This window comes from Dactylosporangium thailandense, assembly GCF_059739745.1.
In genome coordinates this window covers 11530803-11641928 of sequence record NZ_AP029195.1, presented here as the reverse complement: position 1 = coordinate 11641928, position 111126 = coordinate 11530803, and the positions used below count along the sequence as shown (strand labels likewise).

Here is a 111126-nt window from a genome sequence, read left to right as displayed (position 1 = left end):
GCTGGGGCTTGGCGGCCTTGTCGGCGCGGCGCAGGAAGGCGAGGAGCCGGCCGTCGGGCGAGAAGCGCGGGGCGCTGTCGTGCCAGCCGCGGGTGAGCTGCTCCGCGGGGCGCGAGCCGTCGACCGGCACGAGCCAGAGCTGCGAGGTGTACGAGTCGGTGGCGAGATCGGCGCGCGCGACGGCGACGACAGCGACGCGGCCGTCGGGGCTGAGGGTCGGCGTCCCGGGTGTGCGGATTTGCGGCAGATCGGCGGGTTTCACGAGCAGCACAGTAACCGCGAGGGGGCCGCATTACTTGCGGGTAACCTCCTACCCCTACCCTACGAGCATGGAACCGACGCTGGAGACCGTGGTTCGCGGGTCCGACTCGATCGCCCTGCACGTGTATCCGGCGCCCGATGACGCGCCCACGCTCGCGGTGCTCTGGCCGGCCATGGGCGTGCCCGCCCGGTACTACCGCAAGTTCGCGGGCGAGCTGGCCGCGGCCGGCGTCGCCGTGGTGGTCGCGGATCTGCGCGGGACGGGGGCGAGCTCGCCGCGGCCCGGGCGGGGGTCGCGGTACGGGCTGGGTGATCTCACGGCCGATGTCGACGCGGTGCTGACGCACCTCAAGCCCCGGCGGGCGGGGCGGCGGACGATCCTGGTGGGGCATTCGCTGGGCGGGCAGGCGTGCGCGCTGCACCTGGCCTTCGAGGCGGCGGGGGCGTACGGGGCCGCGAGCGATGTGGCCGGGCTGGCGCTGCTCGCGGTCGGGCTGCCGTACTGGCGCAGCTACCCCGGCGGGCAGCGGCTGCCGATCCTGCTGCAGACCCAGGCGCTCGGGGTGGCCTCGGCGGCGCTGCGGGTCTGGCCCGGCTGGGGCTTCGGGGGGCGGCAGGCTCGCGGGGTGATCCGGGACTGGGCGTACACGGCCCGCACGGGGCGGTATCCGCGCCTCGGCGGGGTCGATGTCGAGGCCGCGTTCGCGAACGTCAGGACGCCCGTCCTCGCGGTCGACGTGGCCGGGGACCGGTACACGCCGCCCGGGACCGTGTCCCGGCTGCTCGACAAGCTCTCGGCGGCGCCGGTCACGCGTGAGCGCTATGCGCCCGAGGCGGCCGTCGACCACTTCCGCTGGGCCAAGCACGGCGAGGAGTTGGCCGGTCGGGTCGCCGCGTGGGCACAGGGCCTGTAGATCGGGGTGCCGGGGGTGCCGTTCCTCTTTGTAGCACCATAACATGCCGAGACAATTTCACGTTTTTTCCGTCACCGCGCGATCACCCACCGCGATGACAGAGACGAATCGGCCCCCGGATTCCTATGAATCCGGGGGCCGTCTCGTGTTGGATCAGGGGCTCAGTGACCCGAGCCGATCTCCTCGCGGTTGGCGTCCTCCACCGTGCGCTGCGACGGCTTCGCCGGAGGGGCGGCCTTCTCGATCGGGTAGAAGAAGCCCTTCACCGTCGGCGCGAGCGCGCCGAGGCGGTTCATCTTCTTCGGCACGACCCAGCCACCGTATTCGAGGCCGTGGTGGCCATCCCCCTCCGCGTGGCCGTTCGCCGTCGGCAGCGGCTGGTGCACCTCGATGAAGCGGCCGTCCGGCAGGCGCCGGATGATGCCCGTCTCCACGCCGTGCGACAGGACCTCGCGGTCGTGCTGCTGCAGGCCCAGGGCCAGGCGGTACGCCACGTAGTAGGCCAGCGGCGGCAGGACCAGGATGCCGATGCGGCCGGCCCAGGTCATCGCGTTGAGGCTGATGTGGAACTTGTCGGCCAGCACGTCGTTGCCGCCGGAGATGAGCAGCACGACGTAGAACGCGATCGCCATGGCGCCGAGGGCCGTGCGGAACGGGTTGTCCCGCGGGCGCTCGAGCAGGTTGTGCACGGACTTGTCCTTGCTGAACCGCGCCTCGATGAACGGATAGAAGATCGGCAGCATGGTCAGGATGCCTGGCAGCACCACCGTGGGCCAGAAGATCGGCGGCAGGGTGTAGCCGTCACCCCATCCGAACAGGTCGAAGCGGATCTCCCACGCGGGGAACAGACGCGTCGAGCCGTCCAGGAACATGACGTACCAGTCGGGCTGGCTCGCCGCCGAGACCACCGCGGCCTTGTAGGGGCCGAACAGCCAGATCGGGTTGATCTGGAAGAGACCCGCGAGCGCGGCGATCATGGCGAACACGATCATGAAGAAGCCGCCGGCCTTGGCCGCGAAGCCGGGGAACATCCGCACGCCGACCACGTTCTCGTTGGTCCGGCCGGGGCCGGGCCACTGGGTGTGCTTCTGCTTCACCAGCAGGCCCATGTGGACGCTGATGAGCGCGAGCAGCGCACCCGGGATGAGCAGCACGTGGACGATGTACAGGCGGTCGAGGATGACCTCGCCCGGGAACTCCCCGCCGAAGAGCGAGGTGCTGATCCAGGTGCCGATGATCGGGATGGACAGGATGATCGCGGAGGCGATGCGCAGGCCGGTGCCGGACAGCGCGTCGTCCGGCAGCGAGTAGCCGCCGAAGCCCTCCAGGAAGCCCATCCAGAACAGCAGCACGCCGACGATCCAGTTGGCCTCGCGCGGCTTGCGGAACGCGCCGGTGAAGAAGACGCGGAACATGTGCACCACGATCGCGGCCATGAACAGCAGGGCCGCCCAGTGGTGCATCTGGCGCATGAACAGGCCGCCGCGCACGTCGAACGACAGGTGCAGGGCGGTGTTGTACGCCTGCGACATCTCCACGCCCCGCAGCGGGGTGTAGCTGCCGTTGTAGACGGTCTCGGCCATCGACGGGTCGAAGAACAACGCCAGGAAGATGCCGCTGAGCAGCAGCACGATGAACGAGTAGAGCGCGATCTCACCCAGCAGGAACGACCAGTGGTCGGGGAAGACCTTGTTCAGCAGGCGGCGCAGCGGGGTGGCCGCCTGGAACCGCTCGTCGAGCGCCCCCGCCGACTTGGCCGGCAGGGCGCGGAGGTCGATCTTGCGCCGTTTCATGGCCGCTCCCAGAAGGCGGGTCCGATGGCAACCTTGTAGTCGGACGTCGCGACGAAGTATCCCTCATCGTCCACGGTGATCGGCAGTTGCGGCAGCGCCCGGCTGGCGGGGCCGAAGACCGGCCGCGCGTTGTCGGTGATCTGGAACTGCGACTGGTGGCACGGGCACAGCAGGCGGTTGGTCTGCTGCTCGTAGAGGCTGGCGGGGCAGCCCGCGTGGGTGCAGATCTTCGAGTAGGCCACGTAGTTCTGCCACTGCGAGCCCTTGTTGATTTCCTTGGCGTTCTTCAGCGTCTCCAGGGCGTCCCCCTCACGCAGGTGCATGAGCAGGGTCGGCGAGTCCGCGTACTTGTTGCTCGCGCCGCCGGGGATGCCGGGGAAGACGGTGATCTGGCCGCCGACGCTGACGTCGGCCGGGCGGATCGGGGTGCCGTCCTCGTGGGTGAGGCGCACCGGCTTGCCGCCGTTCTTCTTCGGGTCCCAGCCGGTGGTGAAGAAGACGTTCTCGCCGTTCTGCGTCGGCGCCTTGATCATCGAGCCGACGAGCAGCGCGCCGGCGACCGCGCCGAGCGGGGCCGCGCCGGCCGCGAACGCCAGGCCGACGAACTTGCGGCGCTTGAGGCCGAGCTCGTCGCCCATGTTCAGGATCGTGGCCGCGGTGAGCTTCTGCTCGGTGCTGTCCGACGCCCCGTCGTGGCGCTCCTGGATCGAGACCTCCTCGGGGAGGAGCTTCTTCGACCAGGTGATGATGCCCAGGCCCAGGGTCAGCAGGGCCAGGCCGAGCGTCGCGCCGAGGATCGGCGTGTAGTACGGGTACAGCTTCTGGTAGGTCGCGTCGCCGTGCCCGTAGTGCCACGGCCACGCGATGAAGGCGACCACGAACACGGTCCCCATGAGCCCGGTGAGCAGGAACAGGAAGGCCAGCACGCGCTCGACGCGCTTCTCGGCCTTGGTGCCCGGCACCGGGAAGCGCGGCGCGTAGTGCACGATCTCGACGCCGTCGCGGCGAGCGCCCTCCTTGACGAGGTCGAACCGGGTGAGGCTCGGGTCGCTCGCGTCGAACTGCTCCTCCGTGGGAGCGGTGTGGGTGGTCATGACTTCCCTGCAATCCACAGCGTGGCGAACACGAGCGCCGCGATACCGACGAGGAAGATGACAAGCCCCTCGGGGACCGGTCCGTAGCGGCCGATGTTCCAGCCACCGGGGTCCGTCGACGACGACTTGTTCAGGGTCTGGATGTAGGCGATGATCGCGGCCTTGTCGTCCGGGCTCAGCTGGTTGTTGCCGAACACGGGCATGTTCTGCGGGCCGGTCAGCATGGCGCCGTAGATGTCGCGGTTGGTGGAGTGCTCCAGCGTCGGGGCGAACTTGCCCGAGGACAGCGCGCCGCCGCCGGTGCTGAACGCGTGGCAGGACGAGCAGTTGACGCGGTAGAGCTCGCCGCCGTGCGCGACGGTCTTCGGGTCGGCCTGCGCCTTCTTGACGTCCTCATCCAGGCTCTGCGCGCTGGGCAGCTGCGGCCCGCCGCCGAGTTCCTGGATGTAGGCGCCGATGTCGGCGGCGTCCTTCTCGCTGTACATCGGCGCCTTGCGCTGGGCCTGCGCCTCCTGGCGGGCCAGCGGCATGCGGCCGGTGTTGACCTGGAACTCGACCGCCGCGGAGCCCACGCCGATCAGGCTCGGGCCGCGGTCCTGCACGCCCTGCCCGTTCGTGCCGTGGCAGGTGATGCAGCTGGTCTCGTACAGTTCCTTGCCGTGCTTGGCGGCGTCCGAGAGGGCCGGCACGTCCTCGGCGCGGCCGACGCCCGGGGCGTATGCGCTGTAAAGGCCGCCGACAATCGTGAGCGCGGCGATCAGGCGCACGGCCGCCTCCAGCCGGCGGCGCAGCTTGCCCCGCGCCGCGCGCGCGCCTCCCGGCACCAGCCGGGCAAGCGGCCGCTTGCTCTGTTCGGAAGTCATGGCCTCACCTTTGTCGTCATCACCTATGTCGTCTCGGTGGTTGTTCGGTGGTGGTGGTCCCTGCGGGGGTGGTCCAGAGCGTGACGGGGCCCGGATGCGACGACCTACTGCAGGAAGTAGATCATCGCGAACAGCGCGATCCAGACCACGTCGACGAAGTGCCAGTAGTACGACACGACGATCGCCGCCGTCGCCTGGGCCGGCGTGAAGCGCCCCATCGTCGTGCGGATGAGGTAGATGACGAATGCGATGAGGCCGCCCGTGACATGGAGGCCGTGGAAGCCGGTCGTCAGGTAGAACATCGAGCCGTACCCGTCGCCGTTGATCTTCACACCCTCGCCCACGAGGTTGCGGTACTCGTTCACCTGGCCGAGCACGAAGGTCAGACCCATGATGAACGTCAGCGCGAACCACCGGCGCAGGCCGTGCACGTCACCGCGCTCGGCGCGGAACACGCCGATCTGGCAGGTGATGGACGACAGCACGAGGATGACGGTGAACGTCAGAGCGTAGGGAATGTTCAGCGCCTCGGTGTGCTTCTCCCAGAGCTCCGGCGCAGCCGCGCGGATCGAGAAGTACATCGCGAAGAGCGCCGCGAAGAACATCAGTTCGCTGGAGAGCCACACGATCGTCCCGACACTGACCATGTTGGGCCTGGTCAGTGAGTGGATCTGGCTCTTGGCAATCGCTGGGGCCGCAGTCACAGCGTCATTATTGCCCCCGATCATCACCGAGTTTGCGCGGGGTCCACCAGACACGGACGATTCGTGCGGCGGCATAGTGTGGACACGTGCTCCAAGCTGCCGAATCAGGTCCTCCGACCGCCACCGCGATCCTCGGGTCGTTCCACGTCTCGTGGCTGACGCTGGTGCTGCTCGCCGCCGCCGGGCTGTACCTGGCGGGGGTCGTGAAGCTGCGCCGGCGCGGCGACCGCTGGCCGCTCGCGCGGACCCTGTTGTTCCTGTTCCCGGGTCTCGGAGCCATCGCGTCTGTCACGATGAGCGGAGTCGAGGAGTACGACACGACGCTGCTCAGCGTCCACATGGTGCAGCACATGGTGCTGTCCATGATCGCGCCGATCTTCCTGGCGCTGGGCGCTCCGGTGACGCTGGCACTGCGCACGCTGCCCGGTGGCGGGCGCCGGACCCTGCTCGCGGTCGTGCATTCGCGAGCGGCGCGCATCCTGGCGTTTCCGTTGGTGGCGTTCGGCTTCTTCGTCGTGACGCCGTTCGTGCTCTATTTCACGAATCTGTACGAGCTCACGATGCGCCACGAGTGGTTCCACGAGGTCACGCACGCGCATTTCATCGCGGTGGGCTGCCTGTTCTTCTGGCCGCTGATCGGGCTGGACCCGCTGCCGGGGCGGTGGCCCTATCCCGCCCGCGCGCTGCTGATGTTCCTGTCCACGCCGTTCCACACGGTGCTCGGGCTCACGATCATGCAGAGCAAGACGCTGCTGGGCGGGGACTGGTATCCGTCGCTGCACCTGAGCTGGGCCGACCCCGTCGCCGACCAGGTCCTCGCGGGCGGGATCCTGTGGGCCGGCGGCGAGTTCGTCTCGGTGACGATGCTCGCGGTGCTGGTCGTGCAGTGGATGCGCCAGTCGGACCGGGAGGCCAGGCGCATCGACCGGCGCCTCGACCGGGAGGAGCGGCTGTCGCAGGAGGAGGCGGAGTGGTCCGCCCGCACGGGAATTTCCATAGCCCCTGACGGGGCACCGACCGCGAAACTCGAGGACGGTACGATCCCGGAGGCAGACGCCACACGAGGAGCAGCGCGCACATGAGCGAGCACATTGTCCTGCTGTACAGCGACGACGCCGAGGTCCGCGACCGCATGCGGCTGGCCATCGGCACCCGCCCCGCGGCCGACCTGACGGTGAAGTTCGTCGACGCGTCGACGTACGCCGAGGTCGTCAAGCTGGTCGACGACACCGACGTCGACCTGCTGGTGCTCGACGGCGAGGCGACGCCCGGCGGCGGCCTGGGCATCGCCCGGCAGCTCAAGGACGAGGTCAACGACGCGCCGCCGGTGGTGCTGGCCATCGCCCGCGCCGCCGATCGCTGGCTGGCGTCCTACGCGAAGGTCGAGGGCACGATCATGTACCCGCTCGACCCCGTGACCACCGGGGAGACCGTCTCCGGCCTGCTCCGCGCATACCCCGCCATCCGCCGGTAGGGCGCTGCGGCGCACCGGCAGGGCCGCCGGTGCAGCACGCGGGTGCCCAGTTTCCCCTCTGGAGGCCGCCATGGGCGACCGCACCTGGCCGACGCTGCTCACCGCCCTGCTCCGCGGGGAGGACCTGTCCACCGAGGACACCCGGTGGGCGATGGGCGAGATCTTCTCCGGCTCCGCCACGCAAGTGCAGACCGCGGCCTTCGTGATCGCGCTGCGGGCCAAGGGCGAGACCCCGGCCGAGGTGGCCGGGTGCGCGGAGATGATGCTGGAGTTCGGCGCGAAGGTGCCGGTCTCCGACGCGCTGCGCAACGCGGCCGTGGACATCGTCGGCACCGGCGGCGACCGGGCGAACACCGTGAACATCTCGACGATGGCCGCGGTCGTGACCGCCGCCGCCGGGGTGCCCGTGGTGAAGCACGGCAACCGGGCCGCGTCGTCGTCGACCGGCGCCGCGGACCTGCTCGAGCGGCTCGGCGTGACCATCGACATGGGCCCGCAGGACGTGGCGCGCTGCGTGGACGAGGTCGGCATCGGCTTCTGCTTCGCCGCCCGGTTCCACCCGGGGATGCGTCACGCGGGTGTACCGCGCCGTGAGATGGGCGTGCCGACGGTGTTCAACTTCCTCGGCCCGCTCACGAACCCGGCCCAGCCGACGGCGGCCACGATCGGCTGCTTCGACCTGCGCATGGCCCCGGTGATGGCCGACGTGCTGGCCGGGCGCGGCTTCTCGGTGCTGGTCGTGCGCGGCGAGGACGGCCTGGACGAGTTCACGACCGCGGCCCCGACCCGCGTGTGGGTGGTCGGCGGCGGCACGGTCACCGAGACCCTGTTCGACAGCACCGACCTCGGCCTGGCCCGCTCCGCCCCCGGCGACCTGCGCGGCGGTGACTCGGAGCACAACGCGGACGTGGCCCGGCGGATGTTCGCCGGCGAGCCGGGCCCGGTGCGCGACGCGGTGCTGCTCAACGCGGCCGCGGCGATCGCGGCGCGGGCCGGCGGGCTGACCGTCGCGGACCTGGGCGCGCAGCTCAAGGCGGGCCTGGACCGGGCGGCCGCGGCGGTGGACTCGGGCGCGGCGACGGCCCTGGTGCAGCGCTGGACGGCGTTCGAGGCGAATCCGTCCGAGGGGTAGTACGAACTCGGACATAACCAGCGGTGTATCTCCACCGTTGTTGAGGCATGGCCGAACTGCCGCGTAACAACCTCAAGAAGGCGGTGCTCTCCGCGGTCGTGGCGGGCGCGCTGACGATCGGCTTCGCCGGCATGATGGCGAAGTCGTGCGGCGCGCCGGTCAAGCAGCAGGCGGAGGCCGCCAACCAGGCGCTGGAGATGGTCGACTCGCTGGCCTCGCGGCTGGTGCTGGGCCTGGACACGGACGCGACGCTGCAGTACGCGACGCCCTCCGGCGCCATCGTGACCGTCTCGCAGTCCTCGCCCCGGCGGGCGTACCGCAGCGGCGGCGTGACCTACATCTCCAGCCCCGACGGCACGTACCTGTGCACGACCGGGGTCGCCCCGTCGCCCGCCAAGGGCAAGAAGCCGCTCAGCCCGCCCGTGACGTGCCAGGAGGGGCCGGGGGCGGACACCATGTCCCCCACCGAGGCCAAGGCCATCAGCGCGGCGTTCGGGGGCGAGTTCCTGGCCCCCGAGGCGGCCCTGGGGCGCCTGGCCACCATCGCGCAGGGGCAGGCGGCCCGCGCCGGGGCCTCCAAGCGCGGCGACGCGCAGTGCGTGTCGGTCACCGCGACCGGCATTCGCACGGAGACGGCATGCGTGAATCCGGGCGGGCTGCTGGCGTACTTCCAGGGCACGTCCGACGCCGGGAAGACGACCGAGCTCGTGTTGCAGTACACCACCCCCAGCGTGAGCGAAGAGGCCTTCCTGCCGCCGAAGACGACCGCGGCCCCCAAGGCGTCGGCTGCGGCCAAAAAGTGACCTGACACGCGGGCGGGCATCCACGGCGCGAGGCGGCCGCGGTGGGACGGTGGCGGCATGGAGCTGCACTGCGACACCTGCGGCCGGGTGCGGATGTTCGAGAAGCCGGCCTGCGCCGACCACCCGCGCTCGTCCTGCCCGGACTGGGCCTGCACGGCCTGCGACGGCGCGATCGTGATCGCCCCGGTGATCCTGCTCATGGATCGCCGTCCGCGCGTGCTGCTCCGCAAGGCCGCCTGAACTCCCGTTCAGCTCTCGGCAAGGACCGCTTGGCGCAGGAAGCCGCCGCGCGTCACATCGACGCGGAACAATCCCGGCCATGAAGCTCCGCCGCCTCACGGCGCGCCTGGGCACCCTGTCCCTCGCCGCGCTGCTCCTCGCGGTGGGCGTCGCCACCGATGCCCACGCCGCCGTTCCCGCCGACAAACCGGCCGTCATGGCCTCCTGGTCCCAGCCGAACGCCGGCAGCTCCAGCGCCTGGAACACGGCCCGCCAGCACCAGTCCCAGTGGGCCGCCTACGGCTTCGACTGGACCACCGACTACTGCTCGTCGAGCCCGGACCAGCCGCTGGGCTTCGACTTCCGGCTGCCGTGCCAGCGCCACGACTTCGGCTACCGCAACTACAAGGCCATCGGGGCGTTCCCGGCCAACAAGGGCCGCATCGACGACGCGTTCTACTTCGACCTCAAGGCCAAGTGCGCCACCTACAACGCGTTCGTGCGCCCGGCCTGCACCAGCCTCGCGTGGACGTACTACCAGGCCGTCTCCGCCTTCGGCAGCGTCCGGCTGTCCGACGCGGCCCTGGACAAGGCCTCCGACCTGCTCGCCAAGGGCCAGCGCGCCCAGGCTCAGGCCGAGGCCGCGGCCCGCGCGTGAACGACGAAGGCCCCCGGGGTGACCGGGGGCCTTCGTCTCGTGCTCGTGCCTAGTGCTCGGCGCCGCGGCGGGTGCCGGTGTAGTACTCGAACATCAGCCCGCAGGTCGCGACCAGCACCGAGATCAGCCCGACGGCCACGAGCCACCACTGGTCGAACGCCAGGCCGAGGCTCGCGATCATCGCCGAGAGGGCCAGGCCGAAGGGCCAGTAGCTGCCCGGGCTGAAGAAGCCCAGGTCACCGGCGCCCTCGGCGATCTCCGCCTCCGGACGGTCCTCCGGGCGCGGGGCGATACGCCGCGAGATGATCCACAGCGCGCCGCCGATCATGGTCAGCAGCAGGCCCGACAGGATCAGCGCGACGACGCCGATCCACTCGACACCGTGGTGCCCGGACTGCTCGTGCGGGGCCGCGCTGGTCCACCAGCCGTAGAGGCCGGCCATCGCGAACACGAACAGGGCCAGCACGAAGAAGAGACGATTCTCCGCCTTCATCGCCGTTCGCCTCTCAGCTCGAGGACCGCTTGGTGCGGTCGGTGTCGAACGGGTGGGTCGTCGTCGCGTAGCCGTGGTTCGGGAAGCCCAGCGAGTCCAGCGCCTCGGGGGTGCTCTTGCCACCGGTCCGCAGCGCGAGGTACTGCGAGTACTGATCCGGGCTCACGACGCGCAGCTCGAAGTTCATCATCGAGTGGTACGTGCCGCAGAGCTCGGCGCAGCGGCCGACGTAGGCGCCCTGGGAGTTCTCCTTGAGGTTGATCTCGAAGCGGTTCTCCACGCCCGGGATGACGTCGCGCTTGAACAGCACGTCCGGCACCCAGAACGAGTGGATGACGTCCTTCGAGGTCTCCTTGAACTGGACGCTCTTGCCCGCCGGCAGCACCAGGACCGGGATGTAGTCGTCCGAGCCGACCGTCGTGATCGGCTTGCCGTCCGGGCCCTTGGAGTCCGTGTAGACGAACTGCCAGTTCCACTTCGAGGCGATGACCTCGACGTTGACGTCCGGGTTCTTGGAGAGCCGGTCGACGTCGGTCTGGATGACCGCGGTGTAGAAGAACAACACGGCGATGACCACGAAGGGCGCCACCGAGTAGAGAATCTCGAACGGCATGTTGTAGCGCGTCTGCGGGGGCAGCTCGTCGCCCCGCTTGCGGTACCGCACCACGCACCAGAAGATCAGGCCCCAGACGAACACGCCGACGGCGAGCGCCGCGACGACCGACCCGATCCACAGGTCGTACATCCGGTCACCCTGCTCGGTGATGCCCTTGGGCCACCCGAAGCCGTGGAACGTGTCCTCGACGGAGCAACCGGCGAGCAGTGTCGTCGCCCCGATGGCCGAGACGGCGAGCCCGATGGCGCGCGCGGGGCTCAAACCTCTTGAGACCACCTGCTCCTGCCTCCTTAGCAGCGCCGGGAAAGTCCTCTTCAGGAGCTTCGCACGGCAAGCCTCACCAACGCTGGCGAGCGTACTCGACCATGTGCGGTCCGCCCGGCTTGGGGTGGCCGTGTCCGGGTCGGGATACCGTTGCGCGGGTGGGCGTCTACTTGGACTCGGCGACCGCCGCTCCCCCGAATCCCGTTGCGCGGCAAGCATTTCTGGCCGCGATCGAGGACGGCTGGGCCGATCCCGGCCGGCTCTACACACCGGCGCGTCGGGCCCGCCGGCTGCTCGACGCCGCCCGGGAGACCGCGGCCGGGGTCCTGGGCGTGCGCCCCGACGAGCTGCGGTTCACCGCGGGCGGCACGGACGCGATCCGCCGCGCGGTGGCGGGCGTGCGCCGCTCCCGGGGCCGGCGGCTGGTGGTGCACAGCGCGGTCGAGCACTCCGCGGTCATCAAGGCGGCCGGCGACGACGCGGTCGCGGTGCCCGTCTCCCGCACCGGCGTGGTCGACCTCGAATCGCTGCGAGCTGCGGTTTTTTCCCCGGAAGTGGCCCTGGCGGCCGTCCAGAGCGCGAATCATGAGGTGGGGACGGTGCAGCCGGTCGCCGCGGCGGCTCGGCTGTGCGCCGAGGCCGGGGTCCCGCTGCTGGTCGACGCCGCGCAGTCGATCGGCCGGACTCCCCTGCCCACGGGCTGGTCGCTGCTGACGGGCAGCGCCCGCAAGTGGGGCGGGCCGGCCGGGGTCGGCCTGCTCGCGGTGCGCAAGGGCACCCGGTGGGAGTCGCCCTGGGACGACGCGGAGGCGGACGTGCCCGCGGTGGTCGCGGCCGCGGCCTCGCTGCGGGCCGTCGCCGAGGCGGCCCAGGAGGAGTCGGTACGGCAACGAGCGCTCGTCGAAGAGATCCGCCGCACGGTCGCGGCGAGCGTGCCCGACGTGGAGGTCGTCGGCGAGCCGGACGAGCGGCTGCCGCACATCGTCACGTTCTCCTGCCTGTACGTCGACGGCGAGGTGCTGCTCACGGCGCTGGACCGGGCCGGGTTCGCGGTCTCGTCGGGCTCCGCGTGCACGTCGGACACCCTGCGGCCCTCGCACGTGCTGGCCGCGATGGGGGTGCTCACCCACGGCAACGTGCGCGTCTCGCTCCATAGTGGAGTGTCCGCCGAGGACGTCCGCGCGTTCCTGGCGGTGCTGCCCGGCGTGGTTGCCGAGGCCCGGGCGGAGGCCGGGCTGTGAAGTTGGTCATCGACGCTTTGGGCAAGCGGTGCCCGCTCCCGGTGATCATGCTCGCGAAGCTGGCCGCCGGGCAGGAGCCGGGGACCGAGATCGCGGTGCTGGCCGACGACCCGGCCGCGGCGGTCGACATCCCCGCCTGGTGCCGGATGAAGGGCCACACGTTCGTGTCCACCGAGGGCGACCGGCACACGGTGCGCCTCTAGGGCCTACAGGCTGACCGCCACCCGGTCCCCCGCGACGACCAGCCACTCGTAGGCCGCGACCCGGTCCACGTCGCGCAGCACGACCCGGCCGCCGGAGACGACCGGGAACTGCCGCGGGCGCCGGGCACCGGCCGCGGCCGCCAGGATGCCCGCGAAGAGCACCACGGGCGCGGTGAACAGCACGACGGGCAGGACACCGACGCCGAGGCCGGGCAGGAAGAACAGGTTGGCGAGGGCGAGCGCGGCCGCGGCGGCGGCGACCGGGAAGCCCCAGCGGCGGGCCTGCTCGTAGCGGCGGAAGTGGGCCGCCTGCTCCGCGGTGAGCGGGAGCGGCACGGCCCGGCGGCGCCAGGGGCCGCCGGCGTCGACCGTCGCGGCGGCGGCCCCGGGGCGCCCGTTGACGATGGAGCGGCCGGGCAGGGGCAGATCGGTGGCGCGAACATCCCACGACACGTTCACGCGGACATCATGCGGCACACCGGCCCCGTCCGCTACCCCGTGTCACGGGGTGATCACAGGCTACCCGGCGGGGGTGCCCGCGCGCAGGCGGCGGATGAGCAGGTAGGCCTCGCAGCCCAGGCACAGCCCGAAGAAGCCGTTGAGGAACGCGGCGACCAGGGCGAACGCGGCGAAGACGATGCCGAGGACGGTCGCGCCGCCCAGGTAGCCGGCGGCGGCGACCACGGTGAAGACCAGCCCGACGGCCTGGGCGAAGCGGACCGGGGCCGGGTCCTCGCGCTCGGCTGGCGGGCCCAGCCGCGGGGCGACGAGGTGGCGGTAGAGCAGCGCGTACGGGGTCAGCCGCGGGTCATAGGCGCCGATGGCGAAGACCACGGCCTGGGCGAGCGCCAGCCAGCCGGAGCCGGTGAGCAGGACGGCCACGAAGACCGCCGTGGTGATCACGGCGGCGAAGCGGGGCCCCCGGGGGTCGAGTCCGTCGGTCATGCGGCCAGCACCTCCGTGACGGTCCGGCGCAGGTCGGCGCGGTCGGGCACGCCGACGGTGCGGCGGGCGACGCGGCCGTGCCGGTCCACGACGAGCAGGGTCGGCAGCCGCCAGATGTCCAGGGACTTCACGGCGTCGAGGTGGGCGTCGGCGTCGACCTCGACGTGCCGTACCGCGGCCAGGTCCTGCGCGAGATCGGCGCAGACGGCCCGGACCTGCCGGCAGGGGGCGCAGGTGGCCGAGGTGAAGTGCAGCAGGGTGACACCGGGCGGGCCGCCGGCCGGATCGGTGTCGGGCAGCAGGCCGGCCGGCAGCTCGCCGCCGGAGACGCGGAGGCGACCGTAGCGGGCCCGGTAGACCAGGCCGGCCACGGTCGCCGCGGCGAGCACCGCCAGGACCACGTACGTCACGGCGGCAACGATACTCCGATCCCTACCTAATCGATAGGGATAGCAAGGTCACGCGGGGAGGAAGGGGCGGATCTCGTCGGCGGCGGCGTCGCCGTAGGTGTCCGCGATGCGCTTGGTGAACTCGTCGCGCTGGATCGTGTACTCCTGCGGGCCGACGGTCTCGAGGACCAGGGCCGCGACCATCGAGCCGACCTGGGCGGCGCGCTCGAGGCTCAGCCCCCACGACAGGGCGGCGAAGAAGCCGGAGCGCCAGCCGTCGCCGACGCCGGTCGGGTCGACGGTCTGCACGCCGCGGATCGCCGGCACCCGGACCTCCTCGTCCAGCGTGCGGCTGCGGATCACGGCGCCGTCCTTGCCGAGCGTGGTGATCAGGAAGCCGACCTTGTCCAGGAGCACGTCCGTGGTCAGGCCGGTCTTGCTCTCCAGGAGCTCCTTCTCGTACTCGTTCGTGAGCAGGTAGGCCGCCCCGTCGACGAGCTTGCGGATCTCCTCCCCCGGCATGATCGCCAGCTGCTGGGAGATGTCCGCGGCGAAGGCGATGCCCTGCTCACGGCACTCCTCGGTGTGCCGGATCATGCCCATCGGGTCGTTCGCGCCGATGATCACCAGGTCGAGGCCGCCGGAGCGGGCCGCGACCGGCCCGAGCTCGATGTTGCGGGCCTCGGACATCGCGCCCGCGTAGAAGGAGGCGATCTGGTTCATGTCGTCGTCGGTGGTGCACACGAACCGGGCGGTGTGCGCGACCTCACTGACCAGGATCGAGTCGCAGTCGACCCCGTGGCGGGTCAGCCAGCTGCGGTAGTCGGCGAAGTCGGCGCCGACCGCGCCCACCAGGAGCGGGCGCAGGCCGAGCAGGCCCATGCCGAAGGCAATGTTGGCGGCGATCCCGCCGCGCCGCACCGTCAGGTCGTCGACGAGGAACGACAGCGACACCTTGTGCAACTGGTCGGCCAGGAGCTGCTCTGCGAAGCGGCCCGGGAAGTGCATCAGATGGTCGGTCGCGATCGAGCCGGTGACGGCGATCTTCATAGGAGATCCTCGATGGGTCGGGCGGGTGAGAGCCCCGACAGCCTACCCCGCAGACACCGAACGGCCGCCCGGGCGCTGCCCGCGGCGGCCGTTCGAGGAAGTCGGATGGAGCGTCGGATCAGTGGAAAGAGTCGCCGCAGGCGCACGAGCCCTGGGCGTTGGGGTTGTCGATGGTGAAGCCCTGGGCGTCGATGCGGTCGGCGAAGTCGATCGTCGCGCCGGTCAGGTAGGGCACGCTCATGCGGTCGACGACGACCTCGAAGCCGTCGTAGGTGCTGACCTTGTCCCCGTCGAGCGAGCGCTCGTCGAAGAAGAGCTGGTAGCGCAGGCCGGAACAGCCACCGGGCTGCACCGCGACCCGCAGCCGCAGGTCGTCGCGGCCTTCCTGCTCGAGCAGGCCCTTCACCTTGAGAGCGGCATCCGCGGTGAGGCCGATGCCGGCCGGGTTGTCCGTCTGAACGGGCTCGGCAAGCTGCGAAGCGGTCACGATCAAAGCTCCCTGCGGTGATGTCTACAGTTCCTCAGAGGTCAACGCCGCGGCCTCCGGGGGCATTCCCCTCTCATACTGACACGGTTTCTGCTAACGGCTCCACTGGCGGACCTCGCATTCCGCGGGTTCATCCTGGTCGCCGTCGCGCAGCACAGGGCTGGCCGCAGCGCGGCACAGGGCTAGCGGCTCCACTGCCGGGCCAGGCGTTGTCCGAGTTCACGCAGGCCGTCCCCCGGTCGTTCGAGGGCCGTCGCCACGCTGCCGAAGTGCTCGACCAGCGAATGCGCCTCGGTGACCCCGATGGACGCGGCCTCCCGGCGGCCGGCGTCGACCCGCCCGGCGAGCACCACACAGGGCACGCCCAGATCACGTGCCCCGTTGGCCACACCCGCCACGACCTTCCCGCGCAGCGACTGCTCGTCGAAGGAGCCCTCACCCGTCACGACCAGGGAGACGTTCTCCAGCTCGTCGTCGAGGCGGGTGAGCCGCCGCACGAGCCCGATGCCCGACTCGACCCGCCCGCCCAAGGCCAGGATCGCCGCGCCGAGGCCGCCCGCCGCACCGGCGCCGGGAAGGTCCGCCAGGCCATCGGGACAGGTCGGGAGCGTCTGCAGTACGGCGCTGAAGCGCGCCAGCGCCCCGTCCAGCATGAACACGTCTTCCCTGCTCGCGCCCTTCTGCGGGCCGTAGACCGCGCTCGCGCCGTGCAGCCCGAGCAGCGGGCTGTCGACGTCGGTGGCGGCCACGAGCCGCGCCTCGCGCAGCCGGGGCGTGTCGCTCAGCGCGGTGCACGCCGCCAGGGCCGCGCCGCCGTACGGCAGCGCATAGCCGGCCGCATCGAGCGGGGCGGCCCCGAGGGCGGCGAGCAGGCCGGCCCCGGCGTCGTTGGTCGCGCTGCCGCCGAGGCCGATCACGACCTCGCGGGCGCCCGCCTCGACCGCGGCGAGCACGAGCGGGCCGAGCCCGAAGCTCGTGGTGTGGGCGGGATCACGCTCGTCGTCGGCGAGCAGGTGCAGGCCGCAGGCCTCGGCGCTCTCGACGTACGCCACCTCACCGTCGAGCAGCACGTGCCCCTCGACGGCCCGGCCGAGCGGGTCGGTGGTCGGCACCGCGAGCCGCTTGGCCCCGGGCAGCGCCGCGGCGAGGACCGCGCAGAAGCCCGGCCCGCCGTCCGACAGCGGCAGCAGGACCAGCTCGTCGCCCGGCTTCTCGGCGCGCCAACCGGCGGCGAAGGCCTCGGCGGCGTCGGGGGCCGAGATCGTGCCGGCGAACTTGTCCGGGCACACGAGCACGCGCATCCGGTCATTGTGCACGTCACAGTTGCCCGGGTGACACAGCGTGGGACGATCGGGGGGTGACCTGGGCTGAACCATCGTCAACCGCCACCGCACTGCTGCTGCTGGGCCGCGGCACCGACCCCGACACCGAGAAGGGTGTCGAGTGCCCCGGCGATCTGCCCGCACCGAGCGACCCCGGCCTGGTCGAGCGCGCCCGCGCCGCCAAGGCCGCCCTCGGCGACCGCGTCTTCGTGCTCGGCCACCACTACCAGCGCGACGAGGTGATCCAGTTCGCCGACGTGACCGGCGACTCCTTCAAGCTCGCGCGCGAGGCCGCCGCCCGGCCCGACGCGGAGTACATCGTGTTCTGCGGCGTGCACTTCATGGCCGAGAGCGCCGACATCCTGACCTCGGACGCGCAGAAGGTCGTGCTGCCGGACCTCGCCGCGGGCTGCTCGATGGCCGACATGGCCGTCCTCTCGCAGGTCGAGCAGGCCTGGGACCGCTTCGTGGACCTCGGCATCGCCGGTGACGTGGTGCCCGTCACGTACATGAACTCCTCGGCCGACATCAAGGGCTTCGTCGGGCGCAACGACGGCGTGGTCTGCACCTCCTCGAACGCCGAGACCGCCCTGCGCTGGTCGTTCGAGCAGGGCAGCAAGGTGTTCTTCCTGCCCGACCAGCACCTCGGGCGCAACACCGCGGTGCTGAAGATGGGCTTCGAACTGGCCGACTGCGTGCTCTACGACCCGCACAAGCCGGGCGGCGGGCTGAGCGACGAGCAGCTGCGCGGGGCGAAGATGATCCTCTGGCGCGGGCACTGCTCGGTGCACGGGCGCTTCTCGCTCGACGCCGTGGAGGACGTGCGGGCCCGGGTGCCCGGCGTCAACGTGCTCGTGCACCCCGAGTGCCGGCACGAAGTGGTGAACGCGGCGGATTTCGTGGGCTCGACCGAGTACATCATCCGGATGATCGACGAGGCTCCGGCCGGGTCGTCGTGGGCGGTCGGCACCGAGCTGAACCTCGTCCGGCGCCTGGCGCTGGCGCACCCGGACAAGAAGATCATGTTCCTGGAGCGCAACGTCTGCTACTGCTCGACGATGAACCGCATCGACCTGCCGCACCTGGTGTGGGCGCTCGAGGAGCTCGTCGCCGGCCGCGTGCCGAACCAGATCACCGTCGATCCCTCCACCGCGCACTTCGCGCGGGTGGCCCTCGATCGGATGCTGGCGCTGCCGTAGTGCTCATCCGTTGATCACTCTCTGTGGTGATCCGTGTCGGAGTCCCGTCTTCGTGCCACGCCTGACGTGCGGCCGACTTTTGCATGCAGTAGATGTGGATATGCTGCGCGGGCGACGCGGTGCGCGTTCCCGCGCTTCCGTCACGCTGCGTGTCAGCGCCAAGCATCTTCGTTCCTGCCTGCAGGAGGGGTTCCGTGACCAACTACGACGCCGGTGACGTCCTCACCGTGCACGGCGGCACGCCGCTCAACGGCGAGCTCCGTGTGCGCGGCGCCAAGAACCTCGTCTCCAAGGCGATGGTCGCCGCACTGCTCGGTGAGACCCCGAGCCGGCTGTACGACGTCCCCGCGATCCGCGACGTCGAGGTGGTCACGGGCCTGCTCGAGCTGCACGGCGTGAAGGTCACGCGGGGCGCGCTCGACGGCGAGTTCGTCTTCGACACCTCCGACGTCGAGTCGGCCAACGTCGACGAGATCAACGTGCACGCCGGCTCGAGCCGCATCCCGATCCTGTTCTGCGGCCCGCTGCTGCACCGCCTCGGCCACGCCTTCATCCCCGACCTCGGCGGCTGCAACATCGGCGGCCGTCCCATCGACTTCCACATCCAGGCGCTGCGCGAGTTCGGCGCGGTCGTCGACAAGTCCGAGAAGGGCATGGACATCACCGCGCCCGACGGGCTGCACGGGGCGAAGCTGCACCTGCCCTACCCGTCGGTCGGCGCCACCGAGCAGATCCTGCTCACCGCGGTGCGCGCCGAGGGCGTCACCGAGCTGCGCAACGCGGCCGTCGAGCCGGAGATCATCGACCTCATCTGCGTCCTGCAGAAGATGGGCGCGATCATCAAGGTGCACACCGACCGGGTCATCGAGATCCAGGGCGTGCCGCGCCTGACCGGCTACAGCCACCGGCCGATCCCCGACCGCATCGAGGCCGCCAGCTGGGGCGCGGCCGCGCTGGCCACCCGCGGCGACGTGTTCGTCAAGGGTGCCCGGCAGGCCGACATGATGACCTTCCTGAATCTGTACACCTCCGTCGGCGGCGCGTTCGAGATCGACGACACCCCCGGCGAGGGCGGCATCCGCTTCTGGCACCCGGGCGGCGAGCTCAAGGCCGTGGCCATGGAGACCGACGTCCACCCCGGGTTCATGACGGACTGGCAGCAGCCGATGGTCGTGGCGCTGACCCAGGCCCGCGGGCTGTCGATCGTGCACGAGACCGTGTACGAGCGGCGCCTCGGCTACACCGCCGCCCTCAACCAGATGGGGGCGACGATCCAGACGTACCGCGAGTGCCTGGGCGGCACCCCGTGCCGCTTCGGCCGGCGCAACTTCATGCACTCGGCGGTCATCGCCGGGCCGTCCAAGCTGCACGCGGCCGACCTCGTGATTCCCGACCTGCGGGCCGGGTTCAGCCACTTGATCGCGGCGCTGGCGGCCGAGGGGACCTCCCGCGTGTACGGCGTGAAGCTCATCCAGCGCGGCTACGAGGACTTCGAGGGCAAGCTGAACGCTCTCGGGGCGCACGTCGAGCTCGGCTGAGCTCCTGCCCTGCTGTATTCCTTCTCTCCGCCTTTCTTCTTTCCGCCGCCGTCCGGGCCTGGCCCGGGCGGCGGCGTTGTGTCGTCGCGCCACCTCGCGTCGCGCGGGTTCGCACGGTTCGCCTCAGCGCGTTCTGGGAGGTTGCGGACCTCGCCGTGCTGAGGGATTTCGGCTGAGATTTCGCTGAGAGGAAGCCGACGGTGCTGATCTCCGGCGGCTTCGGCTACCCTTCGTGTCGTGCCGTCGCTGTTTCGCCGCAAGTCAGAAGAGCCCGCCGCTTCCGTCGTCGTGTCGGAGCCCGAGCCGGAGGTGGGTCCCAAGGGCCACACCCCGAGCAAGCGCGACCTCGGCCAGAAGACGCCCAAGCGCGTGATCGCGGGGCGCCGGCTGCCCGAGCCGCCCGCCGCCGACCGCAAGGAGGCGGCCAAGCGGCTGCGCGAGAAGCAGCGGCAGGAGCGCCTCGAGGCCCGCGAGGGCATGGCCAACGGCGACGATCGCTACCTGCTCAAGCGCGACAAGGGCCCCGTGCGCAAGCTCGTGCGCGACATCGTCGACTCGCGGCGCACGATCGGCACCTTCTTCTTCGGCACCACGTTCCTGGTCATGCTCGTCGGCTTCAACCGCAACCTGAACCAGAGCATCTACCTCGCGGCCAACGCGCTGTTCTTCGTGATGCTGCTGGCCACCGCGGTCGACGGCTTCATGATCTCGCGCACCGTGAAGAAGCTCGTCAAGCAGCGTTTCCCGGACACCGACGAGCGCCTCGGATCGCTCTACCTCTACGCGATCATGCGCTCGATCTCGTTCCGCTTCATCCGCAACCCGAAGCCGCAGGTCAAGATCGGCCAGGCCATCTGACCCACCGCAGCTCGCGGACACGTTTCGGCGGCGACGGTGGCGGTGGGAGGGTGCGAGGCCGTACCCTCCCTTCGCGACCGGCCCACGATTTTCACCGGGTAGCGCGCGGCGGACGCCGGCGCGTGCGGTGTGCCGGAGTGTGGCGAGGAGAGCGAAGCTGTGAGCGACGAGTACCCGGGGGAAGAGCCGGGAACCGCCGCGCCCACCTGGGCGGCCGTGCCGACGATGCCGTGGGGCCGGGTGCCGGAACAGCGCCGCGACGAGCCTGGCTCTCGCCGTCGCGGGCCTCGCGAGCAGGGCTCTGACCAGTCCGGATACGGCCAGCAGGCTTCCGATCAGCGCAGCCATGACGACCGGCATAGCCAGGACCCGCGCAACGGCCATGACGACCGGCATAGCTCGGATGCGCGCAACGGCTATGACGACCGGTATGACGACCGGCAGATCCGTGACGGCCGTGACGGCTATGACGACCGACCTAGTCGCGACGGCCGCGGCCGCGATGCCACGCGCGAGCCCGGCCGCGAGGCCGGCCGCGAGCCCGGTCGGGGCCACAGCCGCGAGGCCGGGCGAGAGCAGTCCTACGAACACGGCTATGACGACCGTCATAGCCGTGACGATCGTGACCGTGCGTATGGCGGCCGCGGGTACGACGAGCGCCGAGACCGGGATGGCCACCGCCGGCGCGAGGACGCCCGGGGCCAGGACGCCCGGGGCCAGGACGCCCGGGGCCAGGACGCCCGGGGCCAGGACGCCCAGGGCCAGGACGCCCGGAGCACTGACGACCGCAGCTATGACGACCGGGATAGCCGCCGACGCGAGTATGACGACCGGCAGAATCCACGTGACCGCGACCCGCGCGACCGCAACGCTCAGGAACGCGACCCGCGCGACCGCGACGCCGATCCGCGTGACCGCGACGTCCGGGACCGGGGTGAACGCGGGGGCCGGGATCGTGAGCCGCGGGGTTATGACGAGCGTGCTAGCCGGGGGTACGACGACCGGGAACAGCGCGAATTCGACCGTGGGCGGCGTGATTCCCGCGACTATGACGACCGCGAACGGCGTGATCCGCGGGACTTTGACGATCGGGACCGCCGTCAGGTGCGGGGCCGTGATGACCGGGGATACGACGGCCGGGGCTTTGACGGCCGGGGCTTTGACGGCCGGGGCTTTGACGGCCGGGGCTTTGACGGCCGGGGCTTTGACGACCGCGGTTCTGACGGCCGCAGCTTCGATGACCGAGGTTCTGACGGCCGCGGCTTCGACGGCCGCGGGCATGACGACTCGGGTTATGTAGACCGGGGGTATGACGACCGGCGGGACGCCCGGGGCTATGAGCGCGGGGGCCGGGAGTTTGACCGTGATGCCCGCGATCGGGATCCGCGTGGTTATGACGATCGGCATAGGCGTGCCGAGCAAGGTGGTTACCGGGAGTCGCGGGATGCTCGGGGGCAGGGGCGGGCTCCGGGGACGGCGTACGGGCGGCCTCGTAGCCGGGCGCTCGATGAGCCGACCGATGAGGTTCCGCGCGTGCGGCGGGACGCTCCTGGGCATCCTCGGAATCCGCAGGGTGGGCCGGTGGCCCCTGGGCGTTCCTCCGGGCGGGCCAGTGTCGGGGGCGAGCGTGGCGGGATGTACGGGGCGCCGGCCGCCGAGCGTGGGCAAGGCGTCTACGGGGTGCCTCGCAACGCGCCGGTCAGCGGAGCGCCGATCAGTGGGGCGCCGATCAGTGGGGCGCCCGTCAGTGGGATGCCCCTCAGCAATGAGCCGTTGAGCAATGCGCCGGTCAGCAGTGCGCCGATGCATGGTGCGAGGTCGAGTGACGCGCCGGTTAGTGGTGCGCCGATGCATGGTGCCCCGGCCGGTGGCGGGCCGCCCCGGCATGCGCCGGTCAGCAGTGCGCCGATGCACGGCGCGAGGTCGAGTGACGCGCCGGTCAGTGGTGCGCCGATGCATGGTGCCCCGGCCGGTGGCGGGCCGCGCCATGCGCCGGTCGGCGGCGATTCGGACCGTAATGCACCGGTCAGTGGTGGGCCGTTGAGCAATGCGCCGGTCAGTAGCGGGCCGCTCTCCAACGCGCCCGTGAGCAGCGTGCCGATGCATGGCGCTCCGATGAGTGACGCGCCCGTGAGCGGTGGGCCGCTCTCCAACGCGCCGGTCAGCAGTGGGCCGCTCAGCAATGCTCCCGTCAGCAGTGGACCGATCAACAGCGGGCCGCTCGGCGGTGGGCCGATTGACCGTGGACCGGCCGCATCCGGGCATTCCGCGGATCTGCCGCTGACGAACTCGTTCTTCGGGCCTCCGGCGGTGCGGGACGAAGCGGCCGGGCCGGCGATGCGGAACGCGCCGGTCAGTGCCGCGCCCGTGAGCGGGGGGCCGTTGAGTGACGCGCCCGTCAGCAGTGCGCCGATGCACGGTGCCAAGACGAGTGACGCGCCTGTGAGCGGGGGGCCGGTGTACGGCGCATCCATGGGCAACGCCCCCGTGAGCGGTGGACCAGCGCATGGCGCGCCCATGAGCAACGCGCCCGTGAGCGGTGGACCAGCGCATGGCGCGCCCATGAGCAACGCGCCCGTGAGTGGTGGGCCGCTCTCCGACGCGCCCGTCAGCAGTGCGCCGATACAGGGTGGGCGCTCGAGTGACGCGCCTGTGGACAGTGGGCGGCCGGGGTACCAGGACGGGCCCGGCAGTGGGGACTTGGGTGGTTCGGTGGGCTCGTCTGGCATTCGGGTGGAGTTCGTGGAAGTGGGCGACGCTCCGCCGCCCGCGGTTGCCTCCGGCACGTCCATGGGGACCTATCAGTCCGGCCGGGTCACCGGGGCCGGCGTCGACGGGCTGCAGGCCACCGGGTACCTGCCGATCGTGCGGCCCGGGGCCGAAGGGTTTCCGCCCGAGCTCGCGGCCATCGCGCCCACCTCGCCGCCCGGGCCTCGGGCCGAGGCCGCCGATGAGCGGGGGCCGGATCCCGAGCAGGTGCTCGCGACCTTCGTGTGGAGGTTCGACCCCGACACGCTGCGGGAGCAGATCGAGGGCGACGAGGTGACACAGCTCACCGACATTCGCGATCAGCTCACGGCCAAGCTCAACCGGGTCGAGGACAACCCGACGCGGGCCCGGCTGCTCAGCCTTCGTGCCGTCGTCTCGCGGATTCTCGGGGATCTGCCCAAGGCGTTCGCCGACGGCAAGCTCGCGCTCGCGCACGCCGAGGCGACCGGGGAGCTGCGGCGCATCGCGATCGCGCAGGCCCGGCTCGCGCACGTGCTGCAGTGGCGGGAGGAGTTCGAGGAGGCCGACCGGCTGTTCACGCTCGCGAACTCCTCGGAGCTGCCCGACCGGCTGCGGGCCACGATGCACCAGCACTCGGGTCGGTGCGCGTACGACCAGGGGCGGTACATGGAGGCCTGCAACCACTTCGAGCGGGCCCTCGACCTGCGCAAGGAGGAGGACCCGGAGCTCATCGCGCAGACCGAGCTCGCGCTCGACGCGGTGTTCCGGCGGGTCGCGGAGAAGGGCTGGGGGCCGTACCCGCGCAGCCGCGAGGAGATCCTGCAGATCCGCCGCGCCCCCTCCCCCGCGTTCGACGAGCAGACCCAGCGGTGGGGGTACATCGAGCCCGACGGCAACTTCGTGATCGGCCCCGGATACCTCGACGTGCAGCCGTTCCGCGACGGGGTGGCCTGGGTCCAGCGGCAGGGCGCGCAGACGTGGGAGCTCATCGACGACTCGGGCCGGGTGCTGATCGAGCCGGCGGCCGGGTACATCGGGGTCGGCAGCTTCTCCGACGGGGTCGCCTGGGTATCCAGTGACGGTACGACCGGCTGGATCGCGATCGACAAGAACAACACGGTGCTCATCTCCACCGGCTTCGACGACGTGCGGCCGTTCCGGCGGGGCGTGGCCGCGGTGCGCCGCGGGCCCTACTGGGGGGCCGTGGACTCCGTCGGGCGGGTCGTGGTGCAGTTCCAGTACGACGGCTTCGCCACGGCGCTGCTCGACGGGCGCTACATCGACGGCTTCAGCGACGAGGGCCTCGCCGTCGTGTCGCTGGACGGGCGCAAGGGCGTCGTCGACCGCTCGGGCCGGGTGCTGGTGCCGCCCGTGCACCACACCATCATGATCCACCCGGTGGCGTTCCTGATCCTCGACGACTCGCAGCGCTGGGGCGCGCTCGACCGGCGGGGGCGGACCATCATCCAGGCCACGTTCGCGAGCCGGACCGGGGTCACCGACGAGATCGACCGGCTGCTCGCCGACACCCGCCCCGTCATGTAGCGACACCCGGGGCATAGGGTCGGAGCATGGAGTTTCGACACCTCGGCCGTTCCGGGCTGCTCGTCAGCGAGATCTCATACGGCAACTGGATCACCCACGGCTCTCAGGTCGAGGCCGAGCAGGCCACGGCCTGCGTGCACGCCGCCCTCGACCTCGGGATCACGACCTTCGACACCGCCGACGTCTACGCCGGCACCCGCGCCGAGGTGGTGCTGGGCGACGCGCTCAAGGGCCAGGACCGCGACGGGCTGGAGATCTTCACCAAGGTCTTCTGGCGCACCGGGCAGGGGCGCAACGACAGCGGCCTGTCGCGCAAGCACATCATGAAGTCGATCGACGGGTCGCTGCGCCGGCTGCAGACCGACCACGTGGACCTGTACCAGGCGCACCGGTACGACTATCACACCCCGCTCGAGGAGACCATGGAGGCGTTCGCCGACGTGGTGCGCTCCGGCAAGGCGCTCTACATCGGGGTGTCGGAGTGGCGGGCCGAGCAGATCCGCGAGGCGGCCGCGCTCGCCAGGGAGCTGCGCATCCAGCTGGTGTCCAACCAGCCGCAGTACTCGGCCGTCTACCGGGTCATCGAGGCCGAGGTCGTCCCGGCCTGCGAGGAGCTCGGGATCGGCCAGGTCGTCTTCTCGCCGCTGGCGCAGGGCGTGCTCACCGGCAAGTACAAGCCGGGTCAGCCGCCGCCGGCGGGCTCGCGGGCGACGGACGAGAAGTCGGGGGCCGCGTTCATCTCGCGCCTCATGCACGACGACGTGCTGTCCGCGGTCCAGCAGCTGCGCCCGCTGGCCGAGCAGGCCGGGCTGTCGATGGCCCAGCTCGGGGTGGCCTGGGTGCTGCAGAACCCCAACGTGTCGTCGGCGATCGTCGGCGCGACCCGGCCCGAGCAGCTCGAGGACAACGTCAAGGCGTCCGGCGTGAAGCTCGACGCCGAGCTGCTCAAGCGCATCGACGAGGCGCTGGAGCCGATCGTGCAGCGGGACCCCGCACTGACGCAGAGCCCCGCCGAGCGACCGTAGCCGTCAGTAGCGGTTCCAGAAGCGGAACAGCTGGGCGCCCTGGGAGGCCTGGTAGGACGGGAGTCCTATCAGGTCGCCCAGCCAGTACACGAACTCGAAGAAGTAGTGGTTGATCTGCGGCGACCACAGCAACGCGATCAGGATGAGCATGCCCCAGGGCGCCACGTGGTTGAAGCCGCGCTGCCATTGCGGGGACAGCCACGGGTAGAGCAGGTTGCCGCCGTCGACGCCCGGCATCGGCACGAAGTTGAGCACGCAGGCGGTCAGCTGCAGCAGGGCCAGGAACGCCAGCCCCGCGAAGAACACCGGGTGCTCGCCGGTGTCCAGGCCGAACGTGAAGGGCAGCACCAGCAGGATCGCCAGCACGAGGTTCATCGCCGGGCCGGCGAAGCTGATCAGGCTGTCGACGAACCGGCTGCGGATGGCGCCGTGGTTGACCCAGACCGCGCCGCCGGGCAGGCCGATGCCGCCGAGGATCACGAACACCAGCGGCAGGACGATCGACAGCAGCGGGTGGGAGTACTTCAGCGGGTTGAGCGTCAGGTAGCCGCGGTGCGCGATGTCGTCGTCGCCGCCCTTGAACGCGACCAGGGCGTGCGAGTACTCGTGCAGGCAGAGCGAGACCGCCCAGCCCGCCGCGACGAAGAGGAACACGTTGAACTGCGCGTCGCCGAAGTCGGCCCAGGCCATCCAGCCGCTCACGGCCAGCAGGGCGATGAGGCCCAGGAAGATCGCACTGGGCCGGAACGCCTCCCGCGGCAGCCGGCCGACCCGGCTGCCGTAGTGCCCGTACGACACCGTCAACCCCCAGCCGGCAGCAGGCTCATCCGATACTCCGTGCGGTCGTCCTCGGTGAGGATCGCCGTCGCCGCGCCCTTGGCCACCAGGTCACGCCAGGCCTGCCCGAGCCACGACTCCGCGTCGGACTGGCTGGAAAACGCCTCGTTGGGGCCATCGACGGGCCTGCGCTCGGCGTCTTCGAACTGCCATGTCCACGCCATGGTCACACTCCTGTCCCAGGTAGAAGACTTCGAGCGTATCGGCCGCGTGGCCCTGAGCCGAGTCCGGCCACCGGTGTCCCTCTAAAGTACGGGGCATGCGGTTGCTGGTGCTCGGAGGAATCCGGTCCGGGAAGTCGGAAGTGGCGGAGGCGCTCGTCGCCGGGGCCGGTGCGGTGCGCTATGTCGCGACCGCGCAGGAGCGCACGTCGGACGGCGGTTGGGCGGCTCGTATCGCCGCGCACCGGCAGCGACGCCCGGAGTCCTGGGTCACCGAGGAGGTCGGCGACTCCCCCGACCGCCTGGCCGAGCTGCTGACCGGGGCGAAGAGCGAGGACACGATCCTCGTCGACGATCTCGGCAACTGGCTCTCCGTGGTGTACGACACCGCCGGCGACTGGTCGGACCCGGCGGCCGCCGAGGAGCCGATCGCGGCGCTGGCCGGCGCGGTGCGCTCGTGCGGCGCGGGGCTGCTGGTGCTCGTGGGGCCCGAGGTCGGGCTCGGCGTGCTGCCGGCGACCGACGCCGGGCGGACCTTCGCCGACGCGAGCGGCCTGCTCAACCAGCGCGTGGCGGCCGCGTGCGACGGCGTCGCCCTGGTGGTGGCGGGCGAGGTCTCCTGGCTGCGCGGCGGCGAGCTGGTGCAGCACGCCGGGGCGCGCGAGGCCCCGAAGCCGCAGGAGCCGGCGGCGGCGCCCGTGGAGCCTTTCGTCTTCTCCTCGACGGGGGCCGGCTCGGTGCTGTCCACCGCCGACGGCGGCGACACGCTCTCGTTCTCCCCCGGCATGGAACTTCCGCTGCCGGACGAGTCGACCGCCCACGAGGCGGCCGAGCGGCTGCTCACGCTGCGGCTCAACGGCGCCGGCCTGGGCGGGCTCGTGCCCGTCGTGCGCTTCGCCGGCGGCGTGCAGGGCCGGCCCGACCCGCGCCCGTTCCAGCAGCCCCGGGTGCTCGTCCTGCGCGGCGACCGCACGGGCGGCTTCGCGGCCGGGGACTCCGCCGAGGCCGCCGACCGGCGCCTGAACGAGGTCGTGGAGGGCAACGGCACCCTGGCCATGCTCGCCGCCGGCGCGGGCGCGAGCGTCCAGGCCATCGACTGCCCGTCCGCGGGCCCGGCCGAGCTGCACGACGCGCTGGACGACACCGGCGTCGACGCGGCGCTGACCCTGGGCTGGCGGCTGGCCGACGCGGCCGCCAACGAGGGCGTGGACCTGCTGGTCCTGGGCGCCTGCGGAGCCGGGTCGGACGCCGCCGCGGCCGCGATCGTGGCGGTGCTCACCGGCGCCGAGCCGGCCGCCCTGCTGGGCCGGGTCGTGGACTCCTCCGGCTTCGTCGACGACGCCGCCTGGATCCGCAAGATCGGCGCCATTCGCGACGCCCGTCATCGCATTCGTACGCGCAGCCGCGAACCGCACGTGATGCTCTCGATGCTGGGCGGCGGCGACATCGCGGTCGCCACCGGCGTCGTGCTCGGGGCCGCCTCCCGCCGCCTGCCGCTGCTGGTCGACGGGCCCGTCGCGATCGCGGCCGCGCTGGTGGCCCGCGACTACGGCGCCCAGACGCGGCACTGGCTGATGATGCCCGACCACGGCGACAACCCGACCGTGAAGCTGGCCGCGGACGTGCTCGGCGCGGCGCCGTTCCTCGCGCTGCGGCTCGGCCTCGGCGAGGGCGCGACCGCGCTCGCGGCACTGCCGATGATCAACACGGCCCTGACGATCGCGGCCGCGACGCCCCTGCGCTCGGCCTCGGCCGGAAACGAGGACGAGGCCGCCGCCGGGGACGGGGACGGCGGGCTCAGCGAGCAGGAGCGCATCGAGGCGGAGATCCAGCGGGTGGTGGCGGACTCGCCGACGGCGGAGATGCCGTACGTGAAGCCGTCGTGGGAGGACTGAGGCTCGCCCTGAGCCTGTTCACGGTCGCGCCGGTGCGTGCGGACCGGGTCGACCGGCCGGCCGCGCGGGTCGCGATGCTCCTGGCCCCGCTGGCCGGGGCGCTGCTCGGGCTGGTGCTGGCGCTGCTCGCGGGCGGGCTGGTGCGGCTCGGGGCGGCGCCGCTGCTCGGCGGGGCCGTGCTCGTCGCGCTGGGGCTGCTGCTCACCCGCGGGCTGCACATCGACGGGCTGGCCGACACGGCCGACGGGCTCGGCTCCTACGCCGGGCCCGAGCGGGCGCTGGAGATCATGAAGAAGTCCGACATCGGGCCGTTCGGGGTGGCCGCCATCGCCGCCGTCCTGCTCGTGGACGCCGCGGCCGCCACCTCGCTGCTGGACCGGATGCCGATCGCCGTCGTGCTCGCGTTCGCGGCGGGGCGCCTGGGCGCCACCGTGGCCTGCCGCCGGGGCCTGCCGGCCGCCCGCCCCGGGGGGCTCGGTGCCCTGGTCGCGCAGACGGTGCCGGGGTGGCTGCTGGGGCTGGTGATCCTCGTCACCGGGGCGCTTGGCGTCCTGGTCGATCCCTGGCGCGGGCCGGGTGCCGTGGTGGCCGCCGTGCTCGTCGCCTGGACCTTGACGGCCCATGCCCGGCGGCGGCTGGGCGGGGTGACGGGCGACGTGATCGGGGCGGCCGTCGAGCTGTCGACGGCCGCCGCGCTCGTCGCGCTCGCTACCTGACGGACGACTTCACGAAGGGCGGCTTCACGACCCGGACCGCGCAGCGGCGGCCGCGCACGTCCAGCGCCACCTCGTCGCCCTCGCCCACGCCCGACGCGGTGTCGATCAGCGCCAGGGCGATGCCGGCCTTGCGGGTGGGCGAGAACGTGCCGCTGGTCACCTCGCCGACCTGGGTGCCGTCCGCGGCCAGCACCGCCATGTGCGCGCGCGGGATGCCGCGGTCGAGCGCCTCCAGGCCCCAGAGCACCCGGCGCGGGCCCGCGGCCTTCTCGGCCAGCAGCGCCTCGCGGCCCCAGAACGCCGGCTTGTTCCAGCCCACGGCCCAGCCCGAGCGCGCCTGCACCGGGGTGATGTCGAGGGAGAGGTCCTGGCCGTGCAGCGGGTAGCCCATCTCCGTGCGCAGCGTGTCGCGCGCCGCGAGGCCGCAGGGGCGGGCGCCGGCCGCGACGATCGCGTCCCACAGGGTGTGCGCGTCGTGGGACGGCACGACGAGCTCGTAGCCGTGCTCGCCGGTGTAGCCGGTGCGGCAGACCACGACGTCGGTGCCCTCGTAGGACGAGACCGTGAAGCTCATGTACTCGTGGTCCGTGGGCAGGCCGAGACCGGCCAGCACCTCGGCCGAGCGCGGGCCCTGCACGGCGAGCACGGCGAAGAGCTCGTGCTGCTCGACCACGCCGATGCCGGCCGGCGCCTGGGCGGTCAGGCGGCGGACCACCTCGGCGGTGTTGGCCGCGTTCGGGATGAGGAAGACGTCGTCGTCGCCGAACCGGTACGCGATGAGGTCGTCCACCACGCCCCCGGTCTCGTCCAGGCAGAGGGTGTACTGCGCCTGGCCCGCGCTGATGCGGTCGAGGTCGTTGCTGAGGCAGGCGTTGACGAACGCGGCCGCGCCGCGACCCCGCACCCGGGCCTTACCCAGGTGGGACACGTCGAACACGCCCACGTCCTCGCGGACGGCCGTGTGTTCCTTGAGCACGCCGCCGTCGGCGTATTCGAGGGGCATCTCCCAGCCGCCGAACGCCGCGAACTTGGCACCGAGCGCCGCATGGCGGTGATACAACGCGGGGTGCCGCAAGGGTTGGGTCATGCCCGCAACCTATCGCGTTGGTTATCGTGTCCTGCACCCGATTCGGCGGCATGCTGAAGTTGCGGCGACCCCGCAGTGAACGGTCCGGCCGCCGAAGCGCAGCGAACCATCAGTGATGTGGAGCACCAGTGACCTCCCTGACCCTGGTCGACACCGACCCAGCGACCCTTGCCGCCGACGCCGTCGTCATCGGTGTGTACGCCGATGACAGCCCCGACGCGAAGCTCGTGCTCGCGCCGGGCGCGCAGAGCGTCGCGGCGGCGTTCAGCGACCGGCCGGGCGGCGGGCTCGCCGAGACCCTGCGGGTGCTCGGTGCGACCGGCGCGCTCGGCGAGGTGACCAAGCTCGCCGCGTTCGGCGCGGTGAGCGCCCCGCTCGTGGTGGCGGTCGGCCTCGGCGCCCCCACCGGCGGCGACGCGAGCCGGGCGCCCTCGGCCGAGTCGCTGCGCCGCGCGGCCGGGGCCGCGGCCCGGGCCCTGGCCGGATCGGCGTCGGCGGCCCTGGTGCTGCCGCTGGCCGACGACGGCGAGACGGGCCCCGCGGCGCTGAGCGCCGGGCTGCGGGCCGTGTCCGAGGGCGCGCTGCTGGGCGCGTACCGGTTCGCCGGCTACAAGTCCAAGCCCGCCGCCGGTCGCCGGGACCCGCTGCGCAAGGTGCTCGTGCACGTGCCGGACGCGGGCGCCCGGGCGGCCAAGGCCGCGCTCAAGCGCTCCGGGGTGCTCGGCGCCGCGGTGGCCCGCACCCGGGACTGGATCAACACGGCGCCGAACGAGCTGCGGCCCCCCGCGTTCGCCGAGCAGGTCGCGGCGGCGGCGCGTGAGGTGTCGCTGGAGGTGTCCGTACTGGACGAGAAGGCCCTGGCCAAGCAGGGCTACGGCGGCATCCTGGCGGTCGGCCTCGGCTCGGCGGCCGCCCCGCGCCTGGTGCGCCTGGCCTACGAGCCGGCCGGTGCCACCCGGCGGGTCGCGCTCGTCGGCAAGGGCATCACGTTCGACACCGGCGGCGTGTCGATCAAGCCGAGCGCGGGCATGTGGGAGATGAAGTCCGACATGTCCGGCGCCGCCGCGGTGGTCGCCACCATGCTCGCGATCGCCCAGCTCAAGCCGAAGGTGGCGGTCGTGGCGTACGCGCCGATGGCCGAGAACATGGTCTCCGGCAGCGCGTACCGGCCGGGCGACGTCGTGCGGATGTACAGCGGCGCCCAGGTCGAGGTGCTCAACACCGACGCCGAGGGCCGCATGATCCTCGGCGACGCGATCGCCCGGGCCTGCGAGGACGACCCCGACTACCTGTTCGAGGTGTCGACCCTCACCGGCGGGCAGGTGATCGCGCTCGGCAAGCGCATCGCGGGCGTCATGGGCACGCCGGAGCTGTGCGAGCGGGTCCGGGACGCGGGCGAGCGGACCGGCGAGCCGGCCTGGCCGATGCCGCTGCCGGAGGACGTGCGCAAGGGCATGGACTCCGACGTGGCGGACATCTCACAGGTCAACGCCGGGATGGACCGCGCCGGGCACATGCTGCAGGGCGGCGTGTTCCTGTCCGAGTTCGTGACCGAGGGCGTGCAGTGGGCCCACATCGACATCGCGGGCCCCAGCTACCACTCCGGCGAGCCCTTCGGCTACTGGACCAAGGGCGGCACCGGCGTCCCGGTCCGCACCCTGGTCGAGCTGGTCGAAGAGATCGCAGCCGAGTAGTCAGCCGGGTACGCCAGCCCAGCCGGTGTAGTCAGGCGTTCTTGTTGCGGGCGTTGTAGTCCCGCCAGCGCTGGGGGTATCCCACCAGCGCGATGTCGTAGACGGGCATGCTCAGGCGGTGCGCGAACTGGCGCGCCGCCTGCGGGCTCTCCATCCGCCGGCGGGTCCACTCGCCGTCGTGGGCGATGAGCAGCAGTGTCGTCTCCGTCACGGTCGTACGCGGCTCGATGAAGCCCTCCACGCCTCGCCGGGAGCGGACGAACTCCTCCAGGTAAGCCAGGTCCTCGCGGCTGGCGGAGCGCCCTCCCGCTGCCGGCTTGCGTCGGCGGAACCAAGCCACGATCGCTCCTCTTCGTCGAGTCCGTGCACAGCTCGTGCACAGGGTACGACGTCACGGCCGGTCCCCGGGACCCTACGAGGCCGCCCCTTTGTCGCAGGCGAGCAGGGCAAGTGACAAGATGGCCAAGGATCGTCATGCGAAGGGCGAACCCCCGATTCGCACCGTCACGAGCCGATGGGCCCGTGCATCACCTGGGAGAATTCGTGAGCGACCCACACGCCAACTCCTTCGACGTTCTCGTCCTGGGCGGCGGCAGCGGCGGTTACGCGACCGCGTTCCGCGCGACCCAGCTCGGCCTGTCCGTCGCGCTGGTGGAGAAGGACAAGCTCGGCGGCACGTGCCTGCACCGCGGCTGCATCCCGACCAAGGCGCTGCTGCACGCGGGCGAGGTCGCCGACGCCGCCCGCGAGGCGGACCAGTTCGGCATCCAGGCCGTGTTCAACGGCGTCGACATGAAGGCCGTGAACGCCTACAAGGACGGCGTGGTCACCAAGCTGTACAAGGGGCTGCAGGGCCTGGCCAAGGCGCGCAAGGTGACGCTCATCGAGGGCGAGGGGCGCCTGGTCGCGCCGGACGCCGTCGAGGTCGCCGGCACGCGGTACACGGCGAAGAACATCGTGCTGGCCACCGGCTCCTACTCCAAGACCCTGCCCGGCCTGGTCGTGGACGGCGAGCGGGTCATCACCAGCGAGCACGCGCTCGGGCTGGACCACGTGCCCGCCTCCGCGATCATTCTCGGCGGCGGCGTCATCGGCTGCGAGTTCGCCAGCGCCTGGAAGTCCTTCGGCGTCGACGTCACGATCGTCGAGGCGCTCCCCCGGCTGCTCGCGGTCGAGGACGAGGCGAGCTCGAAGGCGCTCGAGCGGGCGTTTCGCAAGCGGGGCATCAAGTTCAAGGTGGGCAAGCCCTTCGAGGGCGTCGAGCGCACCGACGGCGGCGTGAAGGTGTCGATCCAGGGCGGCGACACGATCGAGGCCGAGCTGCTGCTCGTGGCCGTCGGTCGCGGGCCGGCCACCGCCAACCTCGGCTACGAGGAGCACGGCGTGAAGACGGAGCGCGGGTTCGTCATCACCGACGAGCGGCTGCGCACCTCCGTGCCGGGCATCTACGCCGTCGGCGACATCGTGCCGGGCGTCCAGCTCGCGCACCGCGGCTTCCAGCAGGGCATCTTCGTGGCCGAGGAGATCGCGGGCCAGCAGCCGCAGGTCTTCGACGAGTCGGGCATCCCCCGGGTGACGTATTCCGAGCCCGAGGTCGCCTCCGTCGGGCTCAACGAGAGCAAGGCCCGCGAGCTGCACGGCGACGACAAGATCGAGACGGTCCAGTACGACCTGACCGGCAACGGCAAGAGCCAGATCCTGCGGACCGCGGGCTTCGTGAAGCTGATCCGGGTCAAGGACGGCCCCGTCGTCGGGGTCCACATGGTGGGCGCGCGGGTGAGCGAACTCATCGGCGAGGCTCAACTGATCTACAACTGGGAGGCGTTCCCCGGGGACGTCGCCCCGCTGGTGCACATGCACCCCACGCAGAACGAGGCTCTCGGCGAGGCGCACCTGGCGCTGGCCGGTAAGCCGCTGCACGTCCACTGATCAGGCATCCGACCGCCACCAAGCACAGTACGAGGAGTCGTTTCACATGCCGGTATCGGTCACCATGCCCCGGCTGGGCGAGAGCGTCACCGAGGGCACCGTCACTCGCTGGTTGAAGCAGGAGGGCGACCACGTCGAGGCCGACGAGCCGCTGCTCGAGGTCTCGACGGACAAGGTCGACACGGAGATCCCCTCCCCGGCGGCCGGGGTGCTGACCCGGATCGTCGTGCAGGAGGACGAGACCGCCGAGGTCGGCGCCGAGCTCGCCGTCATCGGCGGCGACGCCGCGGAGGCCTCCGGGGGCGCCGAGCCCGCGCAGGAGCCGGCGGAGGAGCAGGAAGAGCCCGCCGCGCAGGAGGAGCCCGCCGCGGAGGAGCCCGCGCAGGAGCCGCAGGAGGAGCCGGCCCCGGCCGCAGCGTCCTCGTCCGGCGGTGGCGAGGGCACGTCGGTGAAGATGCCCGCGCTCGGCGAGAGCGTCACCGAGGGCACCGTCACCCGCTGGCTCAAGCAGGTCGGCGACAGCGTCGAGGCCGACGAGCCGCTGCTCGAGGTCTCCACCGACAAGGTCGACACCGAGATCCCGTCGCCGGTCGCCGGCACGCTGCTGGAGATCAAGGTTCCCGAGGACGAGACGGTCGAGGTCGGCGCGGAGCTGGCCGTGATCGGCGCCGCCGGGGCCGCGCCCGCGAAGGCCGAGCCCGCCCCGCAGCCCAAGGCGGAGGCCAAGCCCGAGCCGAAGCCGGAGCCCAAGGCCGAGCCGAAGCCCGAGCCCAAGGCGCAGCCGAAGGCCGCCGCGCCCGAGCCGCAGCCGGCCGCGAGCGCACCGGTGCAGGCCGGGCCAGCCACCAACGTCACCGCGACCGGCGCCGCGCCGGCGAGCGGCAACGGCAAGGTCTCGGCCGAGGAGGCCGGCTACGTCACGCCCCTGGTCCGCAAGCTCGCCGCCGAGCACGGGGTGAACCTCGCCCAGCTCTCCGGCACCGGCGTCGGCGGGCGCATCCGCAAGCAGGACGTGCTCGACGCGGCCGCCAAGGCGAAGGAGGCCGCCGCCCAGCCGGCGCCCGCCGCCCCGGCCGCCGCGAGCACCGGCGGCTCGACCGCCGCGGCGCCGAAGGCGGCCCCGAGCCCGCTGCGCGGCCAGACGCAGAAGCTCAGCCGGATGCGGGCGCTCATCGCCCGGCGGATGGTCGAGTCGCTGCAGGTCTCGGCCCAGCTCACCACCGTCGTCGAGGTCGACGTGACGAAGGTGGCGAAGCTGCGCGACAAGGCCAAGGCGCAGTTCCAGGCCACGCACGGCGTGAAGCTGTCGTTCCTGCCGTTCTTCGCCCTGGCGGCGGTCGAGGCGCTGCGGGTGCACCCCGGCGTGAACTCCTCGATCGACCTCGAGGCGGGCACGGTCACCTACCACGACGCCGAGCACCTCGGCATGGCGGTCGACAGCGAGAAGGGCCTGATCGTCCCGGTCATCAAGAACGCGGGCGACCTCAACCTGGCCGGGCTGGCCAAGCGCATCGCCGACGTGGCCGAGCGGACCCGCGGCAACAAGCTCAGCCCGGACGACATCGCGGGCGGCACGTTCACGCTGACCAACACCGGCAGCCGGGGCGCGCTGTTCGACACGCCGATCATCAACCAGCCGCAGGTGGCGATCCTGGGCACCGGCGCCGTGGTCAAGCGGGCCGTCGTGGTGAGCGACCCGGAGCTCGGCGAGATCATCGCGCCGCGCTCGATGGTCTACCTGGCCCTGTCCTACGACCACCGGATCGTTGACGGCGCCGACGCCGCGCGCTTCCTGGGCACGATCAAGGAGCGCCTGGAGGCCGGGCACTTCGAGGCCGACCTGGGCCTCTAGCACCTGACGATCAAGGGGCGTCCCGGCGGGCCGGGGCGCCCCTTGATGTTCTCCCGGGACGGATCCGGGCAAGATGACCTCATGCAGATCCTGATCGCGGGGGCGTCCGGCTTTCTCGGCCAGCGGCTCATCCCGCACCTGCGCGAAGCCGGGCACCAGGTCACGCCGCTCGTGCGGCGCCCGCCCCGCCCCGGCGAGGTGCGCTGGGACCCGACCGCCGGGGTGCTGGACGGCACGGTCGTGGCGGCCGCGGACGCGGTGATCAACCTCGCCGGCGCGGGCGTCGGGGACAAGCGCTGGACGGCACAGTACAAGAAGACGATCGTGGACAGCCGCGTGGACACCACGCGCACCCTCGCGCGGGCGATCGCCGCGGCCCCGAAGCGGCCGAAGGTGCTGCTCAACTCCTCCGCCGTCGGGTTCTACGGGGACACCGGCGACCGGGTCGTCGACGAGTCCTCCCCGGCGGGCGAGGGCTTCCTGGCCGACGTGTGCAAGGTGTGGGAGGCGGCGACCCGACCGGCCGAGGACGCCGGGACGCGGGTGGCGCTGCTGCGCACCGGGTTTCCGCTGGACCCGGCGGGCGGCCTGCTCAAGCCGCTCTACCTGCAGTTCAAGCTCTTCGCGGGCGGGCGGATGGGCGATGGGCGGCAGTACCTGCCCTGGATCTCCGTCCCCGACTGGCTCGCCGCGGTCGTGTTCGTGCTCGAGCGCGAGCTGTCCGGGCCGGTGAACCTCACCGGGCCCGAGCCGGTCACCAACGCCGAGTTCTCCGAGACCCTCGCGCGGGTCATGCACCGGCCCAACCTGCTGCCGGTGCCGGGCTTCGCGTTGAAGGTGGCCGTCGGCGAGTTCGGCGGCGAGGCCCTGGCCAGCCAGCGGGTGCTCCCCGCGGTGCTGATGCGCGAGGGCTTCCCCTTCGCGCACCGCACCGTCGAGGAGGCCCTTCAGCAGGCCGTGTCGTCGATCACGTAATAGTTGGCGGCGGTCTGACGCAGGCCGTGGGTTGTGAACACGTTGTAGAGGCCCATCGCCTGGTTCGACCCGTTTGCGTAGGTGTAGCCGCCGGTTTGGTGCGCCCGCCCGGCGGTCACGTGCGCGTAGTTCGAGGCGCGCACGCACGGGCCGGAGCCCTGCGTCGGGGTCGGGCTCGGCGTCGGCGAGGACGTCGGCGAGGACGTCGGCGAGGCGGTCGTCGGGCCGGTGGTCGGGCCGCCGGTCGACAGGCCCCAGTCGAGCGCCTGGTAGTACGACGAGCAGATGGTGTCCTTGTAGTACGTGCCCGCGGTGCCGCACTGCTCCGTCGCCGAGCCGGGGTCGACCGGCGTCGCGTGGGTCATGCCCGACACGAGGTACACCTTGACCTTGTCCCCGTAGTTCGACAGGGACGTGCCGCCGGGCAGCGAGGCCGTCGACGTCGGGGTCTGGCCGACGCCGAGCACGTTCGTCCACTGGTCGCGCAGCTCCGTCGCGTTGGCCGGGGCCACAGTGGTGTCGGCGGTGCCGTGCCAGATCGCGACCCGGGGCCGGGCGCCGGAGTAGCCGGAGTACGCGCCCCGCACCAGGTCGCCCCAGGCCGCCGGGGTCTTGTCGACGCCGGGGTTCATGCAGCTGTACGCGGCCGTCATCGACGTGGCGCAGCGGTACGGCAGGCCGGCCATGATCGCGCCGCCGGCGAACACGTCCGGGTAGGTGGCCAGCATCACGGCCGTCATCGCGCCGCCGGCCGAGAGCCCGGTGACGTACACCTTCGCCGGGTTCGTGCCGTAGTTCGCCACCGCGTAGTCGACCATCTGCTTGATCGACAGTGGCTCGCCCGAGCCGCGGGCGGTGTCGCCGGTCTCGAACCAGTTGAAGCAGCTCGTGCTGTTGTTGGCGGACTTCTGCTCCGGCAGGACCAGGGCGAACTTCCACAGGTCGGCGTACTTGCGCCAGCCGGAGTTGGTGAAGTAGTCGGTCGCGTTCTGGGTGCAGCCGTGCATCGCGACGACGAGGGGCGCTCCCGAGGGGAGGCCGTCGGGGCGGTACGAGTACATCGTGAGGTTGCCGGGATTCGACCCGAAGCTGCCGACCGTCGTGAGCGTGGCGGCGTAGGCGGGCGTCGAGACGGTGGTGAGTGCGATCGCGGCGACCAGCGCGGCGGCCGCGGGCAGGATCCAGCGCAATGGCCTGGGCATGGCGGTGCCCTTTCTGCTGTGGGGAGCACCACGCTATGTGTGACCTTTGACGCACCACTATGTCCGCTTCCCACACAAAGCCCGGCGGTGGAGTGCGGCGTACGCTGGGCCCGTGACCAGCGTGGTGGGTATGCGAATCGTCCGGGCCGGGCTCGTGGACTACGAGACGGCACTCGCCGAGCAGCGGCGGGTCCACGCGGAGGTCGCCGACGGCGCGGCGCCCGACACGGTGCTGCTGCTGGAGCACCCGAGTGTCTACACGGCCGGCAAGCGCACCGAGCCCGCCGACCGGCCCTTCGACGGCACGCCGGTGATCGACGTCGACCGCGGCGGGAAGATCACCTGGCACGGGCCGGGGCAGCTGGTGGGTTACCCGATCGTGAAGCTGCCCGATCCCGTCGACGTGGTGGCGTACGTGCGGCGCATGGAGCAGCTGCTCATGGACGTCTGCGCGGAGCTCGGCGTCGCCACGGTCCGGGTCGAGGGCCGCAGCGGCGTCTGGGTGCCGGCCGACGAGCGGGGCCCCGATCGCAAGGTCGCGGCGATCGGCATCCGGGTCGCCCGCGGGGTCACGCTGCACGGGTTCGCGCTCAACGCGGACTGCGACCTCTCGCGGTACGACATCTTCGTGCCCTGTGGCATTCGCGACGCGGGCGTGACGTCGCTGTCGGCCGAGCTGGGCCGGGACGTGACCGTCGACGAGCTGCTGCCGATCGTCGAGCGGCACCTCACGACGCTGTACTGATCCGGTAGGCGACGACCGGGATCAGCTCGGGGTCGACGTCGTCGAGGCGTTCGTGGTCGTCGCAGGCGAAGCCGAACAGGCCCTGCATCGACGCGCAGCTCAGCTCGCGGGGGTCGGTGTCCGGCCGCTCGAAGCCGAGCCGCTCCCCCTCGTCCTCGACGACGGCGGGGTCGGCGCAGACGCTCAGCGCGCGCACGCGGGATCCGTCGCGCCAGACGCCGTAGCTGCACCAGCCGGCGTCGCTGTGGGCGGCGTGCAGGTAGACGTTGCGGCGCTCGCTCGCGGCCAGCACCACGGGGTCGAGCTCGGACGGGCGGCGCGGGGTCAGGCCCCAGCTGCACACCAGGTCGAGGCCGCTGAAGCAGCCGACGCAGACCACGTCGGCCGGCGGGTCGAGGGCGTCGACGAGCAGCTCGTCGCCGATCTCCTCGACCGTGGCCCCGGGGAAGAGGCGTTCGACGAGCGCACGGGTGGCCGGTTTGTCCAGCACGGGGTAGGACCGCAGGACATCGATAGGGTTTCCGTCGGCGAAGGCCACGAGCGTGTCGTTGAGCACCACTGTTCGCCTATTGCCGGACCGGGTGATTCGGAAACCTGGAAGACGTGACGTCAATCGCGTTCCCGGTTCTTGGGCAGTCGCCGGGCGTAGTCTTCGAGCTGTGACCGCCGTTGTTCCCGAAGGCCGTCGTCTGCTGCGCATCGAAGCGCGTAACGCGGAGACGCCGATTGAGCGCAAACCGTCGTGGATCAAGGTCTCGGCCAAGATGGGTCCCGAGTACACGCATCTGCGGGGGCTCGTCCAGCGCGAGGGCCTGCACACGGTCTGCCAGGAAGCCGGCTGCCCCAACATCTACGAGTGCTGGGAAGACCGCGAGGCGACCTTCCTCATCGGCGGCGACCAATGCACCAGGCGCTGCGACTTCTGTCAGATCGACACCGGCAAGCCGGCCGAGTTCGACGCGGACGAGCCGCGCCGGGTCGCCGAGTCGACGGCGACGATGGGGCTGAAGTACGCGACCGTCACCGGTGTGGCCCGCGACGACCTGCCCGACGGCGGCGCCTGGCTCTACGCCGAGACCGTCCGGCAGATCCACGCCCTGGTCGAGGGGTGCGGCGTCGAGCTGCTCATCCCCGACTTCAACGGCGAGCCGGAGCTGCTCAAGGAGGTCTTCGAGGCCCGGCCCGAGGTGCTCGCGCACAACGTCGAGACCGTGCCGCGGATCTTCAAGCGCATCCGGCCCGCGTTCCGCTACGAGCGGTCGCTGGGCGTGCTGACCAAGGCGCGCGAGGCCGGCCTGGTCACCAAGTCGAACCTGATCCTCGGCATGGGCGAGGAGCGGGCCGAGGTGACGCAGGCGCTCAAGGACCTCTACGAGGCCGGGTGCGAGCTGGTGACGATCACGCAGTACCTGCGGCCGACCCCGCGCCACCACCCCGTCGAGCGGTGGGTCAAGCCCGAGGAGTTCGTCGAGCTGCGCGAGGAGGCCGAGCAGATCGGCTTCGCGGGGGTCCTCTCCGGGCCGCTGGTGCGCTCCTCGTACCGCGCCGGACGCCTCTACCGGCAGGCGCTGGAGAACCGGGCTCTCAACTCCTGAGCGTGTCCCTCTAGACTCGGAGGCATGGCAAAGGCCCAGGAGCCGGAGAAGGTCTCCTTCTTCACTCGGCTCAAGCAGATCGGCATGGTCTTCTCGTTCACCGCGAAGCGCGACAAGGCGTTCGTGCCCCTCGTGGTGACGGTCGTCCTCGTGCCGCTGATCGCGGTCGGCGTCGCCATCGCGCTGGGCGTGTCCTGGATCTGGGCCCCGCTCGGCGTGCTGCTGGCGCTGCTCGGCACCGTCATCGTGCTCAACCTGCGCTCGCAGAAGGCGATGATGAAGGAGGCCGAGGGGCAGCCGGGCGCGGCGGCCTCGATCATCGAGAACATGCGCGGCGACTGGCGGGTCAGCCCGGCCATCGCCTCCACGACCCAGTTCGACATGGTGCACCTGGTCATCGGGCGCCCCGGCGTGATCCTGATCGGCGAGGGCAACCCGGGCCGGGTCAAGGGCCTCATCAGCCAGGAGCGCCGCCGGCTGGTCAAGGTCATCGGCAACGCGGAGCTGCGCGACTACATGGTCGGCAACGAGGAGGGCCAGATCCCCCTCCCGAAGCTGCGCAACATGCTGATCCGGCTGCCGCGCACGATCACGGCCAAGGACGTGAACTCCCTCGACAAGCGGCTCAAGGCGCTCTCGGCCCGGCCGCAGATGCCGCGGGGTGCCCTGCCCAAGAACATGAAGCCCCCGAAGGGGCAGTTCAAGGCGATGCGCGGGCGCTGAGCCCGCTCAGCTAGACGGCCTGCACGACCGAGCCAGCGGCCCGGTCGTGCAGGCCTCGCTGGTTCTGGTCCATGATCAGCGCCGTGACCAGCGGAAGCATCACGATCGCCCGCAGGAGCGCCCGCGGTACACCGAGCGGCCCCCCTGTGTTCATGGACACACAGCGGATGCGAAAGAGCCGCATGCCAAGTGTCTGGCCGAAGAATCCGAGAAACAGCGCGTAGACGATCACGAAGACGCCCGGCGCGAGCCAGGGCTCATCGACCGGCTTCGCGAACGCACCCGCGATGAGCAGGCACGATATCCAGTCGATCAACAGCGCGCCGAAACGGCGGGCCAGGGTTGCCGGGGCGGGCCGCACATTCTCCACGACGGGTCAGCCTATCGAACGACGCTCGCCGCTGATCGGCCGAGCCACGGGCGGCGAAACACAGCGGAAACAGTCGAGACATGCCGGGGCAATCGCACAGTTCTACGGTCGCGACCAACCAGACACCTTCACACTGAAGTGATCACCAGACTGGTCTTGCCTGCGACCTGGAGGACGAGTGTTCGCCAATTCTGAAGAGCTGTTGCGGTACCTGAAGGATGAGGGCGTCCGCTTCGTCGACGTTCGCTTCTGCGACCTGCCGGGCGTGATGCAGCACTTCAACGTTCCGGTCGAGTCCTTCGACGAGAAGGTGTTCGACGAGGGCCTGGCCTTCGACGGTTCGTCCATCCGTGGGTTCCAGGCGATCCACGAGTCGGACATGCTGCTGCTGCCGGACGCGACCTCGGCGTTCATCGACCCGTTCCGCGTCGAGAAGACCCTCGCGCTCAACTTCTTCATCCACGACCCGTTCACGCGGGAGGCCTACTCGCGCGACCCGCGCAACGTGGCGAAGAAGGCGGAGGCGTACCTCAAGTCGAGCGGGATCGCCGACACGGCGTACTTCGGCCCCGAGGCGGAGTTCTACATCTTCGACTCGATCCGGCACGAGACCTCGGCGAACCAGGCGTACTACTACATCGACTCGATCGAGGGCTGGTGGAACTCCGGCAAGGACGAGCCGGGCGGCAACCGGGGCTACAAGACCGCCTACAAGGGCGGCTACTTCCCCGTCCCGCCGGTCGACCACTACGCCGACCTGCGTGACCAGATCGTCCAGCGGCTGCTGGCCGCCGGCTTCGTCGTCGAGCGCTCGCACCACGAGGTGGGCACCGCCGGCCAGGCCGAGATCAACTACAAGTTCGGCACGCTGCTGCAGGCGGGCGACCAGCTCCAGCTGTTCAAGTACATCGTGAAGAACACGGCGTGGGCCGCGGGCAAGACCGCGACCTTCATGCCGAAGCCGCTCTTCGGCGACAACGGCTCGGGCATGCACACGCACCAGTCGCTGTGGCTGGGCGGCGAGCCGCTGTTCTACGACGAGGCCGGCTACGGCGGCCTGTCGGACACCGCGCGCTGGTACATCGGCGGCCTGCTGCACCACGCGCCGTCGCTGCTGGCGTTCACGAACCCGACGGTCAACTCGTACCGCCGCCTGGTGCCGGGCTACGAGGCGCCGGTCAACCTGGTGTACTCGCAGCGCAACCGCTCGGCCTGCACGCGTATCCCGGTGACGGGCACGAACGCGAAGGCCAAGCGCGTCGAGTTCCGCGTGCCGGACCCGTCGGCGAACGTGTACCTCGCGTTCGCGGCGATGCTGATGGCCGGCCTCGACGGCATCAAGAACAAGATCGAGCCGCCGGCGCCGATCGACAAGGACCTGTACGACCTTCCGCCGGAGGAGGTCGCGAACGTCAAGCAGGTGCCCGGCTCCCTGGACGAGGTGCTCACCACGCTCGAGGGCGACCACGGCTTCCTGCTCGAGGGCGGCGTGTTCACGCAGGACCTGGTGGACACCTGGATCTCCTACAAGCGGGCCAACGAGGTCGACCCGGTGCGCCTGCGCCCGACCCCGCACGAGTTCGCCATGTACTACGACGTGTGATCCCGGCTTCGGCCAGGAAGCGGCCCGTCCCCGGCTGGGGGCGGGCCGCTTCCGTGTTCAGGCGCCGTCGAAGATGCGCTCCACCGCGGCCCGCGCGCGGCGGGCCACGCGCAGGTACTCGTCCAGGAACTCCTGCGGCTCCGCCCCCGGGTCCAGGGCCGAGGCGGCCGCGGCCAGGTCGGGGCCCTGGCGCGGGAGCTGGTCCGTCGCGCGGCCGCGGACCAGGGTCAGCAGGTTGCGCACGCGGGAGGCCTGGCGCCAGGCGGCCTCGAGCTCGGCGGCGTCGGTCTTGGGCAGCAGGCCGGCCTCGGTGGCGGCGGTCAGCGCCTCCAGCGTTCGCGGGGTGCGCAGGGCCGGGACGGCGTGGCCGTGCTGCAGCTGCAGCAGCTGGACGGTCCACTCGACGTCCGCGAGGCCGCCGCGGCCGAGTTTCGTGTGGGTCGCGGGGTCGGCGCCGCGCGGGAGGCGCTCGCTGTCCACGCGGGCCTTCAGGCGGCGGATCTCGTGGATCTGCTCGCGGGTCAGGCCGCCGTCGGGGTAGCGCTTGGTGTCGGCCAGCTCCAGGAACCGGGCGCCCAGCGACGCCGAGCCGGCCACCAGTCGCGCGCGCAGGAGGGCCTGGGCCTCCCAGACCTTCGACCAGCGGGTGTAGTACTGCTGGAACGCCCCGAGACTGCGCACCAGGGGGCCCTGGCGGCCCTCCGGGCGCAGGTCGGCGTCCACGCCCAGCGGCGGGTCGTGGGCCGGGCGGGCGAGCAGGCGGCGCAGCTCCTCGGCGATCGTGAGGGCGGCCTTGGCCGCGGCGTCGTCGGCCCGGCCGGGCGGGGCCTCGTAGACGAACAGGACGTCGGCGTCGGACGGGTAGCTCGTCTCGGCGCCGCCCAGCCGGCCCATGCCGATGATCGCGAACGGCAGGTCCGGGGCGGACGCGGCCGTGACGCCCAGGGTCGCGCGCAGGGTCGCGTCGATCACGGCGGACAGGGCGTCGCCGACGGCGGTCACGTCGAGCAGGCCGAGCAGGTCGGCGCAGGCGATGCGGAACAGCTCGCGGCGGCGCAGGGCACGCACGGCGTTGATGGCCGCCTCCGGGTCGCCGTGGCGGGCCGCGGCGGCCGCGAAGCCCTCGGTGAGCACCTCGGCGCTGCGCGGCACCAGCTCGGCGTCGTCGGCCAGGAGGCGCAGCGCCTCCGGGTCGTGGACGAGCAGGTCGGTCACGTACCGCGACAGCGCCAGCAGCCGCGCCAGCCGCAGCGCGACCGGGCCCTCGTCGCGCAGCAGGCGCAGATACCAGGGCGTGTTGCCGATCTTCTCCGAGATCTGGCGGTAGGCCAGCAGGCCTCGGTCGGGCTCGGGGGCGTCCGCGAACTCGTTCAGCAGCGCCGGGAGCAGCTGGCGCTGGATGGCCGCGGTGCGGGACACGCCGCCCGTGAGGGCCTCGATGTGCCGCAGGGCGCCGGCCGGGTCGGCGAAGCCGAGCAGGTCGAGCCGGGCCCGGGCGGCGTCGGGGGTGAGCCGCAGCTGCTCGGAGGGGACCCGGGCGACCGCCTCCAGCAGCGGGCGGTAGAAGAGCTTGGCGTGCAGGCGGCGCACCTCGCCGGCATGGCGGACCCACTCGGTGCGGAAGGACTCCACGGCGTCGCGGGCCGCGTTGGGGCGGTAGCCGAGCGCGTGGGCGAGCCAGCGCAGGCCGTCCGCGTCGTCCGGGACCGTGTGCGTGCGGCGCAGGCGCTGCAGCTGGAGGCGGTGCTCGACGACCCGCAGGAAGCGGTACGCCCGCAGCAGCGCCTCGCCGTCGGCCAGCCCGACGTAGCCGCCCTCGATGAGCGCCCGCAGGCCGGCCAGGGTCGTCGGGGTGCGCAGGGACTCGTCGGCCCGGCCGTGCACGAGCTGCAGCAGCTGGACCGCGAACTCGATGTCGCGCAGCCCGCCCGGGCCGCGCTTGATCTCCCGGTCGACCTCGGCCCGCGGGATCGCCTCGATGATCCGCCGGCGCATCGCGCGCACCTCGTCGACGGCCTCCGGGCGTTCGGCGGCGGACCAGATGAGCGGCTGGAGCTCGGCCAGCCACCGCTCGCCGAGCGCGTGGTCCCCGGCGGCCGGGCGGGCCTTGAGCAGCGCCTGGAACTCCCAGGTCTTGGCCCACTTCTTGTAGTACGCCAGGTGCGAGGCGACGGTCCGCACGAGCGCGCCGCGGCTGCCCTCGGGGCGCAGGGCGGCGTCGACCGGCCAGGCCACGAAGCCGCAGATCTCCATCATCCGGGCGGCCAGCGCGCTGCCCGCGCGCATCGCCGTCTCGGTGTCGGTGTCGCCGACGGGCTCGGCCACGAAGACCACGTCGACGTCGCTGACGTAGTTGAGCTCGCGGCCGCCGCACTTGCCCATCGCGATGACGGCGAGCCGGACCTCGTCCGCGCCGGGCTCCTTGGCCCGGCGCTCGGCGAGCGCGATGGCCAGGGCCGCCTCCAGGGTCGCGTCGGCGAGCTCGGTCAGGCGCCGCATCGTGACCTCGACGTCGGCGGCCGCGGTGAGGTCGGCGGCCACGATGCGCAGCAGCTCGCGACGGTACCCACCGCGCAGCAACGGCACCGTGGACACGTCCCGGGTCTCGTAGCCGGCCGCGCGCTTGTTCTGCTCCCCGACGAGCTCGCGCCACTCGTCGGGGTTGGCCACGAGCAGGTCGCCGAGGGTCGCGGAGACGCCGAGCACGCCGATGAGCCGCCGCCGCAGCGCCCTGTCGGCCAGGACGGCGTCGCGCACCTCCTCCCCCGCGGCCTCGACGAGCCGCTGCAGCTGGAAGAGGGCGAGGTCGGGGTCGGCGGCGAAGTACAGCTGCTCGAGCACCGCCGCGGTGTCGTCGTCGGCGGCGCGGCGCGCGACCGGGTCCCACAGCCGCAGCCCGTCGGGGCCGGCCATCACCTCGGTGCGCTCGTTGTCGGTGAACCCGAACCGGGCCAGGTGGGCGGGGCTGACCTTGATCGGGTCCATCAGCGCGGCCCCAGCAGCGGCAGGGAGCGCAGCCCGCCCTCGCCGGCGTGGGGCGTGCGGCCCAGCGCCACGGCCGCGAACCGCTCGGCGAACGGCTTCCAGACCTCCTCGACGTCGGGCAGGGCCGCCTCGACCTGCTCGAGCATCTCGACCGGGTCGATGCCCAGCTCGATGAGGGTGTTCACGCCCTCCATGGCCCAGGTGGCGAACATCGGCAGGTCGCACTCGATGTGGAACTGCAGGCCCCAGGCCGCGGTGCCGAGCCGGTACGCCTGGATCGGGTAGTGCGTCGAGGCGGCCAGCAGGGTCGCGTGCATCGGCAGCTCGACGATCTCGTCCCGGTGCCAATGGAACACGTCCGGGGCGAACGGGACCGCGGCGAAGATCGGGTCGTTGTCGGCGACGTCGCGGCGCGCGACCAGCTTGACGCCGATCTCGGGCCCGGCCGAGCTGCGCTCCACGGTGCCGCCGTGGGCGTGGGCGAGCAGCTGGGCGCCGAGGCAGACGGCCAGGGTCGGGACTTTGTGCCGGACCGCCTTGCGCAGCAGCCCGTCGAGCCGGTCGAACCAGGGGGCGTCGCGCTCGCCCTCGGCGTCGGGGAACGCGTCCTGCTCGCCGCCGAGCACGACGAGCGCGGCGAAGCCGTCGAGGGTCTCGGGCAGCTCGTCGCCGGCGTGCGGCCGGACGACCTGGAGCTGCAGGCCGCCGGCGATCAGCCAGTCGGCGAGACGGCCGGGGCCGTCGGAGGGGTCGTTCTCGACCACGAGGGCAAGGGTTCCCCGGGGGGCGCCGTCGATCGTCACGTACTGACAATATCCACCGCCACGAGAGGGGGGAGGATGGGCGCATGAGCATCATCACGCCGGGCTTCCACGGGCTGCGCCGCGGGGGCGGGCCGGCCCTGCCGCCCGGGCAGTACCTGGCCCACGACTTCCCGGTCCTGTCCGCCGGGCCGACGCCGAAGATCCGCACGGAGCGGTGGGAGTTCGTGATCACCACCGAGACGGGCGAGGAGCGCAGCTGGGACTGGGCCGAGTTCACCGCGCTGCCGCACGAGGACGTCACGGTCGACATCCACTGCGTCACGAAGTGGTCGAAGCTGGGCACCGGCTGGCGGGGCGTGGCGGTCGACACCCTGCTCGCGGACGTCGAGACCGCGGCCGACTTCGTCATGGCACACTCCTACGACGGGTACACCACCAACCTGCCGCTCGAGGATCTGGTCGACGGGCAGGCGTGGGTGGCGTACCGGTACGAGGGCCGGGCGCTCAGCCCCGAGCACGGCGGGCCGGCGCGGCTGCTGGTGCCGCACCTGTACCTCTGGAAGTCCGCGAAGTGGGTGCACGGGCTGCGGATGATGCTGGCGGACGAGCCGGGCTTCTGGGAGGGGGCCGGGTATCACAACTACGGAGATCCATGGCGCGAGCAGCGATACCAGGGAGACTGAGCGGTCCGGAGCGAAGCGGAGGGGCCGCTCAGCATGAAGCACAGCTCTGAGGTCGGTCGGCCGGAGCGAAGCGGAGGGCGACTGACCTGGCGTCGGGCGGAGCTGGCGGCGATTCGGCAGGAGACGCCGACGGCCCGGACGCTGGTCTTCGACGTTGACGGAGACTGGCCGGGGCATCTGCCCGGGCAGCATGTCGATGTGCGGCTCACCGCCGCCGATGGCTACCAGGCGCAGCGCAGCTACTCGATCGCGTCGGCGGCGGGGCTGGAGATCACGGTGCAGCGCCTCGACGGTGGTGAGGTTTCGCCGTACCTGACCGACATTTACGACATTTCGTGGCCGGTGGAGGTTCGGGGGCCTGTCGGCGGGTGGTTCGTCTGGCGGCAGTCGGACCCGGCACCCGTGCAGCTCATCGCGGGCGGGTCGGGGATCGTGCCGCTGATGGCGATGATCCGGGCGCGGGCCGCCTCGGGCTCCAGGACGCCGTTCAAGCTGCTCTATTCGGTCAGAACGCCCGAAGATGCGATTTATGCCGACGAACTGCGGCGGCGGGGGCGGGACGACGGGGGGCTGGACGTGCAGTACATCCACACGCGCGTGCGCGGCAAACGGATCGGCCTCGTGGACGTCAACACCCACGCGTGGCCGAAGGACTTCGCGCCGAACGTCTTCGTGTGCGGCCCGACCGGGTTCGTGGAGACGGTCGCCGACATCCTCGTCGCGCTCGGCCACGAACCCTCGCGGGTCCGGACCGAGCGCTTCGGATGAGCGTCAGCTGGAAGGTGCGGACCATGCCGGGGCGGGCGCCGGCACCCGGGCCACCGCGCCATCACATCATGCCGAGGTACCGCTCCCGCTCGAACGGCGTGACGACCCGGCGGTACTCCTCCCACTCCGTCCGCTTGTTCTTGAGGAAGAAGTCGAAGACGTGCTCGCCGAGCACCTCGGCGACGAGCTCGGAGCCGGCCATGACGTCGATCGCCTCGGAGAGGTTCTCCGGCAGCGCCTCGTAGCCGGCCGCGCGGCGCTCGCCGTCGGTGAGGGCCCAAACGTCGTCCTCGGCGCCGGGCGGCAGCTCGTAGCCCTGCTCGATGCCGCGCAGGCCGGCGCCGAGCATCACCGCGTACGCGAGATACGGGTTGCAGGCCGCGTCGAGCGAGCGGACCTCGACGCGGGCCGAGTTCGGCTTGCCGTAGGCCGGGACGCGCACGAGCGCCGAGCGGTTCTTGTGGCCCCAGCAGACGTAGGCGGGCGACTCGGTGATCCGGTTCGGCAGCGTCTGCGGGAACAGCCGCTTGTAGGAGTTCACCCACTGGTTCGTGATGGCCGTGTACTCCCGGGCGTGCACGAGCAGCCCGGCGATGAACGCCTGCCCGACCTTCGACAGCTTCATCGGGTCGCTGGCGTCGTGGAACGCGTTGCGCTCGCCCTCGAACAGCGACAGGTGGGTGTGCATGCCGCTGCCCGGCTGCTCGGTGAACGGCTTGGGCATGAAGGTCGCGTGCACGCCGTGCGACAGCGCGACCTCCTTGATCACGTGCCGGAACGTCATGATGTTGTCGGCCGTGGTGAGCGCGTCGGCGTAGCGCAGGTCGATCTCCTGCTGCCCGGGCGCGACCTCGTGGTGGCTGAACTCGACCGAGATGCCGATCCGCTCCAGCGCGAGCACGGCCTGGCGGCGGAAGTCGCGGGCGACGGAGTGGGTGGTGTGGTCGAAGTAGCCGCCGGTGTCGACCGGCCGCGGCACCGAGCCGCTCTCGCCGAGGTTCTCCAGCAGGAAGAACTCGATCTCGGGGTGGGTGTAGAAGGTGAAGCCCTTCTCGGCCGCCTTCGACAGGGCCCGGCGCAGCACGTGGCGCGGGTCGGCCCACGAGGGCGAGCCGTCGGGGAGCGTGATGTCGCAGAACATGCGCGCGCTCTCGCCGGACATGCCGCCCTCGAACGGGAACACCTGGAAGGTCGTCGGGTCGGGCATGGCGACCATGTCCGACTCGTAGACCCGGGCGAAGCCCTCGATCGCGGACCCGTCGAAGCCGATGCCCTCCTCGAAGGCGGACTCGAGCTCCGCCGGGGCGACCGAGACGCTCTTCAGCGTGCCCAGCACGTCGGTGAACCACAGCCGGACGAACCGGATGTCCCGCTCTTCGAGCGTGCGGAGCACGAACTCCTGCTGACGGTCCACGTGATGCCCCCACGAGCTGTCTACGGCCAATTCGGGCAAGTCTCGCCCGACGGTATTACACACAAGTTACCGGACCACGGTATGTGACCAGGCAGGGGCGTGAACGGGCCGGAGTGGGTATGAGACCGGGCATGATCTGCGACCTGTGGCCCTCGCTCGTGGACCGGTTCCGTGACCGTGCGCGGTCGCGCCCGGTCGCCCTGGAGCTCTCCGGCGACCTCGGCTCGTCCGTCGCGGCGGTCGTCGCCTGCGACGCGCTCGGCCCGTCCCGGGTCACGGGGCTCGCGCTGTGCGACACCGTCCCGCCGCAGGTGCGTGAGCTGGTGCTGCGCACCGGCCTGGACTTCCGGCTCGAGCCGGTGCAGCCGATCCTCGACGCGTTCCTGGCCGCGCTCACGCTGGACGCGCCGGTCGTGGCGAACCTGCAGGCCAGGGTGCGACGGGTGGTGCTCCTGGCGCTCGCCGAGCAGGAGGGCCGGGTCGTCCTCGATCCCCTTCAGGACGTGCCGGCCGACGTACTGCCCGAGCTCGCCCGGTGGCGCAACGCACGGGACGACGAAGCGCTCATTCCGGTTTCGGCGATGTGAAAAACCGCATCGTGCCGGTAACAATCGCCGCCGCCGGTGCGACCATCGGGGTGTTGAGCCCGGGGACCCCGGATTGGGGCCTCGAGGAGTGAAACGAGGAGGACGCTGATGTCCGAGATCCCGTCCTTGTACGGCGGCGCCGTCAATCGCCGGGTCCGCACCCGTGACCTGATCGCCGCCAAGGAGCGCGGCGAGCGATGGCCGATGCTCACGTCGTACGACCAGTACACCGCCGGCATCTTCGACGAGGCCGGCATCCCGGTCCTGCTCGTCGGGGACTCGGCGGCCAACAATGTCTACGGGTACGAGTCCACGGTCTCCGTATCCGAGGACGAGCTGCTGCCGCTCGTGCGCGCGGTGGTCCGCTCGACCCGGCGCGCGCTCGTCGTCGGGGACCTGCCGTTCGGCTCCTACGAGGAGGGCCCGGCGCAGGCGCTGCGCACGGGGGTCCGCTTCATGAAGGAGGGCGGCTGCCACGCGGTGAAGCTCGAGGGCGGCCGGCGGGTCGCGCCGCAGATCGCCGCACTGGTGAGCGCGGGCATCCCGGTCATGGCGCACATCGGGTTCACGCCGCAGAGCGAGCACGCGCTCGGCGGGTTCCGGGTGCAGGGCCGCGGGGACGCCGCCGAGGACGTGGTCGAGGACGCGCACGCGGTCGCCGAGGCGGGCGCGTTCGCCGTGGTCCTCGAGATGGTGCCGGGCGAGGTCGCCAAGCGCATCACGCACGAGCTGCACATTCCGACGGTCGGCATCGGGGCCGGCGCGGACACGGACGCGCAGGTGCTCGTGTGGCAGGACATGGCGGGGCTGCGCACGGGGCGGACGCCGCGGTTCGTGAAGCGCTACGCCGACCTCGCGGGGGCGTTGTCGGACGCGACCCGGGCCTTCGCCGACGAGGTGCGCACGGGCGTGTTCCCCGCGCAGGAGCACACCTTCGACTGACGGCTCTCGCCGCGGCGGCGGCCGGGCCTGTGATGCCGGGCTCGGGCGCCGCTGGGGCGTCGGCTGGGAGCCTCTCGCCTTCCGACTGACGGCTCTCCCGGTGGCGTCCGCGCCCCGTGGTGCCCCGGGCTCGGGCGCCGCCGCGGCGTCGGCTGGGAGTCGCACGCTTTTCGACTGGCGGCGCTCCCGCCGCTGGGGCGTCGGCTGGGAGTCGCTCGCTGAGCCCGATATGTCGGGCGCTTCGCACCGCGACATATCGGATTTATACCCCGGCGCCGTGTACGTCCGATATTTGCGATTGGGGCGGGCGTCGGTCGGGGTTCGTCGGACTGACAGCCGGTTGGGGTGACCAGCCGCGGACCTGGCAGCGACGGCGCGCCAGCGCCGAGCGGTGTCTGGCGGGAGCGACGGTCCGCACCACCGCGGACCCGAGTCATGACCTTGACGGAACGTCGCGGGTTCGGTCCTCGGTCAGAACTTGAAGTACGAGACGAGCTGGCGCAGGTCCTGGGACATCCGGGCCAGCTCGCCGGCCGCGCCCTTCGCCGCGCCGACGCCCTGGGTCGTGGCGGCGGTCGCGTCGGCCACGCCGGCGATGTTCGCCGCGATCTTCTCCGCGCCGGTTGCCGCCTCGGCGACCGAGCGGCTCATCTCCGCGGTCGTAACCGACTGCTCCTCGACCGCCGAGGCGATCGTCGCCTGGTACTGGTTGATCTCCTCCACGACCTCGCCCATGCGCCGGATCGCCTCGGCCGCGGCGCCGGTGTCGGACTGGATCGCGGTCACGCGCAGGCGGATGTCCTCGGTCGCCTTCGCCGTCTCCTGCGCGAGGTCCTTGACCTCGTTGGCGACGACGGCGAAGCCCTTGCCGGCCTCCCCCGCGCGGGCGGCCTCGATGGTCGCGTTCAGCGCGAGCAGGTTCGTCTGCTCGGCGATGGAGGTGATGAGCTTGAGCACGTTGCCGATCTCCGTCGAGGACACCGCGAGCCGCTCGACCTTCTCGTTGGCCGCGCCCGCCTCGCGCACCGCGCCCGAGGCCACGCCGGCCGCGTCGGCGGCGTTGCGCGCGATCTCGTGGATCGACGCGCCCATCTCCTCGGCGCCGGTCGCGACCGTGCTGACGTGCCGGGAGACCTCGTGCGAGGACATCGAGGCGTCCGACATCTGCTGGTTCGTCGAGCCGGCGGCCCCGGCGATCTCCTCGCTGACCCGGGACAGCTGGCGGGAGGCGTCGGCGAGGCTGTCCGAGCTGGTACTGACGGCCGAGATCGAGCCGCGGATGCTCCCCATCGCCGCGTCCAGGCTCGCGGCCATCTGGCCGATCTCGTCCCGCCCGGTCATGCCGGCCCGCTGGGTGAGGTCGCCGCGGGCGAGGGCCTCGAGCACCCCGCGGACCTTGCGCACGGGCCGGATGATGGCGCGCGCCACCGGGATCGCGATCGCCAGGAACACCAGCACGCCGATGAGCAGCGCGGCGGCCGTCGCCCAGTTCGCCCGGCTCTGGGTGTCGGTCATCTTGCCGCGCTCCTGGGCGATGCTCGCGTCGAGCTTGTCCTCGAGCGCGCCGATCTTGTCGTCGACCGCGTGGTTGCGCTCGGCGATGTCGCCCTCGCGCGACCGCACGGACGCCTGATCGGCCTGGGCGCCCCTGATGAAGGTGCCGATGAAGTCGTTGAACGCCAGCGCGTCGGTCTTGATGGCGGCCAAAGCCGCGTCGACGTCGGCGGGCAGCTCCAGCGCGTCGAGCTTGTCGAGGGTATCGGTGACGGAGCTCTGGTCGTCGGGCAGGTCGCCGAGGATCGCCGCGATGTCGGCCTCGGCGATGGCGCGGTACGCGTCGACCTTCAGCTCCGACTCGCGCGTGTCGAGGTGGTGCAGCAGGCTGCTGGCGATGTCGAGGGTGTGGACGGTGTCGGCCTGCTGGCTCAGCTCGCGCTGGGCCAGCAGGCCGACCGTGCCCGCGGCCGCCGAGACCAGCACCCCGGCCGCGCACAGGATGCCGATCTTCCGGGCGATGCCCAGGTTGGCGAAGACGGCCATGAAGACCCCAATCACACGGTTTCGTTACCGGTGATATCGGCCATCGGCCGGCACTCCTACACGGAAACCTCGAGACTTTCCAAGCCCCGGATGACGTAGCCGGGCTTGTAGACCGGGTCCCGCACCAGCTCCATCGCCGGCGCCTTCGTCAGCAGCGCCCCGAACGAGGCCGTCAGCTCGATACGCGCCAGCGGCGCCCCGAGGCAGTAGTGGATGCCCGCCCCGAACGAGATGTGCGGGTTGTCGCGCCGGGTCACGTCGAGCGCCTCGGGCTCGGCGAACGCGGCCGGGTCGTGGTTGGCCGAGCCGAACAGCAGCGCGACCTCGCTCCCGCGCGGGATCGTCACCCCGTGCACCTCGATGTCCTCGAACACCCAGCGCTCGAACATCTGCAGCGGGGTGTCGAACCGCATCAGCTCCTCGATCGCCGGGCCGAGCAGCTCCGGTTCCGCCCTGACCTTCGCCAGCTGCTCCGGGTGCTGCAGCAGCGCCCGCCAGCCGTTGCCGGTCACGTTGACGGTGGCCTCGTGCCCGGCGTTGAGCAGCAGCACGCACGTGCCGATCAGCTCGTCCTCGCTGAGCCCCTCGACCGCGGCCAGCGCGCTGACCAGGTCGTCGCGCGGGTCCTCCTTGCGCCGGCGGGCGAGCGCGCGCAGGTACTCGGTGAACTCCTCCGACGCCCGCACCGCCGCCTCGGCCGTGTCCCGGGCGGGATTGAGCTCGTACATCCCGCAGATCGCCGCCGACCAGGGCCGCAGCAGATGCCGATCGGCCTCGGGCACGCCGAGCAGCTCCGCGATCACGGTCACCGGCAGCGGCTCGGCGACCTGCGCGATGAGGTCGCCGCCGCCCTGTGCCACGAACGCCTCGACCAGCTCGTCGGCCAGGCGCCGCACGTACGGCCGCAGAGCCTCGACCCGCCGCGGCGTGAACGCCTGCGAGACCAGCCGCCGCAGCCGCGTGTGGTCGGGCGGCTCGCGGTCGAGCATGCCGTTGTTGTTGAGGGTCCAGAACGGCTCCTGGTAGTCCGGCGGCGCCGTGCGGCCCATCTCCTCGTGCGTGGCGACGTGCAGGTAGCTGCGGCCGAGGCGCCGGTCGCGTAGCAGCGCGTTGACGTCCTCGTGGCGGCTGATGAGGTATTGCCGGCTGGGCTCGAACCACAGCACCGGCGACTCCTCGCGCAGCCGCGCGTAAGCCGGATACGGCCGCGCGACGAACTCCGCGGACCACGGGTCGAATGCGGCGGTCACAGGTCCGTCACCCGAATCCCCGCGTGCGCCTTGTACCGCTTGTTGATGGCGATGAGGTTCGCGGTGAGCGCCTCGACCTGCCCCGCGTTGCGCAGCCGCCCCGCGAACACGCCCCGCATGCCGTTGATCCGCCCCGCGAGCGCCTGCACCCGCAGCGCCGCCTCCCGGTCGTCGCCGAGCACGAGCACGTCGAGGTCCACGGCGTCCACCTCGGGATCCGCCAGCAGTACCGCACTCACGTGGTGGAACGCCGCGCACACCCGGGCCTCGGGCAGCAGCGCCGCGGCCTGCTCGGCCGCGCTGCCCTCCTCGACGCGCAGCGGATACGGCCCCTGCTTGTCGAAGCCGAGCGGGTTCACGCAGTCGACCACGATCCGCCCGCCGCTCAGCAGCGGCGCCAGCTCGGCGACCGTGGCCCCGTGCCCCTCCCACGGCACCGCGATGATGACGACGTCGGCCCCCGCGGCGAACGCGTTGTCCCCGCCCTCGACCGCGCCGTGCACGCCCGGCATCTCGCGCAGCTCCTGGGCCGCCTGCTCGCCGCGCTCGGTGGAGCGCGAGCCGACGAGGACCCGCTGGCCGGCGCGGGCAAAACGGTACGCGAGGCCGCGCCCCTGGGGCCCCGTCCCGCCGAGGATGCCGACGGACAGGCCCGAGACGTCGGGCAGCTCGATCTGGTCGTAGCTCATGCCTTCTGTTGTACCTCCCACCGATCGTTTCCCCCGGCGAAGCCCACGCGCACCTTTGTCACACCTCGTGGAACGTCACCTTGCGCTTGGCCGGGTCCGCCTCCGTGAGCCGCACCGAGATCCGCTCCCCCAGCGGCAGCGAGTCGCCCTCGCAGCGCGCCCGCACCGGCGGCTCGTCGATCGCGATGTCGGCCCGGTGCTTGGCCCGGTCCACGTCGAGCACCGCGGCCTCGAACGTCTCCCCGACCCGCCCCTGCAGCAGCGTCGCCTCCACCAGGTCGACCGCCCCGCGATCGGCCGAGCCCGCGACCCGGTCGGTGCGGGTCATGACCTCCGGCAGCTTCGGCAGCGCCTCCCGCGCCCACGAGGGCACCGCTGCGCCCGCGTGGAGCGCGAGGCACACCTCGGTGACGTACCGGTCGGCCAGACGCCGCAGCGGGGCTGTCACGTGGGCGTACGGCGCGGCCACCGCGGCGTGCAGCGGCTGCTGCGGCGGCGCCCCGTCGAACGGCGTGTAGCCGGCCCCGCGCATCATCTCCGCGGCCTGGTCGAGCAGCGCCGCCGCCCTCGGCTGAGCGGGGTCCAGGGCCGCGATCATCTGCCCCGGAGTCGCGTCATCCGGCCACGGTACGTCCAGTGCCTTCGCCGCCAGCCGAAGCGCCTCGACGGTCTCCTGCGGCGCCGGTGGCATGGTCCGCAGCAGCCCGACGCCGCCGTCGAGCATGATCCGCGCCGCCGACATCCCGGTGAGCAGGGAGATCTGCGCGTTGTACTCCTCGACCGCGACCGGCGCCCGCAGCGTCAGCCGCCACCCGTCCCCGTCGGGCTCGATCTCCTGCTCGGGCATCGGCAGGTTCACGGCCCCGCGCTCCAGCCCGCGGGCCACGAGCAGCTTGCCGATCTCGGGCAGCAGCGCGATCGACGGGTGCAGCCGGCCCGCGTCCGCGTCCCGCTGCACCGACTCGTAGTCGAGCTTGGCCCGGCTGCGCACCCGCGCCCGCCGCACGTCGACCCCGACGGCGTTGCCCTCGCCGTCCACGTCGATCGACCAGAGCACGGCCGGCCGCACCTGGTCCGGCAAGAGGCTCGCCGCGGCCTCACTGAGCACCGGGGGGTGCAGCGGCACCTTGCCGTCGGGCAGGTACACGGTCTGCCCCCGCTGCCACGTGTCGCGCTCCAGGGCGCCGCCGGGCTCGACGAACGCCGCGACGTCAGCGATCGCGTAGTGCACGCGGTAGCCGTCGTCGCGCCGCTCGATGAGCAGCGCCTGGTCGAGGTCCTTGGACGTGGGCGGGTCGATGGTGACGAACTCGAGCTCGGTCCGGTCGGGCCGGTCGTCGAACGTCTTGCGCGCGGCGGCCTCGGCCTCCTGCTGCGCGGGCGCGGTGAACGCGTCGGGCAGCTCGAGCTCGTGGCGCAGCGCACTGAAGTCGATGCGGGGTGCGAAGGTTCGGCGGACGGTCACGGGGTCAGTCTTACCAGCAACGGTCACCCCGGAAATCACGCGAACGGCCGGTCCCGTTCCCGGTCCACGGGCCGGGGCGCTCGTCGGTCCGATGACGCTTGCGCGGGCCGAAGGCTGGGAGCGGCCTGTGCCTCGGCTCGCCGCGCGCCGGCCGGCTTGTCGGAGCTGTGGCACGGCGGGGGCGGGCGGCGGGCGGCGCGGCTGGGCTCGTCGGGGGTGTGGCGCGGCGGGCGCGGGAGGTTTGCGGGGCGGCCGCGCCTGCCGGGGGTGCGGCGCGGCCGGCGCGGAGGCGGCCGGCGCGGCCGCGCTTGCCGGGGGTGCGGCGCGGCCGGGGCGGAGGCAGCCGGCGCGGCCGCGCTTGCCGGGGATGCGGCGCGGCCGGCGCGGGAGGTGAGTGGGGCGGGCGGGCTTGCCGGGGATGCGGCACGGCCGGCGCGCTGGTGGGCGCGCCGGCCGGGTTGGCTCGGTATGCGAACGGCCGGTCCCCGCCGAGGCGTTGGACCGGCCGTTCCTCGGCACTTACGGGCGGGCCAGGGTGGCCCAGTCCTCCGCGGTCATGCTCGCGGCCTCTTCCGGGTTGTTGCCGTTCTCGCGGCCCGGGATCGACTCCGACGCGGCGGTCTCCTCGGCCGGGGCCGACTCTGCCGCCAGGCCGCCCTCGGCGACCGCGGCCGGCTGGGTCGCCGGCTCGGCCGGGGTCGTCGCGGCGGCCGTCGTCTCCGGGGCCGTGGTCGCGGCGGCCTTCTTGGCCGGGGCCTTGCGCGGGGCGGCCGTCTTCTTCGCGGCCGTCGACTTCGCGGCGGTCGCCTTGGTCGCGGTCGTCTTCGCGGCCGTGGCCTTGGTGCCCGTCGTCTTCGTCGCGGCGGTCTTGGCCGGGGTCGCCTTCGCGGTGGCCGTCGTCGCCGTCGCCTTCGTGGCGGCGGCCTTCGTGGCCTTCGCCGTCGTCGACTTGGCCGCCGCCGCCTTCGCCGGGGCCGCCTTCGCCGCGGACTTGGCCGGGGTGGCCTTCGCCGTGGTCGCCTTCGCCGCGGTGGACTTGGCGGCCGTCGACTTGGTGGCGGCCTTCGCCGGGGCCGCCTTCGCCGTGGCCGTCTTCGCCGGGGCCGCCTTCGACGCCGTCGTCTTCTTGGCCGCCGTCGACTTCGCGGCGGTCGTGGACTTGGCGGCGGCCTTCGTCGCCGTCGACTTGGCGGCCGTCGACTTGGTGGCGGCCTTCGCCGGGGCCGCCTTCGCCGTGGCCGTCTTCTTGGCGGCGGTCGCGGACTTGGCGGCGGTGGACTTCGTCGCGGTGGCCTTCGTCGCGGTCGCCTTCGCGGCCTTCGCCGGGGCCGCCTTCGACGCGGCGGTCTTCTTGGCCGCCGTCGACTTGGCCGCGGTGGCCTTCGTCGCGGTCGCCTTCGCCGGGGCCGCCTTCGACGCCGCCGTCTTCTTGGCCGCCGTGGACTTCGCGGCGGTCGTGGACTTGGCGGCGGCCTTGGTCGCGGTGGCCTTCGCCGCCGTCGACTTCGCGGCCTTCGCCGGGGCCGCCTTCGACGCCGCGGTCTTCTTCGCCGCCGTCGTCTTGGCCGGGGCCGCCTTCGACGCCGCCGTCTTCTTCGCGGCGGTCGTCTTGGTGGCGGCCTTCGCCGGGGTGGCCTTGGCCGTGGTCGTCTTCTTGGCCGCCGTCGACTTGGCCGCCGTCGACTTGGCCGCGGTGGCCTTCGTCGCGGTCGACTTCGCCGGGGCCGCCTTCGACGCCGTCGTCTTCTTGGCCGCCGTGGACTTCGCGGCGGTGGACTTGGCGGGGGTGGACTTCGCGGCCGTCTTGGCCGGGGTCGCCTTCGCCGTGGTCGTCTTCTTCGCGGCCGCCGTCGACTTGGTCGCCGCGGTGGTCTTCTTCGCCGCCGTGGTCGACTTCGCCGCCGGGGCCGCCGCCTTCGACGCCGCCGTCTTGCGGGCGGCCGGGGTCGCCGACTTCGCGGCCGTGGTCGCCTTCGCCGCCGGGGCTGCCGCCTTCGACGCCGCGGTCTTGCGGGCCGCGGGGGTCGCCGACTTCGCCGCGGTCGACTTCGCGGCCGCGGTGGACTTCGCCGCCGGGGTCGCCGTCTTCGCCGCCGTGGTCTTGCGGGCGGCCGGGGTCGCCGTGCTCGACGCGGCCGCCTTGCGGGCCGCGGGAGTCGTGGTCGCCGACTTCGCCGCGGTCGTCTTGCGGGCCGCGGGGGTCGCCGACTTCGCCGCCGTGGTCTTCGCGGCGGCGGGCGTGGTGCTCGTCTTGCTCGCCGTGGATCGGGTCGCACGCGGCTTGGCGGCGGTCGCCGCCGTTGCGTCAGCGGCGGACGGCGTCACGGCCGCGGTCGTGGCACGGCGGGGGGAGCCGGCCGCGACCGTCTTGCGGGCCCTGGCGGGGGCCTGCTCGGTCGTCGCGGGGGCCGAGGCCGCCGCGGTCGTCGCGGCCGCGCGCGCTGCGGCCGATCTCGTGGTGGCCTTCTTAGCTGCGGCCATCGTGGTCCTCCTGGAGGAGTTCTCCCGCGTCCTGCGGGATGTTCGCGGTTGGGTTGTGCGGGTGGTCGGGTGTTTCGGGGAGCCGGCTGTCCGGGCGGTTCGCGGTCGCCACGGGCTCCGGCGCTTTGCTAGTGCTTGCCTTCCCACCGTTCGTCTTCGGCGTCCCACGCCTCGTTGCGTTCATGGACTGTAGCGAGGGCCTGTTCCGCTGCCGCCGCCGAGTCGTACGGTCCGAGGCGATCCCTTCCGGGGCACATGTTGTCCTCGGACTCGACCCGTTGGTGAGAAAGGCACCAGTAGTACCGCTCAGCACCGCTGCTGCTCATGACATCACTGTGCACCGCAAATGAAACATGCGCCACCGAAACCGGCAAATAGCTTGTTGAGATTCCACAGTAGACGCAACCCCCTGACAAGGGTCCGGGTCACGCTCGTGTGGCCGGGCGGAGTCGCGGGGCGGATCCGAATGCGGACGGAATGCGTTGCCGCGCAAGGAATCCGCGATCATGGCGGGGTTGCGAAATCCCGGAAGATTGTGGGAGTTGCACCGTCTTCGTGTGGCAACTCTCACCCGCGGGTGAGCCGAACGGAGGAAACACATTCGAGTCGGAAGGTCGACCCGGCGATCCTCGTTTGGAGACGAACGAGGGTGGCGCCGGAGGCCGCCGCGGGGATCGTCCACCGTGGACGAGTGCCGCTGCGGGGCGGGTCGGGGCGGGCCTGGAGCGGCGGCCCGGTGGGCGTTGCCGGGACCTGGGAAGCAGCACCGTGGACGCGAGGACGCGGCGATGCGAAAAGACGCGGTGGGTGCGAAAAGACGGTGCCGGGCAAGATGCGGGCGGCGCGGAAAGGCGGTGCCGGGCAAGACGCGGTGGGGGCGGAAAGGCGGTGCCGGGCAAGACGCGGTGGGGGCGGAAGGGCGGTGCCGGGCAAGACGCGGTTGGGGCGGTGGTGCCCGGGGCGGGGTGCCGGGTCGGACTCCGAGCCCGTTGCGGGACAATCGAAGGGTGAGCCTCCATGCCGATGACCTGCCGGACGTCCTCGCCGTCACGCCGCTGACCGCGCCGCCCGACGTCGCCCTGCGCCCGCCCGGCTCGAAGAGCATCACCAACCGCGCGCTCATCTGTGCCGCCCTCGCGCCCGGGCGCAGCACGCTGACGGGGATGCTCTTCGCGAACGACACCTACGCGATGCTCGGCGCCGTGCGGGCGCTGGGCGCGACCATCGCCGTCGACGAGGCCGCGAAGACGGTGCTCGTCGACGGCATCGACCCGCGCTCCGCGACCGGCGAGGTTCGCATCGACGCGCGCCAGTCCGGCACCACCGGGCGCTTCATCCTGCCCGCCGCGGCGCTGCGCCCGGCGCGCGGCGTCGTCGACGGCGACCCGCAGCTGCGGGCGCGCCCGTTCGGCCCGCTCGTGGACGCGCTGCGCGAGCTCGGCGCGAGCATCGAGGACCTCGGGCGGCCCGGATACCTGCCCGTCGCCGCGACCGGGCCGGTGGCCGGCGGGAAGGTGGCGGTGCCGGGGCACATCTCCAGCCAGTACCTCTCCGGTCTGCTGATGGCCGGGCCCCTGATGGCCGACGGGCTCACCGTCGAGCTCACCTCGCCGTTGGTCTCCGTGCCCTACGTCGAGTCGACAGCCGCCGTCATGGCCGCGTTCGGGGTTTCGGTGGAGGGTCTCACGGTGCGGCCGGGGGCGTACCGGCCCGCCGACTACGCCATCGAGCCCGACGCCAGCGCCGCCTCCTACCTGCTCGCCGCGGCCGCGATCACCGGCGGCCGGGTGAGCGTCGAGGGCCTCGGCACCGGCAGCCTGCAGGGCGACGTGCGCTTCGCGGACCTGCTGGAGCGGATGGGCGCGCGGGTCGAGCGGACGGCCGACCGCATCACGGTCACGGGCACCGGCGAGCTGCACGGCATCGAGGTCGACATGGCCGACATCTCCGACACCGCGCAGACCCTCGCGGCCGTGGCCGCGTTCGCGGACTCCCCCACCGTCGTCACCGGCATCGACTTCATCCGGCGCAAGGAGACCGACCGGATCGCGGCCATCGTGACCGAGCTGCGCCGCGCGGGCCTGGACGCGACCGAGGACGCCGACGGGTTCACGGTGCGGCCGGGGGCGATCGCGCCGACGGACTTCGAGACGTACGACGACCACCGCATGGCGATGAGCCTGGCGCTGCTCGGGCTGCGGGTGCCCGGCATCCGCATCAAGCACCCTCGGTGCGTTTCCAAGACCTACCCGACGTACTTCGAGGACCTCGCCCGCCTCGGGTGAAGCCGCGGCACACGCCGGGTCGTCGACGAGCGGTTCTCGACGGCCCGGCTCGGGTCCGACCAACCGCGGACCTGGCAGAGAGGCCAACTGCGGACCTGGCAGAGAGGCCAACCGCGGACCTGGCAGAGAGGCCCGCCAGGGCCGAACGGTGTCTGGCGGGAGCGACGGTCCGCACCACCGCGGACCCGAGTCATGGCTCTGCTCTCAGCGCCGCTCGCAGGCGATCCCGTCCGCGTCGGCGTCGAGGCGCTTGTTGGCGTTGTAGGCGGCCGGGTTGACCGTGAAGTTCGTGACGGGCTTGGCTTTGCCCTTCACCTTGTCCGCCGCGCCGGCGCGGGCGACGCCGTGCGCGAAGTCGTGCTGGAGGGCGGCGCAGCTGACGTACCGCTTCGGCGCCGCCGCGTACGCCTGCGACGACGGCAGCGCCGCCGCGACCCCCAGCAGCAGGACCATCAGCACCTTCGGGCTCGTCCTCATGCGGGTGTCGTCGGCGGTGCGGGGCCGGACCTGAGGGGTTCTTGCTACAGCGGGTCGAACCAGAGCGCCTCCCAGCTGCCCGGCGCGGCGCCCGTCGCCTTCATCTCCTCGTAGTACTGGCCCGTGTAGTCGAGGCGGCAGGTGAAGTACGTGCCGCGCTGGGCGTTGCGCAGGTAGTACTTGCCCGCGTCGGTCCACACGTCGAAGGTCTCCCAGACGTCGGTCCATTCGCCGCGGCCGCGCAGCATGCCGAAGTTCTTGCCGGTGTACCCGTACTCCGCCGTCACCAGGTACCCGGACGGCGCCTGCAGGAACACCGTGTGCCCGCCGTCGTCGGAGCAGATCTTGAAGATCTCCCAGCTGCCGGTCGACCCGGGCGCGGTGCGCGCGCGGAGCATGTTGTGGCTCGCGCCGCCGAACCCCTGCTCCTCCGCGATGTACCGGTTCGCGGCCAGGTTGAGGATTTTGTACTCCCGGCAGCTGGCCAGCCCCGGCACGCTCACGCCCTCGAAGCCCAGCTGCTGCTCGCCGTCGCGGGTCAGCGGGGTCGCGCCCGTCATGTCGATGTGCCCGGGCGCGAGCCCGGGCGGCGGCGCGGCGCTGCCGCGGGCGCTCGGGTGCCCGGCGTCGCCGTCGCCTTCGCCGGCCCGGGCGAGCGCGAGGGGGGTCACGACCAGAGCCGCGACCGCGGTGGCCACCAACACGACAATGCTTTTGCGCCGCACCGGGCACTCCGTTCACGCCGACGGCCGCTTCGTCCGGCCGTACCGCGCAAATGCTCGGCCACCCCATCGAAAGGGGTCAAGGAGCCAAAGCCGATCTTAAAGTTCCTTTCAGCGCCCTTTCTCCGTCCTCACGCTGCGCATCCGGAAGCCGTGTTCTGCGCCATGAAAGCCGATGAAAACGGGCTGAAAGATGCAGCGCCCCGGGCACGGAAGGCGACGGACGAGTCGACCTGGGCTCGGCAGCCCACCGGGACACCGCCAAACGGCGCTTGTGCCAGTGCCAACCGGACCGGCTGGCGGCCGTTGTACCGGAACGTCAACAACTCCGCACCGTCCAATTCGCTGCGACACCCACTCCACCAGCTCCGCCGGATCGCCGCCTGTCATCGCACGCAGCGTACGGGGCCGTCCACAGATCGGCCCGAAACAGCAACCAACGAAATCGGTGGCAAGCCGACCCGTACCGCAGGCGCGCCGCCGAGGAGCGGAAGCGGCACGGCAGCTGGTCCCTCAACCCCAACTGAGCTGCGAGAACGTCAGGTCGGTGCGACGGACGAGTCGACCTGTACGCCGGGTTCTGTCCCCGCCTCGCGGCAGGGGGCGGCCATCCATCTCGGCCTGCCGTCGCCGGCAGGCTCCAGCGGTCCACCCGCAGGCTCGGGCGGGCCGCCCTCGAACGCCTGCGCAGGCCGGGCCCGTGGGCGCCGGCCCTTTTGACCTTGCTCCGGGTGGGGTTTACCTAGCCGCCCCGGTCACCCGGGGCGCTGGTGGGCTCTTACCCCACCGTTTCACCCTTACCCGGCTCATCCGAGCCGGGCGGTCTGCTCTCTGTGGCACTGTCCCGCGGGTCGCCCCGGGTTGCCGTTAACAACCACCCTGCCCTGTGGAGCCCGGACGTTCCTCGGCGATGCCAGTGGCATCGACGCGGCCGCCCGGTCGACTCGTCCGTCGTGCTGACTATGGTAGTCAGACCATGGAACCGGCCCACATCGCCTTGCTCGGCGTCGCGGGGCTCGCGGCCGGGACGGTCAATGCGATCGCGGGCGGCGGGTCGCTCATCACGTTCCCGGCGCTGATCGCGACGGGGCTGCCGCCCGTGGCGGCAAATGTGACGAACACCACATCAGTGTTTCCGGGGTACGTCTCGTCCGTCTACGGCAGCCGCGCGGATCTCCCCCGCGCGCGGGTGCCGCGGCTCGTGCCGACGGCGGTGGCCGGGGCCGCGCTCGGGTGCGCGCTGCTGCTGCTCACCCCGGCCGCGGCGTTCGGCTACGTGGTACCGTTCCTGGTGCTCGGGGCGGCCGCGGTGCTCGCGCTGCAGGACCGGCTGCGGCGGCTCGTCGGGCACCCGCGGGAACTGGCCGGACGCCACCGGGCGCTCGGCCTGCACGCGATGGTGTTCCTCGGGTCGCTGTACGGCGGGTACTTCGGCGCCGCCCTCGGCGTCATGCTCGTCGCGGCCCTCGGGCTGGTGCTGGACGAGCCGATGGCCCGCGTCAGCGCGCTCAAGAACGTCATCTCGGCCGTCGGCGGGCTCGTCGGGGTGCTCGCGTTCGCGCTGTTCGGGCCGGTCGACTGGGCCGACGTGGCGGTGGTCGCGCCGGCCGCGCTCGCCGGGGGCTACGCCGGCGCCCGGCTCGCCCGGAGGCTGCCGAGCGCCGTGCTCAAGGCGCTCATCGTCGTGTTCGGCACCGTGGTCGGGTGCGTGCTGCTGTACCGCGCGTTCTTCTAGGACAGGTGCGCGGTCTCGTTCACCGAGCGCACCGCGACCCCGCCGTCGGGCCAGGAGTCCAGCAGCGAGACGCCGGCCGGGTCGAGGTACAGCCGGAACAGGAACGAGTCGCTCGCGGCCAGCGCGTCGCGCAGCATCAGCTTGATCGGGGTCACGTGGCTCACGACCGCGATCTGCCGGCCGTCGAAGCGGTCCTGCAGGCTGCGCACCGCCCGCCGCACGCGCATGGCGACCTGCTGGAACGACTCGCCCCCGGGCGGCGGGACGGCGGTGGAGGCGAGCCAGCGCTCCTGCTCGGCCGCGTAGCGCTCGTGGACCTCGGCGTAGGTGAGGCCCTCCCACTCGCCGAAGTCGCACTCGATGAGGTCGTCCTCGACGATCAGCGGCACGTCGCCGAGCGCGGCCGCGGTCTCCAGGCAGCGCTTCAGCGGCGAGGTGATGACCGCGGCCAGGTCCGGCGCCAGCTCCCGGGCCCGGGCCGCGGCCCGGGCGGCCTGCTCGTGGCCGAGGTCCGAGAGCGGGACGTCGCCGCGGCCCGAGTACCGCTTCTGCGCCGTGTAGGGGGTCTCGCCGTGGCGGATGACCACCATGCGCAGCGGGGAGCCAGTCGCGGGCGGCGACCACGAGCGGCGGGCGGGCTCGGTGACCTCCTTGGCCTCGCCGTCCATCGCGGCGTTGGCCAGGCGGTCGGCGTCCTTGTTGCGCTCGCGGGGGATCCAGCCGTACCGCACCAGGGCGAAGCCCTGCGCGATGCCGCGCGCCTCCTCGGCCAGGGGGCGCAGGCCCGGATGCTTGATCTGCCAGCGCCCGGCCATCTGCTCGATGACGAGCTTGGAGTCCATGCGCACGTCGACCTCGTCGGCACCCAGCTCGCGGGCGGCCTTCAGCCCCGCGATGAGGCCGCTGTACTCCGCGACGTTGTTCGTCGTCACCCCGAGCGCCCCGAGCCGCTCGGCGAGCACCGCGCCGGCCTCGTCGCGCACGACCGCGCCGTAGCCGGCCGGCCCCGGGTTGCCGCGCGATCCCCCGTCCGCCTCGACGGTCACCCGCATGCGGCTACAGCCCCGACTCGGCGGTGCGCACCAGGATGCGCCGGCACTCCTCGCACCGCACGACCTCGTCGGCCGGGGCGGCCTTCACGCGGGCCTTGTCGCCGCCGGAGAGCTCGATGCGGCAGCCCTCGCAGCGGCCCTGGCGCAGCATCGCCGCGCCGATCCCGCCGCTGGACTCGCGGATCTTGTCGTAGAGCCCGACGAGGTCGGCGGGCAGGTCGGCGGCGAGCGGGCGCCGCCCGGACTGGCGGAACTCCTCGTCCTTGGCGATCGCGGCGAGGGCCTCGTCGCGGCGCTGCTCGGCCGCGGCGCGGGTGGCCCGGGCCGCCTCCAGCTTGCCGACGATCTCGTCGAGGACGCCCTGCGCGGACTCGCGCTGCTCCATGAGCTCCAGCTCGGCGTCCTCGAGCTCGGACTGGCGCCGGTTCAGCGTGGCGATCTCGTGCTGCAGGGCCTCCAGCTCCCGGGACGGGCCGGTGCCGGCGTCGAGGCGGGACTGGTCCTTGTCCTTGCGCGAGCGGACCTGCTCCACGTCCTTCTCGAGCCGCTCGATGTCGCGGTCGAGATCGTCGACGGCCACCTGGGCGCGGACCCGCTGATCCTCCAACGTGGACAGCTCGCGGGCCAGCGAGCCGAGCTCGGCGTGCTCGGGCAGGGCCTTGCGCTTGTGCGCGAGCTGGGTCAGCGCGATGTCGATCGCCTGGAGATCGAGCAGGCGGCGCTGGTCTTCCGGATCGGCCTTCACGAGTCGTCTTCCTCCAACAGGGCCCAGGGTGAGGTGTCCACATCGGACACGATGGTCTGCACGCCGGCCTCCGTGCGCAGGAACGCCGCGACGTCGTCCAGCCACGGGCGCTCGGACGCCCAGTGGGTGACGTCGACGAGGGCCGGCCCGCCGTTCGCGAGGTGCTCCTGCGCCGGGTGGTGGCGCAGATCCGCGGTCAAGTATGCGTCAACGCCGGCGCGGGTGGCGTCGGCCAGGAACGCGTCGCCCGCCCCGCCGGACACCGCGACCGTCTCGACCCGGGCGTCCGGGTCGCCGGCCGCCCGTACCGAAGCCGCCGCTCCCGGCAGTTGACTCGCCGCGAGCCGGGCGAACCGCGCCAGGGTCATCGGCTCGGGGAGCCGGCCGATGCGCCCGTGACCGCGTTCGGGCGCCCGGGGATCCGGCCGCAGCGGGTGTACGTCCAGCAGCCCGAGCCTCGCCGCCAGCGCATCGGACACCCCCGGGTTCGCGACGTCGCCGTTCGTGTGGGCGGTGAACAGCGCGATCCCCTCGCGGATCATCCGGTGCACGATGCGGCCCTTGTACGTCGTGGGCGCCAGGCTGGAGACGCCCCGCAGCAGCAGCGGGTGATGGGTGAAGACGAACTGCGCCCCGGCCCGCGCGGCCTCCTCGACGACGGCGGGGTCGCAGTCGACGGCGAGCAGCACGCGGGTCACGGTCGCGTCCGGCTCGCCCAGGACGAACCCGACGCGGTCCCAGTCCTCGGCCCACTCCGGCGGGTACCGCTGCTCGAGCAGCTTCACGAGTTCGGCGACAAGCACGGCGTAACGTTAGTCCACTCCCCCGCCCCCCGTGATGCGCTGGGCCTGCACGGACGGGTGCGCCTCCAGCGCGTCCAGCGGCAGGCGCCACGGGAAGTCGGTGCGCGTCTCGCCGATGCCGGGCTGGTGCAGCTCGAGCACGTCGTCGCCGTAGAGCACGGTGACGCCCCAGGAGCGCAGCCGCTCGATCGACTCGCCGAAGGCGGGGTGGGCGGCCATCGCGCGGTTGGTGTACGGCACCGCGACGATCGGCAGCCCCAGCCCGAGCGCCTCGACGATGAGCCCGAGCGCGAGCGTGTCGGCGATGCCGGCCGACCACTTGTTCACGGTGTTGACGGTCGCGGGCGCCACGATCATCGCCTCGGCCGCGGGCAGGATGTCGGGGTCGCCGGGGTACTTGTAGTGGTGCCGCACGGGGTGGCCCGTCTGCTTGACGAGGCCGGGGATGTCGAGCCACTTGAGGGCGTCCGGCGTGGCCACCACGCAGACGTCCCAGCCACGCTCCTGGGCGAGCGAGACCAGATTGCCGACGCCGGCGGTGGCGGGCGAGCCACACACAACGGCGTACAAAACGGGTCGTGACATGCGGGCATTCTGCCCCGCGACGCGCCCTTTCAGACCACTTTTCAGACCCCTACGCTCATGTGCTCCGCGAGTTCGGCCACCGGGGCCGAGGGGGCGCCCCTGGTGCGGCGCAGGACGTCGCTGAGCACCTCGCGGGCCAGCGGGCGGCAGCGGATCTCCGACGGCGCCAGCCGGTCGCCCTCGAGGAGCATCTCGCTGGCCATGTCGATGTCGCCGACGAGCGCCTGGGCGCGGGCCTGGTCGAGGAAGTGGTGGGCGCGGCGCTCGGGCAGCAGGGCGTTGAACCCGTCCGGATCGAGCGTCTGGTGTACCTCCACCGCCACCCGGCCCTCGCCGAGCTCGACGGCGGCGGCGGCCCGGTGCAGCTTCACGTTCGTCGGGCCGAAGGACGTCCAGTAGTAGTTGGCGTCGCCGTCCATGCTCCGGGCGGCCTCCTCGGCGCCGGCCAGCAGGTCGCGCACGGTCGCGCTGTCGCCGATGCGCGCGGCCGCCATCGCGCCCTGCAGCAGCAGCTGGCCGTAGACCGAATGCCGCTCCGGGCTCGTGTCGTTGCCGCCGAAGCCGGGGGCGAGCCGGTTGGCGATGTTGACGTTGATCTCCAGGGCGGGGCGGGCCCGGCCGAGGGAGAGCAGCGCGCAGGCGACCCGCGTGGTGGCGGTGCCGGCCAGCAGCTGGTCGCCGGCGCGCTGGGACACGGCGATCGAACGGTCGGCGGCGAGCCAGGACAGCTCGTGCTCGCCGAGCTTGCGCAGGGCGCTGGAGGCGATCTGGTACACCTGTCCGAGCAGGTGGGCGGCCTCCTCGCCCTGGTGGCCCTCGCTGTAGGCGGTGTCGGCGGCCTGGGCCTCGCGCAGGAGCCTCGGGAGGGTGCGGGCGAGCATGCCGTACTTCGCGTGCTGGTACGACAGCCAGGCGTGGGTCACGGCCTTGCGCATCTCGGGCAGCGGCGGGGGCTCCGGCGGCGCGTAGAAGAAGGCGCTGATCTGGTCGTAGCGCTCCAGCGCGGCCCGGATCTCCTCGACCTCGATCTGGTCGACGCAGTTGATGCTGTCGGGGCGGCGCTCGGGGTCCCGGCCCAGCAGGATCTGCACGTCCAGCTGCAGGACGTCGGCGATCTCGTACACGACCGAGAACTTGTCGAGCCGGCGCACGCCGCGCTCGACCTTGTCGACCCAGCTCTTGGACTTGCCCAGCCGATCGGCGAAGACCTGCTGTGACATCTTGCGCCGGTTCCGCCAGTAGGCCACCCGACGGCCGATGGGCAACTCATCCACGTCGCTCACCTCCGGAGGTCACCCGGCCGGTAGAAATCGCACGATTTGTGCGGTTCGAACCGGCCGTTCGCTCATACGTTCCGATGTGCAAGTTGCATCCCCCGTCGCAGAGACAAACGACGCACAACGCGTCCGGTAACGCGACGTGGCTCCGTGCGCACTTTCGAGTGATCTCGCCTGGCAGGAGAGGGTCATGATCTTCTGGGAACACGCGCGCCTGCGGAAGGCCGCGACCCGCTACGCCGAGCACGGCTGGCCCGTGCGACCGGGCGCCTACCTGGTCGGACGGCACGCCGGGCGGCACCTGCGGGAGCGGCGCTTCGACTGCGGCAGTCCCGGCTGCCGCACGGTCGCCTGCCACCCCGCGCCACATCCGCTCACCTTCGACACGCCGGCGGTGCGGTCGCTGTGGCGCGAGCACCCGTACACGGTGCTGCTGCCGACCGGCTACGCCTTCGACGTGCTGGAGGTCCCCGGCGCCCTGGGCCGGGCCGCCCTGCTGGGCGACGGTTTCGTGGCCGCCCGCGGCCCGGTCGCGGTGGCGCCCGGGGATCGCTGGATGTTCCTGGTGCTGCCCGGGCACGGGGTGCTGCCGGAGCTCTCGGCGCACGCCGGGGTGGTCCTGCACGGGCAAGGGTCGTGGATTCCAGCACCGCCGAGTGCGCAGTTCGGGGGGCGGGTCCGGTGGGAGCTGACGCCGGAGACGCATCACTGGCGGCCGGCCGAGCCTTATGCCGTGCAGGCGCTCATGCTGGACGCGATGGGCGCGGGACCCCGCCGCGCCATGTGGCGCGCGGCCGCCTAATACTGTGATCTCGACGCGCACACAGTGACGGCACGTGGCCGCCCCTGGGGCAGCTGTGCGCGCATGCGTCGAGTTCGTCAAGACCGGCTCTCTCACGGAAATGTTCACGTGCAGATTTCATGCCGGTGCCCAAAGTAGCGTCACCGTAGCCTACGGTCGACCCTCGTAATCCGAACGTAGTACTCAAGGAAACTGAGGGTACCTACTCAAAGCCTGGTGTTGATCTACTTGATTGATCAACATCGACCCGTACGGGTGGGTGGGGTTGGGCCGTTGCGGGTCTTGACGTTCGACGTTCTGCGGGTGGGTTTGCACCGAAGGGCCAGCTAGTCCGAGTGAGGGCATCGTTGTCGCTCTACGTGATGGCATCACATACTGCCGGGCGGCGTCATTACTCAACCGCGCGCTCGCTTGCGGTTGGCAGCTCGCGGCGGCCCGGCGCCACATTTCGGACTTTTCCGCTTTTATCGTGATTCGCCGAATCGTTCGGATCGTGCACTCGCTCTCGGCTTCAGGGCCGGCTCTTTCGGCGGTGCGGCGCGCGACAGGCCCTCCCGGCGGCGGGCGGCCGCGGCCTGAGCCACCACGCACGGTGACCCGCCGGTCTGTGGGGGCGCACACGGCCGACCTTGCGCGATCGAGCCGCGCAGCCACAGGCGGGCGCACGCCCGCCAGACGGCACCCCCGGCTCGGGCCGACGGCACGCCTCCGCCGACGTCCGGACGGCACGCCCCGCTGCTCGGACCTGAGGGCGCGCTCTCGGCCGGCCGCAGCCCGAGCCACCACGCACGGTGACCTCACGATCCGCGGGGGCGCACACGGCCGGGTAGCGAGCGCCGCCGACCTTGCGCGATCGAGCCGCGCAGCGACAGGCGGGCGCACGCCCGCCAGACGACACCCCCGGCTCGGGCCGACGGCACGCCTCCACCGACGTCCGGACGGCACGCCCCGCTGCTCGGACCTGAGGGCGCGCTCTCGGCCGGCCGCAGCCCGAGCCACCACGCACGGCGACCCGCCGATCCGCAGGGGCGCACACGGCCGGGTAGCGAGCGCCGCCGAGCTTGCGCGATCGAGCCGCGCCGCGACAGGCGGGCGCACGCCCGCCAGACGACACCCCCGGCTCGGGCCGACGGCACGCCTCCGCCGACGTCCGGACGGCACGCCCCGCTGCTCGGACCCGAGGGCACGCTCTCGGCCGGCGAGCGCCGGCGCCAGCGGACGGCGGCCTCGCTCGGCGGGCCGTGAGCGGCGCCCAGCCCGCGCGTGAGCGCCGGGCTTGACGTGCCGCCCCACACCAGGCCCGCCGACCAGGCCCGTGGCGGACGGCGAGCGGCGAGCGGCGAGCGCCCGGCCCACGGCGAGCCATCCGCGGCCCGGTGACCAGCCCTCGCCTAGCCTCGCCGTTGTCCGACGCCCCGAAACCCCGCCAGCAGGCCACGCCGTGAGCCGGCGACGTGCGGCCGAGTGAGCGCAAGCCCCGCGAGAACATCCCGCCGTGGCCGCGCGCATTGCGCACTCGGCCAGGCAGCGACGACCAGGCGAAAGCGAAGCAAGCGCGATCGAAAACGAGACGAGACGAGGCGTGCCTGGCGGCGGCGTTCCGGTCTTACCACCACGGTACCTGCACGCGAAAAATTGACCTTGGGTCTCGTCGCTCAGCGTAAGAAACAGTGGACGTCACGAAAGCGTTGCGATTTGCGAAAGCGGCCGGGTGCTGGAACAACACCCGGCCGCCGCGCCTCGAAGGGGATTCTTAGGAGTCACCGCCCGTTTCGCCGACCGGCGCTGCGTTCACGTCGTCGATCGCGTACTTCTTCGCGGCCTCCGCGGGAGCCGAGGCCGGGACCTCGCCGCGGCGGGCCAGCTGGCGCAGCGTCGCCACCACGATCGACTCCGCGTCCACGTGGAAGTGGCGGCGCAGGGCGTGACGGGTGTCGGAGAGGCCGAAGCCGTCGGTGCCCAGCGACGTGTAGTCGTTCGGCACCCAGCGGGCGATCAGGTCCGGCACGGCGCGCATGAAGTCGCTCACCGCGATCACCGGGCCCGTCGTGTCCTGCAGGGCCTGGGTCACGTACGGCACCTGCGGCTCGTCCGCCGGGTGGAGCAGGTTGTGCTCCTCGGCGCGTACGGCGTCGCGGCGCAGCTCCGTCCACGACGTCGCCGACCACACGTCCGCCGCGACGCCCCACTCCTCGGCGAGCAGCTTCTGGGCCTTCAGCGCCCACTGCATGCCCGTGCCCGAGGCGAGGATCTGCGCCTTGGGGCCGTCCGCGGCTCCCTCGGCGGGCAGGTAGCGGTACAGGCCGCGCAGGATGCCGTCCACGTTGACGTCGGCGGGCTCGGCCGGCTGGAAGATCGGCTCGTTGTAGACGGTCAGGTAGTAGATGAGGTCCTCGGGGGCCTCGCCGTACATGCGGTTGACCGCGTTCTCCGTGATGTGCGCGATCTCGAAGGCGAACGCCGGGTCATAGGCCACCACGGCCGGGTTGGTCGCGGCGATGAGCAGCGAGTGCCCGTCCTCGTGCTGCAGGCCCTCGCCGTTGAGCGTCGTGCGACCGGCCGTGGCGCCGAGCAGGAAGCCCCGCGACATCTGGTCGGCCGCGGCCCAGATGCCGTCGGCGGTGCGCTGGAAGCCGAACATCGAGTAGAAGATGTACACCGGGATGATCGGCTCGCCGTGCGTGGCGTAGCTGGTCGCGGCGGCGGTGAACGAGGCGACCGAGCCGGCCTCGTTGATGCCCTCGTGCAGGATCTGGCCGGTCGTGGCCTCGCGGTAGGACAGGAACAGCTCCCGGTCGACCGGGGTGTAGTTCTGCCCGTGCGGCGAGTAGATCTTCGCCGTCGGGAACAGCGAGTCCATGCCGAAGGTGCGGGCCTCGTCGGGGATGACGGGCACCCAGCGCTTGCCCATGCCCTTGTCGCGCATGAGGTCCTTGAGCATGCGTACGAAGGCCATCGTGGTGGCGACCTTCTGCTTGCCCGAGCCGCGCTTGATGTCGCCGTAGACCGAGCTGTCCGGCAGCTGCAGCGGGATGTGCTTGGTGCGCCGCTCGGGCACCGAGCCGCCGAGGGCGGCGCGGCGCTCGCGCATGTACTGCATCTCCTCGGACTTGTCGTCCGGGCGGTAGTACGGCACCGCGTACGGGTTCTCGCCGATCGCGCTGTCGGGGATGTCGAGGTACAGCCGGTCCCGGAAGTCCTTGACGTCCTGCAGGGTCAGCTTCTTCATCTGGTGCGTGGCGTTGCGGCCCTCGAAGTGCGAGCCCAGCGTCCAGCCCTTGATGGTCTTGGCCAGGATGACCGTCGGCTGCCCGGTGTGCTCCGTGGCGGCCTTGTACGCGGCGTAGAGCTTGCGGTAGTCGTGCCCGCCCCGCTTGAGGTTCCAGATCTCGTCGTCGGAGAGGTGCTCGACCATCTTGCGGGTGCGCGGGTCGCGGCCGAAGAAGTGCTCGCGGACGTAGGCGCCGGACTCGGCCTTGTACGTCTGGTAGTCACCGTCGGGCGTCACGTTCATGAGGTTGACCAGCGCGCCGTCGGTGTCGGCGGCCAGCAGCGGGTCCCATTCGCGGCCCCAGACGACCTTGATCACGTTCCAGCCGGCGCCGCGGAAGAACGCCTCGAGCTCCTGCATCACCTTGCCGTTGCCGCGGACCGGGCCGTCGAGGCGCTGCAGGTTGCAGTTGATCACGAAGGTGAGGTTGTCCAGCTCCTCGCGGGCCGCGACGCCGATGGCGCCGATCGACTCGGGCTCGTCCATCTCGCCGTCGCCGAGGAACGCCCACACGTGCTGGCCGGACGTGTCCTTGAAACCGCGGTTGTGCAGGTACCGATTGAAGCGCGCCTGGTAGATGGCGTTGATGCCGCCGAGGCCCATCGACACCGTCGGGAACTCCCAGAAGCCCGGCATGAGCCTCGGGTGCGGGTAGCTGGGCAGGCCGCCGCCGAGCCCCCGGTGCGAGAGCTCCTGGCGGAAGCCGTCGAGCTGCTCCCCGCTCAGGCGGCCCTCGAGGAAGGCGCGGGCGTACATGCCCGGCGACGCGTGGCCCTGGAAGAAGACCTGGTCGCCGCCGCCGGGGTGGTCCTTGCCGCGGAAGAAGTGGTTGAAGCCGACCTCGTACAGGCTCGCGGCGCTGGCGAAGGTCGAGATGTGGCCGCCGACGCCGACGTCGGGCCGCTGGGCCCGCTGCACCAGCATGGCGGCGTTCCAGCGGATGTAGGCCCGGATGCGCCGCTCGATGTGCTCATCGCCGGGGAACCAGGGCTCCCGCTCGGGCGCGATGGTGTTGATGTAGTCGGTCGTGGTGAGCGGCGGGACGCCGACCTGCCGTTCGCGGGCGCGCTCCAACAGGCGCAGCATCACGTACCGTGCGCGCTTCGTGCCGCGCTCGTCGATCACGCCGTCCAGCGATTCGACCCACTCGGTGGTCTCCTCGGGGTCGATGTCGGGCAGCTGGCTCGGTAGGCCGTCGCTGATCACCGGGCGCTTGCGTTCGGTGGACACAGGCGTTCCTTCTGGGTAGCTAGCGACCGGGGTGGTGCTCGGCGGGACTCGTCGGGCGCTGCGACCGGTCTGGGTGGCCTCGGGGTGCGGCTCGATGGTTCATGGCCTTCTACGAGCCCTTGTCCATCCTGCCTGGCTTCGGTGCGGTCCGTCACGCCTACGGGACGCCAACTGCGACGCTCGACACGATACCGGTCGGTAACTTCTGTGGCCTGTCCCTCTTGACGCAGACGCGACATTACGAGTATCCCAGGCCCGCGGATCGGCTACCGTGCCGCCCGTGTCCGAGAATTCGTCCTGGTGGTTGCTGCTGCCGTGCGGCATCGTCACCGTGGCCCTGACCACGGCGATCGTGGTCACGGTGGTGGTCGTCTTCCGCAAGGGTCCCCGCGCGGGCGCGCACAACAGGGGCGGCGACGGCTACACGCCCGCCCCCAGCCCGCTGGATCCCGCGTGGCCTTCCGGGCCGGCGCCGATGACGAGCCCCGACCCGTCCCCCGGGTCGTCCTCGCACGAGCACTGGCAGAGCCACGGCCACACGATCCACCACCACGACTCCGGCTCGTCGTCGAGCTGGAGCGACTCCGGCTCGTCGGGCGGCAGCGACTCGGGCTCGTCGCACCACCACCATTCCGACTGAGCGGCTGGGAGACTGGACCGATGCACACCGAGGTCATCACGGTCCGGACCGGCTCCCGCCCCGTCGTGCGGGACATCACGCAGGAGGCGGCGCGGTTCGTGAGTGAGGCGGCCGGCGACGGCGACGGCCTGCTCAACGTGTTCGTCCCGCACGCCACCGCGGGCGTGGCCATCATCGAGACCGGCGCCGGCAGCGACGACGACCTGCTGCGCGCGCTGGACGACCTGCTGCCGGCCGACGACCGCTGGCAGCACCGGCACGGCTCCCCCGGCCACGGGCGCGATCACGTGATGCCGGGGTTCGTCGCGCCGTACGCCACCCTGCCGGTCGTCGGCGGCCGGATCGCGCTGGGCACCTGGCAGTCGATCTGCCTGGTGGACCCGAACGGCGACAACAGCACACGCCAGGTCCGCTTCAGCTTTGTCCGGGGATGACAGGATGAGCCGGTGATCGAGCGCCGAGTCGCCGTCGTGTTCCTGGTCGACCCCCAGGGGCGCGTGCTCATGCAGCACCGCGACCAGCGGGCCAAGGTCTCGCCGAACCAGTGGGCGATGCCCGGCGGCAAGATCGAGGACGGGGAGTCCCCGGAGGAGGCCGCGCGCCGCGAGGTGCAGGAGGAGACGGGGCTCGACGCCGGGGCGATCGAGCCGTACCTCGTGCGCACCCGCCCCTCGGTGACCACCGCCGACGGCGAGGTCGAGATGCACGTCTTCTGCGGGCCCACCGACGCCCGCCAGGAGGACGTGGTGCTCGGTGAGGGCCAGGCCATGGTGTTCCTCACACCCGAGGAGGCGCTCGCCCGTGACCTGGGCGTGACCGCGGCGCTGCTGCTGCCCGGGTTCCTGCGGTCACCGCAGTACCGGGCGCTGGCCGAGCGGTAGCCCGAGGGTCGTCCGGACGGCCGGAATCTCCCAGTACACCTGCTGTGGGTGGCATCAGATGACCGTTTTCGGCCATGCTGTCGAGCGTGACCACCCCTCAGGATCTCGACGAGCGGTTCCGTGCCGAGCTCGCCGGGCTCGTCGCCGCGACCGGTTCGCGGGACGTCGACGAGCCCGTCCGCGAGGACACCGCGCTGACCGGCGAGCAGGCCCGAGCGCTCTACGACGCCCAGTCGACGAGCCGCCACCTGGACCTGGCCGCGCGCTGGCTGCGCAGCTTCGACGCGGGGTACTACACCATCGGGTCGGCCGGGCACGAGGGGAACGCCGCCGTGGCCGCCGCGCTGCGGGCGACCGACCCGGCGCTGCTGCACTACCGCTCGGGCGGGTTCTACTGCATGCGCGCGGCCCAGGTGGCCGGCAGCGACCCGATCCGCGACGTGCTGCGCGGCGTCGTCGCCTCGGCCCGGGAGCCCATCGCCGGCGGCCGGCACAAGGTGTTCGGCCACGCCGACCTGCACGTGGTGCCGACGACGTCGACGATCGCCTCGCACCTGCCGCGGGCGGTCGGGGTGGCGTACGCGCTGGGCCGGGGCAAGCGCCTGAGCCCGCCCGGCGGCGGGCACGGCTGGCCGGCCGACGCGATCGCCGTGTGCTCGTTCGGCGACGCCTCCATCAACCACGCGGCCGCGACCGCCGCGTTCAACACCGCCGGCTGGTGCGACCACATCGGGCTGAAGCTGCCGCTGCTGTTCGTCTGCGAGGACAACGGGCTGGGCATCAGCGTGCGCTCGCCCGAGGGCTGGGTGGCCGCGGCGCTGAGCAGCCGCCCGGGGCTGCGGTACTACGCGGCCGACGGCTGCGACGCGGCCGAGACCTACGACCGGGCGGCGGAGGCGGCGGCCTGGGTCCGGCGGTACCGCCGCCCGGCCGTGCTGCACCTGAGCACCATCCGGCTGATGGGCCACGCCGGCGCCGACGCGGAGATGGCCTACCGCTCCCCCGTGGAGATCACCGCCGACCTGGCCCGCGACCCGCTCGTGCACACGGCGCGGATGCTGGTCGAGGCGGGCGTGGCCACCCCGGCGGAGCTGATGACCCGCTACGACGAGATCGGCTGGGAGGTGCGCCGCATCGCCGAGGAGGTGCTCGGCGAGCCGAAGCTGGCCTCCGCCAACGAGGTCACCGCCCCGCTGGCCCCGCGCCGGCCGGTGCGGGTCTCCCGGGCCGTCGCCGACGCGGCCGCGCACCTGGGCGCCGACGAGCCCCTCGGCGAGCCGCACGAGGAGCCGGAGGAGGACCGGGAGCTCGACGACGACCTCGAGTTCGCCGAGCTCTCCGCGGCCGCCGACGACGGGGACTGGCCCGAGCCGGAGCCGACGCCGTTGCCGGCCACCATCCGGCCGGTCTCCGGGACCCCGCGCAGCACCGGCAACGGCCATCCGGCGAGCCGCCTGGCCGCGTTCGGCGGGAAGCTGCCGGAGAAGGGCGGGCCGCTGACCCTCGCCCAGACCATCAACGCCACGCTGACGGACGCGATGCTGGCGTACCCGCAGATGGTCGTCTACGGCGAGGACGTGGCGGCCAAGGGCGGCGTCTACGGGGTCACCAAGGGGCTGCGGGACCGCTTCGGCGCGACCCGGGTGTTCGACACGCTGCTGGACGAGACGAGCATCCTGGGCCTCGGGCTCGGCGCCGGGCTGGCCGGGATGCTGCCGGTGCCGGAGATTCAGTACCTCGCCTACCTGCACAACGCCGAGGACCAGCTGCGCGGCGAGGCGGCCACGATGCAGTTCTTCTCGCAGGGGGCCTTCCACAACCCGATGGTGGTGCGGGTCGCGGGCCTGGCCTACCAGCTCGGCTTCGGCGGGCACTTCCACAACGACAACGCCCTCGCGGTGCTGCGCGACATCCCCGGCCTGGTGGTGGCCGCGCCGTCGCGGGCCGAGGACGCGGCCGCGATGCTGCGCACCTGCCTGGCCAGCGCGGTCGTCGACGGCAGCGTGTGCGTGTTCCTGGAGCCGATCGCGCTGTACCACACCCGCGACCTGCACACCGAGAACGACAACTGGTGGCTCGCGGACTACGCCCCGCCCAGCGAGTGGTCCGCCCTCCACGTGCCGATCGGGCGGGCCCGGGCGTACAGCACCGGCCCCAACGACGACCTGACGATCATCACCTTCGGCAACGGGGTGCGCCTGTCGCTGCGGGCCGCCGCCCGGCTCGCGGCCGAGGGTGTCGCCTGCCGGGTCGTCGACCTGCGGTGGCTGTCGCCCCTGCCGGTGGGTGACATCATCAAGAACGCCTCCGACACCGGCCGGGTCCTCGTCGTCGACGAGACCCGCCGCTCGGGCGGGGTCGGCGAGGGCGTCATCGCCGCGCTCGTGGACGCCGGATACGTCGGGGTGGCCCGCCGGGTGGCCGCCGTGGACTCGTTCGTGCCGCTCGGGCCGGCCGCCAACCACGTGCTGGTCTCCGAGGAACAGATCGTCCAGGGCGCGAAATCGCTGCTGGCCCGGTAACTTGGACCGATAGTTTTTCGATCGCATCGGTGCGCCACTTGCGTTGACGGCCCGTACTGTGTGGACTACGCGCTAACAGTGGTTGTTGCGACAGGAGGCAGTGGACAGTGAACGCGACCGCGGGTCAGGCCGAGGTGAAGAGCCTGGCGGACCGGTTCGGAGTCGAACCGGGCATGGTCGTTATGGAGATGGGGTACGACGACGACGTCGACCAGGATCTCCGCGACGTCCTGATCGACCGGTGCGGGGAGCTGGTTGACGAGGAGACCGACGAGGTCGTCGACGTGGTGCTGCTGTGGTGGCGCGACGACGACGGTGACCTGGTCGAGACGCTCATCGACGCCCTCGGCCCGCTGGCGGACAACGGCGTGGTGTGGCTGCTGACGCCGAAGGCCGGCCGCCCCGGGCACGTCGAGCCGAGCGAGATCAACGAGTCGGCGCCCACCGCCGGGTTGCAGCAGACCTCGACGGTCAACGCGGGCAAGGACTGGACCGCCGCCCGGCTGGTCGCGCCCCGCGCCGCCCGCTCGCGCCGGTGAGCTCGCCCCCCGGCGAGCTCGTGCTTTAGGCTTTCGGGCCGCGCCAGTCATCCGGCGCGGCCATCCTTCGTGGCGAAGTCACGCCGTTGGCTGCGGCGTGACCTTCTTCGAAGCCGGGGTCGAGGGCTGCTTGGAGCCCCATCCCGAGCTCGACGTCGACGGCTGCGGGTTCTTCGTCCGGGTGGTGGTCGGCCCGCTGCCCGGCTGCCAGTCCTCCGGCATGAACACGCGCACCTGGGTGAACGACGCGTCGGCGTTCTTCCCCGACAGGGTGAACGCGCCGAGGTTCACCTTCCCCGCGTGGATCTGCTCGTCCGTGACCGGCCCGAACCGCACGCCGTTGACGAAGGCGTTGAGCTCGGTCCCCTCGACCTTGAACGCCAGGTAGGGGTCCCCGACGCCCTGCTGCGGCTGGAACGCCCACTCCTTGAGCAGGTCCTTGGGGCCGGGCAGGTCATTGTGCAGCTTGTAGAGGCGCACGTGGCCGTCGTCGCACAGGCCCAGCGTGTAGCCGTAGTCGCTGGTCCGCAGCCACATGCCCGCGCAGCCCGAGCTCAGCTTGACCTTGGCCTCGATGCTGCCGTCGTTCATCGGCACGTCCAGCGGCGGCTTCAGGGTGCAGCCGGTCAGGCCCGGCGCGGCGTCGGTGGTGACCCGCAGCCGCCCGCCGCCGGTGTCGCAGCGGCCGCCCTCCGACTCCTGCTGGGACCTCCAGAGCGTGTCCACGGCGCCGAAGCCCTGGTCGCGCCAGCCGTTGGGCACCCAGCTGGGCTCGTCTTCGCGGTTGTACTGCGGGATCTGCGCGACCCCGCCGCCGGAGGTGCCCGCGTCCGGGCTGTAGGACGAGGTGCCCGCCGCCCGGTCGTCGCCCGTCGTGCGGTTCTGGAACACCACGTAGCCGGCCAGCGCCAGCGCGACGACCAGGATGCCGATCAGCAGCGGGACGGCCCAGTTGCGCCCGCGGGACGGGGGCGGCGGGGCCTCCTCGCGCGGCGGCGGGGCGTAGACGGCGGGCTGGGCGGCGGGCGAGACATACGCCTGCGGGGGCGGGGGCTGCGGCACCGGGCGGACGGGCGGGACGGCCGGGGCCATGGGGCGCAGTCGTTGCGTGGCTTCGGCATCGGTACCGTATGCCGCCCTGGCGTTCGGGTGTTGCTGCTGGTGCTGCTGGTACTGGGGGCGCTGCGGGACGGTCGGATAGGCGTTCGGCGGCTGCTGGAAGGCCGCGGGGCTGACGGGCACGCCGCTGACGGGGGCCGGGGCGCCGCTCACGGGCATGGGCGCGCCGCTGACCGGCATCGGGGCGCCGCTCACGGGGGTCTGCTGGAAGGCCGCGGGGCTGACCGGGACTCCGCTGACCGGGACTCCGCTGATCGGAGCCTGCGGCTGCGGCTGGGCTTGCACTTGCGGCTGGGCTTGCGGCTGCGGCTGCGGCTGCGGATTTTGTGGCGTTTGTCCGGATTGTCCGGGCCACATGACGGCGCCGGGGTTCTGGTTCGGAGGCGGAGTCGCGGGCGGAGTGGCCGCGGGTGGGGCGGTCGCGTTGGAGACGTTCACCCACGCGCGCAGGCTGCCCTCGGCGACGACGAGCTCGGGCTGCTCGATGACGGTCGGGGCCACGCCGAGCTCGCGCTGCAGCAGGGTGGCGACGAGCGGCACGCGGCTGGAGCCGCCGACCAGGAACAGGCCGGCCAGCTTGTCCTTGTCCATCTTGGCCCAGCGCATGACGGCCCCGGTGGTGCGCACCGTCTGCTCGAGCATCGCCCGGGCCTTGTCCTCGAACTGCTCCCGCGTGATCGTGACGTCGGCGGCGGCGATCGGCACGTGCAGCGCCGCGCTCGCCGAGCGCGACAGCATCTCCTTGGCGATCCGCGCGTCGTCCCACAGCATGCGGCGGTGGCGGCGGTCCTCGGTGCTCTGCGGGTTGTCCAGCCGCGCCCACACCTCGGGGTTCTCGATCTGCCCGCGCGCGCGCTCGACGACGAGGGCGTCGAGGTCGAGCCCGCCGAGGTCGTCGATGCCGTCGACGGCGCGGACGTCGAAGCCCTCCCCGGACCGGCTCACGAGGCTGGCGTCGAAGGTGCCGCCGCCGAAGTCGTACACGAGGAGGCCCTGGTCGCCGGTGAGAGGCTTCTGCAGTACACCGGCAAAATAATGGGCGGCGGCGACCGGCTCGGGCATGAGCGCCGGCTGGGGCAGCCCGGCGAGCTTCGCGCCCTCGACGAGCGCGAGCCGCCGCGACACGCCCCACGCGGCCGGGTGCGTGAGGGTGAGCTCGGCGACCGGCCCGCCCGCGACCCGCACGGCCTCGGTCTTGACGTGCCCGAGCACCGCCCCGATGAGCGTCGGCACCGTCAGCTCCCGATCGCCGAGCAGCACGCTGCCGTCGTCGATGCGGCGCTTGGGGCTACCCTCGAACCGTGACGGGTCGACGCGCGCGGCGTGCACCGCGTCCCGCCCGACCAGCAGCGCCCCGTCGGTCTGCGCGTAGACGGCGGACGGCAGCAGCGGCGAGCCGTCGAACAGCAACGGGCGCACCCTCCCGTCCGGCCACGCGAGGAGCGCGACGGTGTGGGAGGTCCCGAAGTCAATGCCGAGCCGCGGCCCTGCTGCCATGCGGGCGAGTGTAGGCCCCCGGTACGACAGCTGGCATATTCGAGGTATGACAGTGGATGTCGGAGATCCGGCACCGGACTTCACCCTGCGCGACCAGAACAACCAAGAGGTCAGCTTGACCTCGTACCGCTCCCACAAGGCGGTGCTCCTGGTCTTCTACCCGCTAGCGTTCACCGGCACGTGCCAGGGCGAGCTCGGAGCCCTGCAATCGTCCCTGGACGATTTCCGGAACGACCGCGTCGAGGTCCTGACCGTGAGCGTGGACTCCCCGTACGCGCACAAGGTCTGGGCGGACCGCGAGGGCTACACCTTCCCGATGCTCTCGGACTTCTGGCCCCACGGGGCGGTCGCCTCGGCGTACGGCGTCCTGAACACCGCAAGGGGCTACGCCGACCGCGGCACGTTCCTGATCGACCCGGACGGAGTGATCGCCTTCACTGAACACGTGTCGGCGGGCCGCTCACGCGACATCGAGGTCTGGCGCTCGGCGATCGCGGCACTGTGACCGGCTAGGGCTGCTGGGCACTGTTCGGTACCATCTGAGTACCCGTCCTCCGGTGTGAGGACCGGGGCGCGTAGCTCAGTGGAAGAGCACCCGCCTTACAAGCGGGGGGTCGTTGGTTCGAACCCAACCGTGCCCACCAGCAAGTTCTGCCCGTCCAAGCGGGTGCTCGCCAGTCATTTACGGCATCACTTACGGCAGTTGTTGCTTACGACAGCCAGCCGTCGAGCTTGTCGAGCGCTTTGCGCATTTCGTGCAGGTTCGAGTGGGCGTAGATCTTGAGCGTCAGCTTCACGTCCGAGTGCCGGGCGATCGCCTGGACGATGTGCGGCGGCACCCCAAGCTCCATCAGTACCGTGACGACGGTGTGCCGAAGATCATGGAGCCGGACGTCGGGCAGGCCCGCGCGCTCCCGGACGCCGGTGAAGTGGCGCGCGAGGTTCCGCGGCTCCATCGGGGTGCCGATCTCCGACGGGAAGACCAGTCCGTGCTCCTTCCAGTCGTCGGCCAGCGCGGCACGCTCCTGGTCCTGGAGCTTCCGATGCCGTTCGAGCGTGGTACGGGTGATCTCCGGCAGCGGCAGAATGCCGTCGGAGCTTTCGGTCTTGGTGTCCTGAATGTGCAGCTCGCCGCCAGCCCGCTGGACCGTCTTCTCGATCGTCATCGTCCCACTGCCGAGATCGACGTCCTGCCACCGCAGGCCGAGTAGCTCGCCGCGCCGAAGCCCCGTCGTGGCCGCGACTACGTACAGGGCGTACAGCCGGTGCCCGTGGGCCGCCTTCAGCAGTAGCTTCACCTCGTCGACCGAGAGCCCCTTGCCGATCCGGTAGCGCGGGGCGGTCACCTTGACCAGGGTCGCGACGTTCCGGGCCAGCAGTTCCTCCCGCATGGCGTGCTGGAGGGCGTTGCGGAGCACCGCGTGGACGTACTGCACCTGCCGGACGCTCGGGTACCGCTCACAGCAGGCACCGACCGAGCAGCACCGGCCCTTCCGGTCCCACCCGTTCGCGCAGCACAGGCACTTGTGCTTCATGCCGTCGAGGAACATCCGGACGTGCTGCACCTGAAGCCCGGCCAGCCGGCGCCGGCCGAGCCCCGGGATCAGGTGCAGCCGGACGGCGCTCTCGTAGCCCTCGGCCGTCTTGGGCCGAAGGCCCGACACATGCACCTGCAACCAGTACCGCAGGTACTCCGCCACCTTCCAGGATCGATCCGGCGCCGGGATGCCCCGGTGCGACTTCGCCTTCAGCTCGACCAGACGCTCGTGCGCCTGGTCCCACGTCTTGCCGTACACGGTCTTGCGCTTCATGGTGCCGTCGGTCGTCAGCACGTACGCCGTGCCGGCCCACGTGCCATTCGGACGCTGGTAGATCGAACCTTCGCCGTTGGGGTTCCGGCTACCTTTCTGCTTGCTCAACGCTCCTCCTCCAGGAGACTGGCGATCGCTTCGTCGATCGCCGAGCGAGGTACCAGCCGGCGGCTGCCGATCTTGATGGATCGCAGCCGGCCGGTTCGGATAAGTTGGTAGGCCAGTGACCGGCCGATGCCGAGTTCTCTGGCGGCTTCCTCTACACGCAGTAACCTCTTCTCTCGTCGTGGCTCGGTGGTGCTCGTGCTCGCCTCCTCTCAGGTCGTGGGTTGTCCGAGCGAACGTCCGTCCGTCGTCCGCCCGCGCGCTGACGTGCGCAGACGCGTGCGCAGGGCGGACGGACGTTCAGTCGTCCGCGGACGACCTCCAGCGCCCACGGGTCACCTGAGCGGCCCGCCCTTCCTGGACGTACTGCTGCAACCGGTCGTAGATCCATGTCCGCCTCATTCCGGTGAAGTGCATGAGTTCGGGGACGCTCAGCCCGTCGCTCGGCGCGTCCCTGAGCGCCATCTGGAGGGTGACCTCGGGCTGGGTGATGACTTCGCCCTCGACGACCTCGTCGGGCTCCGCGAGCGCCCGCTCGGACAGCTCGTCGAGCGGCGGCCGGCTGTCGGCGTAGCGGGTGGCGGTGGCCTGGACGTCGTCGTCGGTGACGAGGTAGCCGCGTGCGCGGCGAGGTTGGGTGTGTCCGTCGCCGAGGATGTAGAACTTGCCGGGTGCGTCGAGGGTGTGTGCGTGCCAGCCAGCGCTGAGCATGCCCTTGTCGAGGATGAGGTCGACGTCGCGCCGCTCGCGGACGCGGAGGCAGATGCGGACGCTCATCTGCGAGCGCAGCGCTCCCCCGCCCATGGACTTCTGCGTCGGCCGTTGATTGGCGGCGAGGAGCGTCGTGGCGACCGCCCTACCCCGCCGCGCGATGGACTCCGCCGCCTCCACCGCGCCGGGAGCCTGCTCGACAAGCTCCGCGTACTCGTCCACGACGATGACGAGCGCCGGGGTCCGCGTGGTGGGTTCCCAGACTCGGCTACCGCTACGGCTCATCGCCTCCGCCCGGGCTTCGAGGACTCGCACACCATCCCGGAGTAGGGCGGCGGCTTCGGCGGGCGTGGTGGCGAGCCTGGCGAGGCAGGAGGCCCACGGGCGGAGCTCCATCCCGCCCTTGAGGTCGACGCCCCAGAGCACGACGTCGGGGCATGCGGCGAGGTTGCCGAGGATGACATTCAGGACGCCGCTCTTGCCCGCATCGGTGGTTCCGCCGATGAGGATGTGCTTGCGTAGCAAAGAAATCCGGACGGTAGCGGCATCCTCGAACACGCCGAGTTCGACCGGATCGGCCACCGACTGGACGCTAGGCCCGCGCCATGGGATCGCACCGGCGTGCGGGTCAGCGGCGAGCACCCGCATCGTGAATCGTCCGGCGTGCGCCGGATCGGCCTCGACGCGGACCGCGCCCGGCCGGGTGCCGAGCCCGGATTCGATGGCCGGCACTCGGGCAACGACATCGGCGACGCTCTGCCCGTTGGCGAGGTGGAGCCTTGCTCGCCAGCCCCATACGTCGACCACAGCGGACATGACCCGCGACCCGGCGAGCCCAATGTTCTCCGCGATGTCCGGCCAAGCCTGGATGGTGCGGTCCACCCGGACGCGGGCCCGCCGCCGCCGGTGCGTCCACCACGGCACCGCGAACGTGAGCATCGTGGCGAACAGCAGCATCGGCAGCGGGTCGCTCATCGGCCCTCGTGAGGTGGCCGCAGCAAGCCACCCACCGGCCGTCATCGTGCCCGCGGCGGCGTAGACGCGTTCCTCGGCACGGTCGATGTTCCATGGCGATCCGGTGGTCAGCGCGAGCCCGGCCGCCGCCGCGGCGGTGCCGAGGACCCACGGCCAGACGTCCGGGTGCCGTGCGTGCAGGACGGCGCCACCGCTCAGCAGGCACAGCGCAACGGTGAGCGGCGCAAGTTCAGAGCGGTACCGGAACAGGAACCGGCCAAGACCAACGACCAGGCTCGGTCGCTCGTCGAGCAAGATCAGTTGCCGTCGGTGTCGCCGGCTGTAGGCCTTCATCGCTGGATCTCGTCGCGGAGGTAGCTCAGCGCGTCGGCGTCGCCCTCGGCAGCCGCGTTGAGGGTGGCGTTGGCGGCGGCGAGGAGGTTGGCGTGCTCGGTCCGCGCGAACGTCAGCAACTCGCCCTGTCGCTCGATCTCGGCCAGCAGGACCGGGATGTCAGCGACGGCGGTCCAGAGCGCTACGCGGGTGCCGCGGGTGACCGCGGCGGTGACGTGCGCGCGGACGGTTTCTCTGTCGACGGTCGGGTTCATCGATTGGTCGCTGCCTCCTCTCGTTCGGCCGCCAGGGTTCGGCGGAGCGCGGTGGCCTTGGGACTGGAGATGCGCAGCGCGGTGCGGAGGGCGTCACGGGTGATCGGCTGCCCGTCGTGCTCGGCGCGGTGCTGCGCGTCGGCCTCACGGGCGGCGGTCAGCAGCTCGTCGTCGGTCCGGGTCTGAGTCCGGACCGGTTCGGTCGCCGCCGGTACCGGGTCGTCTCCGGTCCGGACCGCGTGCAGGTGCGCAGTCAGTCCAAGAACGGCTGCCGGTACGGCCCCGACGACCACGACCACCGGCCAGGACACGACGAGCAGCCCAGCTGCCGCAGCGTGGTAGATCGCGTTGCCGACGATGCTCGCTGAGATAGCCCCGATCGCGTTGGCACGGGCGAACCGGATGGCCCGCCGAGGGCTGATCCCGGCGAGCCACACGCGGGCGGAGGTCATGGCGTAGGCGTCGATGGTGACGGGCAGCAGGATCGCGAGCCGCTCCGGCCACCCGGACAGCAGCGCGAGCCCGCGCAGCCCGGTGAAGCTCGCGACCGCCGCCGAGGTCGCGGCGACGAGCATCCCGGCCATGACCCACCCATCGCGGCGCCCGGTCACAGGTCGAGTCCAGCGATGTAGTGGGCGGCGGCGGTGACGAGCCGGCCGATGCTGGGTGCGATCGAGGATGAGGCGAGGAAGTACCCGAACAGCACGCACACGGCGATGTGCCAGATCGGCGTCCGGGTGTAGCGCCAGAGCAGGTACACGAGCAGTCCGAGCAGCAGGACCGCTGAGACCGAGATGATCAGCGTGAACTCCTTTCGGTAGCAGGGATTCAGAGGTTCGGGCCGGACGAGTTGGGCCCGGGCCGGCAGTGCGTGCGGGCGGTGTGGCGCCGCTGCCAGCGAACGCGGGCGCGGCACTTGCGGCAGGAGGTCGAGTTGTCGGTGTCGAGCTTCGCGCCGCAGGGGCAGCGGTCCTCACCGTCGAGCGGGCCGGGCAGTGACAACGAATGGACTCCCTTCGAGTGGTCACCGAACCTCCCGCTAGAACTTGAACATGATGTACATGTGCAAGTCTAGGTCGAAGCGGAGGCCCGGTGAAAGTTCGTCGTGCTTCGATGTCATGAGCATGCGGCACATCGACGGGACGTGTTCAGGTCATGGCTGGACGTATCGAAGATGTCTCCCATAGGGTGGTCATCTGTCGAGACGTCCTGCGACGGGGAGCCATGCCAAACGAACGCCTGCGCTCAGCCATGCTTGAACGCGGCCTCACCCCGGCCGGCCTCGCGGACGTCCTCGAGGTCGACCCGAAGAGCGTCGAGCGCTGGATCAGCGGCCGGCTGCCGTACCGCCGCCATCGCTACGCCGTAGCGGCCCGCCTGGGCGTGGACGAGTCGTACCTGTGGCCGGAAGCGATGAGCCGTGACCAGGTCGCGAACGCCTCCGAGAGCGAGATCGTCAACATCTACCCGGCCCGCTGGGCGGTCCCGTCAGAGCTGTGGCGCTCGTTCTTCGACAACGCCGAACGCGAGATCGGCATCCTGGTCTACTCCGGCCTGTTCATCCCCGAGGACCAGGGCATCCTCCGCGCGATCCGCCGCAAGGCCGAGAACGACGTCAAGGTCCGCGTCCTACTCGGCGACCCGGCCAGCGAGAACGTCCGCCAACGCGGCATCGACGAGGGCATCGACATGGACATGAGCGCCCGCTGCCGCATGGCCCAGGTCCTCTACGCCCCACTGCGCGACATCGACGGCGTGGAGTTCCGCCTGCACGAAACGATCCTCTACAACTCGATCTACCGCGTTGACGACCAGATCCTCGTCAACACCCACATCTTCGGCACACCCGCCTCCAACGCCCCGGTCCTGCACCTGCGCCACGTCGCCGGCGGCGACATGGTCGGCACCTACGTCGAAAGCTTCGACCGGGTCTGGGCCGGCGGCACACCCTTGGATTGAGGTCCGCCATGGCCCGCCGCATCGACTACTTCGACGACCCCGACGCCCCAAAGGCCAACAGCCTCGTCCCATCAGCGAACGCGGTCGTCGTCAACGACCAGGGCGAGATCCTGCTCATCCACCGCACGGACAACGACAACTGGTCGCTGCCGGGCGGCGCGATGGAGCCCGGCGAGTCGATGACGGACTGCGCCATCCGCGAGACCCACGAAGAGACCGGCATCCACGTCGAGGTCACGGGCCTGATCGGCATCTACACCGACCCCCGCCACGTCATCCTTTACACCTCGAACAACGAGGTCCGCCAAGAGTTCTCCATCGTCTACCTCGCCCGTCCCCTCGGCGGCGAACCAACCCCGAGCGACGAGTCCCGCGAGGTCGTCTGGGTCTCCCCGGACGCGATCGACGCACTGACGATGCACCGCTCGATGCGCCTGCGGATCGAGCACTACCTCACCCGCGCCGGGAAGCCGCACCTTGGATAGCGACTGGGTCAACGCCGCAGGCAGCGTCTTCAGTGCCCTCGGTACCGTCGGCGCGTTCATCGTCGGCTTCGTACTCCTCCGCCGCGAGCAGAACCGCGAAGCCGACCGCGCCGAAGACGAACGCCGAGGCCAGGCCGCCAGCATCAGCGCCTGGGTAGAGATGCATCGCAAACCCGACGGCACGCGTGAGCTGGCGTTCCACATCCACAACGCCAGCCAGATGCCGATCTACGAGGTGGAGCTCCCGATGCCAGAGGGCGGCGACGCCGAGTTTGTCGGCCTCGTCCCGCCCGGGCAGACGGTCCGCCGCCTGGCCCCGGCGTCGTGGCTACGGTCGTACGTCGACCCCGAACCCGTCGAGATCGAGTTCCTGGACAGCGCCGGCCGCCGCTGGGTCCGCAACGAGCAGGGCCGCCTAACCTCAGCGACCGAGAGCAGCGTGAACTCGACTCGTTGACGCCTCCAGCTGCGTCCGAGCCTCCGTCAACGACACAGTGACAAGGTGGCCGTCCCCGTAGCGCTCGAACGCCTCGGCCAGCCGTTGGTCGAGATTCATGCGTTGGCCGGTCGGGCTGGTTGTGACGTCGCAGAACGTCAGCGCGTCGAGCACGAAGTCGGCCGGGCTCGGAAACTCCCCGGCCAACTCATCGGCCAGCCCGCGGTTCCGCGCCTCGACGAGCGCACACGTGTGGTTGGCGACGAGTCGGATCAGTCGCTCGTCGACGTGCTCGACATCCCGGAGGTACCGAGCCCCGTCGAGGGGATGAAAGCCGGCCTTGTTGAGGTCCGGCGCGTACCCGATGTCGTGCAGCCAGGCTGCGCAGATCAGCAGGTCAGCGTCGGCGCCGACGATGTGGGCGATGTCCTCCGCGGTGTGTCCGACGCCTTGGACGTGCGCCCACCGGGTCGGCAGCGGCTCGGCCAGCAGATGACGCGCAAGGTCACGAGCCCACGGGACATGTTCCACATGTCCGAGACTAAGGCCCGTCGATCACATCTACTTCACGTACCGACCCTTGCCCTGCACCGACACCGTGATGTCCTGCAACGCTGCCAGAGCCTGCCGTGCGGTCCCGCGAGCCACCCCGTATTGCTCGACCAATGCTGACTCGCTTGGTAGCAACGCCCCGGCCGCCAGCTCCCCGGACACGATCAGCGCCCGCAACTCCGCCGCGATCCGCTGGTACTGCGGCTGAGCAGTCCGGCCCGACCCGCCGGGCCTGGCCACGATCCTTCCGCGGCCGGGCTGCGTGACGATCAGTCCCTCGTCGCTGAGCTGGTCCAACGCCCTCCGGACGGTGTTGCGCGCTACGCCGAACTCAGCGGTCAAGGCAGCCTCCGACGGCAGTGCAGCACCCGGCTCCAGCTCGCCAGAGGTGACCCTGGCGCGCAGCGTCTCAGTGATGCCGCGATAGGCACCCCAAGCCGTCGACCGCATGCCGCCCTTCCTCGCTCCTCGTGAACCGCACGTCAGTTTCCCAGCCCGGCAACCGTGACACCGCGGGCAGCCGCCCGCACGATCAGATCAGCAAGCAGCCCCGCAACAGCCGGCGACACCTGCCCAACTTCGACCACCGGCAGCCCTTCACGCCCGACAACGGCATGGAGCAGCGGAAACGCCCGCCCAACGTCGAACCCGGCCTCCTCCAGAGCCAACGCCAACGCGTCCGCCGCCCGCCGCGCGTCCTCGTCACCAGCCATGCTCGTCTCGCTCTCATTGAGGCGACATCGCACCTGGACGGGCCAACGGCCAACACGTGTCGCTGACGCCAGCCTTACCCGAGACGTCCCACCCGGGTACCACGTACGAGGGACGTCTAGGGACTTCTTGCGTAGAATCGGCTGCATTCAATGGCTTGAGCGGAGGCCGTCGTGCGCCACCCCCTAACCCGAGCACTCGCTAGCGCCGGCCTCACGGCCCAGGACGTCGCCACCCACCTCCAGGTCGACCCCAAAACCGTCGACCGCTGGTTCGCCGGGCGCGTTCCCTACCCCCGCCACCGCAACGAACTCGCCCGCCTCACCGGCTGGAAACCCGCCGAACTCTGGCCGACAACCGCCGAGCGTGAGCCTCAGCCAGCAGTAAACGAGATTGTGGCAACCTACGCGAACCGGAGCCTCGTCCCCGCCGAGACTTGGCGCAGCCTGTTCCGGAACGCGGAACATGTGATCGACATTGTCGCGTACAGTGCCCTGTTCTTACTGGAGGATCCGGGGATCATCCGCGCTCTGACCGGACGTGCAGCCGCAGGCATACCGATTCGGATCGCGCTGGGCGACCCAAACGCCCGGCAGGTCGCCCAGCGCGGCTCAGATGAGAATATCGGCGGGGTCATGGCAGCACGGATCCGCAATGCTCTGATCCTAATCGAGCCGATCAGGCACCTCAGCAGCCTGCAACTGCGCCTTCACGATACCGTACTGTACGACTCAATTTACCGTGGCGACGACGACTACTTCGTAAACATCCACGTCCACGCCACACCCGCATCACGGGCGCCGGTAATGCATCTACGGAAGTGCGCGGACGAGACATCATCTACTCGACTTTATCAAGCCGCAATCAGCCACGTCTGGGCGTCTGCACGCAATTATGCCGACTGAACGAGATAGCCGATAGCCTTCTTCCGCCGCTCGAACTGCCGCTCACCCAGCAGGATCGCATGATCGGTCCACACTCGCCGGTACTCCGATGTGCGTTCGCCGGCTCGAATCCGTGCCGGATTCAGTTCGCTCTCGACGCGGGTTCGATAGGCATCGAAGAAGTCAGCGAACTTCAGTTCTTCATTATCCTTGAGAATCGCGGAGTAACCAGAGGTCAAGTCGTCAATTATATGGCCGCGGAAGCGGGAGCTCGGAACGTGCAGTGTCAAATAGTACATACAATGAATGACCACAAGCAGGCGCACCTCCATCGCTGCACAATGCGGACAGCGCCCTTCAGGCAGCAGACTCATCGTTTCTCCACCTCCGCTTCAATACGGCTAAAGCCACGCATGGAAGAGAATGCAGGATATCGACGAGCGTTGCCACAGCACGGTCATGGACGTCTTCGGCCTAGTAAGTCGTCTCCAGTCGTCCTAGCGCCTCGGACGCCCTGGCCCGTCCGAGTCTTCGGAGCTCGAAATAGCAGGCGACTTCAGGCCATCCATCGCTCCGCGCATACGCGCAATACCGCCACGACTCGCAATCGGCCCTCTTCTGTTCCATCCGATCTACAAGCGCAGCATCAGTATTGACGCATGGGTACAGATCGCCGTGGCAAGCACTTGAACGAACTGGTCTAGTTGAGGACGTCAGTCGGTGTCAACCGGCGCCGACCCTACCGCTTGTTCGCTCGCCTTGATCTTCATGATGGACTGGAAGCTATGCTCACGCTCAACCAACAGCTGCTGTCGAATCACGATGAACCCCCGCGCATCATTGCTCCGCAGAGCATCTAGCGCGTCTTGGTTGAGGCAGTGCGACTCGAGCGCACCAGGCGGCGCGGACCGAAGCTCGTGATCAATCCACTGGCGCAGGCTGCCCCGCTCTACACCCGGGGGCCGAATGAGCCGATTTGCAGGCGATCCGGTTAGATCCCGTGGAAGATCAGCGAAAACATAGCCAACAGCATCCGGCCCGCGCTCAGCGATTCCACGCCATGGATCTTTGATGAGTCTTCCGTCAAGATCTTGCGGACCTGACTTCAGCATCATCAAGAGAAGCGTTCGCGTCCTAGCGCTTCGCATGTCAAATGTCGAAGGAAAAGGCAGCGACATTGCATTCATGTCAAAGTTCTCTAGGCGAATAGGCTCGGCCATCTTTGGGCTAGTGCGAAGCTCGGCTATTAGTGAGTTGATTCGTGAGGGATTAGCAACACCGAACCATCCCGAGAAAGACGAAACCCAAAACCATCTACGCATGAAGTCCAATTGCTCGGGCGTCGGGTCCGGGAATCGATCAAAGAACGCCGACAAGACCGCAATCTGCATCAAGTAGGGCAACAGCCGGCTCGTGTGCACGCCTTCAGCCTTCAAGAAGGAGACCACAAGGTCCATGCTCGTCTTTGTGCGTCGTGCCCCTTCCTGAAGCCTAGGAAGAATTTCTTCTCGGCGCGTAGAGGCAAGTCTAGTCCAGTCAGTCTTATAAACGTCTTCATCTATGTTCGCCAGAACAGCACGAAGAATCATAGTTCGGTCAAGATCCGGGAAGTTCTGTTCTCCTAGTTGTGCAGCGATGGAGTCGATCTCCGAAGCAAGGTCGAACTGCGAAGCCGTGCCCGATTGCCGGTAAGTCAGTGCACTGACCATCTGGTCTGCCGACATGGCTTGCCCCTTCGAGTTGAGCCTTGCGAAGATCTCAACCGCCTGCGATAAGCCCGTCTGGCGAATTCTAATAACCGGTACCCGATAGTGCTGAAATGCTCTTGCTAGCTGACTTACCTTGGCAATAAAAGCCTCTGCTCGCTTGGGATCGGTTGACAGCGCCGCACGAGTGGCGTCTGCGGCGGAAAAGAAGTTTATTGTATCGAGTAGTGACGTAAGCGGGAATAGAGTCTGCGGATCGTCTTGGGCGCGCCCATGCTGGAATCTTTCCACCGACATGTTCCATGCCAACTCCCATTGCAAGGGGTCTGTATCCGGAGCGATATACTTATCCCTCCGTGGAACCAACGCGCCAGCAAGAGTCGACAGACGTTGGTGCCCATCCAGCAGATATCCCACAGCGCCGCTGCGAGGATCCGGAAATTCGAATGGACCTAGCCGATCGAGTGTCGCTATTGGCTCATCCGTTTCCCAGACGAGTAGGCTTCCTATCGGATACTGGTTAAATACGGAGTCTAGGAGATCGGTCATCTGATCTCGCCGCCATACGAACGGGCGCTGAAATCGCGGAATTCGGAGGCGGCCGTCCGTCAACTCCTGGAGAAGTTCGTACAAGAAGACAACTTCCGGCCGCACTTCCACGACGGAGGGTCCGCGCCCATTTGGGACTGTCATAGGTTCTTCTCCATCTCAGCAAGCAATGCGACGAGCTCTCCTTCGCCATCACGGTTCATCAGCCCAGTAGCAGTGACCTGGTAGCCAAAGTTGTCCAGGAGATCAAATATGAAGTCTCCCATACCGATTTGCAAAGGAAATTCGGGAGGATAAATTTTGGCGGCAATATGTTCGGCACTACTCAACCCGGTCTTCATCGGGTAATGATCGCGAGCTATTTTGGACAATGAAAGGATCTGCCGAACAACGGGCATGCGATCGCGGCGCTTCATAGCAAAAACATATAGCGAGTCATCCGGGACATAGTTTTCAATGCTGCGCTTTTGGAGGATTAGAGAGGTGGCCCCTAATTCCCTTGCCGTCTTCACTACCTCACGCGCCGAGCCGGACAAATGCCCGGGGGTCTTTGCGTCGCTGTCAGCTATCGCCAAGACTCTCAACGGTAGGCTTTCGTCCGGGCGAGCGTCTAGGTACGGCTTCGCGAGCCGTAGTAGTTCCTTCGGAATTTCGTCGATTCCGCCAGCTTGGGCTATTACGATCATTGGGCTCGATCCGGTCATAGCGCGATGGATCGTCGGACGCAACGTACGGGCGATTAGCCTAATCCACTCGCCGTCAGTGTGGGCATTTTCAACAATGACGAGTGTTGGAAGTGAATAGTATCTGGCGATCTTTGCGGGATCACAATGGGAGCAGTCGCGGTGAGCGACCCACGCATTTCCTGAGTCGATCGAACCCCGGTACGCCTTCTGTAGAATTGTTCCGTACGCGGACCAAACGTGCCCCGGAAGGACTTTTGCCAACTCTTTCGGCGGAGGTGATACGATCGAATTCCACCGGTTAACAACCGAGAGTAACAACGAATGCAGGTGTACCTCATTATCCGCCAAGAATATAGGACATGCCGCGGACAGAGCGATTTTCACTTGTCACCCCGACCAAGGCCCATCGCCGACAGCTTTGCTTCGACGATGGCTTGCGCCTCCTCTGCGTCCGACTCGAAGACACCCATCGGCCAATTGTCAGCCGCGCCGTACTGGTCAACATTGATCTGGACTACCTCATGATTTTCGCTCACATAATAGAACGCAACATCACTGGCATCGAGCTCGCGCTGCGCGATCCGCCGTCGGAGCCTTAGAATAAGGTTCTCAGAGTGTGTCTCCGTGACAACGGTTGCTTTACTACTCGCCTCGATGAGGAGATCGCCGATCGCGCCGTGCGCAGAGGGGTGCAGATGCTCCTCTGGTTCCTCTACGACTACGAGTTGGGCACGCCGCCAACCGCGAGCCACACCCAGAAGAAGAGATACAACCGGCAAGACCGCCTGAGTGCCGCGGCCGCTTTCCGACAGACTGACCGGAGATTGGTTCCTGATCTCAACCAGCCGGAATGCAAAAGCCGCCTGGTCGATATCAACAAGAATTCCGCTAAGGTGCTCCCGATACCACGCTGACACTTCGGCCATCAATTCAGTATTCGTTGCCAATAGGAACGGAACTTCAGTAACAGTCCACCTATTTGGCTCTCGTGTAGCATATGTGCTTTGTATACGTGAACGCCCGCCAGGAATATGGATCGTCTGACGCACGATGGTTTGCATAAGGTTGGCGGCTTGGAAATAGGAGCTGCGCTCTTCCCTACCGTAATTCTCACCAATGGACTGGATGATAGTTTGACCTGAGTTAGTCGCCACGTCAAAGGACATCGTTTCCTCGCCCAGCTTAATTTGCCGCGGCCTGATATCGTGCTGCTCGACACCTGTCGTAACTAACTGGAGATCGATCCCAAGCGTCGTCGGCCGCATCCGCGCGGCTTGGGCTGGCGTGTCATCCCATCCCACTGCAAATGATACCCGTGGATGGGCCTGTTCAATGCTAGCAAGCTCCGCAAATGTAGAGCCGAATCTGAGTTCACCCGACGAGAGCACATATCCGTTGCGGATTTCAGCGAGGCTTGCGGTTGCAAACATTGGCAGCCGCGCAAGGGTGGTTTTACCGCTGTTGTTCCGCCCAAATATGACGGTTAGCGGACGCAGATCAATGCGGGTCGGTGCGCTGAACGCCTTGTACCCCTCGCATTGGACGTACCTGAGGAGCATAGTTCGTCTACCTCGCCTTCGCCTGCAACCTCGTTCGACGGCAGCGCTCGTCAACTCGCTAGACTACTGGCCCGGCGTCTTCTCAAGCGCCTGCCACGACCAAGCCTGAGGCGGCGCGCGGTCAAGATTTTGCGCCGACCGCTGACGGGTTGCGTCCCGTCATGAGATTGCTGGGGCGCACCTTCCGTCGCGGCCGCCGCGGAACAGCTCCCGCCGGACGTCTTGCCGCAGGACTCACGGCAACCGCCAGGACCCCGAACGACGCCGGAGTTGGCAGCGGACGGGTGGGCCCAAAAGCGTCCCGACCAAGCTAGGGATGGGCGCCGCAGCCACACGTGGCGACGGCTTGCACCAAGGCAGGGTCCAGAACGCAGGGCGTGTATCGATCACCGCGCGGGGGTCGCCAGGGCTGGTACCCAACTCAAGCTGTGTACTTGCCGGCTGGCCGGTCGGTCCTGCGGTCGGCTCGGCAGCTCCTATGGCAACCGCCAGCACGCTGCGCATCCGGGCGACGACTCGCATCCGGATCGTCGTTGGCCGACCATGACGTGCCGCGCGGCGAACGATCGCGTTTTTCGGCTCTCACCGACGGTCACAACCGACTGGAGTTGTGGCGGGTGTGGTTGCTCCTGGACGTGCTCATGCCGCTTGCGAGCGAGCGTCTTACGGCAACGCTTACGGCAATCGTCACGCACCGGTGCGGACGCTGCCGAGCGGCCACGATCGACCGTTACACGTCGTGTACGCGCCTGGACCACGGCAGACAGGGCGGGCAGAACTTACAAGCCGGGGGGTCGTTGGTTCGAACCCAACCGTGCCCACCAGCACAAACACGCCCCGCGTGAGGTGGCCCTTCCGGCAACCGTCCGACAACGACTTGACTCAGCCGGCGCGGGTCGGGTGCGTCCGGTTAGGGCCGGCACCGGGGTGGCGCCGATAGGATGGCCGCCATGAGCGCAGGAAGCGTCGGTCGGCACATGCCCTCCGTCATCACGCTCGACGACCTTGCCGCGATGATCGCCGAGGACCCGCACGGGCATCGGTATGAGATCAGCCCCGAGGGAGCGCTGTCGGTCATGCCGCCGCCCGACTCCGAGCACGCCGCGATCGCCAGCCGTTTGCTGGTCTGGCTCGCCGTCGCTGGTTGGCCTGCCGAGCAGGTCCTTCAGGCGGCCGGCATCCGCATCAGCGGGCCCACCGGCGAAGGGGCCCGCATTCCGGACCTGACCCTCTGGTCGAAGCCGCAACCGCGCAGCGTCTGGCTTGCCCTCACCGATCTGCTGCTGGTCGTCGAGATCGTGTCTCCGGGCTCGGAGGCGATGGACGAGATGGTCAAACGGCACGAGTACGCGGCGGCCGGCATCCCTCGGTACTGGGTGGTCGATCGGGATGCCGCGCTGACCGTCACGCTGCACCAGCTCGGCCGGGCAGGCGAGTACGAGGTGGCCACCAAGATGCCGCTGGCCTGGCTGCTGAACACGGCACCGGCGGATCACCTGGGCTGAAGCCGCCCACGTCGCCGCGACCAAGTCCGCTCGACACCGGCAACACGTCGACTGCCCCACATCCTCCGACAGGCCGTGCCTTCTTACGGCAACGCTTACGGCAACCGCCGCGACCTACCGATGACGGCCCAGACCACCGGTGAATAGTCTCCACACGCGACCGACCCGAACGGACCGCGACGGACGGAACGGGCAGAACTTACAAGCGGGGGTCGTTGGTTCGAACCCAACCGTGCCCACCGAATACGTCTGACCTGCATGAACGCCGGTGAGCCTCCGCAGGAGGGAAGCCGAACGATGCTCAAAGACCACCCGCTTACAGCTTTGGCGAGGACGCCGCCGCAACGCTCTGACCAGGCACGGTGAGGCATGCCACGCACAAAGCGCACCGACCCCCGAAGCACTTCAAGCCGTTCATCGAGTCGTTCGACCTGACAGTTCGCGCCGAGGCCGGACGGACCACCAACCGCCGCGGCCAAGTCCGCCCGGCACCGGCAACACGTCGACTGCCCCACATCCTCCGACAGGCCGTGCCTTCTTACGGCAACGGCCGCGGCCTGCCGAGGAGGGCCCAGAGCACCGACGAATCGTCCCCGCACATGACGGAACCGAACGGACCGGGCAAACCCTTACGAGCGGGGTCGTTGGTTCGAACCCAACCTGTACCCATCAGCAAAGACGCACCGGTGGAAGCCGCCCCCACGGCCAACGTACGGCAACGGCAGTGGGGCGAACGTTCGTCGGCACCGCACTGGCCTGCAGTGGCGACGCCCGCGAGTTCTGAAGTAGTGTTGATGTATGACCGCCGCACCGTTGGAGTCAGTGCCCTTCTCCGAGCTGCTGCGTCAGCCCGCCGAGACGACCGACCGCCTGACTCGCGCCCGCGCAGTGCGGCTGCGGCGGCGTGATGCCGCGGACCTCGTGTTGATGTCGGCCGAGCGCGCCGAGGCGGAGGCCGAGGTGATCGATGTGACCTCGCGACTGCTCGCGGGGGTCGCACGCCGCGACCCGGATCTGCTCCGCGAAGTACTCCCGAACGCGCTGCCCTGGGTTCGCTTCCTGCCTGCGACCGACATCGACGCCATGGCGGCCGAACTCGTTTCGACCACAGAAGCGGCTGCGGCACTCGGCAACACCGCGGCAGTGTCGCAGTGCCTCGTCGAGTGGCGGCACACGGCCGAGATCCATGCCGACCCTGACCTGTACCGGGTGCTGACGACACAGCCACTCGACGACTTCGGACCGGTGACTCGACCGGAGGAGCAGTGAGCGCCAAACGCGGCGACCGAGCAGCTCCGCCACCCCGCCCTGGGGGCTACGTCCTGCGCTTCGCCTCCAACGACGCCGCCAAAGGCTGGGAAGACTTGTGCCGGCAGGCCGCTGCAAACACTCGCACGGCGTTCGACGCGATCGAAGCCGACCCGTGCCCCTCTGTTCCCACCGCACGACAACATCCGCTCAAAGGCAGCCTCTCCATCGATACTTACGGCGGAAAATCTCTGGCCCAGTGGCAGTACGAAGTCACGGCCGGCGGCCGAGTCTGGTACCTGGTCGACCACGAGACCCAGACGTGCTGGATCAAACATGCCGGTACCGGCCATCCGAGAGCGACGGACTGACCTCGCGCCAGGAGATCCCTCCGAGCGCGTGGACCGAATAAGCCGTACGGCAACGCTTACGGCAACCCAGGCGTAGACGTGGTTGGCCGCATTACGGTCGGCGAAATGGGGCCAGCGATCATAGTCCCTGAACGCCGCGTCATGCGGATGGAACGGCGCCGGCACGGCGTCCTCCGCACTCGGGCTTCCGTCGTAGGCGCCGTGGACCGCGCGACTTCCGACGGGGCAAGGGAATGGTTCGTCCGAGAAACGCGACGTGATTACCGACGCGGCGGCACTCCGATCTTCGTTGAGGTTGCCGTCGCACGTCGAAGCAGTCGTTCGCGCCCGTATGAGCCGTAGGTGACGCCTGGCAGGTGAGGCGGACGGCAACAGCAATACCGCCTCACCGGCCGAACGCGACACCAACCCTCGGGCATTTCCCGTGCAGTACCTTGTCCGTGGGCCCGTTCCCAAAGGCGAGGAGAGCGCCGGCGTCTGGCCTGTTAAACGGTCAATCGGCTACCGAGCGCACTTCAGCGTGCACAGGTAGGGCGCGCCTCGTTGCGCGCAATTGCGTGCTGCTCTCGTTTCCTCCATCCCCCCACCACGAAGGTGGGTCGATTCCGCCTGCTCAGTTTCGTCCGTATGTCTCGAAACAGACCCGACACCAGAGTTCGACACACAGTTCGACACACAGGGAGGCCGACATGAACAAGTACATCAAACGCGCCGCCATCGTCTTCGGCACCGCAGGAATGATCGTCGCGGGCGGCGGGGCGGCGGCCATCGCCACCAGCGCCAAACACACCAGGATCCACTTTCAAATGGTCCGGTCCGCGAACTCGGTGAATACGGACTGCCTGCCCAAGGCCAAGGCCGATGTCACCGTACAGTCGAGGGGGCAGGTCGAGGTGATGACGATCGCGGCGAGCGGCCTGCCGAAGAACACCGACTTCGATCTGTTCGTCATCCAGGTGCCGAACGCGCCGTTCGGCATGTCCTGGTACCAGGGCGACCTGAACACGAACCAGTGGGGCGTTGCCGCCGGCACGTTCGTCGGCCGGTTCAGCATCGAGACGTTCAGCGTGGCGCCCGGCACCGCCCCGGCACCGGTGGTGCACACCTCGCCGATCGCGGACGCCTCGTCGAACCCGGCGACGGCCCCGGTCCACCAGTACCACCTCGGGCTGTGGTTCAACTCGCCGGAGGATGCGGTCGCCGCCGGCTGCTCGAAGGACCCGAAGGCTGTGACGCCGTTCAACGGCGACCACACCGCGGGCCCGCAGGTGTTGAGCACCAGGAACTTCCCGGACGCTGAAGGCCCGCTGCGCAGCCTGCAGCCGTAACCGACGGCAGACGGTGAACGGCGGTCAGCGCGGGGACATGATCCCCGCCTGGCCGCCATCGCGACAGGCTGAACCCGCGAGCTCTGACGCCCTCCGTGCAGCTGGACAAGCAGCTGGCGGGCACCTTCGGACGGCTCGGCCGGACCGACTCGGCCATCCGCCCCTGAGGCTACGCTCCGCGGCCGCCCACGGGGAACATCGCCGTGGGCGGCCGGCACGCAGGGTGACGGAGCCGAACGGCCGGGCTCCGCCGCCGGAGGGCAGTGGTTGCAGTGTGGGTCGGTCAGGCGCCGGGCGCGCGGAAGTCGACCGTCTGCCGAACCGCCTGGTCGACCTCTGCGGGGCTGAGCAGCGCCACGGTCTTGGTGGTCGCTCCACCGGACGCGCCGATCGTGAGCGCGAGGGCGGCGGCCGCCTTGTTGTCGGGCAGCTCGCAGATGCAAACCGTGTCGCGCTCGCCGAAGCTGAAGTCGAACGACTCAAGGTGTCCGCCGACGCTTTCGGCCGTCTTGCGGGCCGCGTCGACCCGGCCGCTGCCGCCGTCCTTCATGAGCCCGCGGAGTCCGTCGTGCGTGTAGGTCGCCTCGATGAGGTATCTGGGCATTGTGATCACCCCCTTCCACCCGAGCGTAGCCGCGGTGCGGCCTGCGGCCGGACCGCTCCAAAGGGGTGGTCCCGGCGGTGGAAACCCGTCAGCGAAGCCGGGCAAGAGGTCCGCACCAACGGCCGGAGATCATGCGGTCAGGCCGTGGGCAGTTTGCCGAGGATCGTCTTGACCTCGTCGATCGTCTTCGGTTTGAGCTGGTCCTTCGGGACGAAGGCGGTTCCGAAGGTCACCAGGCTCACCGAGAGGTACAGGTTGCTGTCCACCACGCGGATCGTGTAGTCGCTCGTCTTCGAGCCGATGTCCCAGTCGCGGTTGGTGCCGTAGGAGCGCTCGCCCAGGCCGGTCAGGTCGGCGTCGAAGTAGCGCGACTTGTCCAGGTCGTAGCCGGAGTCGAAGTACTGCTTCGCCTCCTTCGTGGTCGTGTAGACCTGCGTCTTGATGCCGAAGGTGACCTTCATGCCCGAGGAGGTGCGCAGATCGAAGTCGCAGTCGGAGCGGGCGATGCCGCCGGTGTTGCGCACGTTCGGCGTCGCCTTCTCCTTCTTCGACGCGTAGATGCCCAGGGCGGTCAGGTCCATCGAGCACAGGTCGCCCGCGGCGCTGTACTTGCCCGGGCCCGCCGGTGCGGAGCTGGTCTTCAGCGGGCGGTCGGTCGGCAGGCCGGGGGCCGCGGGGCCGGTCGTGGTGGCCTCGGCCGGGCCGCCGTCCGCGGTCACGGGGGCCACCGGGTCGTCGTTGCCGACGAGCTTGGTGACGACGAGCACGCCGCCGATCACGGCCAGTACCAGAACGCCCGCGATCACGCCGATCAGCGGCCAGGGGGTCGAGCCGCGGGGGGCGCCCGGCATCGGGGCGGGCGGCGGCTGCCAGCCCTGCGTCGGCGGGGGCGGTTGCCAGCCCTGCGGCGGCGTCGGGGGCTGCTGCCAGCCCTGCGTGGCCGGCGCCTGCTGCCACGACTGGGTGGGCGGCGGCTGCGGCGGGTAACCGGCGGGCTGCTGCACCGGGTAACCGGCGGGCGGCTGCTGCGGGTAGCCGGCTGGCTGCTGCTGCGGGTATTGCGGCGGCCCGTACTGGGGCGGATAGCCGGGCGAGACCGGCTGGCTCGGGCCGGGCGAAGCCGGGAAAGCGCCGGTCGGCGGTGGCCCGGGCGGCGCGGGATAGCCGCCGAAATACTGGCCGTCGTTGGGGTCGCCGGTCGGTGGGTAGGTCACGGAGTCCGACCATAGTCGATGTCTTCGGTTCATATCGCCCCGTCAAGGGCACTCGAAGGTAACGGGCCGGGCCGGCGAGCGGTGCCTACGGCACACGGCCGCGGTCAGTAGCGGAACGTCTGCACGATGCCGCGCAGGCTCGCCGACATCGCGGCCAGGCTGCCCGCGGCCCGCTCCGACTCCGTGATGCCGTCCGTGGTGAGCTGGACCGACGTGGCCACCTCGCCGATCGTGCCGGCCACCTCGCGGCCCGTCGCGGCGGCCTCCTCGACGCTGCGGCTCATCTCCTCCGTCGTGGCCGACTGCTGCTCCACCGCCGAGGCGATCGTCGTCTGGTACTCGTTGATCCGCGCGATGATCTGCGAGATCTCGCCGATCGCCGACACCGCGCCGGTCGTGTCCGCCTGGATGGCCTGGACGCGGCGGGCGATGTCGTCCGTGGCGCGGGCGGTCTCCTGGGCCAGGTCCTTCACCTCGCTCGCGACCACGGCGAAGCCCTTGCCGGCGTCGCCCGCGCGGGCCGCCTCGATGGTCGCGTTCAGGGCCAGGAGGTTGGTCTGCTCGGCGATCGACGTGATGACCTTGATGACGTTGCCGATCTCGGCCGAGGAGTCGCCGAGCTTCGACATCACGTCGTTCGTCGACGTGGCCACCTCGACGGCCCGGCCCGCGACCGTCGCCGCCTGGGTCGCGCTCTGGGAGATCTCGCGGATCGACGCGCCCATCTGCGTCGCGCCCGACGCGACCGTGGAGATGGTGCCGGACATGCGGTCGGCCAGGCCGGCCACGGCGCCGGCCTGGCGGGAGCCCGCCTCGGCGCCGGCGGCGCTCTGCCGGCTGGTCGAGGCGAGCTCCTCGGCCGCGCCGGCCAGGGTCGCCGAGTGCTCGGCCAGGCTCGCGACGGTCTCGCGCAGGCGGCCGCGGGCCACGCCGAGGGAGGCCGCCATCTGGCCGACCTCGTCGCGCTGGTCGACGCCGGCGTCCTGGGTCAGGTCGCCGTCGGCCACGGCGCGCAGGACGTGCGAGACGCGCCGCAGCGGCTGGACGATGACGCTGGCGATGTACAGGCTCAGCGCCACGGCCAGCGCGAGCGCCACGCACAGCACCACCACGACGGCCAGCCGCGTCGAGTTCACGGTGTGGTCGAAGTCCTTGCCCGCGACCAGGGCGTTCTGCGCGCGCTCGATCTCGGCGTCGAAGCGGGCCTCGTACACCTTGCGCAGGTCGCGGTTGGCCCCGAACGCGTCCGCCACGGCCTTGGCGCGGTCCGTGCCGTAGGTCGTGAACTCGGTCCGCAGCGCGGCGAACCACGCGTCCACCGCGGCCTGGATCTCCTTGACGGCCGGGTTGCCGGTCCGGGCGGCGTCCTGGAGCGCGGCGTTGATGTCCGCCTGGCGGCCCAGCGCCTCGTCACGGAACTGGGTGTCCCCGCCGAGCAGGAAGCCGCGCTCGTCGTTCGCGGCCGTCTTGGCGCTGAGGGCGGCCTTGTTCAGGGCGGCGATGTACGGCACCGCGCCCCCGACCTCGCTGTTGCGCGTGGCCCGCAGGTCGCCGATGCCGGCGAGGGCGAGCAGCCCGGTGGCGGCGGTGCCGGCGACGGCGACCGCGGCCACGAGGAGGATCTTGGTGAAGACGCGGCGGGAACCCAGCCAGCGACGCATGCGAAGTGCTCCGTTCGAGGTGTTGTCAGACGATTCATCGGCCGACCGGCTCGCTACCTGAGTGCTCCGCGGAAGCTCCCGGGCCGGGCAGGACGTCCACGTCGGTGGCGTGCATGGGCCGGCCGCAGGCCGAGCACACGGGCTCGACGTGGGCGATCTCGCCGCAGGCGTGGTGGCGGTACAGCACCGGCGGCCCCGCCTCCCCCGCGGTCCACCGGTCGCCCCAGCGCACCATGACCGTCAGCAGGTCGCACAGCTCGGCGCCCTTGGTGGTCAGCACGTACTCGTGGCGGGGCGGCCGGTCCGAGTAGGCGCGCCGCTCCAGCACGCCCTGCTCGACCAGCCACGTCAGGCGCTGGGTCAGCACCTTGCGGGAGATGCCCAGGTCGCTCTGCAGCTGCTCGAAGCGGTTGATGCCCACGTACACGTCGCGCAGGATCAGCGGCGACCACGGCTCGCCGATCACGTCCAGGGTTCGCGCGATGGAGCAGGCCATGTCCGAGAACTGGGTGCGTTGCATGGGACGATCCTAGCAAGTCAGTTCCCTTAAGAGACTAACTCTGCTACGGTTCGGGTATGAGCCTCATCGACGACACGAACATCGCCCACATCGCCACCGTGCTGCCCGACGGGTCGCCACACTCCGTCCCGGTCTGGGTCGGGCGCGAGGGAGACCGGATCGCGATCCTCACGTCGCCGCGGTCGCGCAAGGCGCGCAATGTCGCCCGGGACCCGCGCGTGGCACTTTCCATCACCGACCGGGAGCGGCCGAACTCGACGGAGCTCATTCACGGCCGGGTCGTGGAGACGGTCGACGGGGACGCGGCCTGGGACATCATTGATCGGCTCGCCCAGAAGTACATCGGCGGGCCCTACCCGCTGCGCGAGGACCGCGTCGTGCTGCTCATTGAACCCGAGCGGACGATCTCGAACACTTATTGACATGAATCGTTTCCTGGTGGCGGTCGCCACCGCCGCGGCCGTCGTCGCGGCCGCCGCGACACCCGCCCGGGCCGCCGCCGTTCCCGGCGCGGCCACGGCCACCTTCACGAAGCAGAGTGCCTGGGCGACCGGGTACACCGGGCAGTACACCATCGACAACGGCACCTCGGCGCCGCTGACCTGGCGGCTCGAGTTCGACCTGCCCGGCGGCACGACGATCGCCAACGCCTGGGGCGCCACGATCACCCACTCCGGCAACCACTACGTCGCGCTCGGGGAGTCCTGGAACGCGGTCGTCGCGCCGGGCGGGAGCGCCACGTTCGGATGGCTCGCGCAGGGAACCGGCGGGCCGCTCAACTGCTCCCTGAACGGGGCTTCCTGCGCGGGCGCCGCCGACATCCGGCCGCCTTCCACCCCCGGTCATCTGCGCACGAGCATCGGCACGAGCACGTTCACGCTGCGCTGGGACGCGTCCGGCGACGACACCGGGGTGCGGGCGTACGAGGTCTACAGCGGCGCCGGCCTCGTGGCCACCGTGACCGGCACCGAATACACGATGCCCACGCCGCCGCCGGCGATCATCACCTACCGGGTGCGGGCGCTCGACGCCGCCGGGAACGCGTCGCCGTTCGCGGTCATCACCCCCGGCGGGCCGCCCGACACCACCGCGCCGGGCATGCCGCCGGTCGTGTACCCGGGGATGACCGTCATCAGGTGGACGGCCGCGGCCGACGACGTCGCCGTGGCCGGCTACGACGTGTACGTCAACGGCGATCACTACGGCGCGACGAGCAACCTGTCACTGACCGTGCCGCCGCTCGGGTTCGGCGAGTTCACGTACAAGGTCGTGGCGTTCGACGGGGCCGGGAACCGCTCCGAGCCGCGGTCGATCTCCGTCGCGATCGACCCGGGCCCGGCCTCGGACTCGTCGCGCCCGACGATCCCGGGCGACCTGCGGATCTCGGTCTCGGCGACCCAGGTGACGTGGGCCTGGACGGCGTCGTCCGACAACGTGGGCGTGGCCGGATATCAGCTCTTCCACGGGCCGGACTGGATCGGCGACACCACCGCGACGACGTTCACGGAGCCGCGCGCCGCCGGGCAGACGGTGTTCGGGATCCGGGTGCGGGCCTTCGACGCGACCGGCAACAAGTCGGCGTTCGCCACGCTGAGCGTCGTGCTCGACCCGCCGCCGCCGGTTCCGTAGGGAGCCGGGACCGCGACCACCCGCGCCGGGTGAGGCCGCGGGAGCAACGGTCCGGACCCCGACGGACGCCGCGGTAGCTCGGAACAATCCTTATATTCGACGCCGTGGACAGTTGGGTGCCGTTCCGGCGGTCGCGCCCGGACCGGGTCGTGGAGCTGGTCCGGCGCGTCGCCGAGGCGGGCGACCCGGGCGAGCACGGCGAGGGCGTCGAGGTGGTCGTCGAGGCCCCGCGCACGACGTGGTGGCGGGCCCTGTTCAACCGCGACGACACCCTCGCGCAGGCCCGGATCGTGGTGACCCGCGAGGGCGGCGCGGTGCGGTACCCGTTCGACATCCAGCTCGTCACGGCGTACGGCGCCGGCGCCGCCCACCGCCTGGGCACCCGGCCCGGGTGGGCGGTGAGCAACTCGGCCGGGATGGCGTTCGTCATCCAGAAGGGCACGCACCGCACCGGCTTCGACTTCGAGGAGCTCGCCGCCGGTGCGGTCGCGGCCCTGGCCAAGCTGCGCCGCAAGCCCCGGGAACGGGGCTGGCGGGCCCGCATCGACCGGTCCGTCAAACGGGGCTGATCAGAGGGTGCTGACGGCCTCGATCTCCTCCTTCGTCAGCTCGAAGCCGAGCACCGCCAGGTTCTCGCGCATCCGCTCGGGGCGGGTGGACTTCGGGATGACGACGATGTCGTGGTGCAGCTGCCAGCGCAGCACCACCTGCGGCACGGTCGCGTCGTGGGCCTTCGCGACCGCGACGAGCCGGGGGTCGTCCAGGGGCGTGTTCTTCAGGGAGCTGTACCCCTCCACGACGACCCGCCGCTCGCGCATGTCGTCGAGGAAGCGCGGGTCGTGCTGGCCCGGGCTCCAGGCGACCTGGTTCACGACCGGGGTCTCGCCCGTCTCCCGCACCAGCTCGTCGACGAGCGCCGTGTCGTAGTTGCTGACGCCGGCCGAGCGGATGCGCCCGGCGTCGCGCTGCTCCAGGAACGAGACCCACGTGGGCAGGGACTTGCCGCGGGCCGGCGGCCAGTGGATGAGCCACAGGTCGACGAAGTCCACGCCGAGCGCCTTGAGGCTCGCCTCGAGGGTCTGCCGTTCGCGGCCCGCCTGCGACGGCGGCAGCTTCGTGGTGATGAAGACCTCGGAGCGGTCCAGGCCGCTGTCGCGCAGCGCCCGGCCGATCTCCTCCTCGTTGCCGTACATGGTCGCGGTGTCGATGTGCCGGTAGCCGGCGTCGAGCGCCGCGCGGGCCGACTCGTACGCCGAACGGCCCGTGATCTGCCACGTGCCGAAGCCGATGGTCGGCAGGTTCACCCCCGGCGCCAGCTCCACCGCTGGAATGTCGTGTGCCATGACCCAATCTTGCCCCGGCGCGGTAGCGTGCGCCGTATGCCGGATCTACCGCCGTTCCCGCCGGGCTTCCGCTTCGGCGTGTCCACCGCCGCATACCAGATCGAGGGCGCCGTCGCCGAGGACGGGCGCGGACCGTCCATCTGGGACACCTTCGCCCACACCCCCGGCGCGACCCTCGACGGGCACACCGGCGACGTGGCCTGCGACCACTACCACCGGTGGGAGTCCGACCTCGACCTGATCGCCGGGCTGGGCGCCGGGGTGTACCGCTTCTCGGTGGCCTGGCCGCGCATCCAGCCGACCGGCGAGGGCCCCGCCAACGCCGCCGGGCTCGACTTCTACGACCGGCTCGTCGACGGGCTGCTCGCACGGAACATCGACCCGCTCGTCACGCTGTTCCACTGGGACCTGCCGCAGGCGCTGCAGGACCAGGGCGGCTGGGCGAACCGGGACACGGCGATGCGCTTCGGGGAGTACGCGGAGCTGCTCGGCGAGCGCCTGGGCGACCGGGTCAAGCTGTGGATCACGCTGAACGAGCCGTACATCCACTTCGCCCTCGGTCACGTCCAGGGCGTGCACGCCCCCGGGCTGCGGATGCTCTCCGACCAGCTGCCGGTGGTACACCATCTGCTGCTCGCCCATGGTCTTGCCGTCTCGGCCCTGCGCCGCACCTCGAACGCGCCGGTGACGCTCGCCAACAACCACTCGCCGGTCTGGCCCAGGAGCGACTCCGACGAGGACCAGCTGGCCGCGGCCGTCTACGACCTGGTGCAGAACCACCTGTTCACGGACCCGATCCTGCTCGGGCAGTACCCGCCCGGCTACGAGTTCCTGACCACGGCCGACGTCGACTCCATCGTGCTGGAGGGCGACCTCGAGGTCATCTCCCAGCCGATCCAGGCGCTGGGCGTGAACTACTACAACCCGTCGCTGATCGCCGCCCCGCCCGAGGGCGACCCGCTGCCGTTCGTGCGCCTCGAGATCGAGGGGTACCCGAAGACCGCCTACGACTGGCCCGTGGTCCCCGACGGCCTGCGGGAGCTGCTGGTCGGGCTCAAGGAGCGCTACGGCGACCGGCTCCCGCCGATCTGGATCATCGAGAGCGGCTGCTCCTGGCCCGACCTCGACGACCAGTTCCGCATCGACTACATCGCGGGCGACCTGAAGGCCGTGCGCGCGGCCATGGACGCCGGGGTCGAGGTGCACGGCTACTGCACCTGGTCGCTGCTGGACAACTTCGAGTGGGCGGACGGCTACCACCAGCGCTTCGGCCTCGTCCACGTCGACTTCGACACCCAGCGGCGCACCCCGCGGCGCTCCTACGAGTGGTACCGGGAGGTTTGCACCGCAGCTGCACCCCGGCCGGACTTGCAGCAAGACCCGACCGGATGACACGGTGGGTGCGGCGGAATCCGTAGCGTTGCGCAGGTCAGTCGTGTGCAGCCGTTGGGAGTCCCCGCCGTGGCCGAGCAATACGCCGCAGCCCTGCTTTACCTGGTCCCCGTCCTCGTGGCGGCGGTGGTCGCGTTCATCGTGACCCGCCCCGAGAAGGACGACGACCCGGCGCAGACCGCGCTGCCCAGGCCGGCCGCTCCCGCTCGTGCCGCCGCTTCCGCGACCCGTCCGCGGGTGCCGCAGCAGCGCACGTACCAGCCGCTGAACCGCCGCGCGAACCCGTCGACGGCGGCCCCGAACCCGTCGTCGTCCCCGACCCTGCTGCACGCGGCCCTGTCGTCGCACCTGGCCGCGGTGTCGGGCGCGGCGGCGGGGACGACGGCCCCGGCCTCGTCGAAGCTGCCCGCGGTCCGCCCGGCCCGCCTGGTGTCGATCCGCCGCCCGGCCCGCATCCCGCGGCGCCCGATCCACCGCTGCCCGCACAAGCCCTGACGCACTGCCGCTCGATATGTGGCCACATGGCCATTAGGGTGATAGCATCCTGGCCATGCTCGATCGCCGATCCGTGCACGCGCTGTACCGCCAGGTCGCGAACGCCCTGCAGGAGCGCATCCGCAGCGGGGACCTCCCGCCGGGCTCGGTGCTGCCGAGCGAGGCCGCGCTGGCCGAGCAGTACGAGGTGAGCCGCGACGTCGTCCGCGACGCGATGACGGCGCTGCGCAGCGAGGGCGTGATCGTGACCGAGCGGGGCCGGCGCTCCAGGGTGCGCCGGACCGGCCCGCTGCAGGAGCTGCCGATGCCGCCGGCGGCCCAGGTCACGGCCCGGATGCCGACGGCCGAGGAGCGCCACGACCTGCACATCGTCCCGGGCGTCCCGCTGATCGTGATCCGCACCGACGAGTTCGAGACCCGCCACCCGGCCGACCGCGTGATGCTCGTCAGTCCCCCGGAGGACCGCGGCGCGTGACCCGTCAGGCGGCGTGGTCGGCGTAGGAGACGAACACGACGGTGGCCCGGTCGACGTTCACGTAGTACGTGGCGTACTCGACTGCGAGTCACGCTCGGTGCCGGGCACGGGCAGGATCTCGCAGTGGCGGCTGGGCTCGAGCACCCAGTGCACCTCGGCCGCCTTCCCGAGCGGGGCGAGCTCGGCCCGGATCGGCTCCGTGTCGGTCCGCACGGTCTCGCGGGCGTGCTCGACCGAGCGCTCGCAGCTGAACTCGCTCCACTTGGCGGCGGCGAACAGGCCGCCGCAGCACAGCGTCGGCAGGGCAAGCGCGATCGCGATGCCGAGCATCCACCACTTCGCCTGGGGGCTGTCCACCGCAGCACCGTACGCGGCGAGGGGGTCAGAGGTAGTCGGCGACCCGGCCCAGGGTCAGGACGCCGCTGCCGGCCGCGTGCTCGCCGGCCGCGGGGCGCAGTTCCGCCGACAGGCGGGCGTGCGACGCGGTGTCGCCCAGCTCCCGCGCCGCCCGCAGGGCCAGGCACAACCGCGCCTCCCAGAGCAGGTCGTGCGGGGACGGGGGCAGGTCGCGCAGGGCCTGACGGTCCCGGTGCAGCAGCGGGCGGGCCCAGGGCTCGTACGGGCCCAGGTCGTCGGACGGGGTCCAGCGGTCGATCGACAGCAGCGCCAGGCCCAGGAGCCCCTCGTGCATCCCCGGCATCTGGGACCTCGCGAGGACGGCGTCCGCGGCCCGGTACGCCCGCTCGGCCTCGTCGGTGGCGCCCGCGGCGGCCAGGCGCAGGGCGGCGTACCACGCGGTGAAGACGGGGACGACGGGCAGGCCGTAGCGCGCGGACAAGGCGTCGGCCGCCGCCGCGTGGGAGTCGGCCCGCGCCAGGTCGTCCAGGGCGCACGCGGCCTGCAGGGCGATCAGGTGGCCCAGGACGGCGAAGGTGACCAGGTCGTGCGCGGACGACAGGTCCAGCAGCTCCTCGGCGATCGCCATGCGCGCGCGGGCCCGGCCCGGGGCCGGGAAGCTGTGCAGGAACCGCGCGTTGAGGGCCAGGGCGCGCAGGGCCGGGTCGGCGCCGGCGAGCGCGTAGGCCTCCTCGGCGGCCTCGCTCCCCCGCGCGTCGCGGGTGCCGCGCAGCTCCATGGCCAGGGTCGACAGCAGGCGGGATCTCGCCGGGCCCGAGGCGTCCCGCAGGGCCTCCGTGGCCGCCGCGGCGATCGCGGCGGAGAGGTGCTCGTCGTCGTTTCTCGGCCAGATCGCCGGTACGGCGAAGGTGTCCAGGCCGCCCCTCGACATCGCGGTGGCCCGCAGACGCCGGGACTCCGCCAGGTGCCCGGTCACGGCCAGGGCACGGCTCAGGCCCAGCAGCGACTCGACGTCGTCGGGCGCGTGGGCCAGCGACTGCCGCCACAGGCGGGCGGCCTCGTGCGGGTTGTTGCGGCGCTCGGCCCGGGCCGCGGCCGCGGCCGAGTAGCGGGCCGCCTTCGGGGCCGTGGTGCGCAGGGCCGACGCCGTGAAGTGGTACGCCATGACGTCCACGTCCCCGGGGGACAACGCCTCCGCCGCCTCGCCCGCGGCCTTGTGCCAGGCCGCGCGCCTCGGCTGCGACAGGTCGCCGTAGATGGTGTCGCGGACCAGGACGTGCGCGAACCGGGTGCCGTCGGCCAGGAACCCCGCCCGCGTCGCCTCCTCCAGCGCGTCCAGCACGTCCGTGCCGGCCAGCGCGGCCAGCAGCTCCGGGTCGACGTCCCGGCCGAGGACGGAGGCCCGCAGCAGGACGTCCCGCGCCGGCTCCGGCAGCAGCGCCAGGCGGTGCCGGATGACGTCGCGGACGCCCGGCGGCACGGTATGCAGCGCGGTCGGGCCCTCGGCGGCCAGCAGGCGGGCCAGCTCGCGCACGAAGAACGGGTTGCCCCCGGTTCGCTCCCGCAGCAGGTGTACCTCCCGTGCCCGCAGATCCCGCCCCCCGACCTCCCGCGCCAGGCCGGCGGTGGCCCGCTCGTCGAGGCCGCCCAGCCGGATGCGCAGCGGCTCGGCGCGGGCGAGGCGGGCCAGGAACGCGACGTACTGCGGGCTCGGGTCGGTGTCGCGCGCGGTCGCCAGGAGCCGGACCCGCCCGGGCAGCGCGGCGAGCACGTCCCACACGTCCTTGTCGGCCCGGTGCACGTCCTCGGCGACG

At 71.0% G+C, this 111126-nt stretch carries 111 protein-coding genes, 1 tRNA gene and 1 other RNA gene (2 of these 113 running past the window's edge); 53 read left to right on the top strand and 60 right to left on the bottom strand.

The window, feature by feature from the left end:
- Positions 1-262: the beginning of a S9 family peptidase gene (locus AC6JBM_RS52395; protein ID WP_497980969.1), read on the bottom strand. Its footprint begins 1595 nt before the window's first position; 262 of the gene's 1857 nt are visible here — the first part of the coding sequence; it begins with the start codon at positions 260-262; its stop codon lies off the left edge, out of view.
- Positions 263-329: 67 nt separating this feature from the next.
- On the opposite strand from AC6JBM_RS52395, the gene AC6JBM_RS52390 reads away from it, so the two are divergent.
- The gene (locus AC6JBM_RS52390) at positions 330-1175 is read left to right on the top strand and encodes an alpha/beta hydrolase family protein (RefSeq protein ID WP_497980968.1); all 846 of its coding nucleotides are present in this window, start codon (positions 330-332) and stop codon (positions 1173-1175) included.
- A 161-nt stretch (positions 1176-1336) separates the two neighbouring features.
- On the opposite strand, the gene qcrB is transcribed toward AC6JBM_RS52390, so the two are convergent.
- From qcrB to ctaE, 4 genes are all read right to left on the bottom strand, one after another.
- On the bottom strand, positions 1337-2968 hold the full coding sequence (gene qcrB / locus AC6JBM_RS52385) for a cytochrome bc1 complex cytochrome b subunit (protein WP_497980967.1): 1632 nt from the start codon (positions 2966-2968) through the stop codon (positions 1337-1339).
- Positions 2965-4062, bottom strand: coding sequence for a cytochrome bc1 complex Rieske iron-sulfur subunit (gene qcrA / locus AC6JBM_RS52380; protein WP_497980966.1), 1098 nt, complete (start codon positions 4060-4062; stop codon positions 2965-2967). The genes qcrB and qcrA overlap by 4 nt, the downstream gene beginning before the upstream one ends.
- Entirely contained in the window at positions 4059-4925 is an 867-nt protein-coding gene (gene qcrC / locus AC6JBM_RS52375) for a cytochrome bc1 complex diheme cytochrome c subunit (RefSeq protein WP_350614990.1), read from the bottom strand. The genes qcrA and qcrC overlap by 4 nt, the downstream gene beginning before the upstream one ends.
- Positions 4926-5029: 104 nt before the next feature.
- Complete coding sequence (gene ctaE / locus AC6JBM_RS52370; protein ID WP_433079243.1) at positions 5030-5629, bottom strand: aa3-type cytochrome oxidase subunit III; 600 nt, start codon at positions 5627-5629, stop codon at positions 5030-5032.
- A gap of 86 nt (positions 5630-5715) precedes the next feature.
- Here ctaE and AC6JBM_RS52365 point away from each other — a divergent pair, with 86 nt between their 5' ends.
- From AC6JBM_RS52365 to AC6JBM_RS52340, 6 genes are all read left to right on the top strand, one after another.
- Positions 5716-6711, top strand: coding sequence for a cytochrome c oxidase assembly protein (locus tag AC6JBM_RS52365; protein WP_497980965.1), 996 nt, complete (start codon positions 5716-5718; stop codon positions 6709-6711).
- Positions 6708-7103: a response regulator gene (locus AC6JBM_RS52360; RefSeq protein WP_497980964.1), complete on the top strand. Its 396-nt coding sequence runs from the start codon at positions 6708-6710 to the stop codon at positions 7101-7103. Before AC6JBM_RS52365 ends, AC6JBM_RS52360 begins: the two co-directional genes overlap by 4 nt.
- Before the next feature lie 70 nt (positions 7104-7173).
- Positions 7174-8235: an anthranilate phosphoribosyltransferase gene (trpD, locus tag AC6JBM_RS52355; RefSeq protein WP_497980963.1), complete on the top strand. Its 1062-nt coding sequence runs from the start codon at positions 7174-7176 to the stop codon at positions 8233-8235.
- Between the two features lie 47 nt (positions 8236-8282).
- Positions 8283-9038, top strand: coding sequence for a hypothetical protein (locus tag AC6JBM_RS52350; protein WP_497980962.1), 756 nt, complete (start codon positions 8283-8285; stop codon positions 9036-9038).
- 57 nt (positions 9039-9095) lie between these two features.
- A complete protein-coding gene (locus AC6JBM_RS52345) occupies positions 9096-9278 on the top strand; it encodes a hypothetical protein (RefSeq protein WP_350615000.1) in 183 nt (60 codons plus the stop codon).
- Positions 9279-9357: 79 nt separating this feature from the next.
- Positions 9358-9915 (top strand): phospholipase, encoded by a 558-nt coding sequence (locus AC6JBM_RS52340; RefSeq protein WP_497980961.1) that lies wholly within the window; start codon positions 9358-9360, stop codon positions 9913-9915.
- A 49-nt stretch (positions 9916-9964) separates the two neighbouring features.
- On the opposite strand, the gene AC6JBM_RS52335 is transcribed toward AC6JBM_RS52340, so the two are convergent.
- Together AC6JBM_RS52335 and ctaC are read right to left on the bottom strand one after the other, a co-directional pair.
- Positions 9965-10408, bottom strand: a complete 444-nt coding sequence (locus tag AC6JBM_RS52335) for a cytochrome c oxidase subunit 4 (protein WP_497980960.1) — start codon at positions 10406-10408, stop codon at positions 9965-9967.
- Positions 10409-10421: 13 nt separating this feature from the next.
- Complete coding sequence (ctaC, locus tag AC6JBM_RS52330) at positions 10422-11300, bottom strand: aa3-type cytochrome oxidase subunit II (protein WP_497980959.1); 879 nt, start codon at positions 11298-11300, stop codon at positions 10422-10424.
- A 146-nt stretch (positions 11301-11446) separates the two neighbouring features.
- Here ctaC and AC6JBM_RS52325 point away from each other — a divergent pair, with 146 nt between their 5' ends.
- Both AC6JBM_RS52325 and AC6JBM_RS52320 read left to right on the top strand, forming a co-directional pair.
- Entirely contained in the window at positions 11447-12529 is a 1083-nt protein-coding gene (locus AC6JBM_RS52325; protein WP_497980958.1) for a cysteine desulfurase family protein, read from the top strand.
- Positions 12526-12732, top strand: coding sequence for a sulfurtransferase TusA family protein (locus tag AC6JBM_RS52320; RefSeq protein WP_350615005.1), 207 nt, complete (start codon positions 12526-12528; stop codon positions 12730-12732). The genes AC6JBM_RS52325 and AC6JBM_RS52320 overlap by 4 nt, the downstream gene beginning before the upstream one ends.
- Before the next feature lie 3 nt (positions 12733-12735).
- Here the strand turns inward: AC6JBM_RS52320 and AC6JBM_RS52315 are convergent, their stop codons facing one another.
- From AC6JBM_RS52315 to AC6JBM_RS52290, 6 genes are all read right to left on the bottom strand, one after another.
- Positions 12736-13191 (bottom strand): hypothetical protein, encoded by a 456-nt coding sequence (locus AC6JBM_RS52315; protein ID WP_497980957.1) that lies wholly within the window; start codon positions 13189-13191, stop codon positions 12736-12738.
- A gap of 60 nt (positions 13192-13251) precedes the next feature.
- Entirely contained in the window at positions 13252-13677 is a 426-nt protein-coding gene (locus tag AC6JBM_RS52310) for a DUF4395 domain-containing protein (protein ID WP_497980956.1), read from the bottom strand.
- On the bottom strand, positions 13674-14087 hold the full coding sequence (locus AC6JBM_RS52305; protein ID WP_350615010.1) for a TlpA family protein disulfide reductase: 414 nt from the start codon (positions 14085-14087) through the stop codon (positions 13674-13676). Before AC6JBM_RS52305 ends, AC6JBM_RS52310 begins: the two co-directional genes overlap by 4 nt.
- 48 nt (positions 14088-14135) lie before the next feature.
- Positions 14136-15116, bottom strand: coding sequence for a carbohydrate kinase family protein (locus AC6JBM_RS52300; protein ID WP_497980955.1), 981 nt, complete (start codon positions 15114-15116; stop codon positions 14136-14138).
- Positions 15117-15234: 118 nt separating this feature from the next.
- Positions 15235-15603 (bottom strand): HesB/IscA family protein, encoded by a 369-nt coding sequence (locus AC6JBM_RS52295; RefSeq protein ID WP_392812907.1) that lies wholly within the window; start codon positions 15601-15603, stop codon positions 15235-15237.
- Positions 15604-15785: 182 nt separating this feature from the next.
- Entirely contained in the window at positions 15786-16904 is a 1119-nt protein-coding gene (locus tag AC6JBM_RS52290; RefSeq protein ID WP_497980954.1) for a glycerate kinase family protein, read from the bottom strand.
- Between the two features lie 56 nt (positions 16905-16960).
- On the opposite strand from AC6JBM_RS52290, the gene nadA reads away from it, so the two are divergent.
- The 4 genes from nadA to AC6JBM_RS52270 all read left to right on the top strand — a co-directional run bounded on the left by nadA (position 16961) and on the right by AC6JBM_RS52270 (position 21820).
- A complete protein-coding gene (gene nadA, locus AC6JBM_RS52285; RefSeq protein ID WP_350615015.1) occupies positions 16961-18124 on the top strand; it encodes a quinolinate synthase NadA in 1164 nt (387 codons plus the stop codon).
- Between the two features lie 194 nt (positions 18125-18318).
- Entirely contained in the window at positions 18319-19662 is a 1344-nt protein-coding gene (gene murA / locus AC6JBM_RS52280; RefSeq protein WP_497980953.1) for a UDP-N-acetylglucosamine 1-carboxyvinyltransferase, read from the top strand.
- Between the two features lie 237 nt (positions 19663-19899).
- Positions 19900-20520, top strand: coding sequence for a DUF3043 domain-containing protein (locus AC6JBM_RS52275; RefSeq protein ID WP_497980952.1), 621 nt, complete (start codon positions 19900-19902; stop codon positions 20518-20520).
- A gap of 595 nt (positions 20521-21115) precedes the next feature.
- Entirely contained in the window at positions 21116-21820 is a 705-nt protein-coding gene (locus AC6JBM_RS52270; RefSeq protein ID WP_497980951.1) for a hypothetical protein, read from the top strand.
- A 373-nt stretch (positions 21821-22193) separates the two neighbouring features.
- Here AC6JBM_RS52270 and AC6JBM_RS52265 read toward each other — a convergent pair whose 3' ends face one another.
- Positions 22194-22994, bottom strand: coding sequence for a pentapeptide repeat-containing protein (locus AC6JBM_RS52265; protein WP_497980950.1), 801 nt, complete (start codon positions 22992-22994; stop codon positions 22194-22196).
- A 316-nt stretch (positions 22995-23310) separates the two neighbouring features.
- Here AC6JBM_RS52265 and AC6JBM_RS52260 point away from each other — a divergent pair, with 316 nt between their 5' ends.
- Positions 23311-24795, top strand: coding sequence for a WG repeat-containing protein (locus AC6JBM_RS52260; protein ID WP_497980949.1), 1485 nt, complete (start codon positions 23311-23313; stop codon positions 24793-24795).
- 26 nt (positions 24796-24821) lie between these two features.
- The gene (locus tag AC6JBM_RS52255; RefSeq protein WP_497980948.1) at positions 24822-25820 is read left to right on the top strand and encodes an aldo/keto reductase family protein; all 999 of its coding nucleotides are present in this window, start codon (positions 24822-24824) and stop codon (positions 25818-25820) included.
- A gap of 3 nt (positions 25821-25823) precedes the next feature.
- Here the strand turns inward: AC6JBM_RS52255 and AC6JBM_RS52250 are convergent, their stop codons facing one another.
- Positions 25824-26618 carry a site-2 protease family protein gene (locus AC6JBM_RS52250; protein WP_497980947.1) on the bottom strand — a complete coding sequence of 265 codons (795 nt, stop codon included), beginning with the start codon at positions 26616-26618 and terminating at the stop codon, positions 25824-25826.
- A 2-nt stretch (positions 26619-26620) separates the two neighbouring features.
- Positions 26621-26821 carry a hypothetical protein gene (locus tag AC6JBM_RS52245; RefSeq protein WP_433079284.1) on the bottom strand — a complete coding sequence of 67 codons (201 nt, stop codon included), beginning with the start codon at positions 26819-26821 and terminating at the stop codon, positions 26621-26623.
- Positions 26822-26916: 95 nt separating this feature from the next.
- On the opposite strand from AC6JBM_RS52245, the gene AC6JBM_RS52240 reads away from it, so the two are divergent.
- The gene (locus AC6JBM_RS52240; RefSeq protein WP_497980946.1) at positions 26917-28713 is read left to right on the top strand and encodes a bifunctional adenosylcobinamide kinase/adenosylcobinamide-phosphate guanylyltransferase; all 1797 of its coding nucleotides are present in this window, start codon (positions 26917-26919) and stop codon (positions 28711-28713) included.
- Entirely contained in the window at positions 28701-29429 is a 729-nt protein-coding gene (gene cobS, locus AC6JBM_RS52235) for an adenosylcobinamide-GDP ribazoletransferase (RefSeq protein ID WP_497980945.1), read from the top strand. The genes AC6JBM_RS52240 and cobS overlap by 13 nt, the downstream gene beginning before the upstream one ends.
- Here the strand turns inward: cobS and gcvT are convergent.
- A complete protein-coding gene (gcvT, locus tag AC6JBM_RS52230; protein WP_497980944.1) occupies positions 29422-30516 on the bottom strand; it encodes a glycine cleavage system aminomethyltransferase GcvT in 1095 nt (364 codons plus the stop codon). The genes cobS and gcvT overlap by 8 nt on opposite strands.
- A gap of 128 nt (positions 30517-30644) precedes the next feature.
- Here gcvT and AC6JBM_RS52225 point away from each other — a divergent pair, with 128 nt between their 5' ends.
- Positions 30645-32210 (top strand): leucyl aminopeptidase, encoded by a 1566-nt coding sequence (locus AC6JBM_RS52225; RefSeq protein WP_497980943.1) that lies wholly within the window; start codon positions 30645-30647, stop codon positions 32208-32210.
- Between the two features lie 31 nt (positions 32211-32241).
- Here AC6JBM_RS52225 and AC6JBM_RS52220 read toward each other — a convergent pair whose 3' ends face one another.
- Entirely contained in the window at positions 32242-32550 is a 309-nt protein-coding gene (locus AC6JBM_RS52220; protein WP_433079294.1) for a hypothetical protein, read from the bottom strand.
- Positions 32551-32753: 203 nt separating this feature from the next.
- Here AC6JBM_RS52220 and lpdA point away from each other — a divergent pair, with 203 nt between their 5' ends.
- From lpdA to AC6JBM_RS52205, 3 genes are all read left to right on the top strand, one after another.
- Positions 32754-34139, top strand: coding sequence for a dihydrolipoyl dehydrogenase (lpdA, locus tag AC6JBM_RS52215; RefSeq protein WP_497980942.1), 1386 nt, complete (start codon positions 32754-32756; stop codon positions 34137-34139).
- A gap of 46 nt (positions 34140-34185) precedes the next feature.
- Positions 34186-35991 (top strand): 2-oxoglutarate dehydrogenase, E2 component, dihydrolipoamide succinyltransferase, encoded by a 1806-nt coding sequence (gene sucB / locus AC6JBM_RS52210; RefSeq protein WP_497980941.1) that lies wholly within the window; start codon positions 34186-34188, stop codon positions 35989-35991.
- Between the two features lie 81 nt (positions 35992-36072).
- Complete coding sequence (locus AC6JBM_RS52205) at positions 36073-36966, top strand: TIGR01777 family oxidoreductase (RefSeq protein WP_497980940.1); 894 nt, start codon at positions 36073-36075, stop codon at positions 36964-36966.
- Here the strand turns inward: AC6JBM_RS52205 and AC6JBM_RS52200 are convergent.
- Positions 36939-38168 carry an extracellular catalytic domain type 1 short-chain-length polyhydroxyalkanoate depolymerase gene (locus AC6JBM_RS52200; RefSeq protein ID WP_497980939.1) on the bottom strand — a complete coding sequence of 410 codons (1230 nt, stop codon included), beginning with the start codon at positions 38166-38168 and terminating at the stop codon, positions 36939-36941. The two genes, AC6JBM_RS52205 and AC6JBM_RS52200, sit on opposite strands and share 28 nt — an antisense overlap.
- 130 nt (positions 38169-38298) lie before the next feature.
- Between AC6JBM_RS52200 and lipB the strand changes: the two genes are divergently transcribed.
- The gene (gene lipB, locus AC6JBM_RS52195) at positions 38299-38913 is read left to right on the top strand and encodes a lipoyl(octanoyl) transferase LipB (protein ID WP_497986729.1); all 615 of its coding nucleotides are present in this window, start codon (positions 38299-38301) and stop codon (positions 38911-38913) included.
- On the opposite strand, the gene AC6JBM_RS52190 is transcribed toward lipB, so the two are convergent.
- Entirely contained in the window at positions 38897-39469 is a 573-nt protein-coding gene (locus tag AC6JBM_RS52190) for a DUF6928 family protein (protein WP_497980938.1), read from the bottom strand. The two genes, lipB and AC6JBM_RS52190, sit on opposite strands and share 17 nt — an antisense overlap.
- 28 nt (positions 39470-39497) lie before the next feature.
- On the opposite strand from AC6JBM_RS52190, the gene lipA reads away from it, so the two are divergent.
- Positions 39498-40508, top strand: coding sequence for a lipoyl synthase (gene lipA / locus AC6JBM_RS52185; RefSeq protein WP_497986728.1), 1011 nt, complete (start codon positions 39498-39500; stop codon positions 40506-40508).
- 24 nt (positions 40509-40532) lie between these two features.
- Positions 40533-41231: a DUF4191 domain-containing protein gene (locus AC6JBM_RS52180; protein ID WP_350615049.1), complete on the top strand. Its 699-nt coding sequence runs from the start codon at positions 40533-40535 to the stop codon at positions 41229-41231.
- Between the two features lie 10 nt (positions 41232-41241).
- On the opposite strand, the gene AC6JBM_RS52175 is transcribed toward AC6JBM_RS52180, so the two are convergent.
- Positions 41242-41601 (bottom strand): RDD family protein, encoded by a 360-nt coding sequence (locus tag AC6JBM_RS52175; protein WP_497980937.1) that lies wholly within the window; start codon positions 41599-41601, stop codon positions 41242-41244.
- A gap of 178 nt (positions 41602-41779) precedes the next feature.
- Here AC6JBM_RS52175 and glnA (AC6JBM_RS52170) point away from each other — a divergent pair, with 178 nt between their 5' ends.
- Entirely contained in the window at positions 41780-43204 is a 1425-nt protein-coding gene (gene glnA, locus AC6JBM_RS52170; protein ID WP_350615052.1) for a type I glutamate--ammonia ligase, read from the top strand.
- Between the two features lie 57 nt (positions 43205-43261).
- Here glnA (AC6JBM_RS52170) and AC6JBM_RS52165 read toward each other — a convergent pair whose 3' ends face one another.
- Together AC6JBM_RS52165 and AC6JBM_RS52160 are read right to left on the bottom strand one after the other, a co-directional pair.
- Positions 43262-46189 carry a bifunctional [glutamine synthetase] adenylyltransferase/[glutamine synthetase]-adenylyl-L-tyrosine phosphorylase gene (locus AC6JBM_RS52165; protein WP_497980936.1) on the bottom strand — a complete coding sequence of 976 codons (2928 nt, stop codon included), beginning with the start codon at positions 46187-46189 and terminating at the stop codon, positions 43262-43264.
- On the bottom strand, positions 46189-46992 hold the full coding sequence (locus AC6JBM_RS52160; protein WP_497980935.1) for a type 1 glutamine amidotransferase: 804 nt from the start codon (positions 46990-46992) through the stop codon (positions 46189-46191). Before AC6JBM_RS52160 ends, AC6JBM_RS52165 begins: the two co-directional genes overlap by 1 nt.
- Before the next feature lie 44 nt (positions 46993-47036).
- Here AC6JBM_RS52160 and AC6JBM_RS52155 point away from each other — a divergent pair, with 44 nt between their 5' ends.
- Both AC6JBM_RS52155 and AC6JBM_RS52150 read left to right on the top strand, forming a co-directional pair.
- On the top strand, positions 47037-47636 hold the full coding sequence (locus AC6JBM_RS52155; RefSeq protein WP_497980934.1) for a sulfite oxidase-like oxidoreductase: 600 nt from the start codon (positions 47037-47039) through the stop codon (positions 47634-47636).
- Positions 47637-47669: 33 nt separating this feature from the next.
- A complete protein-coding gene (locus AC6JBM_RS52150) occupies positions 47670-48404 on the top strand; it encodes a ferredoxin reductase (RefSeq protein ID WP_497980933.1) in 735 nt (244 codons plus the stop codon).
- A gap of 61 nt (positions 48405-48465) precedes the next feature.
- Here the strand turns inward: AC6JBM_RS52150 and glnA (AC6JBM_RS52145) are convergent, their stop codons facing one another.
- On the bottom strand, positions 48466-49818 hold the full coding sequence (gene glnA / locus AC6JBM_RS52145; RefSeq protein WP_497980932.1) for a type I glutamate--ammonia ligase: 1353 nt from the start codon (positions 49816-49818) through the stop codon (positions 48466-48468).
- A 119-nt stretch (positions 49819-49937) separates the two neighbouring features.
- Here glnA (AC6JBM_RS52145) and AC6JBM_RS52140 point away from each other — a divergent pair, with 119 nt between their 5' ends.
- Complete coding sequence (locus tag AC6JBM_RS52140) at positions 49938-50405, top strand: adenine nucleotide alpha hydrolase family protein (RefSeq protein WP_497980931.1); 468 nt, start codon at positions 49938-49940, stop codon at positions 50403-50405.
- Between the two features lie 108 nt (positions 50406-50513).
- A complete protein-coding gene (gene panB, locus AC6JBM_RS52135) occupies positions 50514-51347 on the top strand; it encodes a 3-methyl-2-oxobutanoate hydroxymethyltransferase (RefSeq protein WP_433609474.1) in 834 nt (277 codons plus the stop codon).
- Between the two features lie 471 nt (positions 51348-51818).
- On the opposite strand, the gene AC6JBM_RS52130 is transcribed toward panB, so the two are convergent.
- The 5 genes from AC6JBM_RS52130 to AC6JBM_RS52110 form a co-directional block, all read right to left on the bottom strand.
- Positions 51819-53402, bottom strand: a complete 1584-nt coding sequence (locus AC6JBM_RS52130) for a methyl-accepting chemotaxis protein (protein WP_497980930.1) — start codon at positions 53400-53402, stop codon at positions 51819-51821.
- A 41-nt stretch (positions 53403-53443) separates the two neighbouring features.
- The gene (locus tag AC6JBM_RS52125; protein ID WP_497980929.1) at positions 53444-54637 is read right to left on the bottom strand and encodes a cytochrome P450; all 1194 of its coding nucleotides are present in this window, start codon (positions 54635-54637) and stop codon (positions 53444-53446) included.
- On the bottom strand, positions 54634-55326 hold the full coding sequence (gene npdG, locus AC6JBM_RS52120) for an NADPH-dependent F420 reductase (RefSeq protein WP_497980928.1): 693 nt from the start codon (positions 55324-55326) through the stop codon (positions 54634-54636). Before npdG ends, AC6JBM_RS52125 begins: the two co-directional genes overlap by 4 nt.
- 58 nt (positions 55327-55384) lie before the next feature.
- Entirely contained in the window at positions 55385-56791 is a 1407-nt protein-coding gene (locus tag AC6JBM_RS52115; RefSeq protein ID WP_497980927.1) for an RNB domain-containing ribonuclease, read from the bottom strand.
- 519 nt (positions 56792-57310) lie between these two features.
- Complete coding sequence (locus AC6JBM_RS52110) at positions 57311-59272, bottom strand: hypothetical protein (RefSeq protein ID WP_497980926.1); 1962 nt, start codon at positions 59270-59272, stop codon at positions 57311-57313.
- Between the two features lie 1007 nt (positions 59273-60279).
- Here AC6JBM_RS52110 and aroA point away from each other — a divergent pair.
- Entirely contained in the window at positions 60280-61557 is a 1278-nt protein-coding gene (aroA, locus tag AC6JBM_RS52105; RefSeq protein WP_497980925.1) for a 3-phosphoshikimate 1-carboxyvinyltransferase, read from the top strand.
- Positions 61558-61761: 204 nt separating this feature from the next.
- Here aroA and AC6JBM_RS52100 read toward each other — a convergent pair whose 3' ends face one another.
- From AC6JBM_RS52100 to rnpB, 3 genes are all read right to left on the bottom strand, one after another.
- Complete coding sequence (locus AC6JBM_RS52100; protein ID WP_497980924.1) at positions 61762-62034, bottom strand: excalibur calcium-binding domain-containing protein; 273 nt, start codon at positions 62032-62034, stop codon at positions 61762-61764.
- 44 nt (positions 62035-62078) lie between these two features.
- The gene (locus AC6JBM_RS52095; protein WP_497980923.1) at positions 62079-62732 is read right to left on the bottom strand and encodes a fascin domain-containing protein; all 654 of its coding nucleotides are present in this window, start codon (positions 62730-62732) and stop codon (positions 62079-62081) included.
- 577 nt (positions 62733-63309) lie between these two features.
- An RNA gene (gene rnpB / locus AC6JBM_RS52090) (RNase P RNA component class A) lies at positions 63310-63703 on the bottom strand.
- Between the two features lie 29 nt (positions 63704-63732).
- Between rnpB and AC6JBM_RS52085 the strand changes: the two genes are divergently transcribed.
- Positions 63733-64491: a sulfite exporter TauE/SafE family protein gene (locus AC6JBM_RS52085; RefSeq protein WP_497980922.1), complete on the top strand. Its 759-nt coding sequence runs from the start codon at positions 63733-63735 to the stop codon at positions 64489-64491.
- On the opposite strand, the gene AC6JBM_RS52080 is transcribed toward AC6JBM_RS52085, so the two are convergent.
- The 5 genes from AC6JBM_RS52080 to AC6JBM_RS52060 are packed head-to-tail and all read right to left on the bottom strand — an operon-like array spanning position 64488 to position 68950.
- The gene (locus AC6JBM_RS52080) at positions 64488-65543 is read right to left on the bottom strand and encodes a histidine phosphatase family protein (RefSeq protein ID WP_350615100.1); all 1056 of its coding nucleotides are present in this window, start codon (positions 65541-65543) and stop codon (positions 64488-64490) included. The genes AC6JBM_RS52085 and AC6JBM_RS52080 overlap by 4 nt on opposite strands.
- 4 nt (positions 65544-65547) lie before the next feature.
- Entirely contained in the window at positions 65548-66288 is a 741-nt protein-coding gene (locus AC6JBM_RS52075; protein ID WP_497980921.1) for a zinc ribbon domain-containing protein, read from the bottom strand.
- Positions 66285-67091 carry a Nif3-like dinuclear metal center hexameric protein gene (locus tag AC6JBM_RS52070; RefSeq protein WP_497980920.1) on the bottom strand — a complete coding sequence of 269 codons (807 nt, stop codon included), beginning with the start codon at positions 67089-67091 and terminating at the stop codon, positions 66285-66287. The genes AC6JBM_RS52075 and AC6JBM_RS52070 overlap by 4 nt, the downstream gene beginning before the upstream one ends.
- Before the next feature lie 9 nt (positions 67092-67100).
- Positions 67101-67676, bottom strand: a complete 576-nt coding sequence (locus tag AC6JBM_RS52065) for a flavoprotein (RefSeq protein WP_497980919.1) — start codon at positions 67674-67676, stop codon at positions 67101-67103.
- A 41-nt stretch (positions 67677-67717) separates the two neighbouring features.
- Complete coding sequence (locus AC6JBM_RS52060) at positions 67718-68950, bottom strand: helix-turn-helix domain-containing protein (RefSeq protein WP_497980918.1); 1233 nt, start codon at positions 68948-68950, stop codon at positions 67718-67720.
- Positions 68951-69143: 193 nt separating this feature from the next.
- On the opposite strand from AC6JBM_RS52060, the gene AC6JBM_RS52055 reads away from it, so the two are divergent.
- Complete coding sequence (locus tag AC6JBM_RS52055; RefSeq protein WP_497980917.1) at positions 69144-69755, top strand: bifunctional DNA primase/polymerase; 612 nt, start codon at positions 69144-69146, stop codon at positions 69753-69755.
- Between the two features lie 1753 nt (positions 69756-71508).
- On the opposite strand, the gene aceE is transcribed toward AC6JBM_RS52055, so the two are convergent.
- Entirely contained in the window at positions 71509-74256 is a 2748-nt protein-coding gene (gene aceE / locus AC6JBM_RS52050; protein ID WP_497980916.1) for a pyruvate dehydrogenase (acetyl-transferring), homodimeric type, read from the bottom strand.
- A 280-nt stretch (positions 74257-74536) separates the two neighbouring features.
- On the opposite strand from aceE, the gene AC6JBM_RS52045 reads away from it, so the two are divergent.
- The 5 genes from AC6JBM_RS52045 to AC6JBM_RS52025 all read left to right on the top strand — a co-directional run bounded on the left by AC6JBM_RS52045 (position 74537) and on the right by AC6JBM_RS52025 (position 78838).
- The gene (locus tag AC6JBM_RS52045; RefSeq protein WP_497980915.1) at positions 74537-74896 is read left to right on the top strand and encodes a hypothetical protein; all 360 of its coding nucleotides are present in this window, start codon (positions 74537-74539) and stop codon (positions 74894-74896) included.
- 20 nt (positions 74897-74916) lie between these two features.
- Positions 74917-75330, top strand: a complete 414-nt coding sequence (locus tag AC6JBM_RS52040) for a YjbQ family protein (protein ID WP_497980914.1) — start codon at positions 74917-74919, stop codon at positions 75328-75330.
- 12 nt (positions 75331-75342) lie between these two features.
- Positions 75343-75777 carry an NUDIX hydrolase gene (locus AC6JBM_RS52035; RefSeq protein ID WP_497980913.1) on the top strand — a complete coding sequence of 145 codons (435 nt, stop codon included), beginning with the start codon at positions 75343-75345 and terminating at the stop codon, positions 75775-75777.
- Positions 75778-75851: 74 nt separating this feature from the next.
- Positions 75852-78299, top strand: a complete 2448-nt coding sequence (locus tag AC6JBM_RS52030) for a transketolase C-terminal domain-containing protein (RefSeq protein ID WP_497980912.1) — start codon at positions 75852-75854, stop codon at positions 78297-78299.
- A gap of 107 nt (positions 78300-78406) precedes the next feature.
- Positions 78407-78838, top strand: coding sequence for a DUF3052 domain-containing protein (locus tag AC6JBM_RS52025; RefSeq protein WP_259858988.1), 432 nt, complete (start codon positions 78407-78409; stop codon positions 78836-78838).
- Positions 78839-78916: 78 nt separating this feature from the next.
- Here the strand turns inward: AC6JBM_RS52025 and AC6JBM_RS52020 are convergent, their stop codons facing one another.
- Complete coding sequence (locus tag AC6JBM_RS52020; RefSeq protein ID WP_497980911.1) at positions 78917-81454, bottom strand: Hsp70 family protein; 2538 nt, start codon at positions 81452-81454, stop codon at positions 78917-78919.
- Between the two features lie 46 nt (positions 81455-81500).
- Here AC6JBM_RS52020 and AC6JBM_RS52015 point away from each other — a divergent pair, with 46 nt between their 5' ends.
- Both AC6JBM_RS52015 and AC6JBM_RS52010 read left to right on the top strand, forming a co-directional pair.
- On the top strand, positions 81501-81959 hold the full coding sequence (locus AC6JBM_RS52015) for a peroxiredoxin (protein WP_350615120.1): 459 nt from the start codon (positions 81501-81503) through the stop codon (positions 81957-81959).
- A 64-nt stretch (positions 81960-82023) separates the two neighbouring features.
- Positions 82024-82098 (top strand) — tRNA-Val (locus tag AC6JBM_RS52010).
- A 66-nt stretch (positions 82099-82164) separates the two neighbouring features.
- Here AC6JBM_RS52010 and AC6JBM_RS52005 read toward each other — a convergent pair.
- The 7 genes from AC6JBM_RS52005 to AC6JBM_RS51975 form a co-directional block, all read right to left on the bottom strand.
- Positions 82165-83373 carry a tyrosine-type recombinase/integrase gene (locus tag AC6JBM_RS52005; protein WP_497980910.1) on the bottom strand — a complete coding sequence of 403 codons (1209 nt, stop codon included), beginning with the start codon at positions 83371-83373 and terminating at the stop codon, positions 82165-82167.
- The gene (locus tag AC6JBM_RS52000; protein ID WP_497986727.1) at positions 83370-83489 is read right to left on the bottom strand and encodes a helix-turn-helix domain-containing protein; all 120 of its coding nucleotides are present in this window, start codon (positions 83487-83489) and stop codon (positions 83370-83372) included. Before AC6JBM_RS52000 ends, AC6JBM_RS52005 begins: the two co-directional genes overlap by 4 nt.
- A gap of 181 nt (positions 83490-83670) precedes the next feature.
- On the bottom strand, positions 83671-85389 hold the full coding sequence (locus tag AC6JBM_RS51995; RefSeq protein ID WP_497980909.1) for an FtsK/SpoIIIE domain-containing protein: 1719 nt from the start codon (positions 85387-85389) through the stop codon (positions 83671-83673).
- Positions 85386-85643, bottom strand: coding sequence for a hypothetical protein (locus tag AC6JBM_RS51990; protein ID WP_497980908.1), 258 nt, complete (start codon positions 85641-85643; stop codon positions 85386-85388). The genes AC6JBM_RS51995 and AC6JBM_RS51990 overlap by 4 nt, the downstream gene beginning before the upstream one ends.
- On the bottom strand, positions 85640-86254 hold the full coding sequence (locus AC6JBM_RS51985) for a DUF2637 domain-containing protein (protein WP_497980907.1): 615 nt from the start codon (positions 86252-86254) through the stop codon (positions 85640-85642). Before AC6JBM_RS51985 ends, AC6JBM_RS51990 begins: the two co-directional genes overlap by 4 nt.
- Positions 86251-86403, bottom strand: coding sequence for a hypothetical protein (locus AC6JBM_RS51980; protein WP_497980906.1), 153 nt, complete (start codon positions 86401-86403; stop codon positions 86251-86253). Before AC6JBM_RS51980 ends, AC6JBM_RS51985 begins: the two co-directional genes overlap by 4 nt.
- Before the next feature lie 68 nt (positions 86404-86471).
- Complete coding sequence (locus AC6JBM_RS51975) at positions 86472-86645, bottom strand: hypothetical protein (protein WP_497980905.1); 174 nt, start codon at positions 86643-86645, stop codon at positions 86472-86474.
- Between the two features lie 249 nt (positions 86646-86894).
- Between AC6JBM_RS51975 and AC6JBM_RS51970 the strand changes: the two genes are divergently transcribed.
- Genes AC6JBM_RS51970 through AC6JBM_RS51960 form a run of 3 tightly spaced genes read left to right on the top strand, consistent with a single transcriptional unit; the run spans position 86895 to position 88544 of the window.
- Positions 86895-87602, top strand: a complete 708-nt coding sequence (locus tag AC6JBM_RS51970; protein ID WP_497980904.1) for a DUF5919 domain-containing protein — start codon at positions 86895-86897, stop codon at positions 87600-87602.
- A gap of 8 nt (positions 87603-87610) precedes the next feature.
- Positions 87611-88087 (top strand): NUDIX hydrolase, encoded by a 477-nt coding sequence (locus tag AC6JBM_RS51965; RefSeq protein WP_497980903.1) that lies wholly within the window; start codon positions 87611-87613, stop codon positions 88085-88087.
- Entirely contained in the window at positions 88080-88544 is a 465-nt protein-coding gene (locus tag AC6JBM_RS51960) for a hypothetical protein (protein WP_497980902.1), read from the top strand. The genes AC6JBM_RS51965 and AC6JBM_RS51960 overlap by 8 nt, the downstream gene beginning before the upstream one ends.
- Here AC6JBM_RS51960 and AC6JBM_RS51955 read toward each other — a convergent pair.
- From AC6JBM_RS51955 to AC6JBM_RS51945, 3 genes are read right to left on the bottom strand one after another with little or no spacing between them, the layout of a single operon-like run.
- On the bottom strand, positions 88509-89054 hold the full coding sequence (locus AC6JBM_RS51955) for an HD domain-containing protein (RefSeq protein ID WP_497980901.1): 546 nt from the start codon (positions 89052-89054) through the stop codon (positions 88509-88511). The genes AC6JBM_RS51960 and AC6JBM_RS51955 overlap by 36 nt on opposite strands.
- Before the next feature lie 30 nt (positions 89055-89084).
- Positions 89085-89525 (bottom strand): GntR family transcriptional regulator, encoded by a 441-nt coding sequence (locus AC6JBM_RS51950; RefSeq protein ID WP_497980900.1) that lies wholly within the window; start codon positions 89523-89525, stop codon positions 89085-89087.
- 32 nt (positions 89526-89557) lie between these two features.
- The gene (locus tag AC6JBM_RS51945) at positions 89558-89788 is read right to left on the bottom strand and encodes a hypothetical protein (RefSeq protein ID WP_497980899.1); all 231 of its coding nucleotides are present in this window, start codon (positions 89786-89788) and stop codon (positions 89558-89560) included.
- A gap of 171 nt (positions 89789-89959) precedes the next feature.
- Between AC6JBM_RS51945 and AC6JBM_RS51940 the strand changes: the two genes are divergently transcribed.
- Positions 89960-90691 (top strand): phospholipase D-like domain-containing protein, encoded by a 732-nt coding sequence (locus AC6JBM_RS51940; protein WP_497980898.1) that lies wholly within the window; start codon positions 89960-89962, stop codon positions 90689-90691.
- On the opposite strand, the gene AC6JBM_RS51935 is transcribed toward AC6JBM_RS51940, so the two are convergent.
- The 4 genes from AC6JBM_RS51935 to AC6JBM_RS51920 all read right to left on the bottom strand — a co-directional run bounded on the left by AC6JBM_RS51935 (position 90679) and on the right by AC6JBM_RS51920 (position 95170).
- Entirely contained in the window at positions 90679-91044 is a 366-nt protein-coding gene (locus tag AC6JBM_RS51935; RefSeq protein WP_497980897.1) for a hypothetical protein, read from the bottom strand. The genes AC6JBM_RS51940 and AC6JBM_RS51935 overlap by 13 nt on opposite strands.
- Positions 91045-91383: 339 nt before the next feature.
- Complete coding sequence (locus tag AC6JBM_RS51930) at positions 91384-93069, bottom strand: DUF262 domain-containing protein (protein WP_497980896.1); 1686 nt, start codon at positions 93067-93069, stop codon at positions 91384-91386.
- Positions 93066-93500, bottom strand: coding sequence for a hypothetical protein (locus AC6JBM_RS51925; protein ID WP_497980895.1), 435 nt, complete (start codon positions 93498-93500; stop codon positions 93066-93068). The genes AC6JBM_RS51930 and AC6JBM_RS51925 overlap by 4 nt, the downstream gene beginning before the upstream one ends.
- Positions 93501-93991: 491 nt before the next feature.
- On the bottom strand, positions 93992-95170 hold the full coding sequence (locus AC6JBM_RS51920) for an AAA family ATPase (protein ID WP_497980894.1): 1179 nt from the start codon (positions 95168-95170) through the stop codon (positions 93992-93994).
- 950 nt (positions 95171-96120) lie between these two features.
- On the opposite strand from AC6JBM_RS51920, the gene AC6JBM_RS51915 reads away from it, so the two are divergent.
- The 4 genes from AC6JBM_RS51915 to AC6JBM_RS51900 all read left to right on the top strand — a co-directional run bounded on the left by AC6JBM_RS51915 (position 96121) and on the right by AC6JBM_RS51900 (position 99622).
- On the top strand, positions 96121-96675 hold the full coding sequence (locus AC6JBM_RS51915; protein ID WP_497980893.1) for a Uma2 family endonuclease: 555 nt from the start codon (positions 96121-96123) through the stop codon (positions 96673-96675).
- 798 nt (positions 96676-97473) lie between these two features.
- A complete protein-coding gene (locus AC6JBM_RS51910) occupies positions 97474-97944 on the top strand; it encodes a hypothetical protein (protein ID WP_497980892.1) in 471 nt (156 codons plus the stop codon).
- Positions 97941-98294, top strand: a complete 354-nt coding sequence (locus tag AC6JBM_RS51905; protein ID WP_497980891.1) for a hypothetical protein — start codon at positions 97941-97943, stop codon at positions 98292-98294. Before AC6JBM_RS51910 ends, AC6JBM_RS51905 begins: the two co-directional genes overlap by 4 nt.
- Before the next feature lie 689 nt (positions 98295-98983).
- Positions 98984-99622: a hypothetical protein gene (locus tag AC6JBM_RS51900; protein WP_497980890.1), complete on the top strand. Its 639-nt coding sequence runs from the start codon at positions 98984-98986 to the stop codon at positions 99620-99622.
- Between the two features lie 283 nt (positions 99623-99905).
- On the opposite strand, the gene AC6JBM_RS51895 is transcribed toward AC6JBM_RS51900, so the two are convergent.
- The 4 genes from AC6JBM_RS51895 to AC6JBM_RS51880 all read right to left on the bottom strand — a co-directional run bounded on the left by AC6JBM_RS51895 (position 99906) and on the right by AC6JBM_RS51880 (position 103621).
- The gene (locus AC6JBM_RS51895) at positions 99906-100226 is read right to left on the bottom strand and encodes a GYD domain-containing protein (RefSeq protein ID WP_497980889.1); all 321 of its coding nucleotides are present in this window, start codon (positions 100224-100226) and stop codon (positions 99906-99908) included.
- 137 nt (positions 100227-100363) lie between these two features.
- Positions 100364-101440, bottom strand: a complete 1077-nt coding sequence (locus AC6JBM_RS51890; protein ID WP_497980888.1) for a flagellar basal body-associated FliL family protein — start codon at positions 101438-101440, stop codon at positions 100364-100366.
- 104 nt (positions 101441-101544) lie between these two features.
- Entirely contained in the window at positions 101545-103101 is a 1557-nt protein-coding gene (locus AC6JBM_RS51885) for a methyl-accepting chemotaxis protein (RefSeq protein ID WP_497980887.1), read from the bottom strand.
- Positions 103102-103135: 34 nt separating this feature from the next.
- Positions 103136-103621: a winged helix-turn-helix transcriptional regulator gene (locus AC6JBM_RS51880; protein WP_497980886.1), complete on the bottom strand. Its 486-nt coding sequence runs from the start codon at positions 103619-103621 to the stop codon at positions 103136-103138.
- Positions 103622-103677: 56 nt separating this feature from the next.
- Here AC6JBM_RS51880 and AC6JBM_RS51875 point away from each other — a divergent pair, with 56 nt between their 5' ends.
- The 3 genes from AC6JBM_RS51875 to AC6JBM_RS51865 all read left to right on the top strand — a co-directional run bounded on the left by AC6JBM_RS51875 (position 103678) and on the right by AC6JBM_RS51865 (position 105819).
- Complete coding sequence (locus AC6JBM_RS51875) at positions 103678-104043, top strand: PPOX class F420-dependent oxidoreductase (RefSeq protein WP_350615128.1); 366 nt, start codon at positions 103678-103680, stop codon at positions 104041-104043.
- A gap of 1 nt (position 104044) precedes the next feature.
- The gene (locus AC6JBM_RS51870) at positions 104045-105250 is read left to right on the top strand and encodes a cellulose binding domain-containing protein (protein ID WP_497980885.1); all 1206 of its coding nucleotides are present in this window, start codon (positions 104045-104047) and stop codon (positions 105248-105250) included.
- A 104-nt stretch (positions 105251-105354) separates the two neighbouring features.
- Positions 105355-105819, top strand: a complete 465-nt coding sequence (locus AC6JBM_RS51865) for a hypothetical protein (protein WP_350615130.1) — start codon at positions 105355-105357, stop codon at positions 105817-105819.
- Here AC6JBM_RS51865 and AC6JBM_RS51860 read toward each other — a convergent pair whose 3' ends face one another.
- Entirely contained in the window at positions 105820-106593 is a 774-nt protein-coding gene (locus AC6JBM_RS51860; RefSeq protein ID WP_497980884.1) for an aldo/keto reductase, read from the bottom strand.
- A 36-nt stretch (positions 106594-106629) separates the two neighbouring features.
- Here AC6JBM_RS51860 and AC6JBM_RS51855 point away from each other — a divergent pair, with 36 nt between their 5' ends.
- From AC6JBM_RS51855 to AC6JBM_RS51845, 3 genes are all read left to right on the top strand, one after another.
- Complete coding sequence (locus tag AC6JBM_RS51855) at positions 106630-107985, top strand: GH1 family beta-glucosidase (RefSeq protein ID WP_497980883.1); 1356 nt, start codon at positions 106630-106632, stop codon at positions 107983-107985.
- A gap of 69 nt (positions 107986-108054) precedes the next feature.
- A complete protein-coding gene (locus AC6JBM_RS51850; protein ID WP_497980882.1) occupies positions 108055-108480 on the top strand; it encodes a hypothetical protein in 426 nt (141 codons plus the stop codon).
- A 55-nt stretch (positions 108481-108535) separates the two neighbouring features.
- Positions 108536-108955 carry a winged helix-turn-helix domain-containing protein gene (locus tag AC6JBM_RS51845; RefSeq protein WP_497980881.1) on the top strand — a complete coding sequence of 140 codons (420 nt, stop codon included), beginning with the start codon at positions 108536-108538 and terminating at the stop codon, positions 108953-108955.
- Positions 108956-109012: 57 nt separating this feature from the next.
- Here the strand turns inward: AC6JBM_RS51845 and AC6JBM_RS51840 are convergent, their stop codons facing one another.
- Positions 109013-109312 carry a hypothetical protein gene (locus tag AC6JBM_RS51840; protein ID WP_497980880.1) on the bottom strand — a complete coding sequence of 100 codons (300 nt, stop codon included), beginning with the start codon at positions 109310-109312 and terminating at the stop codon, positions 109013-109015.
- Between the two features lie 25 nt (positions 109313-109337).
- Positions 109338-111126, bottom strand: the 3' portion of a protein-coding gene (locus AC6JBM_RS51835) for an ATP-binding protein (RefSeq protein ID WP_497980879.1). It continues 1001 nt past the right edge of the window; the window shows 1789 of its 2790 coding nt (coding positions 1002-2790); its start codon lies off the right edge, out of view; its stop codon occupies positions 109338-109340.

Coding starts and splice junctions, on each gene's coding strand:
- AC6JBM_RS52390 (WP_497980968.1), top strand. CDS start 330: ATGGAACCGACGCTGGAGACCGTGGTTCGCGGGTCCGACTCGATCGCC.
- qcrB (WP_497980967.1), bottom strand. CDS start 2,968: ATGAAACGGCGCAAGATCGACCTCCGCGCCCTGCCGGCCAAGTCGGCG.
- qcrA (WP_497980966.1), bottom strand. CDS start 4,062: ATGACCACCCACACCGCTCCCACGGAGGAGCAGTTCGACGCGAGCGAC.
- qcrC (WP_350614990.1), bottom strand. CDS start 4,925: ATGACTTCCGAACAGAGCAAGCGGCCGCTTGCCCGGCTGGTGCCGGGA.
- AC6JBM_RS52360 (WP_497980964.1), top strand. CDS start 6,708: ATGAGCGAGCACATTGTCCTGCTGTACAGCGACGACGCCGAGGTCCGC.
- trpD (WP_497980963.1), top strand. CDS start 7,174: ATGGGCGACCGCACCTGGCCGACGCTGCTCACCGCCCTGCTCCGCGGG.
- AC6JBM_RS52350 (WP_497980962.1), top strand. CDS start 8,283: ATGGCCGAACTGCCGCGTAACAACCTCAAGAAGGCGGTGCTCTCCGCG.
- AC6JBM_RS52345 (WP_350615000.1), top strand. CDS start 9,096: ATGGAGCTGCACTGCGACACCTGCGGCCGGGTGCGGATGTTCGAGAAG.
- AC6JBM_RS52340 (WP_497980961.1), top strand. CDS start 9,358: ATGAAGCTCCGCCGCCTCACGGCGCGCCTGGGCACCCTGTCCCTCGCC.
- AC6JBM_RS52335 (WP_497980960.1), bottom strand. CDS start 10,408: ATGAAGGCGGAGAATCGTCTCTTCTTCGTGCTGGCCCTGTTCGTGTTC.
- AC6JBM_RS52310 (WP_497980956.1), bottom strand. CDS start 13,677: ATGACCGACGGACTCGACCCCCGGGGGCCCCGCTTCGCCGCCGTGATC.
- AC6JBM_RS52300 (WP_497980955.1), bottom strand. CDS start 15,116: ATGAAGATCGCCGTCACCGGCTCGATCGCGACCGACCATCTGATGCAC.
- AC6JBM_RS52290 (WP_497980954.1), bottom strand. CDS start 16,904: ATGCGCGTGCTCGTGTGCCCGGACAAGTTCGCCGGCACGATCTCGGCC.
- AC6JBM_RS52270 (WP_497980951.1), top strand. CDS start 21,116: ATGACGACCGTCATAGCCGTGACGATCGTGACCGTGCGTATGGCGGCC.
- AC6JBM_RS52265 (WP_497980950.1), bottom strand. CDS start 22,994: ATGGATGCGCCGTACACCGGCCCCCCGCTCACAGGCGCGTCACTCGTC.
- AC6JBM_RS52260 (WP_497980949.1), top strand. CDS start 23,311: ATGGGGACCTATCAGTCCGGCCGGGTCACCGGGGCCGGCGTCGACGGG.
- AC6JBM_RS52255 (WP_497980948.1), top strand. CDS start 24,822: ATGGAGTTTCGACACCTCGGCCGTTCCGGGCTGCTCGTCAGCGAGATC.
- AC6JBM_RS52245 (WP_433079284.1), bottom strand. CDS start 26,821: ATGGCGTGGACATGGCAGTTCGAAGACGCCGAGCGCAGGCCCGTCGAT.
- AC6JBM_RS52240 (WP_497980946.1), top strand. CDS start 26,917: ATGCGGTTGCTGGTGCTCGGAGGAATCCGGTCCGGGAAGTCGGAAGTG.
- gcvT (WP_497980944.1), bottom strand. CDS start 30,516: ATGACCCAACCCTTGCGGCACCCCGCGTTGTATCACCGCCATGCGGCG.
- sucB (WP_497980941.1), top strand. CDS start 34,186: ATGCCGGTATCGGTCACCATGCCCCGGCTGGGCGAGAGCGTCACCGAG.
- AC6JBM_RS52205 (WP_497980940.1), top strand. CDS start 36,073: ATGCAGATCCTGATCGCGGGGGCGTCCGGCTTTCTCGGCCAGCGGCTC.
- AC6JBM_RS52200 (WP_497980939.1), bottom strand. CDS start 38,168: ATGCCCAGGCCATTGCGCTGGATCCTGCCCGCGGCCGCCGCGCTGGTC.
- lipB (WP_497986729.1), top strand. CDS start 38,299: ATGCGAATCGTCCGGGCCGGGCTCGTGGACTACGAGACGGCACTCGCC.
- AC6JBM_RS52180 (WP_350615049.1), top strand. CDS start 40,533: ATGGCAAAGGCCCAGGAGCCGGAGAAGGTCTCCTTCTTCACTCGGCTC.
- AC6JBM_RS52165 (WP_497980936.1), bottom strand. CDS start 46,189: ATGGACCCGATCAAGGTCAGCCCCGCCCACCTGGCCCGGTTCGGGTTC.
- AC6JBM_RS52155 (WP_497980934.1), top strand. CDS start 47,037: ATGAGCATCATCACGCCGGGCTTCCACGGGCTGCGCCGCGGGGGCGGG.
- AC6JBM_RS52150 (WP_497980933.1), top strand. CDS start 47,670: ATGAAGCACAGCTCTGAGGTCGGTCGGCCGGAGCGAAGCGGAGGGCGA.
- AC6JBM_RS52140 (WP_497980931.1), top strand. CDS start 49,938: ATGAGACCGGGCATGATCTGCGACCTGTGGCCCTCGCTCGTGGACCGG.
- panB (WP_433609474.1), top strand. CDS start 50,514: ATGTCCGAGATCCCGTCCTTGTACGGCGGCGCCGTCAATCGCCGGGTC.
- npdG (WP_497980928.1), bottom strand. CDS start 55,326: ATGAGCTACGACCAGATCGAGCTGCCCGACGTCTCGGGCCTGTCCGTC.
- AC6JBM_RS52110 (WP_497980926.1), bottom strand. CDS start 59,272: ATGGCCGCAGCTAAGAAGGCCACCACGAGATCGGCCGCAGCGCGCGCG.
- AC6JBM_RS52100 (WP_497980924.1), bottom strand. CDS start 62,034: ATGAGGACGAGCCCGAAGGTGCTGATGGTCCTGCTGCTGGGGGTCGCG.
- AC6JBM_RS52085 (WP_497980922.1), top strand. CDS start 63,733: ATGGAACCGGCCCACATCGCCTTGCTCGGCGTCGCGGGGCTCGCGGCC.
- AC6JBM_RS52080 (WP_350615100.1), bottom strand. CDS start 65,543: ATGCGGGTGACCGTCGAGGCGGACGGGGGATCGCGCGGCAACCCGGGG.
- AC6JBM_RS52065 (WP_497980919.1), bottom strand. CDS start 67,676: ATGTCACGACCCGTTTTGTACGCCGTTGTGTGTGGCTCGCCCGCCACC.
- AC6JBM_RS52055 (WP_497980917.1), top strand. CDS start 69,144: ATGATCTTCTGGGAACACGCGCGCCTGCGGAAGGCCGCGACCCGCTAC.
- AC6JBM_RS52040 (WP_497980914.1), top strand. CDS start 74,917: ATGCACACCGAGGTCATCACGGTCCGGACCGGCTCCCGCCCCGTCGTG.
- AC6JBM_RS52030 (WP_497980912.1), top strand. CDS start 75,852: ATGCTGTCGAGCGTGACCACCCCTCAGGATCTCGACGAGCGGTTCCGT.
- AC6JBM_RS52020 (WP_497980911.1), bottom strand. CDS start 81,454: ATGGCAGCAGGGCCGCGGCTCGGCATTGACTTCGGGACCTCCCACACC.
- AC6JBM_RS52015 (WP_350615120.1), top strand. CDS start 81,501: ATGACAGTGGATGTCGGAGATCCGGCACCGGACTTCACCCTGCGCGAC.
- AC6JBM_RS51995 (WP_497980909.1), bottom strand. CDS start 85,389: ATGAAGGCCTACAGCCGGCGACACCGACGGCAACTGATCTTGCTCGAC.
- AC6JBM_RS51990 (WP_497980908.1), bottom strand. CDS start 85,643: ATGAACCCGACCGTCGACAGAGAAACCGTCCGCGCGCACGTCACCGCC.
- AC6JBM_RS51970 (WP_497980904.1), top strand. CDS start 86,895: ATGCTTGAACGCGGCCTCACCCCGGCCGGCCTCGCGGACGTCCTCGAG.
- AC6JBM_RS51965 (WP_497980903.1), top strand. CDS start 87,611: ATGGCCCGCCGCATCGACTACTTCGACGACCCCGACGCCCCAAAGGCC.
- AC6JBM_RS51950 (WP_497980900.1), bottom strand. CDS start 89,525: ATGCGGTCGACGGCTTGGGGTGCCTATCGCGGCATCACTGAGACGCTG.
- AC6JBM_RS51945 (WP_497980899.1), bottom strand. CDS start 89,788: ATGGCTGGTGACGAGGACGCGCGGCGGGCGGCGGACGCGTTGGCGTTG.
- AC6JBM_RS51935 (WP_497980897.1), bottom strand. CDS start 91,044: ATGAGTCTGCTGCCTGAAGGGCGCTGTCCGCATTGTGCAGCGATGGAG.
- AC6JBM_RS51930 (WP_497980896.1), bottom strand. CDS start 93,069: ATGACAGTCCCAAATGGGCGCGGACCCTCCGTCGTGGAAGTGCGGCCG.
- AC6JBM_RS51920 (WP_497980894.1), bottom strand. CDS start 95,170: ATGCTCCTCAGGTACGTCCAATGCGAGGGGTACAAGGCGTTCAGCGCA.
- AC6JBM_RS51915 (WP_497980893.1), top strand. CDS start 96,121: ATGAGCGCAGGAAGCGTCGGTCGGCACATGCCCTCCGTCATCACGCTC.
- AC6JBM_RS51910 (WP_497980892.1), top strand. CDS start 97,474: ATGACCGCCGCACCGTTGGAGTCAGTGCCCTTCTCCGAGCTGCTGCGT.
- AC6JBM_RS51900 (WP_497980890.1), top strand. CDS start 98,984: ATGAACAAGTACATCAAACGCGCCGCCATCGTCTTCGGCACCGCAGGA.
- AC6JBM_RS51895 (WP_497980889.1), bottom strand. CDS start 100,226: ATGCCCAGATACCTCATCGAGGCGACCTACACGCACGACGGACTCCGC.
- AC6JBM_RS51885 (WP_497980887.1), bottom strand. CDS start 103,101: ATGCGTCGCTGGCTGGGTTCCCGCCGCGTCTTCACCAAGATCCTCCTC.
- AC6JBM_RS51880 (WP_497980886.1), bottom strand. CDS start 103,621: ATGCAACGCACCCAGTTCTCGGACATGGCCTGCTCCATCGCGCGAACC.
- AC6JBM_RS51875 (WP_350615128.1), top strand. CDS start 103,678: ATGAGCCTCATCGACGACACGAACATCGCCCACATCGCCACCGTGCTG.
- AC6JBM_RS51870 (WP_497980885.1), top strand. CDS start 104,045: ATGAATCGTTTCCTGGTGGCGGTCGCCACCGCCGCGGCCGTCGTCGCG.
- AC6JBM_RS51860 (WP_497980884.1), bottom strand. CDS start 106,593: ATGGCACACGACATTCCAGCGGTGGAGCTGGCGCCGGGGGTGAACCTG.
- AC6JBM_RS51855 (WP_497980883.1), top strand. CDS start 106,630: ATGCCGGATCTACCGCCGTTCCCGCCGGGCTTCCGCTTCGGCGTGTCC.
- AC6JBM_RS51845 (WP_497980881.1), top strand. CDS start 108,536: ATGCTCGATCGCCGATCCGTGCACGCGCTGTACCGCCAGGTCGCGAAC.